The sequence below is a fragment of the Candidatus Methylomicrobium oryzae genome, assembly GCF_016745425.1.
In the GTDB taxonomy this organism is placed as follows: domain Bacteria; phylum Pseudomonadota; class Gammaproteobacteria; order Methylococcales; family Methylomonadaceae; genus Methylomicrobium; species Methylomicrobium oryzae.
The window spans coordinates 57,672-173,014 of the sequence record NZ_JAERVK010000008.1 but is presented as its reverse complement, the minus strand read 5'-3'; the positions used below and the strand labels follow the sequence as shown (position 1 = coordinate 173,014).

Sequence of the window (115,343 nt, the reverse complement as noted above, 5' to 3'; positions counted from 1 at the left end):
AAACACCCGTCGTCAATCGCATGAAATCGCTCAAGTTCATGATATATGGCATCATGCTCAGCCCATGACCGCTGCAAAAGCTTATCCAATCGTGCCTGAACTTCAGATCGATCCAGTTTTATGGTTTTACGATAACGATTCCAGAAAAAGCCGGCCGAAAGCACAGGGTAGGGAAGTGCGATAAACTTCCGGCAGGCTTGCCGGCGATTGAAGCGCGGATAGCCCAAGCGGGTCATGGCCCTTTTTGATAACCGATCGCGATTATCATCTTCGTCTTCGAGCTCGGAAATTTCAAGCTCGCCTTCCAGCGAATCCATTTTCATTAACTGCTTATGCAGCAGATCCCGACATTCGTTCACCTTGTTTATCGTCAGATACGTACTCATAGAGCAAGGTGCCAGTCCGTTATATTGAATAGTAGTTCCAGGCTCCTGCCCATCGTCAGTGTAGGACCAATTCAGCACGATGTTTCTCAGCATATTCCGGGTTGCGGCATGATCCCCATCAATTTGCTGAATCCAGACTGGATATGCGCTGTCATCATTCAAGCAGGCAATAAGCTCGTTATGAGACTCTCTAAATGCGGTAAAAACGGTGAGTAGTTCGGCTTTTAATTCGGATTCTTTAGATGACATTACATTACCTCAGGGCTTTATATTTTAATATTATCTGATAATAGAAACTAATTTAGCAATATTAACAAAGCTAACGATAAAATCAATTTAACTTGAATTCGGGAAAACAAAAGCCAGACGATCGCGCCCCCTTTTTCGGTAAGATACTGTTCTAGCAAACTCATTTTGTGAATAACACCGTGATTTATGAGGCAGACTTTGCCCATTAAACGGGATAGCATCATTCAATCTGGTAGACGATCATGACCAATACCCATTCAACCAAGGCGATTCTTTACGCTTTTGCCGCTAACCTCGGCATAGCCGCTACAAAAACCGGCGCGGCCGTGTGGACCGGATCAGGCTCGTTGCTGGCCGAGGCAATTCATTCGTTTGCCGATTGCGGTAACCAGGTGTTGCTGCTGATCGGCATGATACGTTCGCAAAAGAAACCGACGCGCAAGCATCCGATGGGATTCGGGCGCGAATCCTACATCTGGTCGATGATGGTGGCGATCGTGTTATTCTCCGTGGGCGGGCTATTTTCGATTTATGAAGGCTGGCTGCGTTACATGCATCCGCACGAAGTCGAAAATGCAGGCATTGCCTTGTTGATTCTATTGATTGCGATCGGCCTGGAAACTTTTTCCCTGAAAGGTGCGCTGAACGCGATGGCGGAGGAAAAGGGCGGGCGTTCCTTATGGCAATGGTTTCGGGAAACCCATTCGCCCGAGCTGATGGTGGTGACCGGCGAAGACGTTGCCGCGCTCGCCGGGCTGTCCATCGCCCTGGTGATGCTGGGCCTGACGATGATCACCGGCGACACCGCCTATGACGCAGTGGGGTCGATGCTGATCGGCTGCTTATTGGTGACGGTTGCCGCCGCGATAGGCAGGGAAGTACATTCGTTATTGATCGGCGAAACGGTCGAAGAGGTTCGGGATGCCGTCGAACGGTATCTCGAACAACAACCCGGCGTGCGCCGGGTGTTGAATCTGTGGGCGATCGATCACGGCAATGCGGTGATGCTCACTGTCAAGGCTGAGCTGGAGCCGGAAATGGCGGTCAGGGACGCGGTTCAGCAAATCAACCGGATGGAAAGCGAGATCAAGCAAACGCACAACCGCATCCGGTGGATATTCTTCGAGATCGATGATACCGACTGATCGGCTTGGTGAATGGCAGTCCTTCGGCTACAGGCCGGTTCGGTTATTGGCTTCTGAGAAACGGGGGCGCATTGCACTTGCGGTCTTCGTAGCGTCCTACGTACGATGCCGCCGGGCGGATTGATTTTGAAGGAGGTAAGTTCTCCGCTTCGGGAATCGATGAGGCGAAGGCGCAAAGCGCAAGCTGAACAGTGAGAAGCTTATGGTTTCTTGCCGGATTTCAGCTAATCAGACATTTCATTTCCATCTTGCCGATATTGTCTTTTTGCTGGCGCAACAGGTCGGTCATTTTGTAGTTGGGCAGCGGCGGACTGAAAAAATAGCCCTGAATGATGTCGCACTCGCGGTTCGCCAGATAACGGAGCTGATCTTCGGTTTCAACGCCTTCCGCGACAATCTGCTGTCCCAGCGAGTGTCCCATTTCGATGATCGCGCGGGCGATATTCGCATCGCGGGAGTCGTGCGTCATTTCCCGAACGAACGACTGATCGATTTTGAGTATATCGACCGGAAAATTTTTCAGATAGGACAGCGACGAATAGCCGGTGCCGAAATCGTCCAGGGCAATGTGAATGCCCATTTTTTTCAGGCGCTTCAGTTGTAACTCAATCCGTTTGACGTCGCCGACCAGCGTTGATTCGGTAATCTCCAACTCCAGGTATTCGGGCGCGAGGCCGCTGTCGTGCAGCGCTTCTTCGACGATTTGCAAAAAATCGGGGTCGGTGAACTGCCGAGCCGAGATATTGACCGCGGTCCGCGGCAAGAAAATGCCTTCATCCTGCCAGCTTTTGCTTTGTTCGCAGGCCGTTCTTAAAATCCATTTACCAATTTCCACGATCAGCCCCGATTCTTCCGCAACCGGAATGAAAAGATTTGGCGGTACCATTTTGATCTCGCCGCTGAGGGTTGGCTGGAACCAGCGAATCAATACTTCCGCGCCGCAGAGCTGCCTTTCCTTCGCCAGGTATTGCGGCTGGTAATACAACTGTAGTTCGTTTTTGGCAATTGCCCGGCGCAGATTCATTTCCATCGATAACCGGTCTTCGGTGGCGGCTGTATATTCTTTGCGGTAGAACTGGTAGTTGTTGCGGCCGGTCTGTTTGGCCTCTTTCATTGCGGTGTCCGCGTTCTTCAGCAAGGTTTCGGGACGGGTGCCGTCTTCGGGAAAAATCGCGATGCCGATACTGACACTGATGAAAATCTCTTTGCTCTGGATATGGAAAGCTTCGGACAAATACCGGATGATTTTCTTCGCGATCATCGATACGGCATAGATGGCCCGGTCCCGGTCTTTGTCGTTCAGGAGCAGAACGGCAAATTCATCGCCGCTCAGTCGGGCCACGACGTCGCTTTTGCGCGTGATTTCGCTGAGTCTCTTCCCGGCCTGTTTCAGCAATTCATCGCCCGCGGCGTGCCCCATCGATTCGTTGACCGCTTTAAAGCGGTCAAGATTGATGTACAGAACGACCGCGTGCAGTTGATAGCGGCCCGACGTCGAGAGGAATTGTTCCAGGCGTTCGAAGAACAACGGGCGATTGGTGAGGCCGGTCAGATCGTCATGGTGCGAGATCAGCTTGAGCTGATTTTCGAGTCGTTTTTGCTCCGAAATATCGGTCAGGCCGGCAAAATAACGGATTTCGTTCTCCCCGGCCCGAATTGCGGTGGTTTCAAGCCGGGCGGGAAAGCGATGGCCTTGTTTGTGCCGGCACTCGACGGTCCATACGCTGCGATTGCCATGTTCGGCTTGGTCCAGATTAAATGAATTCTCCGGCGACGGCAGCGAGTCGTCTGCTGCGGAGTCTCCGATAATCAGCGCGAGGCTTTTGCCGGCCAATTCGTCCGGCGGGTAGCCGGTGAGTTCGCTGAAAGCCAGGTTGCTGTCGAGCAGGCGGAAATGCCGGTCGATCTGCGCATAAGCGATATGGGAGCCATGCAGCGCCCGTTCGAGCCATTCGAGCCGGGTCCGATTCTTATCGAATTCGCTGGCCGGTCTGCCGGTAATGACCATCCGGAAAGGCTTTTGGGCGAGATCGAACACGGGCGTGCGCGTTTCTTCCAGGGCCAATTCGGAAGAAGAGTGTCTGAGCGTCCGAGTCGGCTCGCCCCGTTCCCAGCACTTTTTATCCTCGGCCGCGCCGTTTTTTAATGCCGATACGTCACAGTCGGCTTTTTGCGCCAGTTCGAAATCGGTTTTTCCGAAATAGTCGGTTCCCTCCAATCCCAACCCGGCCAGATAGTCATCCGATGCGGCCAGCCAGCGGCCGTCCTTGTCTTTCAGGCACAGCAAATCGGAGAAATGGCGAACCAGCATCTGATCGGAAAATTGCAGGCTGGACACTTCCGTAGCGACAGGTAGAGGCAGTTTGGTTGTCGACTGGAAACGTTTTTCCGCCAACCCATGGAGGGCGGCGGTATAGAAGCCGAACAGGCCGTTTATCGCCAACAGCGGAAGACCGTAGTCGAGCCGTTGCCAATAATGAGCGGCGAGGGCATAGAAGATATCCGCCAGTACAAGCGCTATAGCCAGAAATAGAGGTATCTTGTATTTCATCGTGTCCCGGTAATGAGCCGAAATATTTTAAGAAGCGCTTATCGCCTTATCAGGCTGTCTAACGGAAGAGGGCGAAACCGGCGTCCATGCAGCAAGACGTCGGCTTTACCGTGGTCGCCTCGTTTGATGCCCCGGCCGGCACAGCATCCCCGCTTGCTGCACCCTCCCTGAAAGCCGCCCGGCAGGGTATAATGCCTATAAGTTTCCGACGTATCGGACGCGGCAATCGGTGTGCCCGATGCCGATCGGTTGCGCGTCGTGATAACCTTTAAGTCTAGTTTAAAATTCCGGCTATATCATTTGAAATCTTTCGTCATCATCAAAACCGGCTCGACATTGTTGCCCATTCGGCAGCGCTTCGGCGATTTCGAAGACTGGATAAGCGAAGGCTGCGGCCTGTCCGGTGTGCCGGTGATGGACGTTGCAGGAGGCGAAGCGTTGCCGTTGCCGGAAACTTTATCCGGGGCGATCATTACCGGCTCGCCCGCGATGGTGACCGATCAGTCCGGATGGATGCAGTCCCTGGCTGTCTGGGTACGGGAAGCGGTAAGCGAGGCGGTTCCTTTGCTGGGAGTCTGCTTCGGCCATCAACTCCTGGCGCAGGCGATGGGCGGCCATGTCGATTATCATCCCGAAGGTCGGGAAATCGGCACCGTCGCGATCGAATTGACCGAAGAAGGAAAACGGGATCCTTTGCTCGGCTATTTGCCGGGCCGGTTTACCGCGCATGTCACCCATGCGCAATCGGTGAGGCGGCTGCCGGCGAGCGCCTTGCATCTGGCGGGCAACGCCTACGAAGCGCATCAGGCGTTTCGGGTGGGAGAATGCGCCTGGGGAGTCCAATTCCATCCCGAATTTACCGCGGAGGTCATACGCAGTTATGTTGACGAACATACCGCCGCGCAGCATGAACAAGACCGAGACGTTGCCGCGTTAAAGGCCGCGATAGCCGATACCGAGGCCGCAAATGCGCTGCTGAAACGGTTTTACGGTTATTGCACGGAACGGTAGCGGCTGGATGGCGATGCCCTAAGGATCTGGCCGATATTAACTTCCGGGTATGGAGGGTAGACCTGCCGGGTTTTTAAAACCCGGCAGGTCTTGGGCCGGGAAGTTATTTAGAGCCAAATCCTAAGCCGGTCAGGCCGGATAGCGGTCGATGATGGCCAGCGCCCGGTCGATCTGATCCGGAGTGTTGTAAAAATGCGGCGAGAAGCGGATGCCCGCCCCGCGCAGGGCGCAAATCACTTTTTGCTGCATCAGGTATTCATAAAGCGCCGGATTCGGAATCTTTTGATGTCTGAATACTGCGATACCCGACTTTAACGCCGACGGGGCAGGGGACAGTAATTCCAGTTCGGGATGCCGTTCCATTCGTTCCCGCAGATAATTCATCCGTTCGAGCAGCAGGGTTTCGATCTTTTCCATCCCAATTTCGAGCAGCAACGAGACGCTGGCGGACAAGGCATGGATACTCAGCATGTTCGGGCTGCCGCACTCGAAGCGGCGGGCAGTTGGATGTATCGTCCAGGGCTTGTTTTCGTAATTGTGCGTATCCTTCATCATGTGCCAGCCGAACTGCGTCAGCTTGAGCCGATCCCGCGCTTCCGGCATCGTATAGAAAACCCCGAGACCTTCCGGACCGAATAGCCATTTATGGCCGTCGGCCATTACAAAATCCGCCTGACAAGCCTGCACATCGAAGCGCACCGCGCCGATACTCTGGATCGCATCGACGCAGAACAGGATACCGCGCCGTTTGCAGAATCCGCCGATCCTTTCGATATCGAGCCGGAGGCCCGTCGCGAACTGGATCGAACTGACCGTCAGCAGGCGGGTGTTGCGGTCGACCAACGCGAACAGCGACTCTTCCGGCGTGGCGGCGGCATGCAAATCGGCCTGACGCAATTCGACGCCCTGTGCAGCCAGCGATTCCCACGGCAGTCGGTTCGACGGAAACTCCTCGTTACTGGTCACGATATTGTCGCCGGCCTGCCAGTCCAGGCCGTAAGCAACAAACGACAGCGCTTCGGAGGTATTTTTGACCAAGGCGATGTCGTCCGGGCTCGGTGCGTTGATCAGCGCCTGCAACTGTTCGCGTAAATGCGTTTCTTTCCGGAGCCAGTCGGGATAAAACGCCGCGCCGTAGCGGGCGTTCTGTTCGGCGAACTCGACCACCGCCTTGCGGGTCCGGTCCGGCCAGGGCGCGACCGCGGCATGATTGAAATAGATCAGGTCTTCAACTAACGGAAATTCGGGATGATGCATACATAAAACCGGAGTGTTTACTCATGAAACCTATAGGGTACGCTCGACAGCATGGATGCCACCACGAAAGGGTGGTCTATGGACAGAGGTACGAGCCCAAGGAAGGGCGAGGTAGATCGCGTCGGGAACACGCGATCGACGACCCCACGGATGGGGGAGGTAGATCGCGTCGGGAACACGCGATCGAGGGCAATGCAGGAGCAATTGCCGACGACTGCAGGGAGGCAGGAGGTAGGCAATGCAGGAGCAATTGCCGAGTGCGTACCTTGAATCGGTATTCTCCTTTATCTCTCTTGGTACGCACAGCGTACCCTACGATTAGCATGTCACCGGCTCGAGTTCCCGCTCGATGATCTGTACCCGCTGAGTAATCCCGCACACCAGCGTGTAAGGGATCGTGTCTGCGCACTGAGCGATTTCCTCGACCGGCAGGTCGTCGTTCCATAAAGTCACCGGATCGCCCGGCCGGGCGTTCGGCTGTGAAGCCAGATCCACCGTAATCATATCCATTGACACGCGCCCGATCAGCGGCGCGCGGCGGCCGTTGACCAGCACCGGCGTGCCGTTCCTGGCATAGCGCGGATAGCCGTCGCCGTAACCGACCGCGATCACGCCTAAGAGCGTCGATTCGGGACAGCGCCAGGTGCCGCTGTAGCCGACCGTTTCGCCTTTGTACACCGGCTTGACGGCGATCAACTGCGAATAGAGGCCCATCACCGGCTGCAGGCCGATTTGCCTGCCGGTCTGGGACGGAAACGGTGAAATCCCGTAGAGCATTACGCCGGGCCGTACCCAGTCGGTTAAGGCATCCTTCCAGCCCAGAATGCCGGCCGAGTTGGCGATGCTGCGTTCGCCCGGACAGCCTGCAAGCGTCTCGTTGAATAAAGCGATTTGTTGAAGGGTTTTTACATCGGTTTTGTCGTCCGCATTGGCCAGATGCGTCATGAAACGGATTGGGCCTTTGACGAGTCGGCATTGTCGCAACCGTTGATGGACTTGGCCGAAATCAGCGGGCCGAAAGCCGAGCCGGTTCATGCCGGTGTCGATCTTCAGCCACACGCCGAGCCTGCCGATTTCCGGGCGGTTTTCGAGAATATCAAGCTGTTGAAACGAATGGACGACCGTGTCGAGGCCGTAGGATAGGAAGAGATCGAGCTCATCGTTGTTCCGGAAACCTTCCAGCACGGTGACCGGTTGCCGGAAACCGGCTTTTCGCAGCCGGATCCCTTCGTCGCCGCGCGCAACCGCGAAGGCGTCGACGTCGGTCAGCACTTCGGCGATACGCTGCAAGCCGTGGCCGTAGCCGTTGGCCTTGATCACCGCCATGATTTTTGCGCCGGGCGCGTGGCGTCTCACCACGGAGACGTTATTTTTTACCGCATCGGTATTCAGAACCGCATAGGCGGCAGGCATCAGCGGATTATTCATAATAATCCTGGTCATACTGCGTTCCCGCGTAATTCTCGAAACGGGTAAACTGGCCGAGGAAGGTCAGCCGTACGGTGCCCAAAGGGCCGTTCCGCTGCTTGCCGATGATCAGTTCCGCGATGCCTTTGTCCGGGCTGTCTTCGTGGTAGACCTCGTCGCGGTACACGAACATGATCAGGTCGGCATCCTGCTCGATCGCGCCCGACTCCCTGAGATCCGACATCACCGGCCGCTTGTTCGGCCGCTGTTCGAGGTTGCGGTTCAGCTGCGATAGGGCGATCACCGGCACGTTCAGTTCCTTCGCGAGCGCCTTTAGACCGCGGGAGATGTCCGAGATTTGCTGCACCCGGTTGTCGCCGCTGCTCGGCGACTGCATCAATTGCAGGTAGTCGATCACGATCAGCCCGATCTGCCCATGTTCTCGCATCAGCCGGCGTGCGCGCGAGCGCACTTCGGTCGGTGTCAGTGCAGGCGTATCATCGATGAACAGTTTGGTTTCGGCGAGCAGGCTCATTGCTGAGGTCAGCCGCGGCCAGTCGTCGTCTTCGAGTTTTCCGGTACGGACCTTGTTCTGATCGATCCGGCCGAGCGAGGACATCATCCGCATTGCCAGCGCGTCGCCCGGCATTTCCATACTGAATACCGCGACCGGCATCCGGCTTTTGATCGCGATGTTCTCGGCCATGTTCATCGCGATCGTGGTCTTACCCATCGACGGCCTTCCGGCGACAATGATCAGATCCGCCGGCTGCAGGCCGGAGGTCAGCCGGTCGAGTTCGGTAAAGCCGGTGCTCGCGCCGGTGATCGAGCCTTCCTGCGCGAACATCACTTCGATCCGGTCGACCGCTTTCGCGAGCAGCGATTTGATCGGCTGGAAGCCGCTCTGGCCTTTCTGACGCTGTTCGGCGATCTTGAACACTTCGCGTTCTGCGTTTTCGAGCAGTTCGGAGGTGTCGCGGCCTTCGGTATTGAAACAGGAATCCGTAATGTCGGTGCCGACGTGGATCAATTGCCGCAGCACCGAGCGGTCGCGGACGATATTCGCGTAGCTGACGATGTTCGCGGCGCTCGGCGTATCCTTCGCGAGCATGCCCAGATACGCCAGACCGCCCGCATTTTCGAGTTCGCCGATATCCTCCAGCGCTTCCGATATCGTCACCACGTCGAAAGGAATCTGTTTTTCGGCCAGATTCTCGATCGTCCGAAAGATCAGCCGGTGGTCCTTCCGGTAGAAATCGTCGGCGGTCACCTTGTCGGCAACCGAATCCCAGGTCTGATTGTCCAACATCAGGCCTCCCAGTACGGCCTGTTCGGCCTGGATGGAACTGGGCGGAACTTTTAAAGAGTCGTGCGCGTAGTCGCGCGGAAAGGTAAGGCTGTCAGGCATCTAATGGCGAGAGAAAAAGAGTAGGTTAGATAAGTGAGGCAAAAGCGCCCCTCGATTTGATATACTGCTATTTTATCAAAATTGGCCGCGACACACTGGAGCATCGGTGATTTTCGTTGCGGGGTATGGGCCGGCAATCGACGGAAGCCGGTTCGGTAGCGGCGGCTTTGATGGATCAGGAAAAACATTTTGGAGTAAGCAATGCTGAATAAGGTTATTTTGATTGGAAGATTGGGAGCCGATCCCGAAGCCCGCTTCATGCCGAGCGGAGGTCAGGTGACGACGATTCGTCTGGCTACCAGCAGAAGGTGGCGCGATAAGCAGACCAATGAACGCAAGGAAGAGACGGAATGGCATCGCGTGGTGTTCTTTGCCCGGCTGGCCGAAGTGGCCGGGGAATATCTGAAAAAAGGCAGCCAGGTTTATGTCGAAGGACGTATTCGGACCCAGAAATGGCAGGGCCAGGACGGCCAGGACCGTTATACGACCGAAATCGTCGCCGAAGAAATGCATATGCTCGACAGCCGCAGCGGCGGCACGGCAAACTTTGGCGATCAGCCGCAATCGGGCTATGCGGCTCCGAGCAGGCCCTCGTCTCCAAGGTCGGAAGCGCCGATGCCTTCCGGTTCAATGCCGCCGCCACCGCCGAATTACGACGACTTCGACGACGATATTCCGTTCTGAAGAATCTAAGAGCCTATACGTAAAAAATGTGAAAAAGCCCTGTAATTCATAGGGCTTTTTTTAGTGTGATATTTTTATGCTCGGATCATGGCAGGCGTTCAAGGGCTCGGCTGGATTCTGAAGCCCTGTAAGAGTATAAATAATGTTACTGTTGAACTTGTAATATGGTTAACTTTACTAAACAGTAGCATGGGATTAAGTGTTACTTAAAATAAAACATGAAAGAGCGATCCTCAAATAACGCAGAGTCCGACGTGGACATTATTGCATCCAGACGCGAGTTTCTGAAGAAGCTGGCTTTGGGTTCATTGATAACACTGAGTGGATCGGGAGCGGCCACAGCGGCCGTAAGGCACGTCATCTATCCCGGGAAGCATCGACACAAGCCCGTGCATGAGCCCGTTTTTCATGCCTTCGACCGCTCGGTTCACCGGCGAAATACGGCGCCTTATCCGCATACTTTCGAACATAAAACGCTCGCCTTCGAACATACGCATACCGGCGATAAGCTAAAGCTGACCTATTTTGAGCGCGGCCGCTATATTAAAGAAGCGCTGCATGAAATCAACTATCTGCTCCGCGATTTCCGTACCGACACTATTCACCCGATCGATACCGCCTTACTGGATCAGTTGTTTATGCTAAAGCAAACGCTTGGCGTTAATAAACCGTTCCATATCATCTCCGGTTATCGCTCGCCCTTTACCAATGCCCAACTCCGTAAGTACAGCCATGGCGTGGCGGAACATAGTTTTCACATGCAAGGCCGGGCTATTGATATCCGGCTTGAAGGCATTTCATCCAAAACCGTTAGAAACGCCGCGCTGGCAATTGCGCAAGGCGGCGTAGGTTATTATCCGCGAGACAATTTCGTCCATCTGGACACCGGGCATTTTAGAACCTGGTAAACTCCGCGACGAATCCCTACCAGCAGGGATGATACTAAAACGGACGGAAAAAGAGCAATCAGGCCTAATCTTCAGGCTTTTTTCCGGCGTAGATTTGCTCGACCAGTTCCTTGAACCAGTACGGGCGCGCGACCAGTACGTACAGCACCAGGATTTCCAATATCGGCAGCGGAATCACATGGAGAACAATCAAGCCGATCAATACGATGAAACACAATATCAGCCGGGACGGGAAGGTTGTTTTATCTATACTCACGGCATGGTTACCAGGTTAAGTTAGTCGGAGTCGTCCGCACCGTTGTGATTGGCGCGGCCATCTTGAGCGTATATCTCCAGCACGGCGTTTTTAAACCATAGCGGGCGAAAGAGCAATATGTAAAGCAGAATCAGCCCGATGACCGGGACCGGCAAGAAGTCGAGCACCATCGTCACTAACAGCACAATGATCCATTTGATTCTGACAAAGACGGCGTTATGGCTCATATCGACATGGGCTCCAAAATCTTTTCTGCGGCATAAAATAACCCATTTCGATCCGATCATTAAGGCGGCCCCTTAAAATAATGGCAGGCCGCTATTGCACAAGCTCATGATTTCAAGGATGAGCCCGCCATTTTTTGATGCCCGTCTTGATAACCAGTGCGGACGTTAATGGTTTCTTTTGTCCAGCCGATCCAGCAGAATCGCGATCAGCATGTCGTTCATCACGTTTACGCCGGACCGGAACCGGGCAATGATCCAGTCGATCGTGGTGATCAGCGGCACCGCGGTGACCACCAGGGTTTCGGGCAGACCGGCCGTGCTCAATACCAGGGGCAGGGCGATCAGGCCGGCTTCGGGAATGCCCGAAATGCCGACGCCCACCATGATAGCCGCCGTAATGATAACCAGTTGCTGCGCAAAGTTCAGTTCGATGCCGATCGCTTGCGCCAGAAACAGCGCGGCCATCGCTTCGTACAGGATGATGCCGTCGTTGTTCAAATTGGTGCCGATACAGACCGACAAGCGCGCCGACCGGTTCGAAATCCCCATGTTTTCGGTCAGGCAGCGCAGGGTGATCGGCATCGTCGCCAGGCTGCTGTTGGTGGAAAGGCCGGTCACGATCGCATCCGCGCCGCCCGAAAAATAGCGCTTGACCGGCATTCTGCCGCCCCATTTGACCATGCCGGGATAATAGACGAGGGCGTGGATCAACAATCCGCTCAGCATCGCAGCCAGGAACACCGCCACCAGTTCGAACACCTCCAGGCCCGCTTTCCCGACCACTTGCGCAACCACTCCGAATACCGCGAACGGTATGCCCTTGACGACCCAGAGCAGCATCTGGATCAGCAGCCGGCAGCCGACGCCGATGGATTTTTCCAGCATGACGAGGCCGGCTTGATCTTCATCCGCCGTCTGCCGCTTCAGTTGACGGATCGCGCCGCCGAACAGCAAAGCCAGCAGGATGATCGCGATCATATTGTTGTCGACGAACGGTTCGGCCAGACTTTTCGGGATATAGCCGGCAAGGTTTTTCAGCGGATCGAGCGTCAGATTTTCCGGTACCGGTTTGGGCATCAAGCGGCTTGTGTCGTGGTCCAGTTGGTTTGTCATTGCCGTCAGCCTGCCTTCCCACAAATGGCCCGGACGCAGGGTATTCATCAAAGTGAGGCCGATGATCATCGCCGCCGCCAGATTGATCGAACACAAGGCCAGCAGGCGGCGGCCGTGCTTGAGCGAAATGTCCGTATTGATCATCGCGTCCAGAATGGCGAAAAAGACCAGCGGCGCCGCAAGCGCCTTCAAAAGGCGGATCACCAGTTGTCCCAATTGGCCGAGCGCCGCGTTGCTCAACAAATTAAAACCGTAACTTTCGGTTCCGAATAAGACGCCCAGAAGGGCGCCGGCGGCAACGCCAATGACGACCTGGAGGTATAAAGGCAAGGCAAAGCCGCTGGGCTTGTTCATGGGCAGCAAATGTTTAGCGAATTAGAAATGGCGGGAAGCGCTTCAAAAAGCATAGCAACAGTCCAGTTTAGCATTCTGCCTGGAGAGAAGGTAAGCGGTGGGCAAGATTTGGGTGTAAGATGTCAATATTCCCTTCCTGACTGGAGACGTATGATGAGTACCTGCTGCCATGATCCGACCGAACCGCCGAGAGCCGATCCCCGCGACATCCTCAGGGAACAGGTGCGCTACGATAATCTGGTCCGCGATCTTTTCACCGAGGATCCCGAAAGAATCCTGCTCAGGCTGGTGAACGAATCCAGCGCCTATCTGCGGGAGCTGGCCGCGCTTAGGGCACATTATCCTGCCGTGCGCTTGCGGGCGATCGAATTGTTGAATCGCAAGAGTCTGGACACGCTGGAGCGCATTGCGCAAAAAGAGCCGGATTCACCGTTCGGGCTGGCGGCCCGGCAACGGATCGAGCAGATGGAATGATTCTCTAGTCTTGAGATCGATCCATTCAATTTTGTGGAGGCAGCAATGAAACCTTTCCGAATACTCTGGTTAAGCCTGTTCATGGTGATCGCCCAGACTGCCTGGGGCTACGGCAGCAGCAGTAGCTCGAAAGCCTGTGAAAAACCCGGCTTTAGTCAATTTTCCCCGCCCGATAAGGCAGAGGTGTCCCCGAATACCGAATTTTCCTTTATCGCTTCGCCGAATACGAAACCGCAAACGGTCAAAGTCACTGTCAAGGATATTCCCGTACCGATTGCGGTGAAGCCCGTCGCCCAGGGTTATTTAGTCAGCGGAGCTCTGCCGGCGGCATTGCGCGGCGTCTATGCAAGGATCAGCATCACGGCGGAAGGCGCGAACCAGTGCAAAGGCAGCGGCGGATGGCTGCTGAATATCGGCGGATAAGCTTTCACCATGAAACATAAACACGACAGGAAAAAAATCGGCAAAGAAGAATATAAAACCACTTTGATCCAATTGCAGATCGAACTGGTCAAGCTGCAAAAACACATCATCAAGCATGACGGGAAAGTGCTGATCATTTTTGAGGGACGCGATGCGGGCGGCAAGGACGGTTCGATCAAACGCATCATTCAGCATTTGAGCCCGCGCGAAACGCGGGTCGTCGCACTGGGGAAACCTTCCGACCGGGACAAAAGCAGCTGGTATTTCCAGCGTTATGTGCCGCATCTGCCGGCGGCCCAGGAAATGGTTTTGTTCAACCGCAGCTGGTACAACCGCGCCGGCGTCGAGCGCGTGATGGGTTTCTGCAGCGACGGGGAATATCACGAGTTTCTCGAAACCGTCCCGGATTTCGAGCTGATGCTGGTTCGGTCGGGCATCAAGCTGTTGAAGTATTACCTGGACATCAGCCGGGAGGAACAGAAACGGCGCCTCGAAGACCGCGAACGGGACCCCTTGAAACAGTGGAAAATCAGCCCGATCGATGTGGAAGCGGTCAAGCATTGGGACGACTACAGCCTTGCCCGCAATATCATGTTTGCGAGAACGCATCATCTGGATGCGCCCTGGACGGTCGTGCGGGCCGACGATAAAAAAAGCGCGCGCCTCAATATCATCAAGGACATGTTGTTCCGCCTCGACTATAAGGATAAAAACGATGCGGAAGTGCTGCCCGATACCGACATCGTATTCAATTATGCAGAAAGCTATTTGAAAAACGGGATGATTGCGGAATAGGGCAGCAACAGGCTTAGGAGCTGGCTCCAAATAACTTTCCAGCCAAAGACCTGCCAGGTTTTAAAACCTGGCAGGTTTACCACGCCATACCAGGAAGTTAGGATTCGGCTCCACATAATTTCCCGAAACCGGTAGGCTACGGATAGGCTGAAATAAACGCCCACTTCCCCCTTTGAAAAAGGGGGATCGAGGGGGATTTATTAAAAAAATCTCTCCTCACCCCGCTTTTTCAAAGGGAGAGACTGAACGCATACGCGCTAAAAAGCCACGCAATACAAACAGGTTAAAACCGGGAAGTTATTTCCGCCCAAATCCTGAAAGCCCTCTGGGATCAATGGAACGGATTCGATTCGACCGCGAACTTAATATCAAACTCAGGAGTCAACAGACGCATTCAAACGCATTAAGCCGAAGGAGGATACATGATTAAGGGGCCGTCGGACGCAAACCGTAATACCGCGCCGATCTTTTTCTTATTACGGAAGTGGCTGGATCATAATGTGATCGATCTCGGCCGGCAAATGCGCGTCAGTTACGTGCCGCCGCTGATGGTGTATCTGGCGGCGGGCGTATCGGGGCTGACCGGCATCGTCGGAACTTTTTTCGTCAAGGAATATTTGGGCCTGAGCGCCGAGTTTCTGGCTGCGCTGGGGTTCTGGGCGATGCTGCCCTGGGCCTTGAAAATGCCGATAGGGCATCTGGTCGATTTACTGTGGCGCCATAAGGCCGGCCTGATCTACCTGGGCGCGACGCTGATCGCCGCCGCTTTGCTGATCATGATCAATCTGTTGAGCGACCGTGAGTATATGCAGTCGTTATGGCCCGTCGAAAACTGGTACGTGCTGGCGGCGCTCCTGGCTCCGGTCGGTTACGTGATCCAGGATACCGTGGCCGATGCGATGACCGTGGAGGCCGTGGCCGTCATCGACGAACAGGGCCGGCCGCTGCCCGAGCCGGAAATACTGGCCGCGCATACGACGATGCAGACCCTGGGCCGGGTCGCGATTATCGGCGGCAGCCTGCTGGTAGCGGGGGTTAATGTCGCGTTTTTCAGCGGCATCGAAACGATGGATGAGGCCCAGAAAGCGGCGATATACCTGTCGATTTACCGGTGGGCGCTGTGGATTCCGGTCATCTCGATTCTGGGCGTTGTGCTCTCGTCTTATTTACGGGCGCAGGAAGAATGGCGGCTCGCCGCACACGGTTTCGAGTTTGAAGATATCGAACGGCTGACTGCCCGCGCCCGTGAGGTGCCCGCGGTCAATTGGCCGCTGCTCGGCGGCGGGCTTGGATTTGCGCTGTTCGCGGCGGCGGTCGGGCTGGGAGGATTGCGAAACAGCGAAGAAATCGTATTTGCCGGGTCTTTGGCGATCGTGCTGTTTTTGATGTGGCGATTGACGATGGACCTCGACGGCAAAACGAAAAACCGCTTGTACGGGACCGCATTCGTGATCTTCGCGTTCCGCGCGGTCCCGACCACCGGCGCGGGCGAAACCTGGTGGATGATTGACGACCTCGGTTTCGACCAGCAGTTCATCTCGAAATTGTCGCTGATCGCGAGCACGCTGACTCTGCTCGGCATGTTCCTGTTTCGCCGTTTCATGGCCGAACGGCCGATCACCTACATCATCGCGGTGCTGACCGTCGTGCTGGGCCTGCTTTATATCCCCAATATCGCGCTGTACTACGGCATTCACAAATGGACGGCGGAGCTGACGGGCGGCGTCGTCGATGCCCGTTTCATCGCGCTGGTCGATACCGCGCTCGAATCGCCGCTGGGCCAGATCGCGATGATTCCGATGCTGGCCTGGATCGCCAATTCGGCCCCCAAACAGTTGAAGGCGACTTATTTCGCGGTGATGGCGGCGTTCGTGAATCTCGCGCTATCCTTGTCGCAGCTTCTGACCAAATGGCTGAATCAAGGCTTCGTGATTACCCGCGAAGTGCGCGATGCGGCGACCGGCCGGATCGTGGTTGCCGCGGATTACAGCGAACTCGGCTGGCTGCTGATCGTGGTGATGGGGCTGAACTTGGCGATCCCGATCGCGGCGATCGTGCTGGCGAAACGGACCTGGCTGAAAGACTGAATTGTAATTTGTAATCAGCCGGTCGTGGGTTCGATTCCCATCGCCGCTCCACAAAATCAAGGGATCGCTTTGAGGTGCTCCGGCAGCTCGTCGATTAAGCACTTTTTTAATTTTCCATCATAAGGTTTAGACTACCGGCTTTAGCCGGTCAGCTTTAGCGCGATAATTGAGCCAAGGAGGTGGTGATGGATTATAGATACGGTTCACCAAATTGAATCCCATTTTGTTTGGGTAACCAAGTATCGTTACAAAGTGTTGAGTGGTGAGGTAACGAAACGAGTCAGAGACTTGGTGGGGCAAACCTGTGAAGCGTTTGAGATACGGAATATCAAAGGCGCCGTGAGTAAAGATCATGTTCACATATTAGTGAGTGCTTCGCCGAACCTGGCTCCCAGTGAAATCATGAGGCGAATCAAAGGGAGGACATCGAATTATCTGTTCGAAGAGTTTCCGCATTTGAAAAAGCGCTACTGGAGGGCAGGCATTTTGGGGGCGCGAGGGTATTTTTGCGCCACTGTCGGGCAGATGACTGATGAGATAATCAAGCCCGCGTAGGGCGGAATAGCGAAGCGTATTCCGCCGGATGTGGAGTTTCCATGCGGCGCAATACGGCTTTGCCTATTGCGCCCTACGGTCCTGTAATCCTTTTTCAAAACATTTAGTGTGATTTGCAGAATTAGAGGCTAGTAGATTTTCAGTGAAAACGGTATGATGAAGGGTTAACTCCGGCTTTTGCTGGTTTAGTTAAAGAATAAATTTCCACTAACATGGGCGACTGGTTTATATGGATATGATAGTTCGAAGATTTGTATCAGGTAATAGAAATCGTATTTTTATTAATCCCGCTTTAGGCTGTCAGTCAAGTTGTTCATATTGTTATTTGGAACATGAGGGATTTACTTTGGGACAGCAACCCTCGTTTAGAGAAACTGCTGAAAAATTGATTTACGCGGTATATTTGAAAGACTTTCAACCAGGAAAAAATGGCACAGTAATATCTATAGGTTGTTTTTCTGAGTGCTGGGATAAAAGTAATATTGAAGTATCAAAAAAAATAATATCTTACTTTCTATCACATGGTAATCCTGTTCAGTTTGCAACAAAAAGATCAGTAAATCCAAGCCAAATTAAGGAAATTTTACCTCAAATTTTATGGAAAGGTCAGTTGACTCTATTCGTCTCTTGTGCCTCTATCACTGAGTGGAAAACTTACGAAAAAGGGACTACAAATCCTGCTCTCAGATTTAAGCATATTGGTAACCTAGTTGAACTAGGACTAATGACTTACATTTATATAAAGCCCGTTATTGAGGGTGTTACGATAAAAGATACAAACTTGTTTCTAAAAATAGCACTGCATCAAAAATGTGATGTTGTTGTGGGTAGTCTTTTTGTGTACTCAGAAAATAAGGTACCAGACTCACCAATACCTTCTACGCAACTTTATATTAAAGAATCGATTGATGAGATTAATATAATTAATGCTTTTGCCGGGGTTTCTAAAGTCTATAGAAATAGTATTGACGCGGTGAATATTTGGAGAAATTGTTAATGAACAAACTTGATTCAATAAAAGAAATTAAATCTATCATTTTGGATAACATGGATATTGACTTTACCTCTCTTATGCATAAGAGTTCTAACTTTGAGTCGATTATTTATGGTTTAATATATGCGTTAGGATATGAATTCGTTTCTGTTAATCATTCTAGCGATATTATTACCTTTGAAGCCAGTATTGGAGTGTCAACGGAATTGGTTATATTATTCGATAGTAAAAATAAGACAATAAGTGGTCCTTTAAAAGAGCAGATAGTACAAGTTTTTGAATTAGTAAAAGCGATTGAAACTGAATTAACTGATGCAATGATGTATCCGCCTCATCTGAGGCAACAAGCGGTTGAGAGTGTCTGCAACAGAATAGGCGTGTCAAGAGAAAGATTCTCTACAGTATTAAAGAATTGGAGTGCATACTGAGCATGTTAACCTTTGATGATATTGTTTTAAAAATACTGGCCATATCTACAATATTTTCTATTGCTGCATGGACAGGTTTTCTGCCTCGCCGTATTACTCGATATTTCATTCGTAACAGAGCAGAAGAAACATTACAAGTTCTATCTAGCCTTGGCATCACTCCTGATAAATATCTTAAAGAAAACCTTGCTAAATCTGTTCCTTCCTTTGTCGACAGTAAAGAAATAGAAAATTCATTAAATAAATTACTAGCTAAATGCTCAATTAAGAAAGAAGTGGGAGTTGGTAAGATACACCAAGTAAAAGTTAAAAATTATGTGGATGTAATGGCTATGTCTACTGACGCAAAAAATGCAGAACAATTAGCTAGGCACCTCACATCCTACTGGAGAAAACTACTCAATGATAATAATGTAACTGTGCAAAACCCGAAATTTGATTTGGTTGTAACCCCGAAGAGTGGTGCGCCAATTCTAGGATATGAGTTTGCTAAAATATTAAATGTCCCCTTTGCATTACATACATCGGATCACGAAAAATTTACTAGCCAAGATCCTAAACTCTACTTCCAGTCAGTATTTGATAGTTTTTCTATACCTAGTGAGGGTTCGGTAGCTTTAGTAGTAGATGACAGCGCTACAGGTGGACGTAAAGTACTGGAAGCAGTATCAGCGCTTAGAAAATGTGGAATTATAGTTACGGATTGTTTGGTGCTGTTTGAACCAACGATAAAAGAAGTTCGTCGAAAATTAATAGAGCAAGGTGTTAGTTTGCACTCTATAGTGAAAAGGTAAAATATGATAGGTAAGATAATAGTTATTGAAGGTATAGATGGTAGTGGAAAAAATACCCAGACCAATCATATATTAAATTATCTTAATGAGCGTGGTATTAAAGCATCAAAAATTTCCTTTCCTGCATATGAAGAAACCTTTTTTGGTCGTGAGGTAGGTAATTATTTAAACGGTAAATTTGGTAAGCTAGATCAAATACATCCGAAATTGTGTGCCATGCTCTATGCTGGTGATCGTTTCGAGAAATTACCAGAAATTAATGAGAAGCTAGCCGCAGGCTATTATCTCATTATGGATCGCTATGTACCATCAAATGTAGCACATCAAGCTGCAAAACTTGAAGGAAAGGAAAGAGAAGTGTTAGCTTCCTGGATTGAAGAGCTAGAATATACTGTTTATGGCATGCCAAAACCGGATATGGTGATTTTCCTTGATGTATCCCCAAAAGTGTCCCAGGAGCTTATTCTAACAAAAAATAAGAGATCTTATACCGAGAAACAACAGGATTTACACGAAGAAAATAAACCGTATCTTGAGAAGGTTTATGAATTTTTTTGCGAAAATTCATCTCAGCAATCTTGGGAACATATAAAATGTTTTCATCAAGAAAGAATGCGATCTGAAGATGATATTTTTGATGAAATCAAAGAATTAATAGATAAAAAATTCTTAGATTTGCTTTTCTCCAATATCTGAGATGGTTATATTCCGCTGTAGCTAAATCCTAGCTATAGCTGTGATAGGGTAAGGCTTTTTTCTGACTCATTGAGGTTGTTTTTATCTTTGGCGACCATTGCAAGGGATTGATTTACTTGTATATTACTTGCGTGTTTAACATTTGTAATCAGCCGTCCGGCAGGAAGCCGCCGGCCTGCATGTTCCATAAACGGTAGTAATAGCCTTTCAGCGCCAACAGCTCCTCATGCGTTCCGTCCTCGACGATCCGTCCCTGATCGAACACCAGAATGCGGTCGAGATAGGCGATCGTCGACAGCCGGTGCGCGATCGCGATCACGGTCTTTTTTCCCATCAGCCGGGCCAGGTTTTCCTGGATCGTTTTTTCGGTGACCGAGTCCAGGCTCGACGTCGCCTCGTCCAGGATCAGGATCGGCGCATCTTTCAGCATTACCCGCGCGATCGCGATCCTTTGCCTTTGGCCGCCGGACAGCTTGACGCCGCGTTCGCCGACCAGCGAATCGTAATCTTCCGCCATGGCCCGGATAAACTCGTCCGCATGCGCGAACCCGGCGGCGTCCGCGATTTCCCGGTCGCTCGCGCCGGGTTTGCCGTAGCCGATGTTTTCCTTCAGGCTGCGGTGAAACAGCGTCGGGTCCTGGGGAATCAGGCTGACCTGTTCGTGCAGCGATGCCTGAGTCGCTTCGGCGATGTCGGTGCCGTCGATGCGGATTTTGCCGGCTTGCGGCTCGTAATTGCGTAGGATCAGGCTTACGAAAGTCGATTTGCCCGAGCCCGAAAAGCCGACCAGGCCGACGCGCTGGCCGGGTTCGATCACGACGTTCAGCTGCTTGAAAACCGGCTGGTCCGGATGATAGCCGAAAGTGACGTCGCAAAATTCGATACGTCCTTCGGCGACTTCAAGCGGTTTCGCATCCGGCGCATCGACGATTTCATGCGGCTGCACGATCGTCTCTACGCCGTTCGCGATGTTGCCGACGTACTCGAAAAACTCCAGGAAATGGCGGGACAGATTGCGCGCGTCGGCAATCACGATCAAGGCCAGGCCCATGCTCATCGTGAAATCGCCCACGCTGATCAGGCCCTCCTGCCAGAGCGTCAGCGCGTAATAAATCGTGCCGATCTTCAACGCGCCGGCCGAGATGAACTGGAACCAGCGCACCCGTTCCATGAACCAGAACGTTTGGCGCGCGGCTTTCAGTTCGGTTTCCAGATAGCCCTGCAGATAATCGCGCTCGAACTTTTGGCGAGCGAACAGCTTGGCGTTCAGGCTGTTGGTGACCGAATCGACGATCTTGCCGTTCACCATGCTGCGGATGCCCGCATAGTGTTGCGAATACGGACGGCAGCGCGTCGCCAGCCAAAAAGAAATCGCCACATAGACAAAAACCCAGGCGGTGACGAACAGCCCGAGCCCCTGATGCACGTGCAGCAGCAAGCCGGCGGAGACGCCGAAGGTGATCGTGATCGGCCAGAAATCGCACAGCACCGCCCAGATCGTATGATTCACGCTGATCGCGGTTTCGCTGATCCGGTGCGCCAACGCGCCCGCGAAATGGCTGCTGAAATAACGCGCCGAATGGTATTGCAGGTAGGTGAACAGGGTGCGCGTGGTGCCTTGGCGGAGCCGCGGGCCGATCGTAATCAGGATCGCGCCGCTGGCCCGGCTGCACAGGATTTCGGCGACCGTGAGCCCGGCCAGGAACAGCAAGGGGCCTTTCAGCGCCTCGATGGCGGTGCGGGCATCGGGAAGTCCGGCCGCTACGCCTTCCATGATCGCCTTGACCGCATAGGGCACCAGGATGCTGCCGGCCGCCTGGCCCGCTTCGAAGAGGATCATCAACGTAATCCAGCCCTTGAAGTGGGATACGCAGTAGAGGATGAAGCGGATCGTGCCGCTGGGTAACGGCGGCGCTTCGGCGGCGCGGCGCATGGCCGGGGTGAGTGATATTTTAGACATTAACAGCGGAATGGAGGGATAAATCGACCATTATACCTGCGCTGTAGAGTGACCGGCCGAATCTGCAAGACTCGGAGTGCGGAAGGCAGGGCGATCGCGCTTATGCACTGAATGCTCGTCATTCCGGCAGGGATTGCCGGAATCCAGATGCCACGGATGGCATTCCAGAGCAGTTTGGGGTGTTTTTAAGCTAACAATCCCCCGTATTGTGGGTAGATTTTACTTCCCTGTAAACTGGATTCCGGCAATCCCTGCCGGAATGACGGTTTTTATATATAGCGCGATCGCCCTGGTGCGGAAGGTTAATAATTTGAAAATGATATCAACCTCATTGGGCGATTTTCATCGAATTGAAACTTGGCTGAAAATTGCCAAGACTAATCGGCTTCGGTATTTACCTGCCTATCGAATAATGCAGCAAACCGCTTTGTCTTACCAATTTCGGCGAATACATGTTTCGGCCATCGAAAATCACTTTGTCCTTCAATAGATTGCTTAATCTGTCGAAGTCCGGGCTGCGGAATTGTTTCCATTCGGTACAGATAATCAGCGCATCGGCATCGATTAAGGTGTCGTCCTGTTTGGAGCAAAACTTCAGGCCGAACTTATCGCTGTAAATGGCCTGGGCTTCTTTCAGTGCTTCCGGATCATAAGCCTGAACCGTAGCGCCGGCGTCTATCAATGCTTCCAATATGGCACGGCTCGGCGCATCGCGCATGTCGTTGGTATTCGGTTTGAAAGCCAGGCCCCACAGGGCGAATATTTTGCCTTGAGGGCCTTCGGGATAGTGGGAAATGATTTTTTCGAATAAGCGGCGTTTTTGCCGATTATTCACGTTTTCCACGGCCGATAGCAATTCGGCTTGATAACCCATTTCCCTGGCCGTACGTTCCAGCGCTTTAACATCTTTCGGAAAACAGGATCCGCCGTAGCCGCAACCCGGATAAATGAAGCTGTAGCCGATGCGGCTATCGGAACCGATCCCGTGGCGGACATATTCGATGTCGGCTCCCACCAGTTCGGCAAGATTGGCCAGTTCATTCATGAAGCTGATTTTTGTCGCTAACATGGCATTGGCGGCATATTTGGTCAGCTCGGCGGAGCGGATGTCCATGATAATGATCCGTTCTCGGCTGCGGTTGAAAGGCGCATACAGGGCTTTCAAAAGTTCGGAGGTACGGGGGTTGTCCGAGCCGATGATGATACGGTCGGGTTTCATGAAATCTTCAAGCGCGGAGCCTTCTTTCAAAAACTCCGGATTTGACACCACGTCAAATTCGAGTATTTCGCCGCGTTGAGCCAGTACTTCATTTACGGTTTGTTTGACTTTATCGGCGGTGCCGACCGGCACGGTGGATTTGTTCACGATGATTTTATAATCGTTTAAATGTTCGGCGATGTTTTCCGCCACCGCCAGCACATACCGCAAATCGGCCGAACCGTCCTCATCCGGCGGCGTACCGACCGCAATAAATTGGAACAAGCCGAAATCTACCGCTTCTTTGACGTCCGTGGTAAAGCGCAGCCGGCCGGATTCCATATTGCTCTTGATCATTTCTTCCAGGCCCGGTTCGTAAATCGGGATGATGCCTTGGTTGAGCTGGCCGATCTTGTGTTGATCGATGTCCATGCAAATGACTTGGTTGCCTACGTCAGCTAAACACGCTCCCGTGACCAGCCCCACATACCCGCTGCCGAATACGGTAATTTTCATAGTTATCAGTCCGTTAAATCATATTTTTTATTCAATTGAATATTGACTTGATTGTCGAATAATTTTCAAATTTTATTTTCTCCTCCGGTTTTACCATCTCAGAAACTCCAGCTATAAACAGCTATGATATTAATTTGATGGGCTAAAGTTTAAGTATATTGGGTAGTCGTTAATAGTTTTAAAAAATGATACTGAAAAGATAGTAAATAGATATTCGAATTATTTATATAGAAATATGTCGCTTAAAATTGAAAGACTGTGATGAGGCTATAAACCTTTCGCATTCGGGTCAAAAATGCTTTCCTAAGGAAAAATCTATAATCTTCTTTTTCATTGAAATAATCCGGACTTAGGCAAAATTCCTTTAAAATGGATAGCCCGAACCAATTAACGAGGACTGTCCTTGCCAGATTACAAGCCGTATAAAGTCATGTTCAGCGCCGGCGAAGCGTCCGGCGACCGGCATGCCGCGCATATGTTCAGCGAAATGAAAGAACTGCAACCCGATATTCAGGGCATCGGGATGGGCGGAGAGAAAATGAAACGGGCGGGAATCGATGTCCGTTACGATTCTTCACAAATCGCGGTGATCGGGGTGGTCGAGGTGGTCAGGCACTATGCCGAAATCCGCCGCGCCCTGAAACTGATGCAAGCGCTGCTGGCGAACGAGCGGCCGGAGTTGCTGGTTTGCGTCGATTACAAGGAATTCAATTTCAAGCTCGCGACTTACGCCAAACGGATCGGCATCAAGGTGTTGTTTTATGTCGGTCCTCAGGTCTGGGCCTGGCGGCCGGGAAGGGTCAAGCAGTACGGCCGCGTGATCGACATGATGGCGGTCATCTTTCCGTTCGAAACGGCCTATTACGAGGCCGAGAAGGTGCCGGTGCGCTATGTCGGCCATCCGTCGGTCGACAAGGTGCATCCGCGTTACGGCAGGGACGAGGACTTCGACCGCTTCGGCCTGGACGCCGCCAAGCCGGTCGTCGGCCTGTTGCCGGGCAGCCGGAGCGGAGAGATCAGGCGCATGCTGCCGGTGATGCTGAAAGCGGCCGAGTCGATTGCCGGCCGCGTGCCGGGCGCGCAGTTTATCCTGCCGCAAGCCGGATCGATCGCCGACGAAATGCTGAACGGTTATCTGCAAACCTCGCCGCTCAAAATTACGGTGATCAAGGACCAGCCGTACGACGTGATGCAGTGCTGCGATGCGATCATGACGACGTCGGGCACGGCCTCCCTCGAAATCGCGCTACTGGAGGTGCCGATGGTCATAGCCTACAAACTTTCGCCGCTCACCTATTGGCTGGGACGGTGGCTGGTCAAGACGCCGTTCATCGGCCTGCCCAATATCGTGGCGGGCAAAGGCATCGTGAAGGAACTGATTCAGCATGAGGCCAGCGCCGGGAATCTGGCTGACGAAATGGGTAAAATTCTGACCGATGCCGATTATGCCGGGCGAATGCGCGAGAACCTGCAAAGCGTCAAAGCGCGCCTGGGGCTGGGCGGCGGTTCGAAGAACATGGCCATGCTGGCATTGGAGATGCTGGCGGCTTCTAAAAATTGACGTTCAGATTGGTCAGCCAGATGTGGTTGACGCCGTCCGGCGTGCCGAAGTTGTTTACGTATTGAAGCTGATAACCGGTATCGATATTGATTTTCGGGGTAATCTTGTAACCGATGCCGACATAGCTCCGGTTCTGGTTGATGCCCGTCTGAACCGCATTCGCCAGGCGTCCGTGGTTGATCGAATTGAAATAAACGAACAATTCGTCGGCCGCGATCAGATAGGCTTTTGTTTCGGGCAGCGAATAAACAAACCGGAACCGGTGGCGCATCCGAAACGCGGTATCTTCGTCTTCGAAAAAACGTTCTTCCATCCGGAATCGGTACTGAAAATTCAATTGCGGCGTCCAGTTATCGATCCACTGCAACTGCTGCATAAAGTCGTTGGTGGCCAGTTCGAAATCGGTTTCCTTGCTGTATTCGCCTTGCCATGTGTAACCCAGCCAGAGCTGCAGCTTCTGGGTCAGCTTGTAGCCCAGCAAGGGCCGCACGATAATTTGGCTAAACTCGCCGTTGTCGTGCTTGGTACGCGGCGCCAACTCCAGAAACGCCAGATAGGGACTGCCGCCGAAATCGGTCTGATAGGTATTGCTGAGCCACATGCCCCAGTCGTCTTTGACAGGGGCCGCCGAGGCTAGGGTGGATATGGCAAGCAGACCGATAGAGAGCAGTAAAATCCTTGAATGTTTCCGCATGAGTGTATGGAATGTAAGAGTTAAACAGGTTCTAGGCGCAGTAATTCCGGAAATCGATGTCCGGAAAGATATTGTCCATGATTTCGAGCGCGGAGAGGTAACGTTCGTCGATTTTGCCTTTGCGCAGGCTGTCGTAAAGATAATTGAAACGGGCCAGGTGGTCGGTGATCCGTTTGACCGCATAGTCGACCGTAGTGCCCGATTTCATGATGAACGGCCAGTCCGAGGACTGAGCAAGCAGCAGCGAGCGGACCGCCTGATTGAACGCGCGTTCCTGTCGAGGATTGACCGAAATGCCTTTCAGCTCGGCGACGAACGCTTCCAATTGCCGGCCGGCCTGATGCAGATAAGGATAGATCCAATCGTTCGTTTCATTGATCCAGTAGCTCGAATAGCCTTGTTCGCCCCAGGTTGAGGCCGACGGCGTCGCGGCTTGCAGGGAGGGGAACCGTTGCAGGTCATCTGCGCAGCTGACCGTGCGGATGCCGTTTTCGCCCGCTATCCGCAGGACTTGTTCCAGCCAGTAAGGACCTTCGAACCACCAGTGCCCGAACAGCTCGGCATCGTACGGGGCGACGATCAGCGGCGGACGGTCCATGCGCTTTGCCAGCGCATCGATTTGCCGACGGCGTTTTTGGATGAAGTCCCGTGCATGCAGTTCGGCTTTCGCCCGTGCGGCGCTCGGGTCGTAAGGTTGTTTGGGCCGATTTTCGCCGGTGACCCGGTAATACTTGATCCCGGTGTTCGCGCGGAGGTGTCCGTCGACAAGATACGGGCCGATATAATCCAGGTCCAGGTCGAAGCCGATGTCGCGGTAGTATTCGCGGTAATCGAAATCGCCGGGATAGCCCTGTTTGGAGCTCCAGACCTGTTCGGACGATTCGGGGTCGCGCGCAAACGCGGCGACGCCGTTTTCGCAGGCGAGCGGGGCGTAAACGCCGTTGAGCGGCGGCCGGTTCGCATTCAGAAGACTGTGCGAGTCGACAAAAAAATACGCGATACCGGCCTCTTTCAGAAAGGTTTCCAATCCCGGGTAATAACCGCATTCGGGCAGCCAGAATCCCTTCGGCGCGAAGCCGAAATGGCGGCGGAACGTGTCGATCCCGACGCGGATCTGGTTGCGCACCGCGGTTTCGCTGACGCTGAGCAGGGGTAGAAAGCCGTGCGTCGCGGCCGTCGTAATCAGTTCGAGCTTGCCGTGCGCCTGATGCATGCCGAACGCGCCGGGCAAATCGCCGCGGCACCGATTCTGATAGAAGTCCAGCGTATGCCGGTAGAAGCGCCGGTACAGCCTGGCCAGTTTATTCAATTCCGGTTCGCGGCGGGTTCTGACGGTTTCTTTTTCGGCCAGTTCGATCAGTTTGTGAAGATGTTGCAGGTAGCGGCTTTGCAGCAGTTCGTCGCGCAGCATCGAAATCAAGGGCGGCGACAGCGACAAGGTCAGGCGATAGTCGATCCGGTCGTTTTCCAGCCGGTCGAGCATTTCGAGCAGCGGAACGTAGCATTCGGTCATCGCCTCGAACAGCCAGTTTTCTTCGAAGAAGCTCGGGTGTTCGGGATGACGCACGAAGGGCAGGTGCGCATGCAGGATGATGCCGAGAAAGCCGTTTTCCATAGAGTGTCTTTATTTTAGGCCGCGCCCCGAAGCATGCCGGAACGGTTGTGCCGATGCGGGGCGGGCAGCCGGTTCGAAGTCGGCCGCGATTTCGCCGAAATCACGCAGGCATTCGGCAAATTCCGGCATTGAGTCCGGGTAACGGTGCGCACTTAAATGTAAGGGCAATCTTCCGGAAAAATGCGGGCCTTCCATCCAAACCGCGTCCGGTACTTCCTGCTCGCGGGATGGGAAACCGATCGCGCCTGTGAATGCCGGGTTTTCTTGCGGCGAAATCTCGGCGGGAAACCGTTTGCTTCCCGGCAAGGCCGGCACGTGGACGAGATTCGAATGCGCCAGCACTTCCAGGCTGTGATCCGGGTTCAGCCGGCCCAGCGCGGCGGCATAGTGCGTATCGTCGATCGGCAGGCGGATGTTTTTTCTGTGTGCGGCGTCATCGGCCGGCACATCGAAATACAGATCGAAAGGGGTTGCCGCTTGTTTGGCGTTTGGCCGCCAGTAAATGCGCAGGGTCAAAGGTTTTTGCGCCTGACGCGCCGGCGGCTGGCCGGGGGCGCTGTTCCAGTACGCGTACAAGTGGTGAGGATCGACCGGCAGCAGCAGTATCTCCGGCTCGGCGGGGGAAACCGCCGGCATGAATCGGCGGGCGATGTCCTCGCTGATCGCCTGCAACGCTTGGTAGCCGAAATTCCGCGTTTCCCGCCGCTCGGCCGCAACCGCCGCGTCCGAAGGCGCGGCAGCTGCGGCATCGGTGCGCGGACAAGGCTTGGCATCGGCCAAAGAGGCCTTGTGAGGGGAAAATTTAAGCGCAATCTCTTGGCTGATCGCCAACATCTCATCCGGAGTGGGTTCGATGCAAGAGCGGGATTCTGCCTCTGTGGAAGTAATCAACGGGAGCCCTACGTAAACGTGACCCGCAATTTACCGGAGGGTGCGGCAGTCTGCAATCCGTTTTCGATTTTGTTCGGCATCGGCCAGATATCCCTATCGCGATCAGGACGCCATTTTCAACATGCCCATGCCGTTCGGTTTTTTGACGATCTGCAAACGCGCTTTGAAGCGCTTTTGCACGCTTTCGATATGCGAGATCACGCCAACCGTTTTACCGTGCTGCGTATGCAGGCTTTCGAGCGCGGAAATCACGATAAACAGGTTTTCCGCGTCAAGCGCGCCGAAACCTTCATCGAGGAACAGCGAATCGACCGAGCGACCGTTGCTGGCCAGTTCGGAAAGCCCGAGCGCCAGAGCCAGACTGACCACAAAGCTTTCGCCGCCGGACAGGGTGCGGGGCAAGCGGCGCGCATTGCCTTGCAGCGTATCTTCAACCTCGAGCGCGAGTCCGCTTTCGCTGGGTATTTTGCGGAGATAGTAGCGGCCGCTCAGTTTTTCGAGCAGCGTATTGGTTTTGTCGAGCAGTTGGTCGGCGATTTTGTCCCGGACCCGACGGCGGAACGCCATTCCGCTTTCGGCGGTGATCAGTTGCTGTTCTTCGGTCAACGCTTTTGCGGTCGCTTCCTGCGCTTCGAGTTGGGACTGGATCGCATCGTACCGGTTGCGCAGGCGCTCCTGTTCTTTCAGCAAGTTATCCAGATGCCGCACTTCGAAATGCGCAATTTCGAGCTTTTGCGTCACATTGCGCACCTGTAGGCTGATCTCGTCGAGCGGCTGGTCGGTATCCTTGTCGCGCATTGCCGCTTCGAGCTGCTGACGGTTACTCTCCTGCAACGCGGAAGTTTCGGCTGAGCGTTGCGCCAGATAAGCGGCTTTCTGCTCCTGTTCGAGGCGCGAGGCCTGCAGCGCCAGGATTTCCTTGAGTTCATCGACGCCGGAAAAGCCGGCTTCCTGCATTTTTGCTTGCAGCGCTTTCTCCAGCACGCCCGCCATCGCCTGTTTTTCCGCGAGCCGCACGCGGTCGGCGGCGATCAGTTTCTGTTTATCGAGCAGCGCCAGATGCAGCGCGACGCTTTCTTCCTTTTGCAGCTTGCTGCCGGCGGCCGCAAGCTTTTCCTCCAGGCCTTTGATTTCCTCGCGGATCGCCTTGTCGCTGGCCGCCAGCGCCGCCAGGTCCTCTTCCAGGCCGTCTTTACGGATCAGATGGGTCTGGTATTCATGGCGGCGATGGCTGAGCCTGTCGTAAAACTGTTCTTCCTTGCCTTTGCCCGGCATCTTTTCGCCGAGCAGGGCCAACTGCTCAGCAATTTTCGCCGCCAATTCCTTTTCCGCTTCGACGGCTAAGCTGAGTGCGTTCGAAATTTCGAATGGGTCGAAAGGCTGGTTTTCCCGTTCGGCTTCGAGTTTTTGCAGCGCGGCAGTTAGCTGTTCGATCGAGGCGCTGCTTTTTGCAATCTGAGCCTTCAGTTTTTCGATGCTTTGAATCTTGTTGCGGTGTTTGCCGAGCAGAAAAGCGATTTCTTTGAATTGCCTGTCTTCCTCGTCGTAGAGCTCGTCCATGCGCTTGATCTGGTCGATCTCCAGGTTTTGCGCGATATTCAGGCGGTTGCGCAATGTTCCCCATTGAGCCTGGATTTGCCGCGCTCTTTGCAGCGTAACCGCATGTTTTTCCGATAGCCGGCGCGCATCTTCGACTTCGATTTCCAACCTTTCTGCCCGGGCGGTCTCTGCGCGTATCCGGGTCTGCTGGTCCGCCAACGCTTTTGCCGAACTGCCGACCGCCGGTGGTTGTTTGGCATAGGGATGCTGCAAGGCGCCGCATAAAGGGCAGGGTTTTCCGTCGATCAGATGATGGCGGTCTTCGACCATGCGTTTCATCATGTTTTCGCGGTAAACTGCGCCTTCGAGGATCAGCCGGATATTCTCGTCGCGTTTGATGTTTTCGCGCAGCTCTTCGAGTTCTCGCGCCAGTTCGTCCGGATCGGGGAGAGCGTTCGCGGATTTTCTGAACAGCCCGAAAAAACCGGAGCCGTTCCCGGCCAGCTTCCGGTATTGGATCGCGAGTTCCTTCAGCTCCTTGAACCCTTTGACGCGTTCCTGTTGGTCGCGGTGCAATTCGGCAAACTCATCAGGCATTCTCCCTTGCAGCAGTGCGGCGACGGTTTTCTCTTCGCCTTCGAGCTGCTCCTGAAAACGGGCGACATTCGCGGTTTCTTTTTCGATGGCCGCCTGCGTATTCCGGAGCGATGCCGATGCGTTTTTCGCCCAGTCGTCGAAAATCTTTTGTTTCTGGCTGAGTTCCCTGATGTCCTCGCGCAGGTTTTTCAGTTTGATCGTTTCGGGGAAATTATCGACCAGCGGCGCATCGCCGGCATGCTGATCGAGCCAGCCGCCAATTTCCTGCAGAGCGGCTTTTTTTTCGGCACCTTGCGCGGCCAATGCCTGCAATTTACCGATTTGGGAAGAGCGAGCCAGCTCGATTTGGGCGATTTGCGTCTGAATGTCGTAAAGCGTTTGCTGCTGCGTTTCCAGCGACTTCGCACCCAAGCCTTCCGGTGCTGTTTGGGGTTGACTGCGGCTGGCCAGCATATCTTCGAGCTGCCTCAGTTCGGAGGTCAACGCCGCCAACGTTGACTGGATTTCCTGTACGGCTTGGTGGCTTTCCGTGACCGCTTCCAGGTCTTTTACGAACGGTTTCAGATCGGGCAAGGAATCCAACCGATTGAGGATTTGCCCAATGCGGTTCTGCTCCTTTTCGAAATCCTGCAGTTCCTTTCGCTGGCCTTCGATGCGTGCCTGCAAAGCGTCGATCTTTTGCAGCACGAGCTGCTGTTCCTGAAGCCAGCCCAATTCTTCCTGCAGGGCGGTAAACTGGTCGTTGAAATCCTGCAGGTCATGTTCGGAGGCTTCCCGTTTTGCCGCGTCCATGATCGGGATTAGCTCCAGTTCACGACGGATCCGTTCCACGTTCTGATTGGCTTCCGCAAGCCGGGTTTCGATCTCGCGCTTGTGGTCTGCGTAAATGTCGGTGCCGACGATCTTTTCGAGGATGTCTATCCGCTCGCTGTCCAGCGCGTTCAGAAAAGCGGCGAAGTCGCCCTGGGCCAGCATGATCGAACGGGTAAAATTGCGGAAATTCATGCCGGTGATTTCCGTCAGCTTCGCGTTGACTTCGTGCGGCGTCGCCGCCAGCGTTTCTTCCTCGCCGTTCGAATCCAGCTGAAAGAGCCGCATTTCGGACGGCAGCAATTCGCCGTCCGCATCGCGCTGCACCCGCCAGCTCGACCGGTATTTATCCTGCCCCAATGCGAATTCGATGACGGAGAAACACTCGGAGGTATGGCGCGTCATTACATGCTCGGCAGGGCGGTCGAAACGGTAAGTTTCGCCGTACAAGGCCAGTGTAATCGCATCTAGAATACTGGTTTTGCCGGAACCGTTAGGGCCTGTGATCGCGAATACGCCGGTGTCGGTAAATGGAGATTGCTCAAAGTTGATCCGATGCTCGCCTTCTAATGAGTTGATGTTTTTGAAGAAAATACTGATTATCTTCATACGGATATAAAAATGAATTGGCGATGTGGTTAACAATCTATGAATTCTCACATCATACACAATCAAACTGCCAGAGAAAACAACAATCCTAAAAGAACGGTCTGTCCCGGGCAGATCGATAACAATTATCCAACCGGTGGAATTACCGTAGTCTATCTCAGTCTACCGCTGTCTGACGATAGGTGCCTGCCCTAATGATTGACGTTTGATGGAGAGAAACCGCTCCAAAATCGTGCAATTCTTTAAGAATTCAGCCGTTCGATAGTAGTAGAGGGCCGAAAGTAGCTTTGCTTGTCCATAAAAGTTCCATCGGCAGTGCACCCTAAAAAGCTATGCACTGAAATGGTGCAATGCTCTCAAAGTGCGCCCATAATTGATGCGTTAGAATGATGATTTTGTTGCTGCTGGTGCCATAAATCCAATTTTTCATTGTTTTATATGTATATAAAATATTGGCATAGCTATTGCTTAAAATCTTAAAGTGTGGTGCGAACCCTCTTAGTTCAGGGAATATGCCGTTTTTATTTGGAGCTGAGTTCTATTACCCATTGGCTAATTTTGAAGGTTAGACCCACCATAAAATTCTTGCTGGATCGGATCGCCGAGCCAGTTGCTATGTCTCTGTTGCTATGTCTCTAATGGATCGGGCTTTTTTAAAGTTGAAGACAATGAAATCGCTATTGCTATCCCAATAATCAAAGTAACGTCATCAAGTCTAAATCTGAGTATCATGGGGCTATAGTCATGCCAGAAAACAATAACATGCTTAACAAGCTTACCATTAAAAATTGTTTGATTCTTATCGTTGCTTGTTCCGCTGTAGTATCGGTGTCACTGAGCGCATTAGGTTTAATCGGCATGCAAAAAACCAATACCGGACTGCGTACGGTATATCTGGACAGGGTTGTGCCGACCGGTCAGCTTGCTGAGATTCAGCGCTGGCAACTGACAAATGTTAGAGCGCTGGCCAATGCTTCGTTTTTCAAAAGCGATATTTCGAATACGCTGGCCGTGATTGACGATAACATCAGTCAAATCTCCCGCCAATGGGGGATCTATATGGCCACCAATCTGACTCCTGAAGAGGAACAACTTGCAAAGCGGTTTGCTGCGGATCGTGCACGGTTTGTCAGTGAAGGACTGAAGCCTGCACTGAAACTATTGGAAACCGGCGACAATACTGCTCTACAGAAGCACATCAAGGAAGTCGTAGAGCCTCTCTATATCCCCTGCGATAAAGGTATTCAGTCGCTCATCCAGCTACAGTTGACTGTGGCTGAGCAGGAGTACGAATCTGCGCAAAGCCGTTTCCTGGTGCTGCTGTCGATTTCCCTCATCTTCGGCGCCGGGGGGTTGGCTGTGCTCGCCTTTATTGCGAGCGCCTTGATCCGTCATATCTCCAGATCATTGTTTACCGCGCAAGAAGTAGCGGCCGCGATCGCTGCCGGCAACTTTGATTCGGCTATCGATACCGGGCAGCAAAACGAGATCGGCGCTTTGCTGCGTTCCATGAAAACCATGCAGGACTCGATCAATGTTTTCTTCGCCGAATTGAATACGATGGCGCAGAAGCATGCGGAAGGCTGGGTCAAGGAACAGCTCGACCCGCTGAAGTTTTCCGGCACTTACAGCCGGATGGCCCAGGAAATCAACGAGCTGATCCAGTCGCGCATCGCGATCAACCGGAAACTGCTCGGTATCGTCACCCAGTATGCGAAGGGCGACTTTTCGATGGACATGGACGTCTTGCCGGGCGAGACCCTCGTGATTACCGAAACGATGAACAATGCCAAGCAGACTTTCCTTAAAGTGAACAACGAAATCAAGCTGCTCGTAGCCGCCGGCGCCCAAGGCGATTTCTCCAAACGCACCCAGGCGGACCGGTTCGAGTTCATGTTCAAGGACATCCTGAATGATCTCAATACCTTGATGGAGACCTGCGATGTCGGCTTCAACGACGTGTTGCGCGTTTCCGATGCCCTGGCCCAGGGCGATCTGACCCAAACCATCACCCGGGACTATCCGGGCGCGCTGGGGGCCATGAAAACCGGCGTCAACAGCACAATCCAGACACTGAATTTCTTTTTCGCCGAATTGAATACGATGGCGCAAAAGCATGCGGAAGGCTGGGTCAAGGAACAGCTCGACCCGCTGAAGTTTTCCGGCACTTACAGCCGGATGGCCCAGGAAATCAACGAGCTGATCCAGTCGCGCATCGCGATCAACCGGAAACTGCTCGGTATCGTCACCCAGTATGCGAAGGGCGACTTTTCGATGGACATGGACGTCTTGCCGGGCGAGACCCTCGTGATTACCGAAACGATGAACAATGCCAAGCAGACTTTCCTTAAAGTGAACAACGAAATCAAGCTGCTCGTAGCCGCCGGCGCCCAAGGCGATTTCTCCAAACGCACCCAGGCGGACCGGTTCGAGTTCATGTTCAAGGACATCCTGAATGATCTCAATACCTTGATGGAGACCTGCGATGTCGGCTTCAACGACGTGTTGCGCGTTTCCGATGCCCTGGCCCAGGGCGATCTGACCCAAACCATCACCCGGGACTATCCGGGCGCGCTGGGGGCCATGAAAACCGGCGTCAATAGCACGATCCGAAACCTTGAAGAGATGGTAACCGCAATCCAGGATTCCGCTTCCGCCATCAATATGGCGTCTAAGGAAGTGACCGCCGGTAATAACGATTTATCCCATCGCACGGAAGAGCAGGCGGCCAGTCTCGAGCAGACCGCTTCCAGCCTGGAAGAGCTGACTTCAACCGTCAATGCCAATACGGAAAGCGCAAAACAAGCCAATCAATTGGCCAAAGGCGCAAGCGAAGTGGCGCTTAAAGGCGTGGAAGTGATTGGAGAAGTGGTGGTAACCATGAACTCGATCAACGAGTCGGCGCATAAAATCAGCGAGATTATTACAGTCATCGACGGCATTGCCTTTCAGACCAATATTCTTTCTTTAAATGCCGCCGTCGAGGCGGCTAGGGCGGGGGAGCACGGACGAGGATTTGCGGTCGTGGCTGACGAAGTGCGAAAACTTGCCCAACGCGCCGCTGTGGCTGCGGGGGAAATAAAGGGATTAATCGGGGATTCGGAATTGAAGGTTGCGCAGGGAGGTAAAATGGTGGGCCAGGCCGGAAAGACCATGGAGGAGATCGTGGACGCCATCCGGAACGTGACCGTCATCGTCTCGCACATCGCGGAAGCCTCTATCGAGCAGAACTGCGGGCTAAGCCAGATCAATCAGGCCGTTTCGCAAATGGATCTTGTCACCCAGCAAAATGCGGCCTTGGTAGAGCAAGCGGCTGCTTCTGCGGAAGCGATGCAGGAACAAACCGAAAATCTCAGCATGATGGCTGCGCGATTTAAGGTGAATAATATAAATTCCGGCAGAAAGTCGGAAAACCGAGTCTATCCGATGCTGGAAAAACTTAGATCCTCAGCGGAACATTACAATCCGTCTTATAAAAGAACCCTACAGGAAAAGCCGGAACTCAAGCTAGCCAATAATGACGAATGGGATGAGTTTTAAAGCGATTTCGATCAACCGCTGTTTGTGCGGCAAGCGCTTAAGTTCTTGCCGATCGCAATGCGGTTTCGGCACGGGGCAGTGGTTCGCCTTCATGAAAATCGCCGCGTAACGCTTTTAAAGCGTATTTTTCACGGTCTATCTCCTTACGGGTACGGATGCCCAGACGGCGTAATATCGGCACCGGCGGACACCAGCCCTGAAGCGCATGCTGAAACAGGAACGGCAAAACGACCGCCGGCAGGAGGAGCCATTTTATATTTTTCGTCACGCCGAGAGACAAGCCGATAAAAGCCAGTGCCGAAGCGTTGGTTTCAAGTAGGCGTTCAATATCCCATTCGCGATCAAGCTCGTCGATGCGCCGGGTAATCTCTTCGGAGCTTTTTTGGGCATATTCCCGTACGCGAGCTTCTATCGCCCTGTCGATTCTGCGGTTGACCGCTTCAGAAGTGTTTGCACGTACTCTGTCTGCGCTTTCTATCATCATGCTCTCCTGGAAATTTGACTGCTAACAGTGATTCAAAGCCAAGTTTGCCTCACAAATCACTCCCCAAAAATTAGGCAGTGCTCACTGTTTTAGGTTCAGTCCTCTGGATGGATCTTGAATTTCCAGGATTTATTCCGGATTTCGAAGCGGAGCAATTATGCAACGGCTATCGCCATACTGCATCTCGATTGATGGAGGGTGGATGAGGCTCCGTTTGTACCGGAAAACGGAGCCCAAGCAAGTACGCTATGCCGCCTGCTGGTCCAGCTTGAACGCCGCATGCAGCGCCCGGACCGCGAGTTCCAGGTATTTCTCGTCGACGACGACCGAAATCTTGATTTCGGAGGTCGAGATCATCTTGATGTTGATTCCTTCGGAAGCCAGGGTCCGGAACATCGTGCTGGCGATGCCGGCGTGCGAACGCATGCCGACGCCGACGATCGAAATCTTGACGATATTGTTGTCGGCAGTGACTTTCTTTGCGCCGAGTTCGGTGCAGGTCTTTTCGAGCGAGGCTTTCGCGCGCTCAAAATCGTTCCGGTGCACGGTGAATGTGAAGTCGGTCGTTTCGTCCTCTGCAATATTCTGAACGATCATGTCGACTTCGATGTTCGCATCGGCGATCGGGCCGAGGATTTTGGAGGCGACGCCCGGCTTGTCCGGCACACCTGTGATCGTGAGTTTGGCTTCGTCCCGGTTGAAGGCGATGCCCGAAATCAATGCGCTTTCCATTTGTGTTTCCTCGTAAGTGATCAGGGTGCCGCTGCCTTCCGTAAATGACGACAGTACGCGCAGCGGCACGTTGTATTTGCCGGCAAATTCGACCGAGCGGATCTGCAAAACTTTTGAACCGAGGCTGGCCATTTCGAGCATTTCTTCGAAGGTGATCCGATCGAGGCGGCGGGCTTTCGGTTCGATGCGCGGGTCGGTCGTATACACGCCGTCGACGTCGGTATAGATCAGGCATTCGTCGGCTTTCAACGCGGCCGCCAGCGCGACGGCGGTGGTGTCGGAGCCGCCGCGGCCCAGGGTCGTGATGTTGTCGTTCTCGTCGACGCCCTGGAAGCCGGCAACGACGACGACTTTGCCTTCGTTCAGCTGGACGCGCATCCGGCTGTCGTCGATGTTGCGGATACGGGCCTTGGTATGGCTGCTGTCGGTCAGGATCCTGACCTGGCTGCCGGTGAACGAAAACGCCGGACAGCCGATTTCTTCGAGCGCCATCGCGAGCAGGGCGACGGTGACCTGTTCGCCCGTGGAGACCAGCATGTCGAGTTCGCGTGCGTTCGGCTGCGCCTGAATGTCTTTCGCCAGCCCGATCAGCCGATTCGTTTCGCCGCTCATTGCCGAAACGACCACGACAATCTGGTCGCCCTGGTCGTGCGCCTTTTTGACTTTTTCGGCGACCGCCTTGATCCGTTCGACCGAGCCGACCGAGGTGCCGCCGAATTTAAACACGTACAGTGCCATTGTTAACCTGTTTGAATTTTATCGGTATGTATGAATTGGATGTGTAGGTTGGGTTAGCGATAGCGTAACCCGACAATATGCGATGATGCGGATATCATGATGTCGGGTTACGCTTCGCTAACCCAACCTACGCGGATGCGGTTTGCGTCTGCACCCACGCCGGCACGTCGGCCAAGGCCTTCGCCAGCCCGGACGGATCGGTGCCGCCCGCCTGCGCCATATCCGGCCGGCCACCGCCTTTGCCGCCGACCTGGGTCGCAACGAAATTGACCAGATCGCCGGCCTTCACGCGACCTGTCTGATCTTTCGTGACGCCCGCGATCAGGCTGACCTTATCGCCGTCGACGGTCGCGAGTACGATCGCCGCGCTGCCGAGTTTGTTCTTCAACTGGTCGACCAGGTCCCGCAGGGACTTCGGATCGACGCCGTCGAGCTTGACCGCCAGCACCTTGATGCCGTTTACCTCGACGGCTTTGGCGCCGAGTTCGTCGCCGGCCGAGCTGGCCAATTTTGCGTTCAGACGCTCCAACTGCTTTTCGAGGCTGCGGGTCTTTTCGAGTAGCTGTTCGATTTTTTCGGCCGCTTTGTCGGGCGAGCTTTTCAACAGGCCCGCAATCGAGGCGAGCGCCTTGTCGCGTCCCGCAATCCAGTCGATACAGCCTTGTCCGGTGACCGCTTCGATACGCCGTACGCCGGCCGCGACGCCGGTTTCGCCGATGATTTTAAAACAGCCGATATCGCCGGCGCGTTCGGCATGGGTGCCGCCGCACAGTTCGGTCGAGAAATCGCCGATCTTCAGCACGCGCACTTCAGCCCCGTATTTTTCGCCGAACAAGGCCACCGCGCCTGCCTTGACCGCCTCGTCTTTCGCCATGACTTCGGCCGAAACCGGCGCGTTCAGGCGAATCTGTTCATTCACGATCCGTTCCAGTTCGGCGATTTGCTCGCTGGTGACCGGTTCGAAGTGTGAGAAATCGAAGCGCAGGCGCTCGGGATTGACCAGCGAGCCTTTCTGCGCGACATGATCGCCGAGGATCTGCTTGAGTGCGGCATGCAAAAGGTGCGTCGCGGAGTGATTCAACGCGGTCGCCCGTCTATCCGAAACATTGACGCTGGCGATACAAACCTGGCCGGTCTTGAATGCGCCGTTCAGCACTTTGCCTTTGTGCAGAAACAGATTGCCGCCCTGTTTTTGGGTATCGGTTACTTCGAAAGCGGAATCGGCGACAGTGATCGTGCCCGAGTCGCCGACCTGTCCGCCCGATTCGGCATAGAAAGGCGTCTTGTCGAGCACGATCACGCCTTCCTGGCCGGCCGCCAGGGTTTCGACCGGCTGGCCCTGTACGTACAGCGCGACGATATGTGCCTGATCGGCGAGATGGTGGTAACCGGTAAATTCTGTCTCGACGTCGAGCTTGATGTCCTGATCGTAACCGGAGCCGAACTGGCTGGCCGAGCGGGCTCGGTCGCGCTGGGCGGCCATCGCGGTCTCAAAGCCGGCATGATCGACCGAAAGGCTGTGCTCGCGCGCAAAGTCGGCGGTCAGGTCGACCGGGAATCCATACGTGTCGTAGAGCTGGAAAACCGTATCGCCCGGAATCACATGGCCTTCGAGTTTGGCGATGCAGGCTTCGAGGATCTTCATGCCTTGCCCCAAGGTTTCCGCAAAGCGTTCCTCCTCTTTTTTCAGAATGCGTTCGACTTGTGCCTGCGCATTCTTCAGTTCGGGATAGGCCGAGCCCATTTCTTCGGCGAGCGGCGCGACCAGCTTGTAAAAGAAGATGTCGCGAATCCCGAGGCGGTAGCCGTGCCGGATCGCGCGGCGGATGATCCGGCGCAGCACATAACCGCGCCCTTCGTTCGACGGCAACACGCCGTCCGCGATCAGGAATGCGCAGGAGCGGATATGGTCCGCAATCACCCGGAGCGAGCTCTGGTTCAAGTCCTCGATGTCAGCTAAGGCGGCCGCCGCTTTCAGCAATTTTTGGAACAGGTCGATTTCGTAATTGCTATGCACGCCTTGCGAAACCGCCGCGATCCGCTCCAGGCCCATGCCGGTATCGACCGAAGGCTTCGGCAGCGGCGTCAGGGTGCCGTCGGCAGCACGGTCGTACTGCATGAACACCAGATTCCAGACTTCGATGTAACGGTCGCCGTCTTCGTCGGGCGAACCGGGCGGGCCGCCGGGAATCGATTCGCCGTGGTCGTAAAAGATTTCGCTGCAGGGGCCGCAAGGGCCGGTGTCGCCCATCGACCAGAAATTGTCTTTGGCGCCGATGCGGGAAAAACGGTTAGGGTCGATGCCGACGTCTTTCAGCCAGATGGCTTCGGCTTCGCTGTCTTCTTCAAATACGGTCACCCATAACTTGTGCGGCGGGATTTCCATTTCTTTCGTTAAAAAATCCCAGGCGAAATGGATCGCTTCTTTCTTGAAATAATCGCCGAAACTGAAGTTGCCGAGCATCTCGAAAAAGGTATGATGCCTTGCGGTATAGCCGACGTTCTCCAGGTCGTTGTGCTTGCCGCCGGCGCGGACGCAGCGCTGGCTGGTCGCCGCGCGGCTGAAACCCTTGTGCTCGCGGCCTAGAAAGACATCCTTATACTGCACCATGCCGGCATTCGTGAACAGCAGGGTAGGGTCGTTACCGGGAATCAACGAACTGGACGGCTCGATCGTGTGCCCCCGTTGGCGGAAGAATTCCAGAAAGGCGGAGCGCAGTTCAGCGCTGGTCATCTTTTTCATAGGTTATGCGATTAAAAGACTAAAGTAGTTAATTTCCTGTTGAGGTGTTTTTTTTCGTTTCCATGCGTTGCGCGGGAGAGCGACCAATTTCGAAAATCGTAGGGTACGCTGTGCGTACCGTTTTCGGCTCGGTTAAATTGAGCTCTGCGAAAGGTACGCACAGCGTACCCTACAAAATACCGAAGCTTTCGTCTCAACTTCATTCATTAGGGAGTGATCCATTCCCCGTTTCGGCGTGCCTCACAAAGGCAAATAAATCCATAATCATGGCACTCGTAAAACCGCGTTGTTGTAAAAATCGGCTGCGCTTCGCCCATTCGTTCCGATTCGGAGCCGGGCCGCTACCGTATTTCCTGCTATAAACCTGCCGTAAAAGCGCCATCCACCCGCCTGCCACCGACTCGGCGAGCGCTTCGAGATCAAACGGGGGAAGATGGGCAGAATCGATGCCGTTCTGACGCAGTTCGTAGGTTATAAATACGGGGCCGTAACCTTTCAAAATCCGCGAACGTGCGTAACTCTCCGCATAGCGCACATCGCTTTGCCAGTTTTCTTCGGCTAACTGATCAAGGACCGCTTCGATGCCTTCTTTTGCAAAACCTTTGGGGGCCAGCTTTTGCGTCAGTTCTTTCCTGCTATGCTCGCGGCCGGCCAACAGCCGCAGGCATTCGGCCTTGATCTTGTCGTCCGTTGGGTCCACGTAAAATCGGTTCGGATTTTACTCCTCGTCAAGATCGAACTTGTCCGAAACCGGCAGTGTTTTGCCGAACGCTTCCGCGCGTATTTTCGTTTCGATTTCCTTGGCCTTGTCAGGATGCTCTTTCAGGTACTGTTTCGCGTTATCCTTACCCTGGCCGATCTTTTCGTCGCCATAGCTGTACCAGGAACCGGATTTCTGGATCAGGCCGAAGCTGACGCCCAGATCGACCAACTCGCCGTAGAACGAAATGCCTTCACCGTATAGAATCTCGAATTCAGCCTGTTTGAACGGGGGGGCGACCTTGTTCTTGACCACCTTGACCCGCGTCTCGTTGCCGATCACTTCCTCGCCTTTCTTGACCGAACCGATCCTGCGAATGTCGAGGCGCACCGAGGCGTAAAATTTGAGGGCATTGCCGCCGGTCGTGGTTTCGGGATTGCCGAACATGACGCCGATCTTCATCCGGATCTGATTGATGAAAATCACCAACGTGTTCGAGCGTTTGATGTTGGCAGTCAGTTTACGCAGCGCCTGGGACATCAGCCGCGCCTGCAGGCCCATGTGCGAATCGCCCATGTCGCCCTCGATTTCGGCCTTTGGGGTCAGCGCAGCAACCGAATCGACCACCACTACGTCGACCGCGCCGGAACGCACCAGCATGTCGGTAATTTCGAGTGCCTGCTCGCCGGTGTCGGGCTGCGAAACCAAGAGATCGTCCACATTCACGCCGATTTTTTCGGCATAGCCGGGATCCAGCGCATGCTCGGCATCGACGAAGGCGGCGGTGCCGCCCAGTTTCTGCACTTCCGCGATCACCTGCAAGGTCAGCGTGGTTTTTCCGGAGGATTCCGGCCCGTAGATTTCGACGATCCGGCCGCGCGGCAAGCCGCCGCAGCCCAAGGCAATATCCAGTCCCAACGAGCCGGTCGACACCACCTCGATGTCGCGGGCCGCCGCCACGTCGCCCATCCGCATGACCGAGCCTTTGCCGAACTGCTTTTCGATCTGCATCAATGCCACGCCGAGCGCTTTCTTTCTGTTTTCGTCCATTGCCTATACCTTAATAGTGATCAGATGAGTTAACGGAGTGCCGCCCAACTTAATAGAGTATTATTACATACGGGTGCCGGTTCGGGGTAGTGTTGTTTTGGGATTCCAAGCCGGCTTGATAGGTCTCGGATGAGGGTTGTGATGTTTGTTTATTCGTTGCCGATTCTATTCGGTCAACTTGATTTGATTAGTCCGTCGGAGGCTTTGTTCATTATCATCGGCCTTTTCGCGGGGGTATGGGTTTTGACTCCTGCTCCGGGAGAAAAGCTTGGGCGGTGGACTTCGGAGAATTATTTGTTCTCGTGCTGGACCGGAAGACAGTGGCTGGTCGCTACTTTTTGGCCATTCTTTCTATCTCTAAACGTTGTCTTATTCGCTGTGGATTGGCTTGCCCGGTCGGGGTTGTGGACGGTGTCAAGCTGGGATGATGTGCATTTTGTCCTGCTGCTTCCGATCATCTGGTGGACGGCGTCTATCTGGCGCTGCTCGGCAAATACCGGGCTTCGCCTGTACAGTGCGGGCGCCCGTTTTGCGACCCTTGGCGTATTCATCGAATACGCCTTGAAATTGTACATTCGGGTCGAATATCCGCGCATTTTCTTCAATTGCGAAGATTTGCTGCTGAATTACGGCAGTTGTTTTTGATGCGTGGAGCCTTGTCGGCGTAAAACCTGCCTCGCTATAAAAAAAGCGGTAAACCGGTTATAATCGGTCTTTTTTATTCATAATTATTATTTCGGAATAAACATGCTGGGTAAGCTGGTCAAATTTGTTGTAGGGAGCCGAAACGACAGGCTGGTAAAAAAGAAAAGAAAATTGGTCAAAAAGATCAATGCCTTGTCTGCTGAGTTTGAAAAGCTGTCCGACGACGCCTTACGGGCGAAAACTCAGGAGTTCCGTGACCGCCTTGCCCAGGGCGAAAAGCTCGACAATCTGATTCCCGAAGCTTTTGCCGCTGTCCGGGAAGCCTCGTCGCGGGTCTTCAAGATGCGCCATTACGATGTGCAGTTGATCGGCGGGATGATCCTGCATGACGGCAAGATCGCCGAAATGAAGACCGGCGAAGGCAAGACGCTGATGGCGACGCTGGCGGCTTACCTGAACGCGCTGCCGGGACGCGGCGTGCACGTGGTCACCGTGAACGATTACCTGGCGCGTCGCGACGCCGAATGGATGGGGCGGCTGTACGGCTTCTTGGGTATGACGACCGGCGTGATCGTCAGCCAGATGGACTACGATGCCCGTCGCCAATCCTATGCCTGTGACATTACTTACGGCACCAACAACGAATTCGGCTTCGACTATCTGCGCGACAACATGGCATTCAGCCTGGAAGAAAAAGTCCAGCGTGAATTGCATTTTGCGATCGTCGACGAAGTTGACTCGATCCTGATCGACGAAGCCCGGACGCCGTTAATCATCTCCGGCCCTTCCGAAGAAAGCTCCGAAATTTACATCAAAGCCAACGCGATCATTCCTTACCTGACCAAACAGGAAAAAGAACACGGTCCCGGCGATTATTCGGTCGATGAAAAAACGCGCCAGGTCCATTTGACCGAAGAGGGTCACGAGCGGGTCGAGCGTCTGATGGTCGAACATGGCCTGATGATGGAGGACAGCAGTCTCTACGACGCTTCCAATATCCGCCTGATGCATTATCTGAGTGCTTCGCTGCGCGCCCATGCACTGTTCAAAAAGGACGTGCACTACATCGTGCAGAACAATCAGGTCATCATCGTCGACGAATTCACCGGCCGGATTATGCCGGGCCGGCGCTGGTCCGAAGGTCTGCATCAGGCGATCGAAGCGAAGGAACATGTGCCGATTCAAAGCGAAAACCAGACGCTGGCTTCGATCACCTTCCAGAACTATTTCCGCCTCTATCACAAGCTGTCCGGAATGACCGGCACGGCCGACACCGAAGCGTTCGAATTGAACAAGATTTACGGACTCGAAGTGGTTGTGATCCCGACGCACCGGCCGATGATCCGCAAGGATCTCGGGGACGTGGTGTTTTTGACCGCCGAGGAAAAATACCAGGCCGTCGCCGAGGACATCAAACGCTGCGTCGAACGCCAGCAACCGGTGCTGGTCGGTACCACCTCGATCGAAAATTCCGAACGGTTGTCCGCGCTGCTGAAAAAACAGGGCATTCCGCATGAAGTGCTGAATGCGAAGCAGCATGAACGCGAAGCCCACATCGTCGAACAGGCCGGTAAGCCGGGCGCGGTCACGATCGCGACGAATATGGCCGGCCGCGGTACCGACATCGTGCTCGGCGGCAGCCTGGAGGCCGAATTAAAGGCGCTTGGACCCGATGCGACCGAAGAAGAGAAAGAGCGTGTGCGCGGTGCTTGGCTGGATCGCCATAATCAAGTGGTCGCCAGCGGCGGCTTGCATGTAATCGGATCCGAACGGCACGAATCCCGCCGGATCGACAACCAGCTCCGGGGACGTTCCGGTCGCCAGGGCGATCCGGGCTCTTCGCGTTTCTACCTGGCGCTCGAAGACGACCTGATGCGGATTTTCGCTTCCGACCGGGTGGCGGGGCTGATGGCGAAGCTCGGCATGGGGCACGGCGAAGCGATCGAGCATCCGTGGGTGACCCGTGCGATCGAGAATGCGCAACGCAAGGTCGAAGCGCGCAACTTCGATATCCGCAAGGAAATCCTGGCCTATGACGATGTTGCGAACGACCAACGGAAAGTGGTCTATGCGCAGCGCAACGAGCTGATGGCGGCCGAAGAAATCTCCGAAATCATCACCGCGATCCGCAAAGACGTGATCAACAACGTGATCAACCAGTATATTCCGCCGCGCTCGATGGAAGAACAATGGGATATCGAGGGGCTTGAGGAGCATCTCCTGCAGGAATTCAACGTCGAGGTTCCGATTCGGAAGATGCTCGACGAAGACAAGAAGCTGCAGGAAGAATCCCTGCGTGAGCGTATCGTCGAAGCGATGGAGCAGGCGCATAAGGACAAAGAAAAGAAAATCACGCCGGCAGTCATGCGCCATTTCGAAAAATCGGTGATGCTGCAGGTGCTCGACAACAGCTGGAAGGAACATCTGGCGGCGATGGATTATCTACGTCAGGGTATTCATTTCCGCGGCTATGCCCAGAAAGACCCGAAGCAGGAATACAAGCGTGAAGCGTTCGAAATGTTCACGCACCTGCTTGATCACATCAAGTATGAAGTGATTACCATTCTCTGCAAAGTTCAGGTCCGGCAGGAAGAAGATATCCAGGCGATTGACGCACAACGTCAGGCACCGAAAGAAATGCATTTCGAGCATGCCGAAGCATCTGCCCTGGCGACAGAGGAACCATCCCCTGAAGAAGTTGAAAATGAGTCAATCTCCGCTCAACCGTTTGTTCGCTATGGCGACAAGGTAGGACGAAATGATCCTTGTCCTTGCGGGTCCGGCAAAAAATATAAACAATGCCATGGCAAGATAAACTGATTTAGGACTGTTTATCCTTATCCTCCAATGAACGGCGGTTTTCTGAATTGAAAACCGCCGTTTCAGTATGAAATCGAACGCTATTATGTAAAGCCATGTAATTGCGAGCTGTTTTGTCGTGGCATGGGTCCATTTTTAGATAATTTCCCCAAGTCTCAATGAGTGCATGGGGGAGTCTCCGCTCTAGCTCGTCTCGAGGCGTCTACTTCAAATGAATTGCCCGTCGCTCATGCAGGCCACGGGCTCGGACTAGAGCATTTTCATATCGCGTATAGGGAAGTCCTTACTTTCTGAAGGGTACCATGCCGTTAAGTAAGCCGTCATCTCGGCAGGGATTCATGCCCGGCTTTCCGGCCTGGCCCCCTTCGGGTCCATGCAAATCTGTTCCAAACAGATGTGTGCCGAGATCCACGACTGCATGGATGCCGCCACGAAAGGGTGGTCTATGGACAGAGGTACGAGCCCAAGGAAGGGCGTGAATGCAGCGATTGCACGACGGCAGGGATGCAGGAAGTAGGCAATCCAGGAGCCCTATTGCCGAGGAGCAAATCGCAGCCCCTGCAGTCGTCCGGCAATCCCTGCCGGAATGACGCGTTTTCCTTCGTGTCTTCCTTACGAAGGCCATATACCCAAAGCGAAAATGCTCTAGCGATCAGGCTGCCGAGTTAATTCGGATAAGCAGCCGCTTTGTATGCCGGTTTTTCCAATCTCCTTTTTGAATTCCGGATTGGTTTTCAGCGCTTTATCAGAATTAAAGTCAATGGCAAGCCCTTCCTTTTTCTCTTGACTGATGTGTTTTTATCTGGTAAAAGAAAATTTCTGTCAATTCAAAAAACTCAACCGCAGCAGGGGATATATCGACGAGATACCTGATCATCTATTGAAATTACGCACCGACATACCAAGGATTATTTAAGGAGGGGTTATGTCTAACAGGACACTTAAAGTTTCTTCTAAAGGAAAATCTCACATCTTCTCACGAGTTACCCTATTGATAGGCGCAATAGGAACACTCTCTCTGTCAGCCGCAAGCCAAGCGGATGGCTCTAAAGCTTTCAAAATTGGAGAGAATGAATGGACGAGCCAAAGTGCATTTGTCGAAAACGGTTTTCGTTGCGGTACCATTCATCCCGATGCCATTGCTATGCGCAAAATCAATAACGCGATGCGAAAAAGGGCCAGGCAACGCAAGCTTAGTACCACCGCCATTCCGGAAGCGGTCGTTCCCATTTACTTTCATGTCATTACTTCACAAACCGGGGAGGGGGACGTACAGGATACGGCCATTAATGCCCAGGTAGCGATACTCAATGCCGCTTATGCGGGAGCGGGGGGCGGATTCGGGGTTCGTTTTGATCTTGTCGAAGTGGATAGAACCGCAAACGATAGATGGTATGCGATGAGGTCCGGGTCCGTGGTTGAAGAAGAGGCCAAAACCGCGTTACGCAAAGGCGGGGCAGACGCACTGAACCTGTACAGTGCGAATACCGTCGGCGGTATGCTCGGATGGTCGACATTTCCGGCGTCCTACGCATCAAATCCTAAGAATGACGGCGTGGTGGTGTTTTTTTCATCCCTCCCCGGCGGCAGCGCAGAACCTTACAATTTAGGCGATACCGCAACGCATGAAGTCGGACACTGGTTAGGCCTTTACCATACTTTTCAGGGCGGATGTAGTAATAATAAGGGGGATCGTGCCACAGATACGCCGGCGGAGCGTTCTCCTTCTTATGGCTGTCCTGTAGGTCGGGACACGTGTAAGGGAAAAAAATTTCCCGGGATAGACCCGATCAATAACTTTATGGACTATTCCAACGACGCCTGCATGGACAGTTTTACGAGCAGCCAGCGCGATCGGATGGCTGATGCTTGGATCGCTTACCGAGCAAGGCTTTAGAGTTCATTCCTTCGGCGGTAGCCAGTCAATGACAGGTAATTGATTGTCGCTGCAAACCCAGGCAGCGGCTCGAACTCCTTGCTGCAGTCGGCCGGGGGAAATTTCTACCCGTTGCCAGTCCGATGGTTCAAAAGTTTTTCCTTCGATCAGATAGAGAGCAGCGGAATCCTTCTGCTTGGTATGGGGTAGGCGGACTGTTTCAAGGGTGCCCCAGTCGGTTGCGATGTGCAGTTCAGTATGGTCGGCCATGCGTTGATACTCGACGACTTTACCCGTATAGCTGGTGAGATGATCGTAAGAGCAGTCTACTCTGGCTGGCGGTATCAAGCGAGAAGGATTATCTTCGGCAAAGGCAGTTTGCGACGGTAGCAGCAAAACAAGGAACGAGATCTTGATGGAGGGGGCAGGCATTTTTTCCTCCTTATCCGGTTTGGTTTACTTGAGAGGCAAGCATCCTGCAGGTCTCTAGTCTGTTGGATGCCGCCTGAAAAGTCAAACCCTCAAAGCGGAGTCGCCCGCCGAAAGATAAAAGTGCGGCAATCCGCCGAAAATTCGCCTCTTCCCAAAATTGTTAATGACCAAAACCCGATAATTTCGTAAAATTACACGATTTCAATTTTGTAACGGGATGCGTTCGTACGGATTCATCCCGTTTTGCGCATTTAGAGGTGACGTGTTTGACTAGACCGGCTTTATTGGTTTTGGAAGATGGTACAGTATTTCAGGGAACGTCGATCGGCGTCGGCGGCTGTTCGGTCGGCGAGGTCGTGTTCAATACCGCGATGACAGGGTATCAGGAGATTTTGAGCGATCCTTCTTATGCCCGGCAGATCGTGACATTGACCTATCCGCATATTGGCAATACCGGCTGCAACAGCGAAGACGACGAGTCCGCGCAGGTGTTCGCGAGCGGTCTGGTGATTCGGGATTTGCCTGTTTTGGCGAGCAATTTTCGCTCCGAACAGACTTTGCAGCAGTACCTGGAGGCCAATCGGGTGGTCGCGATTGCCGATATCGACACGCGCAAACTGACCCGCCTGCTGCGCGACAAAGGCGCTCAGCGCGGTGCGATCGTTGCCGGCGAGACTGCCGACATCGAAGCCGCGAAAGCCGCGATCGAAAGTTTTCCCGGCCTGAAAGGGATGGATCTGGCGAAGGTGGTATCGGTCACCGAAACTTACGAGTGGAGCGAAAATACCTGGCAGCTCGGCAAGGGGCACGCCCAGGCCGAAAATCTGGCCAAGCATGTAGTCGCATACGACTTCGGCGTGAAACGCAATATTTTACGCCTGCTCGCGAACCGCGGCTGTCGGGTGACGGTGGTGCCGGCCGAAACGCCCGCCGAAACCGTGCTGGCAATGAAGCCGGACGGCGTTTTCCTGTCTAACGGTCCCGGAGACCCGGAACCGTGCACCTACGCGATCGAAGCGATCCGGAAAATTCTCGAAACCAAAACGCCGGTATTCGGCATTTGCCTCGGCCATCAGTTATTGGCCTTGGCCAGCGGCGCGAAAACCGAAAAAATGAAGTTTGGGCATCACGGCGCGAACCATCCGGTGCAGGAAGCCGCAACGGGACGGGTGATGATCAGCAGCCAAAATCACGGTTTTGCGGTCGATAAAAACAGCCTGCCTCCCAACCTGGTACCGACTTTTTATTCGCTGTTCGACGGCAGTCTGCAGGGAATTGCACGTACCGATTGTCCCGCGTTCAGTTTTCAGGGTCATCCCGAGGCGAGCCCCGGACCGCACGATGTCGAACCGTTATTCGACGCCTTCATCGAGTTAATGAATCAATAAAAATACAGGCGAAAGGCCAAAGGCGAAAGGTTTAAAAGGGTTGACTCGATCTACCTTTTTTCCTTCGCCTTGGGACTTGCGCCTTTAGCTTAGATTTTAAATCATGCCAAAAAGAACCGACATCAAATCGATTTTATTACTCGGCGCAGGCCCGATCGTGATCGGCCAGGCCTGCGAGTTCGATTATTCCGGCACCCAGGCCTGCAAGGCGCTGCGTGAGGAAGGCTACCGGGTGATCCTGGTCAATTCGAATCCGGCCACGATCATGACCGATCCGGACATGGCCGATGCGATCTACATCGAGCCGATCGACTGGCAGACGGTCGAAAAGATCATCGAAAAGGAACGTCCCGACGCGATCCTGCCGACGATGGGCGGACAGACCGCGCTGAACTGCGCACTCGCGTTGGATGCGAACGGCGTGCTGGAAAAATACGGCGTCGAGATGATCGGCGCGACCAAGGAGGCGATCAATAAAGCCGAAGACCGCGAACTGTTCAACCAGGCGATGCGCAAAATCGGCTTCGAAGTCGCCAGATCGAAAACCGCGCATTCGCTCGAAGAAGCGCTGGCCGCTCAACAGGAGGTCGGCTACCCCACCATCATCCGACCGTCGTTCACGATGGGCGGCAGCGGTGGCGGTATTGCCTATAACCGCGAGGAATTCATCGAAATCTGCGAGCGCGGTCTGGATCTGTCGCCGACCAACGAACTTCTGATCGAAGAATCGGTGCTCGGCTGGAAAGAGTACGAAATGGAAGTCGTGCGCGATTCGAAAGACAACTGCATCATCGTCTGTTCGATCGAAAACTTCGACCCGATGGGCGTGCATACCGGGGACTCGATTACGGTTGCGCCTGCACAGACGCTGACCGACAAGGAATATCAAATTCTGCGTAATGTCGCGGTGGCGGTGCTGCGCGAAATCGGCGTCGACACCGGCGGTTCGAACGTGCAGGTCGCGATCAATCCGGAAAACGGTCGATTGATCGTAATCGAAATGAACCCGCGCGTGTCGCGTTCATCCGCGCTGGCCTCGAAAGCAACCGGTTTTCCGATCGCCAAGGTCGCTGCGAAGCTGGCGGTCGGCTATACGCTCGACGAATTGCAGAATGAAATTACCGGCGGCAAGACCCCGGCCTCTTTCGAACCGACGATCGATTATGTCGTAACCAAGGTGCCGCGTTTCACGTTCGAAAAATTCCCGCAGGCCGACGACCGCCTGACTACGCAAATGAAATCGGTCGGCGAGGTGATGGCGATCGGCCGCACTTTCCAAGAGTCCCTGCAAAAAGCGTTGCGCGGGCTCGAAATCGGGATCAGCGGCCTCGACGAAATCATCGACATGCAGGAAGTCGACGCGCATGAAAACATGCAGCGCGAACTGCGCCACCCGGGGCCGCACCGCTTGCGCTACGTCGCCGATGCGTTCCGGCACGGCATGTCGTTCGAAGACGTGCATGAGGCCAGCAAGATCGACCCGTGGTTTCTGGCGCAGGTTGAAGATTTGGTCGTGGCCGAAAAATCGCTGTCGACCAAAACGCTCGCGACGCTGAAGGAAGGCGAACTGTTCCGGTTGAAGCGCAAAGGCTTTTCGGACCAGCGCTTGGCCAAGCTGCTCGGCGCGACCGAATCCGAAGTCCGCAACGTCCGCCATAAATTGGGCATCCGTCCGGTCTATAAGCGGATCGACTCGTGCGCAGCCGAATTCGCCTCCGATACCGCCTATCTGTATTCGACCTATGAGGAAGAGTGCGAGGCGCGCGTTTCGGACCGCGAAAAGATCATCATCCTCGGCGGCGGGCCCAACCGGATCGGGCAGGGCATCGAATTCGACTATTGCTGCGTGCATGCGGCAATGGCACTGCGCGAAGACGGCTTTGAAACAATCATGGTCAACTGCAACCCGGAAACGGTATCGACCGATTTCGATACTTCCGACCGGCTGTATTTCGAGCCGTTGACCCTCGAAGACGTGCTCGAAATCGTGCATATCGAAAAGCCGAAAGGGGTGATCGTGCAGTACGGCGGCCAGACACCGCTGAAACTGGCGCGTGCCCTGGAAGCGGCTGGCGTACCGATTATCGGCACTTCGCCCGACTCGATCGATCTGGCGGAAGACCGCGAACGCTTCCAGAAACTGCTCGAACGCCTGAATTTGAAACAGCCGCCGAATGCGACCGCGCGTTCGGTCGAGCAGGCGCTGAATGCGGCGAAGGATTTGGGTTATCCGCTGGTGGTGCGGCCGTCCTATGTACTGGGCGGACGGGCGATGGAGATCGTGTTCAACGAGGAAGGCCTGCAGCGCTACATGAAAGAGGCGGTCACCGTGTCGAACGATTCGCCGGTGTTGCTGGATCGTTTCCTCGACGATGCGGTCGAAATGGACGTCGATGCGATTTATGACGGCGAGAATGTCCTGATCGGCGGTCTGATGGAACACATCGAGCAGGCCGGCATCCATTCGGGCGATTCGGCCTGTTCGCTGCCGCCTTATGAATTGTCTCTGGAACTGCAGGACCGCCTGCGCGAACAGGTGCGCGCACTGGCCGAAGCATTGGGCGTGGTTGGCCTGATGAACACGCAGTTCGCAATCCAAGGCAACGACATCTATGTGCTGGAAGTGAATCCGCGCGCTTCGCGGACCGCTCCTTTTGTCTCGAAGGCGACCGGCTACCCGCTGGCAAAAATCGCCGCGCGCTGTATGGCAGGCAGATCGCTGGCCGAGCAAGGGGTGACCGAGGAACGCATTCCGGACTACTATTCGGTGAAAGAGGCCGTATTTCCGTTCGTAAAATTCCCCGGCGTCGATCCGCTGTTGGGGCCGGAAATGAAGTCGACCGGCGAAGTGATGGGTGTCGGCAAAACCTTCGGCGAAGCGTTTGCGAAATCGCAGCGTGCGACCGGCATTAACCTGAATCACAGCGGCAAGGTATTGATCAGTATCCGTGATGCGGACAAGGCAAAATTGCCCGAAGTCGCACGCATGCTGACCGAAAAGAAATATCAGATCGTCGCGACCGGCGGCACCGCAAAGGTGCTGCAGGAGGCCGGTATTCCTTGCGAAGTGGTATACAAAGTGAATCAGGGCCGGCCAAACACGGTCGATATGATCAAGAACGGTCAGATTCAGATGGTCATCAATACAACGGAAGGCAAGAAGGCGATCGCCGATTCGTTTACGATGCGCCGCGAAGCCTTACAGCACCGGGTCAACTATTACACCACGATGGCCGGGGCGAAGGCGGCCTGCTATGCGCTTGGCGAACTCGAGGCCGGCGATGTGAATTGTCTGCAGGATTTACATCGTAGCGTTGCCGATTCGCAGTAGACCTGTTCCGGCCGCAAATGCGTGCCTTGCGGCCGGCCTTGACGCGTGTGAATTGTGAATTCCCCAAAATGGAATATAAAAAATGTTGGAGTTGGAAATTAAATGACTACAAAAGTACCTCTTACCGTGAAAGGCGCGGAAAAGTTGCGCGCGGAATTGGAAGAACTGAAAACGGTGATTCGTCCGCGTATCATTCAGGCGATTGCGACTGCGCGCGAGCACGGGGATCTTAAGGAAAACGCCGAATACCATGCGGCGCGCGAACAGCAAAGCTTTGCGGAAGGCCGAATCAAGGAAATCGAGGCGAAACTGTCGAATGCGCAGGTTATCGACGTGACCAAGCTCGATCCGAACGGCAAGGTCGTGTTCGGTGCGACTGTCGAAATCGAGGATCTCGATTCCGGCAAAACAGTGACTTACCAAATCGTCGGCGAAGATGAAGCCAACATCAAGGAAGGCCGCATTTCGATCGGTTCGCCGATTGCCCGTGCCCTGATCGGAAAAGAAACCGGCGATGTCGTGACGGTGAAGGCGCCGAGCGGCAATGTCGAGTATGAAATTATTTCGGTTGAATATATCTAAATGCGGATACAAGGTTCAAGGGACGTGGACCTTGAACCTTGGTTTTACCGGCGGTGATTAAAAGCCTTTTTAGGCTTCGGTTTTTTAGGGGGTGCCGCTTTTTTAATCCTCTTTTCAGGATTGGGTCGATATAGGACGGCGATCTGCCCGATCATTTGAATCAGTTCAGCTCCTGTCGCGGCGACAATTTCGTCACCGATCGTTTTGCGGTCTTCCCGTTCGGCCCGTATTCTGACTTTTAGCAATTCGTGACAATCGAGCGCAATTTCGATCTCGGCCAATACGGCAGGCGATAGTCCGGCTTGCCCGATCATGATTACCGGCTTATGGCTGTGCGCTTCGGCCCGGAGCCGTTTCTTATCCGTTGAGTCCACTCAGTTTTCCTAAAACAAAAATATTTATTTTACACGAAATCATTCTGTTATGGCCCGAACAAAAAGCAGCACCCGCTGGATGCAGGAACATTTCGACGACGAATACGTCAAAATGGCTCAGAAGCTCGGTTATCGTTCGCGCGCGGTTTTTAAACTGAAGGAAATTCAGGACAAAGACCATATTCTGAAGCCGGGTATGCGAATCGTCGATCTCGGCGCGGCGCCGGGCGGTTGGTCTCAGTACGCCAAACAGCTTCTCGGCGACCAATGCCAGATTATCGCGCTGGATATTCTGGAAATGGAGCCGATTGTTGGTGTCGAATTCATTCAGGGCGATTTTCGCGAACAGGCGGTATTCGATCAATTGATGCAGGTGCTCGAAGGCAAGCGCGTCGATCTGGTGATGTCGGACATGGCGCCGAACATGAGCGGCAGCAAGGGCGTCGATCAGCCTCGCTCTCTCTATCTCGGCGAACTGGCGCTGGAAATGGCGCAGTCGGTGCTTGCAAAAGACGGCGCCTTTCTGGTCAAGTTGTTCCAGGGTGAGGGTTTCGAGACCTATTGCAAGCAAGTGCAGCAATCGTTTTCCAAGGTGCTGATCAGAAAACCGAAAGCCTCGCGTCCTCGCAGCAATGAAGTTTATTTGCTCGCGCGGGGCTTTAAATAGAGAGAAAGGACCCCCATTATTCCCAACTGATAACAGAAAACAGACCCAAACCGCTCGTGATGCTGCCGACACAGGAAATATCGGCAGCCAATGTGGGGCTCTGCCGTTATTCTGCTGTTATAATGATGTCTAAGTATATTACGAGAGCCATAAGGGCCCAGGTCGTGTAAATTGAACGAAATGTTGAAAAATGTCATTTTATGGGTGGTCATCGCCGTCGTGCTGATGTCCATTTTTAACAATTTCGGTCCGCAGATGGATGGCGCGGATTCGACATTGTCTTACTCCCAGTTTATCGAAGCGGTCAAATCCGGTCAGGTCAGCCAGGTGATGATCGACGATCAGGTCGTTAAAGGCAAGCTGCAGAGCGGCCAAATTTTTAGAACCTATGCGCCGAACGATCCGCACATGGTCGATGATCTATTGGCGAATGGGGTCGACATTAAGGCCACGCCTCCCGAACAGCCTTCGTTGTTGATGCAGCTCCTGGTTTCGTTCGGACCGATGTTGCTGTTGATTGCAGTGTGGGTATTTTTCATGCGGCAAATGCAGGGCGGCGGCGCCGGCGCCCGCGGAGCGATGAACTTCGGCAAAAGCAAGGCGCGCATGCTCGAAGAAGACCAGATCAAAGTCACCTTTGCCGATGTCGCCGGCTGCGACGAAGCGAAGGAAGAAGTCGTCGAGATGGTCGATTTCCTGAAAGATCCAGCCAAATACCAGCGTCTGGGCGGCAAGATTCCGCGCGGCGCGCTAATGGTCGGTCCGCCGGGCACCGGTAAAACCTTGCTGGCCCGGGCGATCGCCGGCGAGGCGCGAGTGCCTTTCTTTACGATTTCCGGATCCGACTTCGTCGAGATGTTCGTCGGCGTCGGCGCTTCCCGAGTGCGGGATATGTTCGACCAGGCGAAAAAGCATGCGCCCTGTATCATCTTCATCGACGAAATCGATGCGGTCGGGCGGCAGCGCGGTGCGGGCCTCGGCGGCGGCAATGACGAGCGCGAGCAAACGCTGAACCAATTGCTGGTTGAAATGGACGGTTTCGAAGGCAACGAGGGCATCATCGTGATCGCCGCGACCAACCGTCCGGACGTGCTCGACAAGGCGTTGCTGCGTCCGGGGCGCTTCGACCGCCAGATCACGGTCGGCCTCCCGGATGTCAGAGGTCGCGAGCAAATCCTGAAAGTGCACCTGAAAAAGGTACCGACCGACACCGATGTCGAAATCAAATATATCGCTCAGGGCACACCGGGGTTTTCGGGCGCCGATCTGGCGAACTTGATCAACGAAGCGGCCTTGTTTGCGGCACGGTCGAACAAGCGTCTGGTCAACATGGTCGATCTCGAGAAAGCTAAGGACAAGCTGATTATGGGCGCGGAACGCCGTTCGATGGTGATGAACGACAAAGAAAAGAAAATGACCGCTTACCACGAGGCAGGCCATGCGATCGTCGGCCGGCTCGTGCCCGAGCATGATCCGGTGTACAAAGTCAGCATCATGCCGCGCGGACGCGCGCTCGGTGTTACCATGTTCCTGCCCGAGAGAGATCAGTACAGCGCCAGCAAGCAAAAGCTGGACAGCATGATTTCGAGCCTGTATGGCGGCCGTATTGCCGAAGAGATGATTTTCGGCTGGGAACAGGTCAGTACCGGCGCCTCGAACGACATCGAACGGGCGACCGAACTGGCGAGAAATATGGTCACCAAATGGGGCTTGTCGCAGCGTTTGGGGCCTTTGGCTTACAGCGAGGAAGAAGGCGAGATTTTCCTGGGGCGTTCTGTTACCCAACACAAAACGGTCGCCGAGGAAACTTCGCACACGATTGATGAGGAAATCCGTTCGATCATCGACCGCAACTACGAGCGGGCCGAAAAAATACTGAAAGAAAACATCGATATCCTGCATGCAATGGCCGAAGCGCTGATCAAATACGAGACGATCGATAAGGCCCAGATCGACGACCTGATGACACGGCTGCCGGTTAGGGAACCGCAGGGTTGGGACGATTCCACGCCGCCTTCGCTCACATCGGTCGGCGATGCGAATCCGAAGGACGACAAACTCGGCTCCTTGGGCGAAGCTGCCAAGCAGAATTAGGCCTTGCCTATCCGCGCTAATATTTGACAAATCAGGGGGAGGCGCCAGCCCTGTGGAGCCTCCCCTTTCTTTTTTGCGCAAACCGGAACCGAATGGATTTTTTAATGGCAAACGCAACGCGTTCGCTAATCTCGAATGATTCTCACAAAGAAATGTAGAACATGGCAAAGAAATATTTTGGCACCGATGGGATTCGAGGCACGGTCGGTAATTATCCGATTACGCCGGATTTTTTTTTGAAGCTGGGATGGGCGGCCGGCAAGGTATTCGCGAACGAAGGTTCCGGTTTCGTACTGGTCGGTAAGGATACGCGCATTTCCGGTTATATGTTCGAATCGGCGATCGAATCGGGTTTGACGGCGGCTGGGGTAGGTACCCGCTTGTTAGGACCGATGCCGACGCCGGGTATTGCCTATCTGACGCGCACCTTGCGCGCCAAAGCCGGGATTGTGATCAGCGCGTCGCACAATCCATATTACGACAACGGCGTAAAGTTCTTTTCCGTGAACGGGACCAAGCTGCCGGACGAAATCGAGGAGCAGATCGAGTATTATCTGGATTCGCCGATGACGACAGTCGATTCGTCGAGCCTCGGCAAGGCTAAACGTCAGGTCGATGCCGTCGGCCGCTATATCGAATTTTGTAAGGCCACCATACCCACCAAGCTCGATTTTAAAGGCCTGAAAATCGTGATCGACTGCGCGCACGGCGCGACTTATCATGTCGCGCCGCATGTCTTCCGCGAAGTCGGTGCCGAAGTCACTGTCATCGGAGGGGACCCTAACGGGCTGAATATCAATGACGAATGCGGGGCGACGCAGCCTGAAAAACTCGCGCAAGCCGTATTGGCGCAGCAGGCCGATTTGGGAATCGCCTTGGACGGCGACGGCGACCGGCTGATTATGGTCGACCATAAAGGCGAAATCGTTGACGGTGACGAACTGATTTACATTATCGCCAAATCCCGCCTTCAGCAAGGATTGCTCTATGGACCGGTCGTCGGCACGCTAATGACCAACTTAGGCATGGAAATCGGCCTGAGGCATCTCGGCGTTAAGCTGTTGCGAGCAAATGTCGGCGACCGCTATGTGATGGAAATGCTGACAGAAAACGAAGGCATACTCGGTGGTGAAGGCTCCGGCCATATCATCTGTCTGGACCGGACCACTACCGGTGACGGCATCATATCAGCCCTGCAGGTGCTTGCAGAAATGCACAGCAGCGGGCAGACACTGTACGAGTTAAAGTCCGGCATGCAGAAGTTTCCGCAGGTTCTGATCAATGTAAAAATCGAGGAAAAGATTAATCCGGCTCACTGCGAGCCGATTCAAAAAGCGGTCAAGGCCGTCGAGCAGAAGCTTGGCAACGAGGGCAGGGTATTGCTGAGAGCTTCGGGGACAGAACCACTGATCCGGGTGATGGTCGAGGGCCGTTATGAGGATACGGTCAACGCCTACGCTAATGAACTGGCCGACGCGGTCAGAAGTTCTCTTCGGGCTTGAAAAATGATCAGGTTTCCTTTATCATGCGCGATTTAGTTCTTTGAGAGGGAAAACAATGCGTCGGTCTCTGGTTGTTGGCAATTGGAAAATGAATGGCACGCTCGCCAGCGCAAAATCGCTCGTGGAAGGCATCCTGGCCGGCCTTGGCAATACCGAGGGCGACATTGCAGTTTGTGTGCCTTATGTTCAGATTCCGTCCGTCAGTGAACTTGTCAAAGAAACCCGTCTGGCGTTAGGCTCTCAAAATATTGCCGACAAGGCTTCCGGCGCCTATACCGGCGAAGTATCCGCCGCGATGCTGGCCGAATTCGGCTGCAAATATGCGATCGTCGGCCATTCCGAAAGACGCAGCTACTACGGCGATACCAACGAATCCGTCGCGGCGCGGTTTATACAAGCGCAAACGCAAAATATCGTACCGGTTTTATGCGTCGGAGAAACGCTGGAGCAACGCGAGCGGAACGAAACTTTCGGCGTTATTGACGAACAGCTCGATGCGGTAATCAAAGCCGCCGGCATTGAAGCTTTTCATGGTGCGGTCATCGCTTACGAGCCCGTTTGGGCTATCGGCACCGGCAAAACGGCGACCGATGATCAGGCGCAGGAAGTCCATGCCTATATCCGTAACTATTTCGCAAAGCAAAATCAAGATATTGCAGCCAAATTGCAGATTTTATACGGCGGAAGCTGCAAACCGGATAATGCCAAAGGCCTCTTTGCGATGCCCGACATCGATGGCGGATTGATCGGCGGGGCCTCTCTGGATGCCGATTCTTTCCTGAAGATTTATCACTCGATTTAAGAAGTTTAGACTTTCTATGTATCAGGCTATTATAATAATTCATGTCTTGCTAGGATTGGGCATCATTGGCCTGGTGCTGATGCAGCAAGGTAAGGGCGCCGATGCCGGTGCGGCATTCGGAACCGGCGCCTCGGGTTCGGTTTTTGGCGCTCAAGGCGCTGCCTCGTTCCTGTCCAGAACGACCGCTATTTTGGCTACGCTGTTTTTTACGACCAGTCTCGGTCTTGCCGTATTCAATGGTCACCGCGGCGGCACGACCGATATCATGAGCGAGGCTGCCAGCGATAAAGGAAGCCAGATTTTGCCGGATGTCGAAGGTGCAAAAGTCGATGCTGAAGTTCCTGCCGTGCCTAAGCAGGCAGCTGATACAGTATCGGCGCCACCAGTTCAACCGGCAGCGGAAGTGCCGGCTGCTGACACGGCTTCTAAAGAAGCAGTACCAGTCGCTGAACCGAAAAAAGAAGAGTCTAAGACTGCTGAAAAGAAATAGGCTTTTTTAGAATAGAAATATTTGCCGATGTGGTGAAATTGGTAGACACGCCATCTTGAGGGGGTGGTGACGCAAGTCGTGTCGGTTCAAATCCGACCATCGGCACCAATTGAAGGTTTGAAGAAAACCAAAGAAGTATAAAAACCCGCGAGCCGCAAGGCTTTGCGGGTTTTTTATTGTCCGAAGAAGTGCAACCAAATCCAGCCACATTCGACAAAAAAAGCAGTAACATTTACAGTAACACCTGACGGCCCCGCAAAAGTTACTGCATTTTTTGAACGAGTTACTGCAAATGACCGAAAAGTTACTGCACGCCTCGCCCGATCCAGTCAATTGCCGCATTTCACAAAGCGGCGCTACAGCCTCTTTAAAAGCAGAGTTACTGCAATTTTTGGATGGAGTTACTGCAAAATGGCGAAAGAGTTACTGAAACCCACGACCGTGAGCAATGCCAAACCCGGCGATAAAGACAAACGGCTAAATGACGGCAATGGGCTGTATTTACTGGTCAAGCCGACCGGCGCGAAATGGTGGCGTTTGGATTACTCTATCGACGGTAAGCGCAAAACTTTGTCACTGGGTATTTATCCGGCTACCGGACTTGCCGACGCCCGCCGCAAGGCCGAAGATGCCCGTACCAAAGTCGCCAGCGGCATCGATCCCAGTGACACCCGCAAGGAAGCCAAGGCCGCCAAACAGATCAAGGCCGAGAATCAAAAACGCCTTGAGGCAGGTCTGCCGATTCTGAACAGCTTCGAGCATATTACCCGCGATTGGCTGGCGTCAGTCGGGCATACCGTCAATACAGCGACCCATCAAAAGAAAATCCGCAACTTTGAAATCTACGTCTTCCCGGCAATCGGCCGCATGGCGATCAGTGAAGTCAAATCGCCGCACGTTTACGAAATCATCAAACCGCTGACCGAATCCGGAAAGCTGGAAACCGCCCACCGCATCCGCAGCGAAATCAGCGCGGCTTTCGCCTATGCTATCGCGCATGGATTTACCGACTATGACCCGGCGCAAGCAGTCGCCAAACAGATCCCGGCCACAAAGGTAAAACACAGGGCCGCGCTGACCGATCCGAAAGCAGTCGGACAATTGATGCGCAGCATCGACGGCTATCAAGGCACTTTTGTGGTGCAGTGCGCCTTAAAGATATCGCCGTTGTTGTTTCAACGCCCCGGCGAAATTCGGCAAATGGAGTGGAAAGATGTCGACCTGGCTGCGCGTGAATGGCGGCCGTATATCACCAAAACCAGCGCCTTGCATCTTGTCCCGCTGTCAACGCAAGCGATCGCTATTTTGGAATCCGTCAAGCCCGTGACCGGAGCCGGTCGCTACGTCTTCCCATCGAGTCGTAGCGATCATCGGCCTATGTCCGAAAATACGATCAGAACGGCGTTGCTGACGATGGGCTATGACAGCGATACGATGACGGCGCACGGATTCCGAGGCATGGCGTCAACGCTGTTGAATGAGCAAGGCTGGAGCCCGGACGCGATCGAGCGGCAATTATGCCATATGCCAAGGGATCAGGTGCGGGCCGCCTACAATCGGGCGCAATATCTGGAAGAGCGCCGGCGCATGATGCAGGCTTGGGCGGATTATTTGGATGGATTAAAGAGTGGTGCCGAAGTGATTACGTTTAAAAAATTGGTTACTGGCTGAGTTCGGCCAAAAGCGTACCGCTGTGTTGGTATTGTAAGTGACTTAATTTGTATGCATAGCTGTCTTCCTGGCATTACCTAATTGCACCTAAATTTTGAATGAGGGCTTAATACCTAACTCTTACCACAGTTATTGTGTAAATCTATGTCGCCTTAGGGTCGAACTGAGGCATTCGATGTCAGACTGTGTTGTCGCTCAAATTAAAATCTGTCTGATCAGGTCCGGATTTTACACTTTTAGGCAAGACTGACCCGCTCTAAATCAAGTAAGTCGCTTAATCGTAAAATTTTCTCATTTTCACCGGGAAAATGAGAAAGGTCTTCTAGATAATACCTATCATCTAATACCTATCATCGTTCAACACGGTTCAAGGAGCCGCAACTGATGATAGCGAAAGACGCCAATAGGCAAACAAAACCCGCCAAGACCCGCCAAAAAATCACCTATAAACCTGCCCCGCTGCCGGAAGAAGGCTTTGCCAGGCTGCCTTCCGTTCTGGCTGTCCTGCAAATCTCGAAAACCTCTTTTTATAACGGCGTGAAAGACGGCCGTTATCCGCCGGACAAGCTGTTGACGCCCCAAAACGCGCGTTTGGGACGTCAAGCAAATCCGGAAAATGCTTGAGGAGATCGGGGAGGGTGAACAATGACCGATTTTCCTCCGGACACCATCAAACCGAGCTGCTTGAAACGCCGGCGGAAAAAGAAATGGCGCGTTCAGGGTTTGACAGTAAATATCCACCGGTAAAGCCGGGGGATATTTACTTCTATGTTTTATAAAGACTATTTGCTCCCTCAGGGCCGAAAAAATTGGAGAACGACGATTTTACGACGCAATGGTTTATCTGGCTCATTTGTTCGGTTTTGGGTTGGAAAAAGCGACCCAATTGGGGATATTTAGGGCAGTTTGGGGGAGATTCCCCCATTTTTTTGACCACTGGGGGAGCTTGAAAGCCACGCCGCGCCTGGCTTTGCGGCCAATCTCCCCCAATTCCCCCAGTTTTGGCGATATAGGGGGACATATATTTTTTTGAGATATCATCGGGAGTTGAAAAGATAACAATGCGAAGCTTCGACTTTAAAACCAAAGGCGTGAGGCTGGCCTGCAAAACGGAACCCGGGACAACGCCTTTTTTAAAAGATTTATGCCGGCTGCGGCAAACCTTTCAATAAGAGGAAAGGCCGCGCGCGTTCTGGCAGTCACTTTGCCCGGCAATCGCCAAGGATTTGTCTGCGCATACTGTCGAGGGAGAGCCGATCCTGCCGATCCGGGTCCTTTTCCCAGGGCGTGCAGTACGTCAGCGATGCCTAAGGCGGTTAAGTTAACATTTTGAGTTGATTAGCAAGGCTTTTTTCTGATTTTCTTGTGAATGAATCGGGGCCAAAATTCAGGGGGTTAAGTGCCGCTGCCCCAAGGGCTTAAAAAATCATGGCGGCCTCATGTTCGACAAAAAGGCCTTTAATATCCGTAGGGTACATTTTTGTACCCTTTCTGGCAGGCCCGGACCTTGCCCGCGGCCCGACGGCGTATTGTGTTCGGCCGGCAAAGCCTTCAGTATTGGGGAAATTGCCGTTCTCGGCAAAATCGACAGAAATATATTAAATATCAATCAGATCCAGTTTTGGATTGCCATTCATCATGCATAAAGAGAAATAGGATCGGAAATGAAATTCAATCAAACCAAGTGGGAGGCGATGCAACTGCGCAAAGCCGGCCTACACAAAATCATGCACGTGATCAACAGTGATTGGGATTATGCGAGACTCAAGGCTCTGTCTACGGAGGTTATGAATGGAAGCCGATAAAATCAAGCAAAGCCTGGCAAAAATCCGCAACCAGGCGCTGCAACAGTTCCAAGATATTCGCGCAGAAATCGTCGGCATCAATGAAGAGCTGCATTGGCTCGACCATGCGCTGGCCGCCATCGACCGCTTCGTCAAGACGCAGGCCGGCAACAGCAGCCGAGTAAAGTAATTTCCGCTGTTGGGCCCCCTCACCATGCAACGCATGTTGCACGACATGGCCAAACGCGAAGCCGAACACATCGAATCCGGTCTTCCGCTGGCCGAACGTCCCGCCATGAAAGCGGCTCTACAGCAGCGCAAATAGGCTCTGGAAGTCGAGGGAGAGGCGCTGATTTGCTCGGCCGAAGAACTTACCGCGACAATGAGGCGTAGAGTCCGCCAAGAGTTGCAAGGCACTTCAGAAAACCGGGGCAACCCGATTTTTTATGCTTGAATCTGGTCGATGATCTATATAAGAACCGGATTAATGCTATCGCCCCCAAGAGGACGTTCAATGGAAATCTTTCAACGTCCGTTTAACACCCATAAGCAGTCAGTGTTAAGATAAACAGGAACTGTTCATCTTCCAGTTTTGGATGATATACGAAAACTGTCTAATACCTTGTTAGGCGTCCACGGAGCGCACCTTAACGGGAACCGAAAAAATTACACATGATCGAGAAGGCAGTTAAAGATTTCCTGACGCTGTGGGTGACTATCGAGCCCGTCGGAACAGTGGTGCTCTTTGCATCACTCTCCGTGCGTTTCTCTGCGCTGCAGCGGCGCAAGGTCGCACTGAAAGCCGTAGTTTACTCGACGGTGATTTTGTTGGCCTCCATCGTCGTCGGGCAGGTCCTCCTGGCAGCCATGCAGGTTCAATTGATTTCGCTGCAAGTCGCGGGTGGACTGATCTTGTTCTTGTTTGCACTGCAGATGATTTTTGGCTTCCCGCAGGATCCGTCCACGGCGCCGGAAGAGGGGCACGACATTTCGGTTTACCCGCTGGCGGTGCCCTCCATCGCCGGAGCCGAGGCAATCATGGCTGTGGTCCTCCTGACCGATAACCACGTTTACCCAATCTCGACGCAAGTCATAACCGCAGGCGTCGTCGTTCTCATCATGGCCATCACTTACGGGTTGATGCTGCTGGCGGAACCCATTGTGCGCCTTATCGGGAGAAACGGTGCCGCGATCTTGGAGCGTGTTACAGGGATGGTTTTGGCAGCGCTGGCGATTGAGTTGATTATGGAGGCTATTGGTGTGGCACGCTGGATAAGCCCTGCTTCATGACATTTGTTCTTGTCCCCATCATCACAACCGCTCATTAATTTTAAGCCGCCTCTCCGTTCTCAATACGCCAAGTTTTAAAAGAAACGCACTGAGATAAGTCAGGTTGTCTCGAGCGTCTCGCTGACATCGCCATTCAGCACTGAAAAACTGAACGAGGTGGCATTGTCCTCGTCGGTCCAGTTAAAGCCGCCGAGATAACTCCAGGCCCCGAACTGCCGATCGAAATTATCCGCACCGGTCACGGCGCCCGAATAGAAGGTCAGGTTGCTTTGCAGCGGATACGACACTAAGGCGCCGGTATGGGTAAACGGCGAGGACTTCATGCTGTAGGAATGGGAATAAAAGAAGTTGGGCGGGGAGGCGACCGATTCATAGCCGATGATGCTGTAGAAGCGCCCGAGCTTAGCGGTCAGCCCGTTCCCGAACGGTGCGTAGATTTCCTACAGTTGCGGCAACGCCAGTTTGTAGAAGCGCAGATCGTGATCGTCGATCAGGTGCTGATCCCAGTGGTCGGTCGCCTGGGTAAACGGGCTATCGAGGCCGAACATCCCATCGAAGCGCCCGCCGAGGCCCCATTCATCGGCCGTCGTTACCGTTTGCCGTTCCACAAACAAGTTGAGCTGTTTCAAGTTGAATTCGTTCGCCCGGTAATTGAACGAGACCGGGGCGTTCGAATGGGCCACGGGATGGTCGGGATTATAAATTGCCGCCTGCGGCTACCCAGCCCCCGAGGGAAAGCCGGATGTCTTGAAGCCACGCGGCAGCGTTAATGTCTTTCTCGGTTAAAGCCTCAATCAGTCCTGCTGGCTCTTGGATTTTCCTCGCTTCTCCATAGGTCGTATGGCACAAAAACGCTAAACCGGCGATTGCCTTGATCAGCCGCGAGGGGCTATCTAGGTCAAAAATTGACAGGGTTTGCGGCACACTCACACTGATTTTCACGAAAATATCCGGGCTGATTCGAAGGAAGGTTATCATTCAGCGCATCAATTAGGAGTTTGTTAAAAACAGCATCTCACGACACGCTTGATCCGCTTAGTTTAAGAAATCCGGCGTAAAAATGGCGTAAAGAGACCATGCAAAGGGAACAAGCTGGATTCAAATGGTATTAATTCAGACTCGATTTGACAATTTTGTATCTTAGTCCGGATTGAACCTAACATGGGGAGTTTTGTTGCGACCATTTTTTGCCGGTCGAGGTATGCTCCGGAGTGATGGGTTCATGCCCGAAGCTGCGCATGCATCACGCCCGCCATCACAAACGAGCCAATACTCAAGTCAAAGAAAAAGAAAAAAATCGACAATTACCTTTATACCCATGAATTCAGTCAACATCGATCAAGACGCGCCTTTAGTTGAAGTTGTCATTGAGATTCCTCGCGGGAGTTTTTTGAAGCGGGGATCGAATGGCGAATTGGATTTTATCTCTCCCGTACCCTGTCCCTTCAACTATGGCTCGATCTCGGCCTTTAATGGAATGGACGGTGATCTTTTGGATGCGGTAGTGCTTGGTCCGCGCCTTCCTGCCGGTGTGACAGTAAGCGTTCAGGTCCGCGGCGCCGTTCGGATGATTGACCGAGGCTTCTATGATGACAAACTGATCTGCAGTCATGTACCGATTTCTCCCGGGACACAACGGCTGATTCTTCTATTTTTTAAGCTCTATGCCAAAGCCAAAAGTGTAATCAACCTGGCAAGAGGCCATAAGGGACGCAATTGCTGTGAAGGTTGGTATGAGGCCGAGGTTGCCTTGGCCAGCGCAACACGTCGAGCGAATATTGACGGACAGGCTCCCCGATAACTTAGCGTGTGCCTGATTAGGCGAGAGGAGATTGAGATGAATTTTTGAAGCCGGCAGCTCAAGTCCAGATTTTCTGCAAAAGACGCAAGATGAACCCGTACCGCTTGTGGAGGTGGAATTATTCGCGGGGACTGAGGCGCATGACAGCCCTACGCCGGACCCAGAAAGCGGGCGTTTCGATGTGTTTGAAAAAGTCGGGCGACTGGAGTGGGATACCTTATTGTTCTTCTACGGGGCGATGATGGGGATCGGCGGCTTGGGTTTCATCGGCTATCTGGATACAGCCTCCCAACTGCTGGGCAAATATCAGCCGCGAAGGTAAGGATACAAGCAGGGTTTCAGGCCCTGATAGCCTCAAGCAAAGCTGGAGTGCCTAGGATGTTCATGACTCGCTTCATAGTGTAGGCCAGCACCTGCAAGGCTCATTTCCGCACTGACGTTTTTCAGTGCCCGGGCCAGAAAATGCGTTGAGCCCATCCAGGCTTTGATCGTGCCAAACGGATGTTCCACGGTCTGGCGACGGAGGCGCATGCTGTCGGGCGTTGATACCAACAAACCGCCCAGAATCAAGAGAAGCCGGAAGCCTAAGCGATGTTGACCGATGCAGAGCATCCGCGCCTTCTATCTCAAAGCAAAATTGGCCGATAAGGGATTAGCCGAGGCAAAAAAAGCTGAGTAATGTAACGCATCATCTATTTGGCGAATCGCGTCTATCTACTCGATTATTAAAAATATTGGGCTGGTCGGCGCCGTCGACATCGTCAATCGCGTCGTTGCCAAGTCCGCCATTGAAGGTTTCGAAACCGGCGTCATCGTCCAGATCATCGGAACCGTTGCCTCCATTCAAGGTATCGTCGCCGTCGCCTCCGGTCAGCGAATCGTCACCGTTGCCGCCGTTAAGGGTATCGTTACCGGGGCCTCCGCCCAGCTGGTCTTTGCCGTTGTCGCCGTTGATAGTGTCGTCGTCTTCGCCGCCATCTTCGATGTCCTTGCCGTTGCCGCCCTTGAGCATATCGAAACCCGGACCGCCGTCGATCAAATCCTGGCCGTTATTGCCGTATAAGGTATCGTTACCGGAGCCGCCGTCTATAGAATCGTCCCCATTATTGCCCTCGATGGTATCGTTGCCGAGTTCGCCCGACAAATCATCGTCGCCGCTGCCGCCGGAGATGAAATCATCGCCATCTCCGCCGTCCACCGAATCCGATCCTTTATCGGCGATGATCACATCATTGCCGCCAAGGCCATTGATAATGTCATTGCCGTCCTTTGCACAGATTACATCGCTGCCGTCGGTACCGTTGATCAAATCGTTTCTTTGGGTGCCGATGATCAATTCAGGGCCGCTACCGCCTGTATAGGGCGTATTGGGCTGTACAAAAATTGCATTGGCCGGATTCAGCCCGGCTTTTCGAGCGGCAATTCTGCAGTCCCGAGGAACCAGCGACCTGGCGTATGAGGTTTGAGTAGTGAGAACTACTGCGCCAAGCACCCCCAGGACGCAGGCGGATTTTATGAATTTATAATCGGACATAAACGGCTCCGTCGCTAAAAGTTAGAATTCGAGAGGCTGTCGCTCACTTGGCGTCAACGGAAGAAATTCGGACCTTATCGCTTAAAGTCCGGACAATTCATTTTTAAAGCCGCGCTGCCAGAATCGCTTCAATTTCGCCGTCGGTCAACACGACCGGATTGGTTTGCATGCTGCTGCCCCGACTGTTCGAGATAATCAGGGGAAAATCTTCCATACGAATACCGTAACGGCTCAAACGCGGCAATTGTAAGCGTTCGCTCCACTCGGTCAAGAGTTCGACCAGCGCCGAGCGGGCAGCCGTATCATCTGTGTCGTTGTATCCCGTCAAGAATCGCCCAACCTCCGCATATTTGACCAGGGCTCGATGGTTCGGTTCGCGCACCTGCATCGCTTCGATATTGATTCGGGTTGCGGCGGCTACTAAGGTGCCGCAGACCACGCCGTGCGGGATCGGAAAATAAGCGCCCAATGGCGAGGCAAGGCCGTGCACAGACCCCAGCCCGACTTGCGCGAGGGTAATGCCCGACAGCAGGGAAGCATAAGCCATCGCGCCGCGGCCGTGGCCTGCGGCCGGCTCAATCCCTTCCCATGCCGCAAAAAAGCCTTCTTTGAAAGCCTTCATCCCGCTCCAGGCCAGCGCGTCGGTAAAAGGATTGGCTTTGCTCGAAACGTAAGACTCCAGCAGCTGAGTGAAGGCGTCCATGCCGTCTGCCGCGATCAGTTCGCGCGGACAACTCGTCAGCAGGTCGGGGTCGATCACCGCGTATTCGGGGATCAGGCATTCGTCGCGGAACGATTTTTTGAAACCGTCCGGCCCCTGCACGCTCAAAACGGCATTTTTCGTCGCCTCGCTGCCGGTGCCGGCGGTCGTCGGCACGGCGATAAACGGCGTACTCTGGCCCAGGTAAGGCACATTTTTGCCGACGCCTTCGAGGTGGTCCATCACCGAATTGCCGTGCGGCAGAAGGCCCGCGATCGCTTTGGCTGCATCAAGCACGCTGCCGCCGCCGATCGCCACGACCACTTCGACGCCTTCGCAGCGGAACCGGCTTACCGCCTCATCTACAAGCATCGGCGAAGGCTCGCCGGAAACGATAAAATGCAGCCAGCGCAAGCCTTTGGCTTCCAGCGCCCCGGTAAAAGCCTGCCAGCGCGGCGTTCCGTAAAACGAGCGTTTACCGGTCACCAGCAAAGCCGTCCGGCCATAGACGGCGGCCAGCGCGGGGACCTCGTCGATACGCCCGCTGCCGTAATGGATGCGCGGCAGGCGCGAGATCGAGAAAGGGGCAAATTGCATAGGCTTTTACCCTTTTGGAAGCAGGCCGTTATAACGGACGCCCTGGCGAGGCTCGGCCATCCAGTCCGCTACCATGTCGCGCCAGGCCAGATAATGGGCGGTTTCTTTATGAGCCGCCGCGTCTTCGTCCGTTGCATAGGCTTCGTACAGAATAAACTGGGCAGGATTTTCCGGAGATTGCAGGACATCGAAACGGCGGTTGCCCGGCTCCTGGATGGAAGCCTCATGGTTCAGCCGGATGGCGGCAATAAAATCGTCGATGCGGTCGGGTTTGACCTGAACGTGGACCAAGGTAACGTGCATGATTTCACCTAAACAACAATGAACAGGGCCGCCATTATACTGCACGCAAGGCTTTTGATTTTGCCGAATTTGCGCAAGAAATCCGGCAGCCCAGGGAAAAGCATCCGTTTCCCTGGGCTGGACGGCGCCGGAATTCGGAAGGCCTACTTCAAGCTTTGGTAATAAACGGCCAATTCTTCGATTTCCTTTTCGCTCAGGGTTTTCGCGATTAAACGCATTTTACCGTAAACGTCGTTATGGCGGCTGCCGTCCTTGAAGGCGTTCAAAGTGGCTTTCAGATACTCGGCTTGTTGCCCGGCCAACGCGGGGATGTCGAGTTTCTGACCTTCACCGTTATTGCCGTGGCAGACTTCGCAGGGGACAAGCAGACGTTCGTTCTCGCCTTGCTTCACCAGGGCCTCGGCGCGTTTCAGCGTCTCTTTGCCATACGGTGCAGGGGGCGGCGGCAGCGAGGCGAACCAGGCCGAGAGATCGGCCATGTCTTGCTTGCTAAGCCCTTTCGCGATTCCGGCCATCAGCGGGTTGTCGCGGCTGCCGTCTGCATAGTCCTGCAATTGTTTGAATAAATAAGTCGGCAATTGGCCGGTCAGCGACGGATAGTCCGGGATTGAACTGATGCCGATTTCGCCGTGGCAGGCGGTGCAGTTCGCGGCCAGTTCGCGGCCTTTGTGCGCATTGCCTCCCTTTACGAAATTGAGTTGCTCTGCGGTCCACGCAACCTGGGAGGAAGGCGCGGCGCTTGCGAGTATCGGTGCCGCCAGAATCAGAGAGAGCCATAATCTGTTCATACTCAGTATCCCCATGGGCTGGAACCGTAGGTTTTCATTAAGAAGAATTGCGCGATCGGATAACCGAAGGCGACCAGCATAAATCCCGCAATTACCCAGTTCCACAATGCAAAACTGTTCAGGTAGGCCGGCAGCGTTTGAACCGGGCGGATCGGCTCGGCGTATTCGATTTCGCCGTCGTAGGGTTCGGTCGCGTTAAACTGGGTCTTCGCGAGATTGTAGATCAACAGACCTGCCGAACCGACCAGGATCAGTCCGCCGAAAATCATCGTGATCTCATAGGGTTCCCAGGACAGCGTCAGCAGATTGTTGTAATGGACGCTGTCGATCCGCCGCGGCTGGCCTAACAACCCGAGAATATGCCAGGGTGTCGTCAGAATCACCATTCCGATGAACCAAGCCCATAATTGAATTAGTGCCAGGCTGTGCGAAAACAGCGGTTTGCCGGTCAATACGGGCCAGAAGTAATAAGCGATCCCGAAATACATAATGATCGTGGTACCGCCGAAAATCAGGTGAAAGTGCCCCGGAATCCAGGCCGTGTTGTGCACCATCACATTCATCGCATAGCTGGCATTGATCAGGCCGCCGAAGCCGCCCAGGATCAGCATCAGGAGTGAGAGAATCATCGTCAGCACCAGGGGATTGGTCCAAGGCAGGGCGCCGATCCAGCCGAACAGTTTTTTGCCGCCGTTCAGCCGGCCGGCAATTTCCAGGGAGGCAATGACCGTGAAGGCGGTAATAAAGGTCGGCAGAGTCACTACGAAGGTGCCGATCGCATGCAGCATTTTCCAGCCGTGCCCTTGTTCGGGGTCCATATAGATATGGTGAAAGCCGATCGGCAGGCTGAACACCACCAGCAGGATGAAAGCGGCCCGAGCCAGTTCGTCACTGAATATATAACCGCCCGCCTGTTTCGGCACCAGGCAGTAAAAGGCGATATAGGCCGGAATCAGCCAGAAGTATACGATCGGATGCAGCGTCCAGGCAAACAGGGTTCGTGCGAGGCCCGGATCGATCGTATCGATCCAGCCGAGCGCCCATGGGATCAACTGGAACAGCACCTCGACAGCTACACCGACGCTGGTCCAGAGCCAGAGGATCGCATTTGCGGCGGTCGCGAACATCGCGAGCGGCACCGGCCGTTCCGGATTCGCCTTTTTCCACTGCACGTACATGACGAGCATCTCGACGCACCAGAACCAGGAACCGACAACCAGCAGCGTTGCGCCGATGTAAAACAGCACGTGGGCCTGCATCGGCGGATAGAAGGTGAACAGTACCGAGGCGGCGCCGGTCAAGAGGGGCAGGGCGGCCAGTACGACGCCAAGCAGCGACACCCAGAAACCGGCCCAGGCGAACGTCTTGTTCCAGACCGGCAGCTTGAGCGTGGTCGTCGCGACGTAATAGCCGAAACCCATGATGAAAAACGTGGTCAGCACGAACGCCATCAATACGCCGTGGGTACTGGTCGACGCATAATAGACTTCGCGGGACTGAATCGCAGGGATGAAGCCGCTGCGCTCGACTACCTGATAGATGCCCATCAGACAGGCCAACGCGAAGGCGATAAACGCAACCCAGAAATGGGACAGCGCCAGTTGTTTTTCGACGGCATTATTCATGGTTCACGTCTCCTTGGGGGTGTTTGAGGGCTGCCCACTGCGCCTTGCCGATCACCTTGATGTTGTTCCACATATGCGCATGGCCCATCCCGCAGTATTCGTTGCAGATTAACGGATACGCGCCCGCATGATGCAGCACGGTCTTGACCTCGGCGACATAGCCCGGCACGATCATCGTGCCCATGTTGGTCATCGGGATATGCACGCCGTGAATCACGTCCTGGCTGACCATCCGGAACGTCAGCGGCGTTTCGGTCGGCAGCACGATGTCCTGCGGATAAAAACCGTAACGGCCCGCGACGAGCCGAACGGTGATATTGCCGGCCGCGTCTTCCTGGACTCCGAGCTTGTCTTCGGCAAATTCCCCACTCAAATGCAGGGAAGCGGAGTCGATCGTTTCGATATGGCTCGGCGCGTGGATGCCCTGAAAAAACGCGGAGCCGAGAATCACTAACACGAACAGGCCGGCGATCCCGAGCGAGACGGCCGCCCATCTTTTTTCCAGTCGATCGATATGCATAAGGCCTCCTCAGCCAATGGGTCCGCGCGGCAGAAACACGCCGAAATAGATGAATAGCCAGGCCAGCGTCATGGCGCCGCCGACGATCAGCAATAAAGCCCAAGTGCCGACCGGAGAACTTTCCAGAATTTTTTGCCGCTCTTCTTCGCTTAACTTGCTCATAATCTGCTGTCTCAAGAGGGTAGAAAAAAATCGAACCGGTTGAAAAAATATTACTGATTAACAACACGATTTGTAATGCAATTTTATATTACACGTATCCAATCGATTCCGATATAGCCGGAAAATTATTTAAAAGCGAAAATTGCGTACGATTTGAAATGGAGCGGATTATATTTATGATTTATATAAAAAAATAAATAGGTTGATTTTCAGGAAATCCACACTGTTTTCAGTCGGATAGGGCGGAAAGCAGAAACTCCAGCGCCCGTTCGTCGGCGGAATCCACCATTACCGTCTCCTCCCGCTCTTCCGGATTTAAAGCTTCGGCCGTTTGCTGTTGCCGCCGCAGGATCTCGATCGTCGCTTCGGAAGCATCCTTCTGATATTGGCGCTGCTGGATGCGTTCATTCAGCACATGATCGGCCGCTTGAAAATCCAGAATCCTGAAGCGTACGCCGGAGCTTAACGCCGATTGCCGGAATGGCGCGCGCTGGTCGGCTTTTAAAAAGGTCGCGTCGACAATCGCGGTCAAGCCTGATTCGAGCACGGTCCGGGCCTCGGCGAGAAGTCTTTCGTAAGTCGATTGCGTGGCATTTTCGGTATAGATGCCGCTGCCCGAGGCGCTGCCGGTGCCCTGATCGGCTTTAAACCCGAAGAGCCGTTTGCGTTCGATATCCGAGCGAATCAGTACTGCACCAATCCGTTCGGACAGCAGGCCTGCATAATAGGATTTGCCGGAGCCGGAAAACCCGTGCGTAATCAGCAACATAGGGCTTGAAGCTCGGGTAAAGCGTTCGGCCAGATCCGCATACCTACCGAATTCGGCGTGATTTTGTTCCCGCAGCCCGGAATCGTGCTGCTGTTCGGCGCGCAGCAGGCTCACTTTGGCCAGCACGAGCGCCCGGTAGACAAGATAATAGCGCAGCAGCGCCACACCCTGGTAATCGCCCGTGTGTTGCAGATACCGGTTAATAAAACGGAAGGCCAGTGTGTCGAGTCCGAAATGCAGCAGATCGATCATCAGGAAAGCCGCTTCGCTGATCACATCGATCCAGCGCAGCATCGGATTGAATTCGATGCAGTCGAACAGCACGATTTCGCCGTCGACCCGCGTCATGTTGCCTAGATGCATGTCGCCGTGACATTCGCGCACGAAACCGGTGTGCTTCCGCTTGTCCATCAGTTCGGCTTTGGCTTGCCATTCCGCCAGCCCCCAGTCTTCAATCGCCTGCAACTGCGCAATTCTGCCGGCATCCTGCAGCCGGGGCCGCAGATGGATAGAGTTTTCTTCGAACCAGTGACGGATACCCGTGCTGTCGCCGTAAGGGGAATCGCCCGAGGCTTTGGCGATGCGCGCATGAAAATCGGCGAGCAGGTCGGTGATCCGGTCGATTTCGCTGCGTCCGAAATGGCCGGATTTGACCCGGTCTTTCAACGTCGCCGCTGTCGGAAACTGGCGCATTTTTACCGCATGTTCGATCGCAGCGCCGTTGCCCCCCATCCGAGGCTTTTCATAAGTGCCGGTGACCGGTACGACTTCGAGATACCAGTCGGCCGCCAATCGGCGGTTCAGGCGCAGTTCTTCATGGCAGAAATGGCGGCGCTGCGCCGGCGTCGAAAAGTCCAGAAAGCCGAAATCGACCGGTTTTTTGATTTTATACGCATATTCGCCGGTCAACAGCACCCAGGAAATGTGAGTTTCGATTAACCGGATATTTCCGACCGGATGCGGGTACGCCTCGGGGAACATCAACCCCCGGATCAGTTTCGATTCGGGATACTGCGAGGCCGGCTCATGTGAGGTCGATGTCATTTTAGGTATTTTTACGAATGTTTTTGCGGGGCGGAATAAGTTACTTTAGCGGGTGAAAAAACCGGCTGTCCATCGTTTTTTTACTCGATCCGGAGCCGGTTTTTTTCGAATCGACCGATTTATTTTCTTACAGTATGGAGTAACGGATATGAAAGAATCAAAAGAAACCCAAGAAAACAAAGACATTGTTAACAAGGGTTCCCAAGCTGAAACCGGGCGCGGCCTCATGGCTTTTGAAGATTTCGACCGCTGGTTCGACGATATGCTGTCGCGACGCTGGCTGAATCCTTTTGACGTCAAGTTTCCGAGATTCCCAGCAATGAGTTTTCCTTTGGGCATGGAAATGCCCAAAATCGATATTATCGAAGGCGACAACGAAATCAAAGTCCACGCAGCCTTGCCCGGGGTCAAAAAAGAAGATCTCGATGTTTCGTTGACCAATCAGACGGTTACGATCAGATCGTCCACCAAGCAGGAAGAAAAGCAGGAGAGCGGCGAATATTACCGGCGCGAGATCAGCCGCGGCGAATTTCAAAGAACCGTGTCGCTGCCGTGTCAGGTCGATTCCGATCAAGCGAAGGCTTCATTCAAGGACGGCATCCTCGAGCTCGTGATGCCCAAACTCGAAAAGACGCAACGGAAGAGCATCGAGATCCATTGACGGAAATCATGCGATCGGTTTCAGCCATCCGTCAGCCCATTAATTTAAAGAGGAAACGATCGGTCATGAAAGCGATGGTTCTGACGCGCATCGGAAAATTGGCCGATCATCCGTTTCCGTTAGCGTTGATGGAATTGCCGGTACCGGTGCCGGGAACAAAGGATGTATTGATCAAGGTTTCGGTTTGCGGCGTGTGCCATACCGAACTGGATGAAATCGAAGGCCGAACCCCGCCGCCGATGTTGCCCGTAATCCTCGGGCATCAGACGGTAGGGCATATCGTGGCGGCCGGGGAGCAAGTCAGCGGCGCTTTCAAGCCCGGCGACAGAGTCGGTGTGGCGTGGATTTTTTCCGCGTGCGGGGAGTGCAAGTTCTGCCGCGCAGGCAATGAGAATCTGTGCCCTGATTTCTTGGCAACCGGGCGCGACGCGAATGGCGGTTATGCCGAATACATGACAGCGCCCGCTCATTTCGTTTATCCGATTCCTCCGGAATTCTCCGATGCGGAAGCGGCGCCTTTATTATGCGCGGGGGCGATAGGCTACCGTTCCCTGCGGCTGACCGGCATTCAGGACGGCGATCGGCTCGGGCTGACCGGATTCGGCGCCTCCGGCCATCTGGTACTGAAGATGGCCCGCTACCGGTTTCCTCAAAGCGAGATCTACGTTTTCGCGCGCAGCGCCGAAGAGCGTCGGTTTGCGATCGAGCTGGGTGCAGCGTGGGCGGGAGAGAGCGCCCAAACGGCGCCGCATAAACTGGATGCGATTATCGATACCACGCCGGTCTGGGCGCCGATCGTGTCCGCCCTGGCGAATCTGGAAGCCGGGGGCCGCCTCGTGATCAACGCGATCCGTAAGGAAGACGATCGGCATCATCTGCTGGCGTTGGACTATCCGGAACACCTGTGGCGCGAAAAGGAAATCAAAAGCGTCGCCAACATCACACGGCGGGATGTCGCCGAATTTTTGCAGCTTGCGGCGGACATGCGGCTAAAACCGGAAATCCGGATTTATCCGCTGGAGCAGGCCAATCAGGCGCTGTCGGAGCTGAAAACCGGCCGGATTCGCGGCGCCAAAGTGCTGCGGATCGGTTAGGATTTCGTCAAAAACAAATCCCCCTTTGAAAAAGGAAGGCTTCGTCAAACACACCTCCCCCTTTGAAAAAGGGGGATCGAGGGGGATTTATTTAATAAATCTCCCCCGGCCCCTCGGCAATATAGCTCCTGCATTGCCCTCGATCGCTTGTTCCCGACGCGACCTACCTCGCCCTTCCTTGGGCTCGTACCTCCTGCTTCCCTGCAGTCGTCGGCATCCGCTCCCTGCGTTACACTCGATCGCGTGTTCCCGACGCGATCTACCTCCCCCATCCGTTATACATCCTATAGAAATGCTCTGAAAGGCGGCTCAGTCAAGGTAGCGTTTTGTCTACCGCTTTCTCGCCCGGCAAGAGCAGACGGCTGATCCGATCGAGATCGTCCGCCGTCAAATTGCTGGCCAACTGCTTCAGTTTGATGCTGTTGATCAAATAGTCGTAGCGCGCCCGCGCATAGTCCCGTTTGGCTTTGTACAGGTCTCTTTGGACGTTCAAGACGTCGACCATCGTGCGGGTTCCGACCGAGAGGCCGGCTTCGGACGCCTCCAGAGAGGTCTCGGACGATATCACGGCCGTTTTTAAGGCTTCGACGCGGCTGATGTTGGTGATCACGCCGCGGTAAGCATCCTTGACCTGACGCACAATCGAACGCCTGACCGCCGATAAATTTTCTTTGGCTGCCTCGAATTCGAATTGAGCCTGGCGGGTCTTCGAATTGACCATACCTCCTTCAAAGAGCGGCACATTCAAGCGCAAGCCGATGTTCTGGGTGTCGCCCCGGAAACCGAAGCTGCTGTTTACATCCGAAACACCATAGGCACCGACGATGTCCAGTTGCGGCAGATGCCCGCTGCGTTGAATCTCGATCGATTTGCGCGCCGATTCGGCTTCGTTGTAAGCGGCGATCACCTCGAAATTATTCAGTTCGGCGGTTTCGCTCCATTTGGAAATATCGGCCGGCTCGGGTTTCTTTAAAGGCAACTGTTCGCCAAGCAGGTCGAGCACCAGTTCCCGTTCGCCGACGATTTCTTTCAGCGCTTCGTTTTGATTGTCCAGCCGGTTGGCCGCCTCGATTTCTCCGGCGAGCGCTTGGTCGAAAGCGGCCTGCGCCTCGTTCACATCGGTAATCGCGGCGATACCGACTTCGAAGCGCTGTTTGGCCTGTTCGAGCTGGCGTGTGATCGCTTCTTTTTCGGCCATCGCAAATTCAAGGTTATCCCGGGCCGACAGTACATCGAAATAGGCCTGGGTGGTTTTTGTCAGCAGATTTTGCAGCTCGGCCCGGTAGTTGGCTTCGGCCTGAGCGATCACGTTTTCGGACTGGCTCAGCTGCACCCAATGGTCCCAATGAAAGACCGGCTGCGTCACGTTCAAATCGAACGTATGGCTCCAGTATTCCTGATTGACCTGCGGGCCGCGGAAATCGCCGCTGCCGAAGCCGGTAAATCCTTTCGCCTTCTTGTTGTGCAAAAATTCCAGGCTCGATTCGCCGAGCGCGGAGGCGGATGGGAAAAATCGGGCCAGACTTTGTGTTCTGAACTCTTCGCGGGCCGACCGTTCGGCTTCGGCCTTTTTCAAGTTTGGATCGTTTTGTAGAGCAAGATCGGCAATCTCCGATAGATTTTGGGCTCCGGCCGAGTTACCTCCGCAGAGGGCCACCAACACAACCAGCGGATATACAAAATTTGTAGCTGCGGTCCGAAATAGCAAAACAAAAGTTTCCATGACTCAGGATATTGATCGATAGCCCGTAATAAAATATCAGAAATACGCCTGTTTTAGTCATGGATCGTTATTTTTATCTCCATTTTCAACGCGCTTTACGCACTTTGGAGAGCGTAGAAATGAGCCAATAAGGCGGGGAATCCGTTGGCGCTTGTTATAATGGCCAGGTTTGGTTCTTGCTGCCCGCCCAATCATGCCGTCTAACCGTTGTTTTTGATTCCTGCACCGAGAGGGCTGAGAATTCAGGCAGCTTTATTCGTTCACCTACGCCCAAATTGCCGCTCTCTTCTTATCTTCTTAGCGAGAAGAAAGCGGAGCGTATTCCCAAAGTGATAGCTACAAAAAATCAAAATTAAATGAAGCGTTTATCCAAAAAAATCATGTTAATTGCCGCAGCAGTCCATGTTGGCGGCTGCGCCAGCCTAGGGAAGGGTATGGTTGAAGCGTATTTGGAAAAACAACAAACCGCGGATACCCGCATTTGTGAAATATGGGGAAAACCGTTTACCGGATTGGAGCCTTACCTGAACAATCCGAAAGGAAAAATGAAAGTGCTGATGGTGCATGGCGTCGGCGATCATTTGCCTGGCTATTCAACCCAGTTCTTGGAGAAGCTGGCTCAAAAATTGGAGCTGACCATTCAATCTGCGCGCCCCAAAAACATTACGCTGACCAATCGCGGCGATCAGAGCAAAAATCTGGGCAATTTGCGTATCCATCGCTTACTCAGCAAGGATAGAAAAAATGAATTGCTGTTTTACGAATTGACCTGGTCAAAGATTACCGCCCCGCAAAAGGAAGTGCTGGCCTACGACAATTCCGGCGAGTATTCATTCCGGCGAGCGAAAATCAACGATTTGATGAAAAAGTTTTCGAACGACACAGGCCCGGATCCGATCATTTACCTGGGAGACAGCCGGGAAGACATTCTGGTCTCGTTCGCCCAGGCTTTTTGCTGGATGGCGCGAAGCGGCTGGAGCAATCTGCCGGATGATGCGATGCAGTCTTGTTCGCTTAATGATGGTACCTTGGCAGCAAATGTGCGGCACGATGAATTCGCAATCATCTCGCACAGCCTGGGCAGCCGCATTACGATAGACGGCATGCAGCGTATCGCTTCGTTGATCCACGACCGCGACCCGGGCTTTAGAGAAGCCTTGAAGCGCAAGGAAATTCCGATCTACATGATGTCGAATCAATTGCCCATGCTGCAATTGGGCCGGAAATTGCCCGACATTGCAAATCAAAAACAGGCCTATTGCGAACCCACGGGTGAGAAATATCAAAACCGCATGTTGAGCAAAACTTCGATCATCGCTTTCAGCGATCCGAATGATCTGTTGAGCTACGCAATTCCGCACGGTTTTGTCGAAAAATACCTGGATTCGAGGCTTTGCGTCGAAGTCACCAATATCAATATCAACGTGGCGACCATTTTCGATGCTTTTGGGCTTGGTCAACTGGCCAATCCGCTCGATGCGCATATCGGCTATGATACCGACGACCGAGTAATTGCACTAATCGCCAAAGGCATCGGCAACCAACAGACCGACAAACTGGTTACGGACAGATGTCTCTGGACGGAAACTGTGGATTGAGGAGAACTGAAGAGCAGGGAGCGATACTGCTCGTTCTATGACTCATTTTATGTAGTCGCCCCGGCAAGGGTTAATCGGGGATTTCCAGTTTTCCGACCGGCTTGTGGCTGACGGCCGTCGGAAACATGACTGTCCCGTTCGGAATCTTGCTGTCGACCGGCCATAGGTGAAAGATGATGCCGTCCGTTTTGGCGGCCGCCTTGCTCAGTTGCCTGGCCTTCTTGGGCGGCACATCCGGGATTTTAACCCGTCCGCTGGCGATTTCTTCCTTATGGTCATGGAAGTGCTTGTTCCATTGTTCCAGCCTGACATTGTTGCGTGCGAGCTTCTTGTCGATGAAATACTCGACTTCGACAAGCTCGGCATTCGGCTCGGTCGAAGTAAAAATCATGCACTGCATGATCTCGCGCTTGATCGACTTGCAATAGTGATGATAAGGCCCATGTACCGTGCCGTCTTCATGCCGGTGAGGCGCGACGATGTGAATATTGAAACCATCCGCCGGGGTGTTCGTATTTTTGGCGAATACAGGATTCGCGGCCAGGGCGGCTGTCGTGATTGATACAAAGAACAGACGTTTCTTACTCACATAGACCTCCTCAGCCTGATTGAATTTTGCGGGCATTAATCCGAATCAATAATCAGTTAATGCTTGTCGACTGGTTCGCTGATATTGACTCGGCGGAAATAAAAAAGTTTGCAGCGGCGCGATGTACGGAACATGCGCTTTTATCGAGCCGGTTCGTCGTACCGAACTTCAACATTCCGTAGGGTACGCTGCGCGTACCTTTGTGCTGGGGATTCGTCAAGGTGTTTGAAAACGATACGCGCAGCGTACCTACATGGCTGTTGATGAATCGTTACCTTTTATCGTTGAAAAAAAACGCCGGCCGATCCAAGCGTCCAACGACAGTTTGCCGGGACCGTGCAGCAGGCAGACCAGCAGCATGACGCCCCAGACTTTGTGCTGCTCAATGCCGGCGGCGCCGAGATCGGGGTAGGAGATCACCGCGACGATGTTGAACAAAAACAGCGCCAGCGCGGCGAAGCGTCCGAGCAGCCCTGCCGCGAGTAGGACCGGCATTCCCAGTTCGGTCGCCGTGCCGAGATAAGCCGCGACGTTGGGCGGCAGCAGCCGCACCGCATATTCGTACTCGAACAGGTACAAGGTGCTGTCCCAGTTTCGGATCTTGGTCAGCCCCGACACCCAGAAGGCATAGGCGACCCAGCCGCGCAGCAGCAGATCGCCGAGGGGAGACAGGCGATCGAGCCAGGCTGCCGCCTTGCGCAGCCTTTCGGCCGCGGCACCGGCGGCAGACGGCGGGTACTTCGGTAACGATTGTGCATTCATTGCGATAACCTCATCGGCAGACTAAAAATATTCGCTAAACAAGGACCGGCTCAGGCAGAACCGGAGCAGGGCGGCCAGGTCGAAATCGGGGTTATTCGGCAGAACTCCCGAAGCCGCTTCGCTCAAGGTCAGACCCGCTTGCAAACCGGTCAAAAACCGGTATCCGTCCGAGTCGAGCGGCGCCGTTTCGACTTCCCAGCCCAAGCGGAAAATCACCAGCCGGCAGCCGCCTTCCGCGTCGAGATCGAGCCTGCCGTCTTCGGCCGGATTTTCCCGGTGGAATTCCCAGATGCGTCGCACCGGATAACGGGATGCGAGCAGGCGCACCGAAGGATGCAATTCGAACCTCAATCCGCCGTAACGCTCGGGCGGCACGTCGGCCAGCGACGCGGCATCGATGCCGGCCCGGTCGGATTCGAAATAGGCTTCGTGGCGCAGCCATTCCAGCCTTGCCGTATCGGGCAAATAGGGCTGGCCGCATACGTCTCCGGAAGCGGCCAGAAAATCCGCGAATCGGTCGCCGAACGTCTGCAGGCAGCCGGTGTTCGGCGGGTATCGGCGGATATAATCCCGGCCCAGCCGATGGAAAAAGCGTTCGCCGACCAGTTTTTCGATCACCGGATACACATCGCGGAGCGCCTGCGTCAAACCGATCAGCGTATTGTTGCGGTAAATCGCCAGGCGCTGTTCCGGCTCGAATCCGTTCGGCACGATGCGTTCGCCCAAGCCCGTTTTCCCCGCCCAAACGAAGGCGGAAAAATCGCGTTGCAGTTCATGCAGCCCGTTCATAGTGCGCCTCCTCCAGCAAGGTTTCGGCTTTCGAGGCCTCCCCCATCAGCACATCCAGTGCCGGCATGTCCGCATCCCATTCGATCAGGGTCGGCTTCGGCCCGAACCGCCGCAGCGCGGCGGCGTATAACTTCCATACGTCTTCGCAAACGGTACGGTCGTGCGTGTCGATCAGTAGCGTTTTGCCGCCGACTTCGTTGACGGCATGGCCGGCCAGATGCATTTCGCCGACCCGCGCGGCAGGAATGTCGTCCAGATAGGCTGCCTCGTTCCAGCCGTGGTTTCGGCAGGACACATACACATTGTTGATGTCCAGCAAAATGCCGCAGCCCGAACGGCGCGCCAGTTCGGCCAGGAATTCGCTTTCCCGGTAACTGGAGTCCTTGTACTCCAGGTAGCTGGACGGATTCTCGATCAATATCTGCCGGCCCAGGAATGCCTGGACCTGTTCGACGCGTTCGGCCAGATGGGTTAACGTTTCCTCCGTGTAGGGCAACGGCGCCAGGTCGTTCAGGTAAACGCCGCCGAACGAACTCCAGGACAAATGTTCGGACACCAGCCCCGGCTCGATCCTTTCGACCAGCGCTTTCAGCCGCTGCAAATGTTCCCGGTTCAAAGGATCGATGGAGCCCGGCGACAGGCCGACACCGTGCAGGCTGATCGGATAGTCTTTCCTGATGTGTTCCAGGTAAAACAAGGGCAACCCGCCTGGGCCGAAATAATTTTCGCTGTGCGCCTCGAACCAGGCAATCTGAGGCCGGCTTTCCGTTATCTCCGCGAAATGCCGGGACCTGAGACCGATCCCGGCCGAAGCCGGAATCGATTCGGGGGCGCCGCTTAACCGATGCCTTTGCGCCATTTTCCTGTCCTATTGGGCTTCCGGTGCTGTCAGGCTGCCGCCGGCGATCCGTTCGCAGGTGCCCTTCGGCAGCGCGATGAACGCATCCGCCTGTGCGTCGGTGACCGAATGGCCGGCGCAGGCGTTCGACAAGGTCTTGCAGTCGTTTTTGCCGGCTTTGGCAACGCCGTAGCATTTTTCGACGTCCGCCTTGTCGGCGGCAAAGGTGGGCGCGGCATTCAGTGCGCTCAAGGCGATTGCGGCCGTTACGGCGGATTGAACGAAGGCATTGATGTTTTTCATGGTGAACTCTCTCAAAAAGTAAGTGAAAAAATGATGTCCGTTTTCAAACTTGGACGTTTGTAATAGAGCAACGGCTGTGCCAATTTCAATAAATCAATAAAATATTATAATAATCAGTTAGATAGATAAGTTTTTCAACTGACGTTCAAGTTTCGTAAACAATCCGAGGCTGCGAATAATCGCGGCGGCCGCCAATAGTTGCGGGCGGCTATTGACGGGCAGGTGGAATAAGACGAAGATTTTTGCTTTTCAGGAAACAGCGCCATGCCGTCTTTCCGCGATTCCGATGGATTTCCTGCCGAATACGCCGCGCCAGTGGATTCGTCCGACCTGAAAATTCTGCGTGCGCTCGTGGAAGGCGCCGCCCAGGCGACCGGCGAGGATTTTTTCCGGGCGCTGGTCAAAAACTTGAGCCTGGCGACAGGCTTTGCGAACGCCTTCGTCGCCGAATTTGCCGACTCGAAATCCCGGGTCAGAACTAAAGCCTTCTGGATGAACGGCGAATTCGCCCAAGATCAGGAATGGGATCTCGCCGGCACCCCCTGCGAAGAGGTGCTCCGGGGCGATTTCTGCCACTATCCGGCCGAGGTCTGGAAGCGCTTTCCGAAGGAAGCCGGCGTCGAGAGTTATCTCGGCGTGCCGCTGACCGACAGCGACGGCGGCGTACTGGGCCATCTGGCGCTGTTCGACGGCCGGGAAATGCCCGGCGAGCCGCGGCTCTTGTTCATTTTCAGGATTTTTGCGGCCCGCGCCGCGGCCGAACTGAACCGGCTCAAGGTAGTCGAGCAATTGCGCCTCAGCGAAGAGCGCTTTCGTGACCTGTTCGACGAAGCGCCGATCGCCTACGTGCACGAAGACCTCGAATCGCGCTTCATCAGCGCCAACCGGGCGGCGATGCGCATCCTCGGCATTACAGAGGATGAGGTGCCCGGCACGGTCGGCATGTCGTTCATTCCCGATACGCCGGAAGCGCAGAAGCGGGTTAAAGAGGCCTTTGCATCGATCGAACGCGGCGTCGATACGTCCGGCGTGGTGTTGGAACTGCGCCGCCGCGACAACGGCAAGCCGATCTGGATTCAATGGTGGTCGAAACCCGATCCGGGCGGCCAGTACACGCGGACCATGTTCGTCGACATCACCGAAAAGGTGTTGATGGAACAGGAACAGGCCAGGCTGCGCGAGCAGAACCTGTACCTGCAGGAAGAAATCAAGGCCGTTCATAATTTCGAAGAAATCGTCGGCGCGGGCCCTGCCTTGACCGCGGTATTGAACAACGTCCGCCGCGTCGCCGCGACCGATGCCTCGGTGCTGATCCAGGGCGAATCCGGAACCGGCAAGGAACTGATCGCTCGCGCCATCCATTCGGCCGGCAAGCGCCGGGACAAACCGCTGATCAAGGTCAATTGCGCGGCATTGCCGAGCGGGTTGGTCGAAAGCGAGCTGTTCGGCCACGAGAAAGGCGCCTTTACCGGCGCGATCGCCAAGCGCATCGGCCGCTTCGAACTGGCCGACGGCGGCACCCTGTTTCTCGACGAAATCGGCGAAATTCCGCTCGATATCCAGGTCAAGCTGCTGCGCGTGCTGCAAGAGCGCGAGTTCGACCGGGTTGGCGGCAAAACGCCGATCAAGGTCGACGTGCGCGTGATCGCGGCCACCAACCGCAATCTGCTGCAGGCGGTCGCCGATAAGACTTTCCGCGACGATCTATACTACCGGTTGAACGTGTTTCCTATCCTGATGCCGCCGCTGCGGGAACGGAGCGAAGACATCCCGCTCCTGGTTTCTTACCTGATCGGCAAATTTTCCAAGAAACTGGACAAGCGGGTCGACGGCGTCGGTTCGAAAACCTTGCGGTTATTGCAGTCCTATCACTGGCCGGGCAATATCCGCGAGCTGGAAAACGTGATCGAGCGCGCGATCATTCTGAGCGACGAGGCGGTACTCGGAATCGATGCGGGGCTGTTGCCGGGCGCCGCCGAGCCTACCTTGCAAAGCAAACACACCGGCGATGACAGCCTCGAAGCGGTCGAGCGCGAACATATCGCGGCGATGTTGGAGAAAACTCAGTGGGTCATTGAAGGCGAGAGGGGCGCCGCACAGTTGCTCGGCATGAATCCGAGCACCTTGCGCTACCGGATCAAAAAGCTCGGCCTTTTGAAGCCCTCCCGTTAATATTCCCAGCCGCCGCAAGTATTTGCGGCCGGATCTCCGCCCTACCGCCCGTTTTCCGGTAACTTGGACGATTGCCGCACGGTTTCGGCAATTGGCACGTATTTCGCTGGATTGCTTGTCAATCGTTCGCCATAGAGATCGACAAGCATGCTTAGAATTACCCTGATAGAGAATAATCCAAACGAGCCGTTATTGATTGTGGAGGGCAAGGTACTCGGCCCCTGGGTTGCCGAACTGGAAGCCGCCGTGGCACGTGCCCAGGATTCATCGCCGGGCGGCCTATCCCTGGACATTGCGGCAGTCAGTTTTGTCGATGCGCGCGGCATAGCGTTGCTTCACCGTTTGTTAGGGCAAGGCGTGAGGCTGCGGGCTGCTTCGCCGTTCGTCCTGGAACTTTTGCACATGCAATAAATGAGGGGTAGGCCTCTTGAAATACTAACGACAAACCCTATTGTATTGGCATGAGGCCGGATGTCCGGCTTATCATTGTCAGAATCAGTTTGATTAATTACCGAGGAGGAAACGATGGCTTATCATTACCAACCCTGGAGTTTATTGAATCAATTGCAACGGGAACTCGAACGCGCGCATGAAGGCGGCACAGGGGAAGGATCGATCGCGACCGCCGAATGGACGCCTGCGGTCGACATTAAGGAGGACAAGGATCGGTTCGTGCTCTTCGCCGATATTCCGGGCGTTAAACCGGAAGACATCGACGTCAGTATGGAAAACGGCGTGCTGACGATCAAGGGCGAGAAAAAAAGCGAAGCCCGCACCGAGCAGGAAGGCTATAAACGCGTCGAACGCACCTACGGCTCGTTCTACCGCCGCTTCAGCCTGCCCGATACCGCCAACGCCGAGGCGATCAGCGCGAAGTTCAAAAACGGCGTACTCGAAATCGTGATTCCGAAACGCGAGCAGATCAAGCCGAAGAAGATCAGCGTCGAAACGATCGAGTAATTCGAAACGCCCAACTCTTGAGGGGTTTGCTATCCAGGGAAGGCCATGATTCATATGGCTGGGTTTTGCCTCCCTGCTAAGGGTGTGAACGATATTAATCGGGCGGTAGACCTGCCAGGTTTTTAAAACCTGGCAGGTCTTGGACCGGGAAGTGATTTGGAGTCAAATCCAACTTCAAAAAAGGCGGAATAGACATCCTTTTCCGCCGCAATTTTCATTGAATACAGCTATCCAAGCGGCCGTTACCGTCCCGCTTTCTTATTTTTACAGCCGGATCGCACGGCGGCGGACAAAATGTTTTTCCTTTCGTTTTTGCCGATCAGGCCTGCGCGGAGAAAGCCGTCCGAGACGAGGGATGTGCAACTGACAAAGTCGCCCGGCGTTTTCCACTTCACATCGCAAGAACACAGCTGGTTGATTGCGCAGCCTTTATCGTTTACAACCGAGTTTTCCGCGGTTTTCGGACATTCGTCGTATTCGTTCACCACGTTGTCGCGATCGTCATCGACATCTACCGTCGAAAGCTCTATCAATAAGCGAATGAACTTCATCACTTTTTCGTTGAAAACATCGTTGTGTCCGTCGATGATTTCTTTGTCCACCCGGATATTCAGATAAGGATTTTGCGGAACGGTCCTGTTCAGGTGCGTCAGCACCATGTCGTCGAAACGGGTCGAACCGCCCGGCGTTTGCAAGTCCCAAATGCTTTCCATCGTTTCGAGCGTCGCAGCCAGCATGGACCGGCCGTCTTTTAAAGGCTTCAGGGTATGGCTGATCAGCGGTTCGTAATGGCCGACCGTGCTTCGGTCGGCTTCGCCTTCGTCCAGTTCGAGCGTATGCTTGCAGTCGGTCCGCACCAGGTCATCGTGTTCTTCGAAAAGAGTCGAAAATATCCGGCCCAACGGAAACAGGATGCCGGTCGCGTCGTCGATTTCCGAAGTCAGAATCGCCAGGCGCGGCAACTGTCCCCGAAAGTAGCTGCAGCGCGACTGCGCCAGATCGTAGAAAGGCGAGTACTGAAGCGCTTCGAATGCCGGGTTCAGCAGGACGACCAGATCGCCGAAGCCTTTGGCGTCTCCCGTGTAGGCTTTGCCTTGCTGGCTGTCTATGAAACGGCCGGCCAGGATTTGCGAAGTCGCGCCGTAGACGACCGCACCGCCGAAACTGTGGCCGATCACGACCAGCCGGCTTCGGACCGGCGGCTGCATCGCGTTCCGCACATTGGCGATTTCCTCCAGCTTGATCAGCAGCTCGCCGATCCCGAGATGGCCCACATCCTGGGCGGTACTCTTGCGGTCCCAGAAAGTCAGATAATTGAACGGCGGAACATCGATCGATTCGCCGCGCCAGCCGACATAAACCCCCGCAATTTTACGGGCAGGCCGGCCCAATTTTTCGCTCAGCCGGGCTTCGATCGCGCTGAGTTTGGCGAGGTTTTCCTTGAAACCTTCGATGTTCGGATCGCCCGGGCGGGCGTTGTGATGCCAGCCATGCACGAATACGGTTGTCAAAACACTTTCTTGGGCGGCCTTTGCATAGAGCATGTCCAGCAGCGCATGCATCTGCCTGCGGTCGCGTATCTGGCCCTGGTCGTCGATTTCGACGAAACCCAGCGTATACTCGTTGTCCGCGCCCGGATTGTAAATGTGCAGGGAGTTTTGTTCGCAGGCATTGCCCGAAGAAACGGTGCAGGGCTGATAGTTGCTCCGGTATATCGCATTCGATGCGCAACCGGCCAATAAGATGGCTATGCAGATTAAGGCCCGCGCGAGGGACAAGGGGATCAGACTCATGAATATCTCCAAAGGGAGTGAAAAAGAACCCGTGCGGTTCGGTAAAGCCTTTCCCGAATGCCGATCAGTCAATCTTCTCCGAGAGGAGAGGAAAACCATCCCGAATTAACCGCTGCGCATGAGTCTAACTATCAGAATTATCCTGGTCAATATCCGTCCAACGAGTTGTCGAGCGGATCGGCCCGAAAACCTTCGCACATGAATAATTATTCTTGCTGAATCAGTTCAGCATTGCTACGACTGCGTCGGCCAGCAAACCGTCGAGCGTGATGCAGGAGGTAGGATGATTGATGCTGTCGGTGCTCCAGAGCGTTTTTACGCCGGCGTCGCATATCACGTGTTCGGCATCGCCGCAAAACAGCGCATGGGTCACCACCGCATAAATTTCGGCCGCGCCTTTTTCTTTCAGTAATTCCGCCGCCTTAGCCAGCGTCCGTCCGGTGCTGGCCATGTCGTCGACGATTACGACCGGCTGCTTGCGGTAATCGGCATCGGGCAGCTGCAAGATCACCTCGGTATCGCCGAGACGGATTTTTTCCGCCACCTGAAAGGCAAAGCCGGTCAGCTCGGCGAGCGCGGCCGCCCATTGCCGCGATTCGCTGTCCGGACCGAGCAATAGGGCCGTACCGAATTTTTGTTTCAGAAAGGCGGCGAGCGGGGCGGTTGCATTCAAACTGATGGCGTGATCGAGCGGTATTGCCTGATTCAGGCGGTCGATCCGGTGCAGATGGGGATCGACCGTAATCACATCGTCGAACAGATCCGCAAGCCAGCGGCCGACATGCCGTTGGCTGACCGCCACGCCGGGCCGGTTCGCGAAATCCTGCCGCATATAGCAAAGATAAGGCGCAATCAGCGTCAGACGTTTGGCGCCGAGTTCCCGCGCCGTTCGGGCGCCAAGCAATAATTCGATCAGCTTGTCGTTGGGCCGGTTCAAGCTGCGGCAGAACAGCACATGTTCCGGCACATCCGGGGGCAGGGCGACGAAACTTTCACCGTCGGGAAAACGGTGGATTTCGACTTCGGCAAGCGGCAGCCCGAGGCGCGCCGCCAGGCGCTGTGCCTGCGGCAGATAGTCCGAAAAGGCCAGGATCAGCATGGCGTTAAAAGGTGATCAGCGGTTTGAGCAGCTCGACATTACTGCCCAACGTATAGCCGTCGTTCTGCATCGCCAGATTTTGGGCGAATTTAAAGTCGGCCGGGAATTCCGCATAGATCCGGTACAGCACTTCGCCTTTTTTGACCGGGCTGCCCAATTTTTTCAGCAGATCGACGCCGGCCCGTTTCATCATCGGCGCACCGGCCATCCGGGCGATTTTGGCCATCTGCAGATTATCGATCTCGGTCACGATGCCGTCGCTTTTGGCCACCACTTCATGGCACTGGGAGCCGGGACTGAAATCGACCGGTTTCGAGCCTTGCGCCTGGATGATCGCATTCATTTTCGCGCAGGCCCGGCCCGATTCGAGAATGTCGCGGGCAATCGCGTACCCTTGGCCGCCGCGCACATCGGGATCGAATTCGATGATGCGCCCCGCCAGCTGCAGCGCTTTCTGTCGCAAATCGGCCGGCGCCTCGGGATCGTTTTGCAGTACCAGCATCACATCGCGGGCTTCCAGTGCGGGACCGATACCGCGCCCGATCGGCTGGCGTCCGTCGGTAATCATCACTTCAAGGTGCAGATTGAGCCGATCGCCGACGAATTCGAACAGCTTACGGAGCGCGAGTGCCTGCCGCATCTGCCGGACTTTCGCCGAAGGCCCGACCGGGATATCGACCAACAAATGCGTCGAGCCGGCCGCGAGTTTCTTGGACAGAATCGAGGCGACCATCTGGCCTTGGGAGTCGATTCCCAGCGGCCTCTCCACCGCAATCAGCATATCGTCGACCGGCGCGAGCCGGGCGGTGCCGCCCCAGGCCAGACAGCCCCGCTCGCGGCGCACGATGTCATGCAGCTGCGTGGGGCTCAGGTTCACTTCGCAGAGCATTTCCATCGTGTCGGCCGTGCCTGCCGGCGAAGTGATCGCCCGGCTTGAGGTTTTCGGTATCAGCATGCCGTGCGCGGCCACGATCGGCACCACCAGCATCGAGGTTCGGTTACCCGGAATTCCGCCGATGCAGTGCTTGTCCGCCACCAAAGGCTCGTCCCAGTGGATCCGGTCGCCGGATTGCAGCATCGCGCGGGTTAAATACAACAGTTCGTCGCGATCCAGGCTGTTTTGGCCGGTTGCGACTAAAAATGCCGCGATTTCCATCTTCGAATAACGACTTTCGACGATGTCGTCGGTAATGCTGTCGAAATCGGCCCGATCGAGGCGCTCACCGTTGATCTTGCGGCGCACCGCATCCATCGACTTGGGCGGCTCGGCATGATTGACGGTGACCATGCTGCCTTCGGCACAATTGAATTGCTGAAAAGCCTGTTCCGACAAACCGAGTTCGCCCGGGTGCACGATCGAGGCATCATCGACGACGTTCAACACAGCGAGAATCCTGATTCCGTTCAGGCTGATCTGAATTTTGGATAACGCCTGAAAGCCTTCCGCCCGATAAGTCCCGCATTCCCGGTGCATGTAGGCGACGTTTTCATGATAGGTATCGATTGCGATACGGCGTAATTGCAGGGTATCGATGCTCATGGACGTACTTTAGTTTGAATATTGCGATAATGCGGTTCTACGGCACCGGTTGTCAACTGCTCAGTCTTTACACCCGGGAACTTGAATGGCATAGTATTTGAATATGACGGCGGGTGGCAGATAACGCCGGCACCTGCCGAAACTCAACCGAACTCGTTTCTTCAATCGATGACTAAATGCAAATGGGCGCTAAGCAGCCCACAAATGGAGCACTATCACGACGCCGAATGGGGGGTGCCGGTTCACGACGACCGCCTATTGTTCGAGTTTCTGGTTTTGGAAGGCGCCCAAGCTGGCCTAAGCTGGTCGACGATTTTGAACAAGCGCGAAAATTATCGGCAGGCGTTCGATCATTTCGATCCCGAAACAGTAGCGCGTTACGACGAACGCAAGGTTGAGGAACTGTTACAAAATCCGGGCATTATCCGCAACCGGTTGAAAATCGGAGCGGCAGTAACCAATGCAAAAGCGTTTCTGAAAGTCAGGGAGATATTCGGCAGTTTCGATGCGTATATCTGGCGCTTTGTAGACGGCGAACCGATGAATAATTACTGGAAGACCCACACAGAACTCCCGGCTTCGACACGGGTATCCGAGATCCTCAGCCGCGACCTGAAAAAACGCGGATTTAAATTTGTCGGCAGTACTATCGTTTATGCTCATATGCAGGCGACCGGGATGGTTAACGACCATACGGTTGATTGTTTCCGCCATGCCGAAATTACTAGCCAATATCATCCGCAAGACAAGGAGTAAACCGCCATGCGTTTTTTACACACAATGATTCGGGTCCGAGACCTGGACGAGTCGCTCGATTTTTTTTGCAATAAACTGGGCCTGATCGAAGGCAGACGGATGGAGAGCGAAGCAGGCCGATTCACGCTGGTCTATCTGCATGCGCCGATGGATTCCGCACAATCGCAAACGATGCAGTCGCCGGAAATCGAACTGACCTACAACTGGGACCCCGAAGTCTATACCGGCGGGCGCAACTTCGGCCACCTGGCATTCGAAGTCGACAATATTTACGAAACCTGCCAAAACCTGACAAATGCAGGCATCGCGATCAACCGTCCGCCGCGCGACGGGCATATGGCGTTCATCCGTTCGCCGGACCAGATATCGATCGAGCTTCTGCAAAAAGGCGGTCCGCTGCCGCCGCAGGAACCCTGGGCGTCAATGGCGAATACGGGAACCTGGTAAGATCGGATATACCTTAAAATTTCGCCGTAAAGCCTAAGCGAAAGCTGATCGGCTCCACCGGATGAAAATGGAAATCATCCACCCCGGAAAGATTTTCACCGAGCAGGCGCGATGGGTAGAAATAGGTAATGCCATCGTCTTTGCGATTCAATAGATTGAATACTTCCGCCTGGAAACTCAGGTTTTGGGTTACCTCGTAGCCGAGTAGGGCAGAGAGCAGCAGGGTGGCTCCCGAACGGCGGCCGCCGCTTTCATCCAGCGCGCGCGGCCCGAAATAGCGTAGCCGGGGGCCGCCAAAAAAGCCGCCGGAGACCTCATGAAATGTCGTGCCGGCGGCGATCACCGTCTCTATCGAATTCGGTATGTGATTGCCCATGCCCGGTTCGTGGTCGCGGAAACGCGCACGGGAGACGCTGACATCGGCATCGAACGTGATCCAGTCGGCGGGGGAGTAATAGTTGGCGAGTTCAAGCCCATAGCGGCGGCTCGGGCGGCTGGCCTCGGTAGTTCCCGCATCCCCGACAAATACCAGTTCCGAATCGAGATCCAGCCACCAGAGCGATAAGGTGCTTTGCAATCCCTTCACCCAGGTCGAACGTAAGCCGACTTCCGCGCCATAGGTCCGTACCAGAGGAGAGGCGCGGTCAACGGCTGTGCCGCTGGCCGGATCGATGCGGGTGTTGATGCCGCGGGCATCGTTGCTGTGATAGCCCAGGCCGCCGTTGAGATAAAATTCCGTTTCCGCCCAAGGCCCCAAGACAACCCCGAGTTTGGGGCTTACCAACTCGTCATAGCGCTCCCCGGCATTTTGATCAATATTGCTCCGGCTGACATCAAAGCGGAAGCCGTCGAAACGTACCCCCGCGCTGGTCCGCAGCCAGCGATTCCATTGGGTTTTATTTTCCGCGTAGGGACTGAGGCTGGTAACCCAGAGGGTGTCCTGGCGGGTTACCGCGTATTGGTTTTGGGCGTGCGTTTTGGTTAACCCGTTTTGAATGTTGTCGTTACGCAGCTGTAAGCCCAATGTCGTTTCGGAGTCGGCGGCGCCCCATTTGTGGAACCAGGTGTGGCTGCCCTTGAAGCCGGCCGTCCAGCGATCGTCGGGTTGGCCGAACTGGTCGCCGCAGGTATTGAAAATGGCCGGAGCCATTTTTTCGCCCGGCGTTGAGGGCAAGCCCCTGCAACCTTGAGGATTGTTGACCTCATTGTCATCCAAAAAGAAGGTAAAGTCCGAAAACAGATTCAGCGTGGAATAGATGCCGTAAGCCATTAACCGGGTTTCACTCCGGTCGTCCCGGCGGTGCCACTCCCCGGTCACGCTGTAACGTTGACTGTTGCCGCCGTCGGTCGGATCAAGGGCGTCAAACCGCCCGATCATTCCCCGGTCTAGCGCACGCCTGGCGATTTGGTCGGTGGATCGCCAGTCGGCCTTCGTCGCCATGCCGGTGAGGCTCCAGCCGCGATCGGTATCCTCTCGGCTATAACGCAACAGGCCGTTGAATTTCAAATAGTCATTGCCTACGCTCCAAGGACCGTTAGTGTGGACGGTTTCTCCGGCATATAACAAATGGCCGCCGCCCAGTTTTTGGGACCCCGCCGCCAGTCCCCGGTAGTAATCAAAGCTGCCGCCGGTAAACTTGAGAAATTGCCGGGGCAGGTCTTTCACATAATGAATGTTGGCGGAGCCGGTGCTGGCAAAGTCGCCGTTTTCAGCATCATAATTGCCTTTTTTGTATTCGAGCGTTTCTATTAATTCGGGAATGAGGAAGTTGGTATCGGTCCAGCCTTGGCCATGCGAATGGGATAACTGGTTAACCGGTACGCCTTCAATCTGGGTCAGAAAATCGGTGCCGTGGTCGAGGTTAAATCCCCGCAAGAAATATTGATTGGCTTTGCCTTCGCCGCTGTGCTGGGTCGCGATCAGGCCGGGGACGGTTTCCAAAACTTCCGCCGGCCGGCTTATCGGCCGATATTGAAACTGGGCTTGTCCCACGTTGCCTTGCGAGGCGCTGTCGGCAATGCCTATTTGCGAGTCGGCCCGTTCCGTTACGACGATTTCATCAAGTTCCATGCTCTCTTTTTGACGAGTTTTTGATTTAGCTTTTATGGCGGATTCATTAGTCTCAACCGTGGCATTATCCTTTTCCTCGGCATGAACGCTGCTGCCGAGAAAACAGGCAGCCATGAAAATCACCAGGCGGGCGGTCAGTATGCCTGCGCCGTGCAGCAGCAGCGTCGCCAGCATGAAGCCCAAAGCGAAGGAGATGAGGCTGGCCGAAGCGGGCATTTCCTGTCCGTGCGCGTAGCCATGAAAAAAGGCGAAAAAACCGACGATAAATAGACTGACAGTGGCCCGGAAACGGATTTTTCGGACGATCAGCACGCCGAAAACGAGCACAGAGAGCAGAATCATCGTTTCCGCTCCCGGCACGGATAGGCCCATCACCCCAGCAAGACCGCCGAGACTCATGACGCCGACAAAAGCGAGCGGAAGCTGCCAAATAGTCCGGTCTCGCAATTGCGCGGCCCATATACCGACCGCCAACATGGTCAAGAGATGATCCCAGCCATGCAGGGGATGATTGAAGCCAACGACCCAACCGTTCATAGCGTTACTGCCCGTATGAGCCTGAGCGAGAGTAGGTATTAACCATAACGCCAAAAGAAACAGCGCTCTGCGATGGATTATGTTGTTTTGGCGGGGCATTGGATCATCTCCTAAGAGTCTGTTTACGGTTTTTTCGTGGCTGTGGCTTTCTTGCTCATAGCGATTTATCTTGGGTATCAGCGGGTGGTGGCCCATTTGCAGGACGACCAGGCCGGGCGGATGTACCCGCACAGCCTACCTCGGCGGGTGGGGCGGTCCCGGCCAAAACGGAGCAAATCCTTAAACCGCCGGCGGGGACCGGTAGCTTTCCCGACTTTAAACGCGTTATCGAGGACGTCCCCGAATCCGCGCCGGCCTATGCCGGCCTGAATCAGGTTAAGGACGTTCCGCACCTGATGGGCTGCCTCAAAACGCCTGATTGGTGCCGGTGTTACACGATAATCCCCCTCGGAAAATAACCGCATTTAGACGTAGAATTTTCTCCTATCAAACTGAGGAAGTTTTACATGAAGCAATCACGATTTACCGACAGCCAAATCCTGGCCATTCTTAAACAAGCGGAAGGGGGCACGCCAGTACCCGAATTATGCCGTGAGCACGGCATCAGTTCAGCTACTTTCTACAAATGGCGCGCGAAATACGGCGGCCTGGACGCGTCGCTGATGGCTCGCCTGAAAGAATTGGAAGACGAGAACCGCCGGCTCAAAAAGATGGTTGCGGAAGAACGCCTCAAAGCGGAGATCATCAAGGAAGCCTTGGAAAAAAGGTTTGACGCCATCTTGCTGACGCGAGATGGCGCAGGAAAGGGTGCAAGCAAAACGGGGCAGCCTTCGCCTCGTGTGTGCGGAGCTCAGTATGAGCCCGACGTGCTACCGCTATGTGCGCAAACTCTCGGCGGAGAACGTCAAAGGCTTTCCCTGGAATCACAAACGGGTTTACCGCATCTACCGCAAGCTGGAGCTAAATTTACGCATCAAGCCCAAAAAGCGCCTGGTCCGTGAAACGCCGCAATATTCTTTTTGCCAAGAGTTTTAACTTCGCATAATGTATATTATGTAAAATTTCTCATTACAGAACTTTTGCGAAAATGAGGCACTTTGGAATTAACCTAAATGTCAGACTTTTACACGCTCAGAAAAAAAGCCGGATTAAACACCAAGGCCGCAGCCGCCCTGTTCGAAGTCACAGAGAAAACAATCAAAAATTGGGACTTGCACAACAAACCGCCTAGAGCGGTTTTTTTATACCTCTACGTTTTGACCGGCCACATGGATCATATGGGACCAGACTGGAAAGGCTTTCGGTTTGTCGGTAATTGCATTGAATCTCCTGAAGGCGAATTTATCTATGCATGGGAGGTTCGGGCAATGCGCTACTTGCTACAAGCCGCCGGGCTCAGCCACACGAAGCTTTACCACATCATGAAGCAAAAACACCAACAGGATCAACCGGAAAGGATCGCCGAGCCTGTAGGCGGCAAGATTTTACACTTCAAAGACCCAAAAGCGGGTTAATCAGGAGAGTGAGGGCTAGTGGTCAAAGCCTAGGCGGATCAGGAAGCCTAGGCGCAGTTAAGGGTGTTCGGGGTGTGACGGGTTCCGCGCCAGCATACGATGAGAGAATAAGGCCAAAGAAAAAACCGGCGCTATCTTGGCAAGCGACTAGATCGGCCAGAGCCAACGCACCGAACAGACGCCTATAATCGATGTCCGGCCCTCATTGAGGGTAATAGCTGGAGTCACTCAACTGTTCCAGCGTCCAGGGACAGGCCGAAGGAAATATATCGCTTCTCAGCCCGGTTTCATGCGCCGCCTTCATTGTCGCATACTCATAGGCATCCGAAAGAATGGCATCAATCTCGGATTTGAGGCCGGGATTCTGTTTAAGCACCTTTTGAAAGCTGAACCGTTGTTCGTCAATAGTAAATTTCCAGCTATTACCCCGGCGGCCAGGCTGATATTGCCACTTGAGCATATGAATCAACAGCACGGACAACCGGCTTTCCAGCGCCCTTCTTTCACTACGTCCCATGGTTTCGACTTCCTCGATTAAATTCTCAACGTCGATTTCAGATAAGCGACCGGCCTTAAGCAAAGCGGCCTGTTGCTGGGTCCAGGTGTAAAAATCGGTTTCATAATTGGATGAGTTCATGATGTACTGCCCTGCCCTTGTTTTTCCGTTACCGTTACGCTTTTTAGCTGCTCTATTTCGGATTTAAGGCGTTCTATTTCGACACGAGCTTTTGCTAGTTGATTACACGCAATATCAAAAGCAATATCGCTTTGAGGATTTTTCGTTACAGTAACATTTTTGGTTTTAAGGCTCTGACGATAACGCTTTTGACGTTCGGCATTGGTCATGGCCGAGCCGGTAACCGGACGGCCCCGACCACGTTTGGCGGCTTGGAAGACTTCTACGGTTTGGATGTCGTGTACGTCTTTCATAAATCCTCTTTTCGATTAAGTTTGATTTATTGTAACGTGTTACGATAAATAAGTCAAGTATTTTACGTTACGTTACACTAATTATTTTTCGTAACATTACGGTTTCGAAGAAAGCAGCGAGGAAGCCGATGCGACCAATCCGTTTTGAGGCAGCGGGTTAAAGGCGGGAAGCGGTTCGGGTTCGTTGCGTTTACGGCAATCGCGGCGAATCGCCAGATCCGGCGCATCCACCACGGTTCGGCAGCGCACAGCCGCCGGCGGATAACACGGCACAGGACGCGAAACACCGTCCGATCGGAGCAAGAAAACAGTACAGTTACTGTGCACGGCGACATGAAAGCCGAGAGCGAAGAGCTGACGCATCGAGACGGTAAAGAGGTCGCCCTCGGACGTCATGGCCAGGAATTCAAGGCGATGATGAGTAATGTCGGCAGCGGAACGGTAGGCCAGGCCGAGCAAGCGGAATCCTAGCTCAGCAGTAAAATCCAAAGTTTTGAGCCCAGGTAAGATACGAGAATCAGCGAGAGCAGGCGCAGCAGGGCTTGACCGATCAACTGGAGCGCTCGGGACAGCAGGCGGCGCGTCGACCGGAGCAGAAGCAGGAGCGGAGACTGGATCAGCATGACCGGGCTTTTTATGAGTATCAGCGTAGTTTGCCATATTGTAGACAAAATGACCGATAGCCAAAAGCAGCACAAATGCCAGTATCCTAAGCTTTGGATCACCCAAGATGCTTTGATCGGCTTGACTTTCCGTGTGCTCACCGGTGGCGGTGGATTGGTAACAGCGGAAGATTCGTTCATCGGCATGGTATTTCCTCGGTTTGCCGGCGATATGGGAAGCCATTTTGCCGGAGGTTTCGGGATCGTGCTGGAATTCGTACCAAGTATTATAAAAACCGAACAGCTTGGAAAGAAACTTGGGAAGCTTGTCCGATAATGATTTATGACGATAGGCGGACTGTGCTACCTGACGAATCGGGTCTTTAATTTTGCCGATATTCGTAGTGGAAATATGGATGTCCCATTGGAAATGCCGCTGCATATCGAATGCCGTAAACACATCTTCCGGACGGCGCACAATGTAACGCTGGCCAGTGTAATCGTCCGATATCTCAATTTCGATTTCATCGACCTGATAACCAGGAGGAATAACTTTTTGATCGAGGGATTCAAGTTTGAAATCACGACGGTCCGGATAAATGCGCTGGCCTTCGTCAATGATCACCAAGGCCCGGAGCGGCACCCAATGAAACCAACCGGCCATGAGCCGGCGGCCTTCCTCGATTTCGGTATTCACAAACAGCAAATCGGTCGAATCAGGAAATTTAAGGTCATCGTCTTCGAATTGGTCGCGGATGCGTTCCATCGAGGTGAGGCCGCGAATATTGGTGATAACCACCCTGCCCGATTTGAGCGCATCAATCACGAAACGCTGGAGCAGTGTAAAGCTTTTGAACGAACCTGGCGGACCGTGGTGAATGCGGGTCGACATCAGAAGCCGAGAAAACGGAAAACGAATTTCGTGAAGAAACCGCTCAGGATAATATTGATTGCTTCAGGAATACGGAAAAACTGCATCATTGAGGCAATGCGACCGTCAAGAGCCCCCCAGAAGGATTGTAAGTATTGACTCAGCTGAAGACTCGAAAGCAAATCGATCGCGACATCATAGGCAAACGAGAGGGCGGAGAGCTTGAGCTTCCAATAGGCAACAGCAGCCCACTTGATACACCAGGCGATAAATTGCGTAAGGAGATGATAAAGGTCCTCCGTGAAGAACTTTTGAACGACGTCGTAAACGTCAGTTATAGCATTGACGATATCAACAATAACAGACATACGGTTTACCCTAAGACGGCAAAAATGGCGATGACAATGGCAGCAAAGACAATCACATCACCGACCCAAGAAAATTGATTGGCATGACGAGACAAATCAACCACGACCGATACGTGTTTAATCGATCCGTAATCGAGAACGGGAAGTTCACCGCCACCCTGTGGTAGAGAACCATTAAAAACTTGAGCAAAACCGGATTTTGCCTGCGCCCATGCCGCAAGGAATTCATTTTGCGCTTGAGTGGCAGCCGCATCAGGAACGGAAGGATCGAAAGTACCGTTACCTGCAGAAGCCTTTCCTCTGCCTTGACCCTCGGACAGCGCTTTGATTGAAGAGTCCTTGGCGCAATCATCGCATGGAGTAGTGCCTTGTCCCTCACCCTCACCTTCACCGGTTCCCCCCGTACCGCCAGTGCCGCCATGACCCATGGATTCGGCTAGAGCATTTTCAGATTGAGTGAGTAGAAACTTCCGTACCTAGGCGTCGTCGAAGCTATTTTGCAGAATGGGAGATTCTGATGCCCAGAGCCTATTCGATGGATTTACGGAAGCGGGTGATCGAAGCCTGCGATGAAGGACAGACCATTGCCCAGGTGGCGGAACGGTTCAAAGTCAGCGCTTCGTTTGTGAATCAGTTGCGGCAGCGGCGGCGGCAGCGCAGTACGCTGGAGCCCAAACCCCACGGCGGGGGGCGCCAACCCTTGTTGTCCCTCGAACATGATGAGATGTTGCGCACGCTGTTGACGGCGCAGCCCGATACGACGCTGGCGGAATTGCGGGAGAAGCTGGGATTAAAAGTCCACCTCTCCAGCCTCGGGTACCGCCTTCAGCGCCTCGGACTGACGTTTAAAAAAAACGCTGATAGCAGCCGAGCACGCGCGCGAGGAGGTGCGCCTGCAGCGCGACGCTTGGCAAGCAGCGCAGCCGACCCTGGATCCAGCCCGACTCGTGTTCATTGACGAGACCGGACTCGATACCGCGATGGTGCGTCGCTACGGTTGGGGACCCGGTGGACAGCGCGTTCGGGGCGCGGCACCCCAAGGCCATTGGCACACGAGCACGTGCGTGGCCGCCTTACGCCAGCGCGGCTTAACCGCGCCGATGGTGATTGAGGGAGCCATGGACGGCGCTCTATTCAAGGCTTATGTAAAGGAATTTCTCTGCCCGACGCTCTCGCCCGGCGACATCGTGGTCTGGGATAACCTGTCTTCGCACCCGGTCGCGGGTGTCCGCGAGGCCATTGAAGCGGTCGGGGCCATCCTGAAGCCACTGCCAACTGATAGCCCGGATTTCAACCCCATCGAACAGGTCTTCGCCAAGCTGAAAGCCTGGCTTCGAAAGGGGGGCGAGCGGACCGTCGAGACCCTATGGGATGCGCTCGCCAAGGTATTGGATCAGTTCTCTCCGGCGTAATGTGAAAATTATCTACGGGGAGCCGGGTATGCTGTTCAGGCAAAATGAAAATGCTCTAAATGCATGGACATGGACTTCGATATATGCCGTACTATGCGCTATCAGGCCGAGGAATAACGCCTTGGTCAGTATAGACATGTGCAAGATGTCCGAATGCCCGAGCGGCCGCAATGTCAACAGGGGCGTCGAGGAAAAATTTCGACAGCCACCTGAGCAAGTCATTGATGTGTGACTGGGTGATGCCGCAGCTTAGTTTGGGCCAGGCGTTGGCTTGCTGCTGCATGAGGTTCGGCGCGGGCCTGCAGATTAGCAAGTTGTGCAGGCGTATCGGTACTGGCATCGAAGGCGCTGGTAAAGTAAGGCCGTTCATTAGGTCGTCCTCATGAGAGTATTGTAGAGTTTGGCGACCAGATCGATATCGTGCTTTACGGTAGCCTGGTTTTTTGCTGGAAGGCATGAAACACATACACAGTATCGGCTAGACGCGCATGTAAATAAACCGGCTAAGCGCCCGTATTATCAAAGATTCGAAGTTCTTCGCCCCCTGCCCTACAAAGTCGGCATCGGCTTAAAATCGTCCGTGTGGCGACCGCGCTAATGCGCTGAAACAGTCTGACGGACCGGCTGGATGGCGATGTTCGCGCTGAATGTGAATGTGGTCATACTGGAACCCTTTGCGCTACGTCTGAAAATTAAGCGGTTTTCTTTTTTAAGTTCCTTTTTATTCTAGCCTTCTCATTCAAGGGAGAAGTATACAGTTGCTTAAGGCATTGCCAGAAGCGATAGAGGGCTGTACATTGAACCGAAAAAGCGATTTTTGTATCTCTGAATTTAATCAAGACTTTGGAGAATCTCAATGAGAACCTATAACACTCCACCGATTCCCGCCTCCGAGATCACTCCGAAAGCCCTGTTCCTTGCCCGACGAAAATTCATGCAAACGCTCGGAAGCGGCGCTCTGGGGGCGTTAATGCCGGCGGCGCTTTGGGCGGGAGAGAAACTGGCGGACGTCAAAAAATCGGCTTATACCGTGCCGGAAGAGTTGACGCCTTATAAAGCAGTGACCGGCTACAACAATTTTTACGAATTCGGCACCGGCAAGGAAGATCCTGCCGCCAATGCCGGCAGTTTGAAGACGCGGCCGTGGACGGTGGCGGTCGAAGGCGAAGTCCATAAACCGGCCGTTTTCGACATCGACCAAATCCTAAAGATGGCGTCTCTGGAAGAGAGAATTTACCGGATGCGCTGCGTCGAAGCCTGGTCGATGGTCGTGCCCTGGGTGGGCTTTTCGCTGGCCGAATTGATCAAGCGGGTCGAGCCGACCGGCAACGCCAAGTTTGTTGAATTCATCAGCCTCCACGATCCGGAACAAATGCCGGGGCAGCGCAGTTCCGTACTGAACTGGCCGTATAAGGAAGGTTTGCGGATGGACGAGGCGATGCACCCGTTGACGTTATTGACCGTGGGTTTGTACGGCGAAGTCCTGCCCAATCAGAACGGGGCGCCGGTCCGGATCGTAGTTCCCTGGAAATACGGCTACAAAAGCGCCAAATCGATCGTGAAAATCCGTTTTCTCGAAACGCAGCCGGTGTCGAGTTGGACCGAAGCGAACCCCAGCGAGTACGGCTTCTATTCGAACGTCAATCCGGAAGCGGATAATTTTCGCTGGAGCCAGGCCAAAGAGCGGCGGATCGGGGACTTTTTCAAACGCCCGACGCTGCTCTTCAACGGTTATGCCGATGAGGTGGCGCCTCTTTATGCGGGGATGGACCTGAAAAAATATTACTAGCCGAAATGAGCGACAAAACCTTGAACGACAGGCGCCTGACCTGGATAAAAACCGGCGTATTTTTGCTGGCGCTGCTGCCGTCGATCAAGCTGGCGATTGGCGCCTGCACGGAGGGATTGGGCGCCAATCCGATCGAGAAAATCACCCGGGTAACGGGCTACTGGACCTTGACCTTGCTGTTGATCACGCTGGCCGCCACGCCGCTGAGGCTGCTGTTCGGCTGGTACTGGCCGGTTCGGATACGGCGTATGCTCGGCCTGTTCGCCTTCTTTTACGGCAGCCTGCATTTTCTGACTTATCTGGTGCTGGACCAGTTTTTCGATTGGGCCGCAATCGCCGCCGACATCGTCAAGCGCCCTTATATTACGGTAGGTTTTCCATCTTTCATGTTAATGATTCCGCTGGCATTGACTTCGACCGACCGGATGGTCAAACGCCTGGGCGGAAAACACTGGCGCTGGCTGCACCGCCTGATCTATCCGATCGCAATCGGCGGCGTGGTGCATTATGCCTGGTTGGTGAAGAAAGACCTTACAAATCCTCTGGCTTTCGGGGCGCTGCTGGTGCTTTTGTTCGGGATTCGGTTGCTCTATCGGTTTCGCAGTTATAGGAAACACAAGCGCAAATCATCGGGATTGCCGTGTCAAACAAAAAACGTCACGTACAGGTAAATCAAGGCCATAGGGATTACGATCAGCTTGATTTTTTCGAACGGCGATAATCTCCGCCAATAGTCCGCGGGGTTGAGCTGATGTTCGGTCCGGAACTCATCCCAGGCGAAACTGCAGCGGCGATAGACGCGTAGAGCGACCCGCCCTAGCCGATACAGGCAATAAAGGGCGATCGACAACAGGACATAGAATACGATGGTTTGGGTCGAGTGCAGATCGGTTTCGAACAGGTGCTCGATCACATGGTCGAGCACCATCTCGACGGATTCGAACAAGATATGGCCGAATTCGACCAGATGATCGAACAAAAAACCCAGGATACTTGTTGTCGTATCGAAAACGACATCCGGAAATAATACGATCAGCGCTAAACTGATCAGCGCCCAAATTTTGAGATATCTCCATCTTTTCGAAGGATCCACGCTTGTCTCCCGAGACCTGTGTGATTTTTATCCAATAATCATAGTCGCTCTACTTCATAATCCAATCTTTCCTTGCCAACATAGTCTTTAACCCACGCCGGCTCTGGCGTTTCTGAACATCCGCATCCACGCCCCGTATTCGTCCCAATCGGCCGGATGCCAGGAGTTCTGTACTGTTCTGAAGCAGCGTTCCGGATGCGGCATCATGATCGTAAAACGGCCGTCCCGGGTGGTCAGCCCGGTGATGCCGAGCGGCGAACCGTTCGGGTTGGCCGGGAAGATTTCAGTCAATTCGCCGTAGTTGTCGACATAGGACAGCGCCACGATTTGCGCCGCGAGCGCCTTGGCATGACCTTCGGCGAACTCGGCGCGACCCTCCCCGTGCGCAACCGCGACCGGCATCCGGGAGCCCGCCATGCCGCTGAAAAAGATCGACGGCGACGGCTGTACCTCGGCCATCGCGACCCGCGCTTCGAACTGCTCGGAACGGTTGCGCATAAAGCGCGGCCACAGTTCTGCGCCGGGAATGATGTCTTTCAGTCCGGACATCATTTGGCAGCCGTTACAGACGCCCAGGCCGAAGGTGTCGGAACGGTTGAAAAACGCTTCAAACTGGTCGCGCGCCCGGGCATTGAACAGGATCGACTTAGCCCAGCCGCCGCCGGCGCCGAGCACGTCGCCGTATGAAAAGCCGCCGCAGGCCACAAGGCCTTTGAACTCGGACAAATCGACGCGCCCCGAGATGATGTCGCTCATGTGCACGTCGATGCTAGCGAAGCCGGCGCGGTCGAACGCGGCGGCCATTTCGACGTGGCCGTTGACGCCTTGCTCGCGAAGAATCGCGACTTTCGGTTTCGCGGAAGAAAGGATGAAAGGCGCGGCGACATCGTCGTTCGTATCGAAGGTCAGCTTGACGTTCAAGCCCGGATCGTTGTCGTCCCGGATCCGTTCGAACTGCTGCAGTGCGCAGTCCGGATTGTCGCGGAGCGCCTGCATCCGGTAGCTCAGCTCGGACCAGTACGACTGCATCTCGGCGCGCGATGCCTGATAGGCCACGCTTCCGTTATGGATGATAGTCAACTGCTGGCGTTCGACGACGCGGCCGATGATCCGGCTGACTTCGCCGAGGCCTGCCTGTTTCAAGGCGTCCAGCACATCGTCCGCCTCACCGGTTCGGACCTGAATCACCGCCCCCAGTTCTTCGTTGAACAAGGCCGGCAGCAAGGCGCCGTGATCGTCCAGGATCAGCTCCGCGCCGAAGCGGCCCGCAAAGATCATTTCCGCGACTGTAGCCAACAGGCCGCCGTCCGCGCGGTCGTGGTAGGCCAAGAGTTTGCCTTGCCCGTTCAGATTCTGAATCGCGTCGAAAAACGCTTTCAGCAGGATCGGATCGTCGAGGTCCGGGCTGGTGTCGCCGAGCTGCCGGTAAACCTGGGCCAATACCGAACCGCCAAGGCGGTTTTTACCTTGGCCGAGATCGATCAGGATCAGCACGCTGCCGTGCGCCTGGCAGCAAAGCTGCGGCGTCAGTGTCTTTTTGATGTCGGTAACCGGCGCGAAAGCGGTGACGATCAAGGACAGTGGTGCGGTCATTGTTTTTTCGCCGTCCGCATCTTTCCAGACCGTTTTCATCGACAGCGAATCCTTGCCGACCGGAATCGCGATGCCCAGCGCCGGGCAAAGTTCCATCCCGACCGCCTCGACCGTGTCGAACAGTGCCGCATCCTCGCCCGGAAAGCCGGCCGCGGCCATCCAGTTGGCGGAAAGCTTAATGTCGCCGAGCTTGCCGATCCGGGCCGCGGCAATATTCGTGATCGCTTCCCCGATCGCCATCCGCCCCGATGCCGGCGCATCGATGACCGCAAGCGGCGTCCGCTCGCCCATCGCCATTGCTTCGCCGGTTTCGGCATAAAAACCGGAGGCAGTGACTGCCACATCGGCGACCGGCACCTGCCAGGGTCCTACCATCTGGTCGCGCGCAACCAGGCCGGTGACCGAACGGTCGCCGATATGGATCAGAAAACTTTTGTCCGCAACCGCGGGAAACGACAGCACGCGCTTGACCGCTTCGACAATCTCGATGCCGCTGAGATCGATCGGCTGCAGAGCGGGCTTTTGCCGCTGCACGTCACGGTGCATCCTGGGCGGCTTCCCGAACAAGACCGACATCGGCAGATCGACCGGCGCATCGCCGAGCAGGCTGTCGTCGAGCCGCAGTTGTTCTTCTTCGGCCGCGGCGCCGATCACCGCATACAAGCAATGCTCGCGTTCGCAGAAAGCCTTGAATTGTTCGAGCGACTCCGGCTTGATCGCGACGACGTAGCGTTCCTGCGCCTCGTTGCACCAGATCTGCATCGGCGACATGCCGATGTCGGCGTTGTTCACCTTGCGTAGTTCGAAACGGCCGCCGCGCTCGCAGTCGTGGATGATTTCGGGCACCGCGTTCGAAAGGCCGCCGGCGCCGATATCGTGAATCGAGACAATCGGAGAATCCGCGCCGAGCGCATTACAGTGGTTGATCACTTCCTGGCAGCGGCGCTGCATTTCCGGGTTTTCGCGCTGCACGGAAGCAAAATCGAGGTCTTCGGAGCTTTCGCCGGAGGCCAGCGACGAGGCCGCGCCGCCGCCGAGCCCGATCAGCATTGCAGGTCCCCCGAGAATGATGATCAGGGAGCCGGCCGGAATCGGCTGCTTGTTGACCAGCATCGGCCGGATTGAGCCTAGGCCGCCCGCGATCATGATCGGCTTGTGGTAGCCTCGGTACTGGTTATCGTCAGAGCCCGGCGCCGGCTGTTCGTAGCTGCGGAAATAGCCGGCCAGATTCGGGCGGCCGAATTCGTTGTTGAAAGCGGCTCCGCCGATCGGACCTTCGAGCATGATGTCCAGGGCGGAGGCGATGCGCGACGGCTTGCCGTAGTCTTCTTCCCACGGCTGTTCATAACCCGGCATTTTCAGGTGCGATACCGAAAAGCCGGTCAGGCCGGCTTTCGGGGTGGAGCCCCGGCCGGTCGCGCCTTCGTCGCGGATCTCGCCGCCGGACCCGGTCGCAGCGCCCGGATGCGGCGAAATCGCGGTCGGGTGATTGTGGGTTTCGACCTTCATCAGGATGTGCGCGTCTTCCTCGATGTAATCGTAAAGGCCGGTCATAGGGTCGCGGCGGAAAACCCGGTTGTTGAAACCTTCGATAACTGACGCATTATCGCTGTAGGCGGACAGAATGCCGTCCGGATGCTGCCGGGTCGTATTGCGGATCATTCCGAACAGGGTTTTTCCTTCCTGTACCCCGTCGATCGTCCAGTTCGCATTGAAAATCTTGTGCCGGCAGTGTTCGGAGTTCGCCTGCGCAAACATCATCAGCTCGACGTCGGTCGGATTTCGGCCCAATCCTTCGAAGGCGGAAACCAGGTAGTCGATTTCATCTTCCGACAATGCCAGGCCCAGGATCCGGTTGGCCTGAACCAACGCCGGCTTGCCTTCTTCGACGATCGCGACGCGCTGCAACGGCTGCGGTTCGTGTTTGCCGAACATGTCAGGCGTGTGTCCGTCGTAGCGCACGCTTTGCGTCATCCGGTCGTGCAACAGGGCCGCCAATTGCCGCTGCACGGGATCGCTCAGCGCCGTGCCGGCTTGCAGGCTGTATTCGATGCCGCGTTCGATCCGGTTAACCGCCTCCAGGCCGCAGCGCTGTGCGATTTCGGTGGCCTTGCTGGACCATGGCGAGATTGTGCCGGGGCGCGGTACGACCAACAGGCGAATGCCTTCGCCGGCAATATCGGCAGGACCCGAGCCGTAATTCAGCAACTGTTGCAGAATGCTTTGCTCATCGTCTCTCAATTCGCCTTCCTGATCGACGAAATGCACGAAGCGCGCTGATACGGAATGAATTTCTGGTTCGACGGACTTCAAATCGGCAAGCAGTTTGGTAATGCGAAAATCGGAAAGTGCAACGGGACCTGGAATAATTAGCATGGATCGATAGAATGAAATTAAAATGAAGGGAGGATAATCCCTCTAATAAAGCGCCGGATACGCAAAGGGCGCAAATACGCGCCACTCATCCGGCCTACGAAACGCCTCAACTTAACGGCATTGCTCTGCAATATTGCAGGATATGCATCGCGTGCTCTAGCCGTTAGGGTTGGTTCGCTTAAGATAAGGTCGTAATGTGTCCCCTACTCCCTTAACCGCCTTGAATCGTTCCGCCCAGCAATCGCAATAATTTAACCGCCGCCTCATCGTCAGGGACCGGCTCCAGATCCTTGTCCGTGATCGCCAGGTCGCTCTTGCCGTCGACAGCAATTAACTTAAGCAAATACTGTTTCTCGTTCGCTTCAAATCCTTTGAACAGAAAAATGGTCTCATCCAGAAGCGATCCGTCTTCGGCCTTTTCCTTATCGGGATCGTATTGGACGTAAAACAGCTTCTGGTCCTGGTCGCGATGCGTTACCTCGATCGCATTGCGGCTTAGTGCCTTGCTGACCAGATGCCATGCCCGATCGGGTGAACTGTGAATTCTTAGCCGGCGTTCGCCGTCGGAAAAGCGCACCAATTCGACCGGAGTGCCTTTATCTTTATCAGCGTCCGTTGATTCTTCCGCTACTTCGGCCGTTTGCTCCGGTCGGGCCGAATCCCTTGACTCTTCAGGCTGCGGTGATTCCTGTCCGGCTTGTTCTTCGGCTGGGGCCTGTTCCGGCTGCGCACTATTTCCGCCTGCTTCGTCCGCTTCACCGGTTTCGGCTGCCTGCCGGGTTTCTTCTTTAACAGGCTCGCCGCTCTCCGATTTAGACGGCGTTTCGGCCGCCTTGCCGGCTGCTCCTTGGCTCAAGTCTTCGGGCAAAACCAGGGGCGGGATTTCAGTCGTGAATTGATAATCTTTTTCCTTATCAGGAAACATGCTTTGAATGGTGCTGCATGCGGACAAATTCAGCACTGCCGCCACGACCGGAAAGAGTAGGTCTTTACGCTTGTTCATCGCGTTTTAAATGACTCCGGCCTGCCGCATCGCAGCGCGAACGGCATCGTAACAGTCCGGCGTCAGCCAGGTCAGCGGCAGGCGGATTCCGCGCGGCATCAAGCCCATTTCGGCGATCGCCCATTTGACCGGGATCGGGTTGGATTGAATGAACAGAGTCTTATGCAGGCCGATCAATTTTTCGTCGATCGCGCGCGCGGTTTCGGCATCGCCGGCCATTGCGGCGGCCAGCATTTCGTGAACCAGTTTCGGGGCGACATTACCGGTCACGGTGATGCTGCCGTTGCCGCCCATTAAACAAAATTCGCAGCTGGTAGCATCGTCGCCTGTGTAGAGCGCGAAATTTTCGCCGCACAATTCACGGATTTTCGGGACGCGCGCCAGGTCGCCGGTGGCTTCTTTCACGCCGACGATGTTTTTGAGCTTGGAAAGCCGGCCGATCGTTTCCGGCAGCATGTCGCAAGCGGTTCTGCCCGGTACGTTATAGAGGATTTGCGGAATATCGACCGCGTCGTTGACGGCCTGAAAGTGCAGAAACAAACCTTCCTGAGTCGGCTTGTTATAGTAAGGGGTAACCAAAAGGCAGGCATCGGCGCCGAGTTCCTTGGCGCGGCGAGTCAGATGAATCGCTTCGCTCGTCGAATTGGCGCCGGTACCGGCGATCACCGGGATCCGTTCGTCCGCGAAGGCGATCGTCGAGGCGATCACATCGCAATGCTCGTCTTCATCCAGTGTTGCCGATTCGCCGGTGGTGCCGACCGCAACCAGCGCATCGGTGCCTTCCTCGATGTGAAATTCGACCAGTTTTTTCAGACTTTCCTTGTCTACCGCGCCGTTTTCAAACATCGGTGTGACCAGCGCTACGATACTGCCTTGAATCATGGACTCCTCGGTGGAATGGATTTTGTGAAATAAATTCACATTATACCAAGCAAATCGGCAAAACTCAGCCTGTATTATTTCCCTTTACGGTACGCCTTGCACTGAAATCCTGCGCGTAATCTAAAACTGTACTATAATGGGCGGTTATATTTCACATTTCTTCTGGGCGATATAGCCCTTCTCCGACTCTGCAGGTAAATTCATGACCCAAGCTGTTCCTTCATCACCTTCATTCCAGGATTTAGCACTGACCGTCCCCGTGCTGAAAGCGTTGGAGGATGTCGGTTATGAAACTCCGTCGCCGATTCAGGCGCAAGTGATTCCCTTCATGCTGCAAGGCAAGGACGTGCTCGGACAGGCGCAAACCGGCACCGGCAAAACCGCCGCATTCGCGTTGCCGATCCTGTCGCGCATCGACTTGAAGCAACGCGACCCGCAAGTTCTGGTGCTGGCGCCGACCCGCGAACTGGCGATCCAGGTCGCCGAGGCATTCCAACGCTATGCGGCGCACCTCAAAGGCTTTCATGTGCTGCCGATCTATGGCGGCCAGGATTACAGCTCGCAACTGCGCCATCTCAGCCGCGGCGCGCATGTCGTCGTCGGCACGCCGGGTCGGGTGATGGATCACATGCGGCGCGGCACGCTGAAACTGGAAAATTTGAGCACGCTGGTGCTGGATGAAGCGGACGAAATGTTGCGCATGGGCTTCATCGACGATGTCGAATGGATCCTCGAACAGACGCCGGAAGGCCGCCAGACCGCGCTGTTTTCGGCGACAATGCCGCCGCCGATCCGCAAAATCGCGCAGGAATATCTGACCGATCCCGAACAGGTCACGATCAAAGTGACTACCGCCTCGGCCGAAAATATCCGCCAACGCTATTGGGTAGTGAGCGGCCTGCATAAGCTGGATGCGCTGACCCGAATTCTCGAAGCGGAAACCTTCGACGGGATGATCATCTTCGTCAGAACCAAAACCGCTACGGTCGAACTGGCGGAACGGCTCGAAGCGCGCGGCTTTTCCGCCGCCGCGATCAACGGCGACATGTCGCAGGCGCTGCGCGAACGGGCGATTGCGAATCTGAAGTCCGGCAAGCTGGATATCCTGATCGCGACCGATGTGGCGGCGCGCGGCCTGGACGTGGACCGGATCACCCATGTCGTCAACTACGACATCCCGTACGATACCGAATCCTACGTTCATCGGATCGGCCGCACCGGACGCGCGGGCCGCACCGGCGATGCGATCCTGTTCGTCGCGCCGCGCGAACGCAAGTTGCTCGGCAATATCGAAAAAGCCACCAAACAGAAAGTCGAGCAGATGGATCTGCCTTCGACCGAAGTGATCAACAACAAGCGCATTGCACGCTTCAAGCAGCACATTACCGATACGCTGGCGGCCGAAGAGCTGAGCTTCTACAGCCAGCTGATCGAACAGTACCAGCAGGAGCATAATGTCAGCGCGCTCGAAATCGCCGCGGCATTGGCCAAGCTGTTCCAGGGCGACGTGCCGCTGTTGATGCAGCAACCGCCGAAGAAAGCCAAAGAACACAAGGACGACTTCGCACGCGCCGAAGAAAAGCCGAAGCGCGAGCAAAAGGGTAGACGCAGCGATGCGGTGACCGGAATCGAGATGGAACTGTTCCGGATCGAAGTCGGCTACAAGCACGGCGTGAAGCCCGGCAACATCGTCGGCGCGATCGCGAACGAAACCGGCCTGGACGGCGAGCATATCGCGCGGATCAATATCGAAGACGACTACAGTACGGTGGAATTGCCTGCCGGCATGCCGAAAGAGCTGTTTCAGGCGCTGAAAAAAGTCCGAGTGGCGGGACAACGGTTGAATATTTCGAAAATGGGCGAGTCGGGAAAATCTGCAGCGGAATCCAAGGAAGCCAAGAAACTGGCTAAAAGCAAAAAACGGATTTCTTCGACTTCGAAGAAAGGCAAGGCCTCCAGACAGGATTAAATTCAAATCGAGATGGTTTTTCCAAATGGATAGTTTGGTTATTAATTTTCTATACCAAACTATCTTTTTTTAAACATTTACAATCTCCGACTCGCAAAATACACTTGACCGCTAAAAATAAAAAAGGAATGCATCGATTTATTCGCATAGGAAAGGATATTTTTAACGGCGAGCTTTCGAATTAGAGAGAGTAAAAATGAAACTATTAGCGATAATACAACCAACCAACAAAGGTTTAACAAAAAGTTTTTCGGCATATAGTCCGGATATCCCCGGATGCATAGCCAACGGGTCGACCGAGGAAAAAGCCCTGGAAGCCTTGAAGGCCACCATTACCCATCAAATTCAAAGCCTGGAAAGACTGGGACTGGAACCTCCCAAGCACTACTGCAAAGTAAAAATCCTGGAGATCGACGCAAACGAAAAGCAGCAGGACGATTATTTCGCTTATTTAAACCGCTTCCAATGATTACCGCGGCCGAGATAACCTCGGTCGTCGCCAATTCAAAGCCAATTGTCTTACTTGGCAATGAATATCGCTTCATTAGCCTAAGCGCTTACAGGAGCTTGCTTGTTATCACAGCATGAAAATTCGGACTCCGGTTCCGCATTTTGCAAGGCGGCTTTCGGCCAAGAACCGAAACGCCGCATCCTCAAATTCGCTTCGGCCGCTACTCGCAGCAATCGACGAAGCCTTTATCCCCTCGCAATGCCGTTTGGGCCGGAGGACGGATGGCTCCGCAAGAAACTTTAAGTCATGCCAATAATCAATGGATTAATAATCCACTATTGAATTTTGGCATGAATGATAAGGACAAGATAAAACTGGACCTCAGCCATAAGGCCATATTGTTCCCTACCGAATACACGGCCGTGGTTAATGAAGCAAGAGCCGCCCGTGATAGGCTTATCGAAGAGCTGGGTTTTAGATTTGTAAAAGAATATGATGAACTGATGATCCCCGACGTTACCCTCGCCAAAGTGTTGGGATATAAACACCCCCGATCAATCAGGAGGTTTATCATGCGGCACATTCAGGCATTGACCATGGACGGAAGCCTCAGGTCGTTCATAGAGGAAAAGCGGGGGCCTGGCCGGAAGCGCGAGGGATTTTTGCTGACTATGCAGCAAGCGCTTTTTCTGATGGCGAAGTCGGATAACCCTGTTACGGAAGAAATCACCGTACTCCTGGTATCAAGCGCTTTCCATTGCCTACCCGGCGGGATTTCGCCTGCAAATCCCGATACCGTTCGCGAACTGGAAAAAAAGCGGGACAATTATAGAGGTGCGGTGGACGCCCTAAGGGAATGTTTCTGAGTTAATTCGTGTGTCGATCAGCACAGCTTTGGAAAGTCGTCTAAACAAATACGTGTTTTGATACAAAAGTCCATACCGGCTTTCCGGATTCGTTCTCTACAATAAGTAGCAACGTTGGGGGCTTTTGCCGGATAGCGCGGACCTAAAAAGAGGTCGGGTTATAAACCGCAGGGGCAAAAACAGAATTGAGCAATGGCGTATAATAAAAAAACCCCATTCAATCAAGTTATTGACCCGTCCACACCCATGGAATAAAGAGAGTTTCTAGAGAAATATGAAAATAATACTTTATTTTATTTTTTTCATCGGTTTTTTATTCGGAAATGCTCTTGTTGCAGCTAAACAAATATCGCCGTGCTCTAACCGATCTTCCGGCCCCGTAAAGCAATGCTCGACCGGAAAAAAGGAAGACAAAAGAAAAATCAAGTCCAACAAAAAAGTACTAACGCCGCCGCAGAAAAAGCAGCATATCTTACCTGTGGCCTCAAATCAGAAGAAATATAGTAAAACATCAGGCAATAGCAGGAACGAGACATTAGAGCTCTTGCAGCAACTGGCCGATAAGAAAGCGATTTCCAGTATTACTCCGCTTTTACAGGATAGCGAAGCTTATGTACGGGATGCAGCCATTGAAGTGTTAGGTCAATTAAACGCAAAGCAAGCCGTGCCCGGCATTATTCCGTTATTGCAGGACATAAACAGTGATGTGCGCGATAAAGCCATAAAAGTCCTGGTGCAGTTTCGCGCTAAGGAAGCGATTTCCAGCATTATTCCTTTGTTGAAACAAAAAGACAGCAAGGCACGCATTGATGCGATGGCCGCGCTATTGCATCTGGAAGCCAAAGAAGCCATTCCGGACATTGCAGCGCTCTTGAAGGACAGCGACAGCAATGTCCGTATGGAGGCCTTAAATACGCTCAAGGAAATGCAAGGGAAACAAGCAATTCCTGAAGTTACCGCGCTGTTGAAAGACAATGAGAGCAATGTACGCATTCGAGCCATCGAAGTGCTGAGCCTGTTGCAAGGGAAAGCGGCGCTTCCTGCAGTCATGCCGTTGTTGCAGGATAAGGATGACGCTGTGCGTTTGAGTGCGTTGCAGGCATTGCAGGATTTGGGTGCTCAGGAATCGGTTCGGGGAATTATTCCGCTTCTGCGCGACAACAATGCGAAGATTCGTTCTGCCGTCCTCGCCCTGTTAACTAAAATAAAGGCAAAAGAAGCGATTCCCGGTATTGTTCCGCTTTTGCAGGACAGCGATTTCGAAGTACGCAGCAATGCAATATCCGCGCTGGAAGATCTTCAGGGAAAAGCAGCCGTACCCAGCATCATTCCGCTTCTCAAAGACAATGTCGGCCATGTCCGTCTTCACGCGGTAAACTCGTTATCGAAACTGCAAAAAGAAGAATTAATCCCTCGCCTCGTTACTTTTTTACATGACAGCGACGATCGGGTACGAATTCGAGCAATGGGATTATTAAAAGAACTCCGCAATGAAAATAAAGGCATTTCTGAAAAAAATATCCTTCCTCACGTGCTTCCTCTTTTGCAAAGCAGCGATAAAAATACCCGCTATACCGCAGTCGCTACATTAAAAGATTTACAGGCGATAGAAGCAATTCCCAATATTGTTCCGCTCCTGCGGGATAGCGAAATCGAAGTGCGTTTGGCGGCGCTGGAAACGGTAGCGAAGTTACAGGCGCAAGAAGCTATCCCGACAATCATCCATTTTCTGAAAGATAAGAACCCTGCCATACGGGTGGGCGCAATGAACGCCCTGGTAGAATTACAAGGTAAAGCGGCACTTCCCCATATCGCTCCGCTGTTGCACGATGAAGCGATTGAGGTGCGCAGTCAAACGCAAGAAAAATTATCCCAAATGCAGGATCCGTTATTGACGAATCTAATCAATAAAGCGACCACCCTGCTATTAGTGCTATGCCCTATCTTGGCGTTTTTTCCATTGTTTCTGACCGGTAAAAAGTTTTTCGCGGGCATTACGGTTTTTATCGCTTCAGCATTGCTTTTGCATAGGCTCGCCGATGCTTCTCTTGTGATTCCTTATCTTAGAAAAGGAACCATGTGGCGGGAAATGTACCAGGCAGGGCTTTTATTCGTTTTTGCGGGAGCGATGTTTTTGAAATTGAGCTGGTGGATTATGGTAAATTTGATTAAGCGCTCGCCTGCTCTTGAAGAAGAGAACGCCACTCCGGAACTCAATTAGGAGGCTTTTGATGCCTTCTCGCCCTTCAGGCAGTGCACAAGGGCGCTTTTGTATTCGCAATTCATCGGATCAACAAGTACTGCTGCATTGCCGGTACCCTCGAATAAGCCCCTCATCGTCAGCCCCTGCCTGGATCCAGACTGCAGGGATGATGCCAGAAAGTGTACTAAAGCCTGGGCCTGACGACGGCAAGCGGCAACACTCACCGGAATCCTTTCCTCCTCTGAATCATCTTCTCTTTTGTCCTCACATAAATGCAACCGATAGAAAATCCGCCCCCCATCAATATTTCGGCAAGTTAACCCTGAACTCTGGCTTTACTTCGATATTATCCTTGAGCGAACAACGGAAATTAATTCATGGCTTGCGTTCAATACCGAACATAAATCCCATGGCGCTTGTTGTAGTCTGAACTTCTAATCAGAAAATTAACTTAAGGCTTATTTTTCAAAAAATAATTTTTACGTCTAGTGGACAGTTGATTCGACAAAAGACCCCCAGTATGGCGCTGACGAATTTTTTGTACATACCTCGATGTGCTTTACTAATCGATTAATTATTTTTTCGCAGCGTATTCAAAGTCATGAAAAAGCACAATTCACGCCGAACATTACATCAGCAAGAGCAAGCGACAGAAGATTGCCCAGCGTTCCTTCCTGTCATTGAAGAACGGCTACATATTGACAAATATACTGTAGAAACCGGAACAGTGCGTATTTCGAAACAGGTTACAGCGCAGCAGGAAATATTAACGGTGCCTCTGGTGCGTGAAGAGATACAGGTAGAAAGAGTCCCCATCAACCAGCTAATCGACTCCCTGCCGCCCGCAATTCGGTATGAAGGTGAAACGATGATCATACCGATCGTCGCGGAAGTGGCGGTGGTTGAAAAGCGCCTGATGTTAGTCGAAGAATTGCGCCTGATTAAACGCCAGCATCAAAAACGGACAACCGAATCGATCAATTTAAGGAAGGAAGCAGTAAGCGTTGAGTGGATCGATATCGGCCGCTCCCATTCGACTTATCGAATGCAAGCTGACGATTCTCATTAATCCAGAAATTGTTTTAGCAGGTAAACGTTATGAATCAAACAGTAGTAGGCATATTCGATAACCCCTCCGATGCGCCAAACGCCGTCCAGCAATTGCTAATTCACGGCTTCACACGGGCAGATATTGATATTTCCATCAATAAAGCCGGCCAAACCGACGAGAGGGTCAGCAATTTTTTCACGGTTTTATTCGGTAAAGGCGAGTCCACACCCTATTCCGAAGCCGCACGCCGTAGTGGAGCCATTGTCACCGTTCATGCCAAATCAGAACATGAAGCAAGAGAAGCGGCAGCAATTCTTGATGAGGCAGGCGCTGTGGATATGGACGAGCGGGCCGGCGCGTATCGAGCCTCCGCGCACGAAAGGCCTGTCGCCGAGTCCGAGTCGGGTAGAGAGCAAATCGCCGCCTCAGAGGAATCTTTCACCGAAGAAACGGAGGAAGCGCTAAAACTGGGTACCGCGGAATGTGCCGAAAAAACCCCTCCTGTCACTCAGGCTGGTAGAGAAAAAATCGTCGCCGAAGAAAGGCCTTGCGCTGAATCTGTGGGAGAAGAAACGGGTATCCAAGAAAAATCTAGTACCGAACTGTATGCGGCAAAAACGGCCGCGCCGGGCAGATCAGCCGCTGGGTCAAAGACAGATGAAAATGCCGTTCCGATTATTGAAGAGCAATTAAAAGTAGGAAAAAAAGAAGTGGAAACCGGCAAAATAAGGCTGCGCAGCAAGATCATCGAACGACCGGTCGAAGAAAGCCTTAGACTCCGCGAGGAACATGTATATGTAGAAAAGCACCCTGTCGATAGACCCGCTACCGAAGCCGAATTACAAAGTTTTAAGGAAGGGTCGATTGA

General features: G+C 54.1%; 101 protein-coding genes, 1 tRNA gene and 4 pseudogenes (2 of these 106 cut by a window edge). 55 read left to right on the top strand and 51 right to left on the bottom strand.

Going from position 1 to position 115,343, the window contains the following annotated elements:
• Nucleotides 1-635, bottom strand: the 5' portion of a protein-coding gene (locus JJL52_RS10835; RefSeq protein ID WP_202052426.1) for a hypothetical protein. It extends 265 nt beyond the left edge of the window; 635 of the gene's 900 nt are visible here — the first part of the coding sequence; it begins with the start codon at nt 633-635; the stop codon falls past the left edge of the window.
• 242 nt (nt 636-877) lie between these two features.
• Between JJL52_RS10835 and JJL52_RS10830 the strand changes: the two genes are divergently transcribed.
• Nucleotides 878-1,780 (top strand): cation diffusion facilitator family transporter, encoded by a 903-nt coding sequence (locus JJL52_RS10830; RefSeq protein ID WP_202052425.1) that lies wholly within the window; start codon nt 878-880, stop codon nt 1,778-1,780.
• A 220-nt stretch (nt 1,781-2,000) separates the two neighbouring features.
• Here the strand turns inward: JJL52_RS10830 and JJL52_RS10825 are convergent, their stop codons facing one another.
• Entirely contained in the window at nt 2,001-4,331 is a 2,331-nt protein-coding gene (locus JJL52_RS10825) for an EAL domain-containing protein (protein WP_202052424.1), read from the bottom strand.
• Between the two features lie 300 nt (nt 4,332-4,631).
• Here JJL52_RS10825 and JJL52_RS10820 point away from each other — a divergent pair, with 300 nt between their 5' ends.
• On the top strand, nt 4,632-5,342 hold the full coding sequence (locus tag JJL52_RS10820; protein WP_202052423.1) for a glutamine amidotransferase: 711 nt from the start codon (nt 4,632-4,634) through the stop codon (nt 5,340-5,342).
• A 129-nt stretch (nt 5,343-5,471) separates the two neighbouring features.
• Here JJL52_RS10820 and JJL52_RS10815 read toward each other — a convergent pair whose 3' ends face one another.
• From JJL52_RS10815 to dnaB, 3 genes are all read right to left on the bottom strand, one after another.
• A complete protein-coding gene (locus JJL52_RS10815; protein ID WP_202052422.1) occupies nt 5,472-6,599 on the bottom strand; it encodes an aminotransferase class V-fold PLP-dependent enzyme in 1,128 nt (375 codons plus the stop codon).
• A 318-nt stretch (nt 6,600-6,917) separates the two neighbouring features.
• Nucleotides 6,918-8,015 carry an alanine racemase gene (gene alr / locus JJL52_RS10810; protein WP_202052490.1) on the bottom strand — a complete coding sequence of 366 codons (1,098 nt, stop codon included), beginning with the start codon at nt 8,013-8,015 and terminating at the stop codon, nt 6,918-6,920.
• A 4-nt stretch (nt 8,016-8,019) separates the two neighbouring features.
• Nucleotides 8,020-9,414: a replicative DNA helicase gene (dnaB, locus tag JJL52_RS10805; RefSeq protein ID WP_202052421.1), complete on the bottom strand. Its 1,395-nt coding sequence runs from the start codon at nt 9,412-9,414 to the stop codon at nt 8,020-8,022.
• 201 nt (nt 9,415-9,615) lie between these two features.
• Between dnaB and ssb the strand changes: the two genes are divergently transcribed.
• Complete coding sequence (ssb, locus tag JJL52_RS10800) at nt 9,616-10,098, top strand: single-stranded DNA-binding protein (protein ID WP_202052420.1); 483 nt, start codon at nt 9,616-9,618, stop codon at nt 10,096-10,098.
• 389 nt (nt 10,099-10,487) lie between these two features.
• Nucleotides 10,488-11,006: a peptidoglycan L,D-endopeptidase MepK gene (gene mepK / locus JJL52_RS10795; RefSeq protein ID WP_336885062.1), complete on the top strand. Its 519-nt coding sequence runs from the start codon at nt 10,488-10,490 to the stop codon at nt 11,004-11,006.
• A gap of 64 nt (nt 11,007-11,070) precedes the next feature.
• Here mepK and JJL52_RS10790 read toward each other — a convergent pair whose 3' ends face one another.
• From JJL52_RS10790 to JJL52_RS10780, 3 genes are all read right to left on the bottom strand, one after another.
• The gene (locus JJL52_RS10790) at nt 11,071-11,262 is read right to left on the bottom strand and encodes a hypothetical protein (RefSeq protein ID WP_202052418.1); all 192 of its coding nucleotides are present in this window, start codon (nt 11,260-11,262) and stop codon (nt 11,071-11,073) included.
• A gap of 20 nt (nt 11,263-11,282) precedes the next feature.
• The gene (locus JJL52_RS10785) at nt 11,283-11,549 is read right to left on the bottom strand and encodes a hypothetical protein (RefSeq protein WP_236994190.1); all 267 of its coding nucleotides are present in this window, start codon (nt 11,547-11,549) and stop codon (nt 11,283-11,285) included.
• Between the two features lie 105 nt (nt 11,550-11,654).
• The gene (locus JJL52_RS10780; protein WP_202052417.1) at nt 11,655-12,956 is read right to left on the bottom strand and encodes a dicarboxylate/amino acid:cation symporter; all 1,302 of its coding nucleotides are present in this window, start codon (nt 12,954-12,956) and stop codon (nt 11,655-11,657) included.
• A 153-nt stretch (nt 12,957-13,109) separates the two neighbouring features.
• On the opposite strand from JJL52_RS10780, the gene JJL52_RS10775 reads away from it, so the two are divergent.
• From JJL52_RS10775 to tmk, 9 genes and pseudogenes are all read left to right on the top strand, one after another.
• Nucleotides 13,110-13,430 (top strand): hypothetical protein, encoded by a 321-nt coding sequence (locus tag JJL52_RS10775; protein ID WP_202052416.1) that lies wholly within the window; start codon nt 13,110-13,112, stop codon nt 13,428-13,430.
• A gap of 45 nt (nt 13,431-13,475) precedes the next feature.
• Nucleotides 13,476-13,853 carry a hypothetical protein gene (locus JJL52_RS10770; protein WP_202052415.1) on the top strand — a complete coding sequence of 126 codons (378 nt, stop codon included), beginning with the start codon at nt 13,476-13,478 and terminating at the stop codon, nt 13,851-13,853.
• Between the two features lie 9 nt (nt 13,854-13,862).
• Nucleotides 13,863-14,648 (top strand): polyphosphate kinase 2, encoded by a 786-nt coding sequence (gene ppk2 / locus JJL52_RS10765; RefSeq protein ID WP_202052414.1) that lies wholly within the window; start codon nt 13,863-13,865, stop codon nt 14,646-14,648.
• Nucleotides 14,649-15,070: 422 nt separating this feature from the next.
• Nucleotides 15,071-16,735: an MFS transporter gene (locus JJL52_RS10760; protein WP_202052413.1), complete on the top strand. Its 1,665-nt coding sequence runs from the start codon at nt 15,071-15,073 to the stop codon at nt 16,733-16,735.
• A gap of 185 nt (nt 16,736-16,920) precedes the next feature.
• Nucleotides 16,921-17,290, top strand: a pseudogene (tnpA, locus tag JJL52_RS10755) (IS200/IS605 family transposase).
• A 229-nt stretch (nt 17,291-17,519) separates the two neighbouring features.
• Complete coding sequence (locus JJL52_RS10750) at nt 17,520-18,287, top strand: radical SAM family protein (RefSeq protein WP_202052412.1); 768 nt, start codon at nt 17,520-17,522, stop codon at nt 18,285-18,287.
• Nucleotides 18,287-18,712: a hypothetical protein gene (locus tag JJL52_RS10745; RefSeq protein ID WP_202052411.1), complete on the top strand. Its 426-nt coding sequence runs from the start codon at nt 18,287-18,289 to the stop codon at nt 18,710-18,712. The genes JJL52_RS10750 and JJL52_RS10745 overlap by 1 nt, the downstream gene beginning before the upstream one ends.
• Before the next feature lie 2 nt (nt 18,713-18,714).
• Nucleotides 18,715-19,506, top strand: coding sequence for a phosphoribosyltransferase family protein (locus JJL52_RS10740; protein WP_202052410.1), 792 nt, complete (start codon nt 18,715-18,717; stop codon nt 19,504-19,506).
• A gap of 3 nt (nt 19,507-19,509) precedes the next feature.
• On the top strand, nt 19,510-20,202 hold the full coding sequence (tmk, locus tag JJL52_RS10735; protein WP_202052409.1) for a dTMP kinase: 693 nt from the start codon (nt 19,510-19,512) through the stop codon (nt 20,200-20,202).
• A 148-nt stretch (nt 20,203-20,350) separates the two neighbouring features.
• On the opposite strand, the gene JJL52_RS10730 is transcribed toward tmk, so the two are convergent.
• Complete coding sequence (locus JJL52_RS10730) at nt 20,351-22,162, bottom strand: ABC transporter ATP-binding protein (RefSeq protein ID WP_202052408.1); 1,812 nt, start codon at nt 22,160-22,162, stop codon at nt 20,351-20,353.
• 394 nt (nt 22,163-22,556) lie between these two features.
• Nucleotides 22,557-23,876, bottom strand: coding sequence for a UDP-glucose dehydrogenase family protein (locus JJL52_RS10725; protein ID WP_202052407.1), 1,320 nt, complete (start codon nt 23,874-23,876; stop codon nt 22,557-22,559).
• 403 nt (nt 23,877-24,279) lie between these two features.
• On the opposite strand from JJL52_RS10725, the gene lpxB reads away from it, so the two are divergent.
• Nucleotides 24,280-25,437 (top strand): lipid-A-disaccharide synthase, encoded by a 1,158-nt coding sequence (gene lpxB / locus JJL52_RS10720; protein ID WP_272901733.1) that lies wholly within the window; start codon nt 24,280-24,282, stop codon nt 25,435-25,437.
• Here lpxB and JJL52_RS10715 read toward each other — a convergent pair.
• The 4 genes from JJL52_RS10715 to JJL52_RS10700 form a co-directional block, all read right to left on the bottom strand.
• On the bottom strand, nt 25,427-26,131 hold the full coding sequence (locus JJL52_RS10715; protein WP_202052406.1) for a DUF2490 domain-containing protein: 705 nt from the start codon (nt 26,129-26,131) through the stop codon (nt 25,427-25,429). The two genes, lpxB and JJL52_RS10715, sit on opposite strands and share 11 nt — an antisense overlap.
• Before the next feature lie 31 nt (nt 26,132-26,162).
• The gene (locus tag JJL52_RS10710) at nt 26,163-27,746 is read right to left on the bottom strand and encodes a glycoside hydrolase family 57 protein (RefSeq protein WP_202052405.1); all 1,584 of its coding nucleotides are present in this window, start codon (nt 27,744-27,746) and stop codon (nt 26,163-26,165) included.
• Between the two features lie 9 nt (nt 27,747-27,755).
• Nucleotides 27,756-28,577, bottom strand: a complete 822-nt coding sequence (locus JJL52_RS10705; RefSeq protein ID WP_202052404.1) for a DUF4912 domain-containing protein — start codon at nt 28,575-28,577, stop codon at nt 27,756-27,758.
• Nucleotides 28,578-28,739: 162 nt separating this feature from the next.
• Nucleotides 28,740-32,192 (bottom strand): AAA family ATPase, encoded by a 3,453-nt coding sequence (locus JJL52_RS10700; protein WP_202052403.1) that lies wholly within the window; start codon nt 32,190-32,192, stop codon nt 28,740-28,742.
• A 744-nt stretch (nt 32,193-32,936) separates the two neighbouring features.
• On the opposite strand from JJL52_RS10700, the gene JJL52_RS10695 reads away from it, so the two are divergent.
• Nucleotides 32,937-35,732, top strand: a complete 2,796-nt coding sequence (locus tag JJL52_RS10695) for a methyl-accepting chemotaxis protein (RefSeq protein ID WP_336885061.1) — start codon at nt 32,937-32,939, stop codon at nt 35,730-35,732.
• A gap of 37 nt (nt 35,733-35,769) precedes the next feature.
• On the opposite strand, the gene JJL52_RS10690 is transcribed toward JJL52_RS10695, so the two are convergent.
• The 5 genes from JJL52_RS10690 to recA form a co-directional block, all read right to left on the bottom strand.
• Nucleotides 35,770-36,213, bottom strand: a complete 444-nt coding sequence (locus tag JJL52_RS10690; protein WP_236994188.1) for a hypothetical protein — start codon at nt 36,211-36,213, stop codon at nt 35,770-35,772.
• A 249-nt stretch (nt 36,214-36,462) separates the two neighbouring features.
• Nucleotides 36,463-37,686 (bottom strand): aspartate kinase, encoded by a 1,224-nt coding sequence (locus JJL52_RS10685; protein ID WP_202052401.1) that lies wholly within the window; start codon nt 37,684-37,686, stop codon nt 36,463-36,465.
• A 127-nt stretch (nt 37,687-37,813) separates the two neighbouring features.
• Nucleotides 37,814-40,429, bottom strand: coding sequence for an alanine--tRNA ligase (gene alaS, locus JJL52_RS10680; protein ID WP_202052400.1), 2,616 nt, complete (start codon nt 40,427-40,429; stop codon nt 37,814-37,816).
• Nucleotides 40,430-40,628: 199 nt separating this feature from the next.
• Complete coding sequence (locus JJL52_RS10675) at nt 40,629-41,129, bottom strand: RecX family transcriptional regulator (protein ID WP_202052399.1); 501 nt, start codon at nt 41,127-41,129, stop codon at nt 40,629-40,631.
• 18 nt (nt 41,130-41,147) lie between these two features.
• Nucleotides 41,148-42,179: a recombinase RecA gene (recA, locus tag JJL52_RS10670; protein ID WP_202052398.1), complete on the bottom strand. Its 1,032-nt coding sequence runs from the start codon at nt 42,177-42,179 to the stop codon at nt 41,148-41,150.
• Nucleotides 42,180-42,590: 411 nt separating this feature from the next.
• On the opposite strand from recA, the gene JJL52_RS21395 reads away from it, so the two are divergent.
• The 3 genes from JJL52_RS21395 to JJL52_RS10655 all read left to right on the top strand — a co-directional run bounded on the left by JJL52_RS21395 (nt 42,591) and on the right by JJL52_RS10655 (nt 47,541).
• Nucleotides 42,591-42,824 (top strand): hypothetical protein, encoded by a 234-nt coding sequence (locus tag JJL52_RS21395; protein ID WP_236994187.1) that lies wholly within the window; start codon nt 42,591-42,593, stop codon nt 42,822-42,824.
• Between the two features lie 102 nt (nt 42,825-42,926).
• Nucleotides 42,927-45,644, top strand: a complete 2,718-nt coding sequence (gene secA / locus JJL52_RS10660) for a preprotein translocase subunit SecA (protein ID WP_202052396.1) — start codon at nt 42,927-42,929, stop codon at nt 45,642-45,644.
• Between the two features lie 925 nt (nt 45,645-46,569).
• Entirely contained in the window at nt 46,570-47,541 is a 972-nt protein-coding gene (locus JJL52_RS10655) for a zinc metalloprotease (protein WP_202052395.1), read from the top strand.
• A 3-nt stretch (nt 47,542-47,544) separates the two neighbouring features.
• On the opposite strand, the gene JJL52_RS10650 is transcribed toward JJL52_RS10655, so the two are convergent.
• Entirely contained in the window at nt 47,545-47,952 is a 408-nt protein-coding gene (locus tag JJL52_RS10650; protein WP_202052394.1) for a hypothetical protein, read from the bottom strand.
• A 266-nt stretch (nt 47,953-48,218) separates the two neighbouring features.
• Between JJL52_RS10650 and carA the strand changes: the two genes are divergently transcribed.
• From carA to greA, 3 genes are all read left to right on the top strand, one after another.
• A complete protein-coding gene (carA, locus tag JJL52_RS10645; RefSeq protein ID WP_202052393.1) occupies nt 48,219-49,340 on the top strand; it encodes a glutamine-hydrolyzing carbamoyl-phosphate synthase small subunit in 1,122 nt (373 codons plus the stop codon).
• 103 nt (nt 49,341-49,443) lie between these two features.
• A complete protein-coding gene (gene carB, locus JJL52_RS10640; protein WP_202052392.1) occupies nt 49,444-52,671 on the top strand; it encodes a carbamoyl-phosphate synthase large subunit in 3,228 nt (1,075 codons plus the stop codon).
• 102 nt (nt 52,672-52,773) lie between these two features.
• Nucleotides 52,774-53,253, top strand: a complete 480-nt coding sequence (greA, locus tag JJL52_RS10635; protein WP_202052391.1) for a transcription elongation factor GreA — start codon at nt 52,774-52,776, stop codon at nt 53,251-53,253.
• A 44-nt stretch (nt 53,254-53,297) separates the two neighbouring features.
• On the opposite strand, the gene yhbY is transcribed toward greA, so the two are convergent.
• The gene (gene yhbY, locus JJL52_RS10630; protein ID WP_202052390.1) at nt 53,298-53,627 is read right to left on the bottom strand and encodes a ribosome assembly RNA-binding protein YhbY; all 330 of its coding nucleotides are present in this window, start codon (nt 53,625-53,627) and stop codon (nt 53,298-53,300) included.
• Nucleotides 53,628-53,676: 49 nt separating this feature from the next.
• Between yhbY and rlmE the strand changes: the two genes are divergently transcribed.
• The 12 genes from rlmE (at nt 53,677) to JJL52_RS10570 (ending at nt 63,927) form a co-directional block, all read left to right on the top strand.
• On the top strand, nt 53,677-54,294 hold the full coding sequence (gene rlmE, locus JJL52_RS10625; RefSeq protein WP_202052389.1) for a 23S rRNA (uridine(2552)-2'-O)-methyltransferase RlmE: 618 nt from the start codon (nt 53,677-53,679) through the stop codon (nt 54,292-54,294).
• 180 nt (nt 54,295-54,474) lie between these two features.
• The gene (ftsH, locus tag JJL52_RS10620; protein ID WP_202052388.1) at nt 54,475-56,388 is read left to right on the top strand and encodes an ATP-dependent zinc metalloprotease FtsH; all 1,914 of its coding nucleotides are present in this window, start codon (nt 54,475-54,477) and stop codon (nt 56,386-56,388) included.
• A gap of 161 nt (nt 56,389-56,549) precedes the next feature.
• Nucleotides 56,550-57,890 carry a phosphoglucosamine mutase gene (glmM, locus tag JJL52_RS10615; protein WP_202052387.1) on the top strand — a complete coding sequence of 447 codons (1,341 nt, stop codon included), beginning with the start codon at nt 56,550-56,552 and terminating at the stop codon, nt 57,888-57,890.
• Nucleotides 57,891-57,945: 55 nt separating this feature from the next.
• On the top strand, nt 57,946-58,692 hold the full coding sequence (tpiA, locus tag JJL52_RS10610) for a triose-phosphate isomerase (protein ID WP_202052386.1): 747 nt from the start codon (nt 57,946-57,948) through the stop codon (nt 58,690-58,692).
• 16 nt (nt 58,693-58,708) lie between these two features.
• Nucleotides 58,709-59,182, top strand: a complete 474-nt coding sequence (gene secG, locus JJL52_RS10605) for a preprotein translocase subunit SecG (protein WP_202052385.1) — start codon at nt 58,709-58,711, stop codon at nt 59,180-59,182.
• A 23-nt stretch (nt 59,183-59,205) separates the two neighbouring features.
• A tRNA-Leu gene (locus tag JJL52_RS10600) sits at nt 59,206-59,290 on the top strand.
• Between the two features lie 184 nt (nt 59,291-59,474).
• Nucleotides 59,475-59,612: a hypothetical protein gene (locus JJL52_RS10595; RefSeq protein ID WP_202052384.1), complete on the top strand. Its 138-nt coding sequence runs from the start codon at nt 59,475-59,477 to the stop codon at nt 59,610-59,612.
• On the top strand, nt 59,594-60,853 hold the full coding sequence (locus JJL52_RS10590) for a tyrosine-type recombinase/integrase (protein ID WP_202052383.1): 1,260 nt from the start codon (nt 59,594-59,596) through the stop codon (nt 60,851-60,853). The genes JJL52_RS10595 and JJL52_RS10590 overlap by 19 nt, the downstream gene beginning before the upstream one ends.
• Before the next feature lie 384 nt (nt 60,854-61,237).
• Nucleotides 61,238-61,477 carry a hypothetical protein gene (locus JJL52_RS10585; protein WP_202052382.1) on the top strand — a complete coding sequence of 80 codons (240 nt, stop codon included), beginning with the start codon at nt 61,238-61,240 and terminating at the stop codon, nt 61,475-61,477.
• A gap of 14 nt (nt 61,478-61,491) precedes the next feature.
• The gene (locus JJL52_RS10580; protein ID WP_202052381.1) at nt 61,492-61,632 is read left to right on the top strand and encodes a hypothetical protein; all 141 of its coding nucleotides are present in this window, start codon (nt 61,492-61,494) and stop codon (nt 61,630-61,632) included.
• A gap of 1,012 nt (nt 61,633-62,644) precedes the next feature.
• The gene (locus JJL52_RS10575) at nt 62,645-62,827 is read left to right on the top strand and encodes a hypothetical protein (protein ID WP_202052380.1); all 183 of its coding nucleotides are present in this window, start codon (nt 62,645-62,647) and stop codon (nt 62,825-62,827) included.
• A gap of 482 nt (nt 62,828-63,309) precedes the next feature.
• Complete coding sequence (locus tag JJL52_RS10570; protein ID WP_202052379.1) at nt 63,310-63,927, top strand: MarC family protein; 618 nt, start codon at nt 63,310-63,312, stop codon at nt 63,925-63,927.
• A gap of 98 nt (nt 63,928-64,025) precedes the next feature.
• Here JJL52_RS10570 and JJL52_RS21390 read toward each other — a convergent pair.
• Together JJL52_RS21390 and JJL52_RS10555 are read right to left on the bottom strand one after the other, a co-directional pair.
• Nucleotides 64,026-64,610: pseudogene (locus JJL52_RS21390) on the bottom strand (outer membrane beta-barrel protein).
• A 13-nt stretch (nt 64,611-64,623) separates the two neighbouring features.
• Nucleotides 64,624-64,869, bottom strand: a complete 246-nt coding sequence (locus JJL52_RS10555; protein ID WP_202052377.1) for a hypothetical protein — start codon at nt 64,867-64,869, stop codon at nt 64,624-64,626.
• Between the two features lie 376 nt (nt 64,870-65,245).
• Here JJL52_RS10555 and JJL52_RS10550 point away from each other — a divergent pair, with 376 nt between their 5' ends.
• Both JJL52_RS10550 and JJL52_RS10545 read left to right on the top strand, forming a co-directional pair.
• On the top strand, nt 65,246-65,728 hold the full coding sequence (locus tag JJL52_RS10550) for an inorganic diphosphatase (protein ID WP_202052376.1): 483 nt from the start codon (nt 65,246-65,248) through the stop codon (nt 65,726-65,728).
• Between the two features lie 106 nt (nt 65,729-65,834).
• Nucleotides 65,835-66,050 carry a hypothetical protein gene (locus JJL52_RS10545; protein ID WP_202052494.1) on the top strand — a complete coding sequence of 72 codons (216 nt, stop codon included), beginning with the start codon at nt 65,835-65,837 and terminating at the stop codon, nt 66,048-66,050.
• A 16-nt stretch (nt 66,051-66,066) separates the two neighbouring features.
• On the opposite strand, the pseudogene JJL52_RS21385 reads toward JJL52_RS10545, so the two are convergent.
• The 9 genes and pseudogenes from JJL52_RS21385 to JJL52_RS10505 all read right to left on the bottom strand — a co-directional run.
• Nucleotides 66,067-66,268: pseudogene (locus JJL52_RS21385) on the bottom strand (IS5/IS1182 family transposase); the annotation flags it as partial.
• A 148-nt stretch (nt 66,269-66,416) separates the two neighbouring features.
• Complete coding sequence (locus JJL52_RS21580; RefSeq protein ID WP_202052375.1) at nt 66,417-67,262, bottom strand: calcium-binding protein; 846 nt, start codon at nt 67,260-67,262, stop codon at nt 66,417-66,419.
• A 103-nt stretch (nt 67,263-67,365) separates the two neighbouring features.
• A complete protein-coding gene (locus JJL52_RS10535) occupies nt 67,366-68,559 on the bottom strand; it encodes an iron-containing alcohol dehydrogenase (RefSeq protein WP_202052374.1) in 1,194 nt (397 codons plus the stop codon).
• A 6-nt stretch (nt 68,560-68,565) separates the two neighbouring features.
• A complete protein-coding gene (locus JJL52_RS10530; RefSeq protein ID WP_202052373.1) occupies nt 68,566-68,862 on the bottom strand; it encodes an antibiotic biosynthesis monooxygenase in 297 nt (98 codons plus the stop codon).
• 143 nt (nt 68,863-69,005) lie between these two features.
• The gene (locus JJL52_RS10525; protein ID WP_202052372.1) at nt 69,006-69,650 is read right to left on the bottom strand and encodes a c-type cytochrome; all 645 of its coding nucleotides are present in this window, start codon (nt 69,648-69,650) and stop codon (nt 69,006-69,008) included.
• A gap of 2 nt (nt 69,651-69,652) precedes the next feature.
• On the bottom strand, nt 69,653-71,275 hold the full coding sequence (locus tag JJL52_RS10520; RefSeq protein WP_202052371.1) for a b(o/a)3-type cytochrome-c oxidase subunit 1: 1,623 nt from the start codon (nt 71,273-71,275) through the stop codon (nt 69,653-69,655).
• A complete protein-coding gene (locus tag JJL52_RS10515; RefSeq protein ID WP_202052370.1) occupies nt 71,268-71,795 on the bottom strand; it encodes a cupredoxin domain-containing protein in 528 nt (175 codons plus the stop codon). Before JJL52_RS10515 ends, JJL52_RS10520 begins: the two co-directional genes overlap by 8 nt.
• Before the next feature lie 9 nt (nt 71,796-71,804).
• A complete protein-coding gene (locus tag JJL52_RS10510) occupies nt 71,805-71,957 on the bottom strand; it encodes a hypothetical protein (RefSeq protein WP_202052369.1) in 153 nt (50 codons plus the stop codon).
• A 229-nt stretch (nt 71,958-72,186) separates the two neighbouring features.
• A complete protein-coding gene (locus JJL52_RS10505; RefSeq protein ID WP_202052368.1) occupies nt 72,187-73,770 on the bottom strand; it encodes a bifunctional aminoglycoside phosphotransferase/ATP-binding protein in 1,584 nt (527 codons plus the stop codon).
• 148 nt (nt 73,771-73,918) lie between these two features.
• Between JJL52_RS10505 and JJL52_RS10500 the strand changes: the two genes are divergently transcribed.
• Both JJL52_RS10500 and JJL52_RS10495 read left to right on the top strand, forming a co-directional pair.
• Nucleotides 73,919-74,431, top strand: coding sequence for an Hsp20/alpha crystallin family protein (locus JJL52_RS10500; protein ID WP_202052367.1), 513 nt, complete (start codon nt 73,919-73,921; stop codon nt 74,429-74,431).
• A 65-nt stretch (nt 74,432-74,496) separates the two neighbouring features.
• Nucleotides 74,497-75,525, top strand: a complete 1,029-nt coding sequence (locus JJL52_RS10495) for a zinc-dependent alcohol dehydrogenase family protein (RefSeq protein ID WP_202052366.1) — start codon at nt 74,497-74,499, stop codon at nt 75,523-75,525.
• A gap of 313 nt (nt 75,526-75,838) precedes the next feature.
• Here the strand turns inward: JJL52_RS10495 and JJL52_RS10490 are convergent, their stop codons facing one another.
• The gene (locus JJL52_RS10490) at nt 75,839-77,248 is read right to left on the bottom strand and encodes a TolC family outer membrane protein (protein WP_202052365.1); all 1,410 of its coding nucleotides are present in this window, start codon (nt 77,246-77,248) and stop codon (nt 75,839-75,841) included.
• Nucleotides 77,249-77,604: 356 nt separating this feature from the next.
• Here JJL52_RS10490 and JJL52_RS10485 point away from each other — a divergent pair, with 356 nt between their 5' ends.
• Nucleotides 77,605-78,846 (top strand): hypothetical protein, encoded by a 1,242-nt coding sequence (locus JJL52_RS10485; protein ID WP_202052364.1) that lies wholly within the window; start codon nt 77,605-77,607, stop codon nt 78,844-78,846.
• 70 nt (nt 78,847-78,916) lie between these two features.
• Here JJL52_RS10485 and JJL52_RS10480 read toward each other — a convergent pair whose 3' ends face one another.
• From JJL52_RS10480 to JJL52_RS10460, 5 genes are all read right to left on the bottom strand, one after another.
• On the bottom strand, nt 78,917-79,435 hold the full coding sequence (locus tag JJL52_RS10480; RefSeq protein WP_202052363.1) for a DUF1264 domain-containing protein: 519 nt from the start codon (nt 79,433-79,435) through the stop codon (nt 78,917-78,919).
• A gap of 249 nt (nt 79,436-79,684) precedes the next feature.
• Complete coding sequence (locus tag JJL52_RS10475) at nt 79,685-80,197, bottom strand: DoxX family protein (protein WP_202052362.1); 513 nt, start codon at nt 80,195-80,197, stop codon at nt 79,685-79,687.
• A 21-nt stretch (nt 80,198-80,218) separates the two neighbouring features.
• Complete coding sequence (locus JJL52_RS10470) at nt 80,219-80,986, bottom strand: HvfC/BufC N-terminal domain-containing protein (protein WP_202052361.1); 768 nt, start codon at nt 80,984-80,986, stop codon at nt 80,219-80,221.
• Complete coding sequence (gene bufB / locus JJL52_RS10465) at nt 80,970-81,845, bottom strand: MNIO family bufferin maturase (protein WP_202052360.1); 876 nt, start codon at nt 81,843-81,845, stop codon at nt 80,970-80,972. Before bufB ends, JJL52_RS10470 begins: the two co-directional genes overlap by 17 nt.
• 9 nt (nt 81,846-81,854) lie before the next feature.
• Nucleotides 81,855-82,127, bottom strand: coding sequence for a BufA1 family periplasmic bufferin-type metallophore (locus tag JJL52_RS10460; protein WP_202052359.1), 273 nt, complete (start codon nt 82,125-82,127; stop codon nt 81,855-81,857).
• Nucleotides 82,128-82,391: 264 nt separating this feature from the next.
• On the opposite strand from JJL52_RS10460, the gene JJL52_RS21575 reads away from it, so the two are divergent.
• From JJL52_RS21575 to JJL52_RS10445, 3 genes are all read left to right on the top strand, one after another.
• Nucleotides 82,392-84,299: a sigma-54 interaction domain-containing protein gene (locus JJL52_RS21575; RefSeq protein ID WP_202052358.1), complete on the top strand. Its 1,908-nt coding sequence runs from the start codon at nt 82,392-82,394 to the stop codon at nt 84,297-84,299.
• Nucleotides 84,300-84,446: 147 nt separating this feature from the next.
• Nucleotides 84,447-84,710 (top strand): STAS domain-containing protein, encoded by a 264-nt coding sequence (locus tag JJL52_RS10450; protein ID WP_202052357.1) that lies wholly within the window; start codon nt 84,447-84,449, stop codon nt 84,708-84,710.
• 114 nt (nt 84,711-84,824) lie between these two features.
• Nucleotides 84,825-85,259, top strand: a complete 435-nt coding sequence (locus tag JJL52_RS10445; RefSeq protein ID WP_202052356.1) for an Hsp20/alpha crystallin family protein — start codon at nt 84,825-84,827, stop codon at nt 85,257-85,259.
• 242 nt (nt 85,260-85,501) lie between these two features.
• Here JJL52_RS10445 and JJL52_RS10440 read toward each other — a convergent pair whose 3' ends face one another.
• The 3 genes from JJL52_RS10440 to JJL52_RS10430 form a co-directional block, all read right to left on the bottom strand.
• Nucleotides 85,502-87,052, bottom strand: a complete 1,551-nt coding sequence (locus JJL52_RS10440) for an alpha/beta hydrolase (protein WP_202052355.1) — start codon at nt 87,050-87,052, stop codon at nt 85,502-85,504.
• A gap of 220 nt (nt 87,053-87,272) precedes the next feature.
• Nucleotides 87,273-88,151 (bottom strand): ribose-phosphate diphosphokinase, encoded by an 879-nt coding sequence (locus tag JJL52_RS10435; protein ID WP_202052354.1) that lies wholly within the window; start codon nt 88,149-88,151, stop codon nt 87,273-87,275.
• 4 nt (nt 88,152-88,155) lie between these two features.
• Nucleotides 88,156-89,691 carry a thymidine phosphorylase family protein gene (locus tag JJL52_RS10430; RefSeq protein ID WP_202052353.1) on the bottom strand — a complete coding sequence of 512 codons (1,536 nt, stop codon included), beginning with the start codon at nt 89,689-89,691 and terminating at the stop codon, nt 88,156-88,158.
• A gap of 168 nt (nt 89,692-89,859) precedes the next feature.
• Between JJL52_RS10430 and JJL52_RS10425 the strand changes: the two genes are divergently transcribed.
• Both JJL52_RS10425 and JJL52_RS10420 read left to right on the top strand, forming a co-directional pair.
• Nucleotides 89,860-90,447 (top strand): DNA-3-methyladenine glycosylase I, encoded by a 588-nt coding sequence (locus JJL52_RS10425; protein ID WP_202052352.1) that lies wholly within the window; start codon nt 89,860-89,862, stop codon nt 90,445-90,447.
• A gap of 6 nt (nt 90,448-90,453) precedes the next feature.
• Nucleotides 90,454-90,894 carry a VOC family protein gene (locus tag JJL52_RS10420; protein WP_202052351.1) on the top strand — a complete coding sequence of 147 codons (441 nt, stop codon included), beginning with the start codon at nt 90,454-90,456 and terminating at the stop codon, nt 90,892-90,894.
• A gap of 13 nt (nt 90,895-90,907) precedes the next feature.
• Here the strand turns inward: JJL52_RS10420 and JJL52_RS10415 are convergent, their stop codons facing one another.
• Nucleotides 90,908-93,502 carry a TonB-dependent receptor domain-containing protein gene (locus JJL52_RS10415; RefSeq protein ID WP_236994185.1) on the bottom strand — a complete coding sequence of 865 codons (2,595 nt, stop codon included), beginning with the start codon at nt 93,500-93,502 and terminating at the stop codon, nt 90,908-90,910.
• A 506-nt stretch (nt 93,503-94,008) separates the two neighbouring features.
• Between JJL52_RS10415 and JJL52_RS10410 the strand changes: the two are divergent.
• A pseudogene (locus tag JJL52_RS10410) lies at nt 94,009-94,513 on the top strand (transposase); the annotation flags it as partial.
• A gap of 101 nt (nt 94,514-94,614) precedes the next feature.
• The gene (locus JJL52_RS10405) at nt 94,615-95,016 is read left to right on the top strand and encodes a hypothetical protein (protein WP_202052349.1); all 402 of its coding nucleotides are present in this window, start codon (nt 94,615-94,617) and stop codon (nt 95,014-95,016) included.
• A gap of 202 nt (nt 95,017-95,218) precedes the next feature.
• Here the strand turns inward: JJL52_RS10405 and JJL52_RS10400 are convergent, their stop codons facing one another.
• The 5 genes from JJL52_RS10400 to JJL52_RS10380 form a co-directional block, all read right to left on the bottom strand.
• Nucleotides 95,219-95,653 (bottom strand): DUF29 domain-containing protein, encoded by a 435-nt coding sequence (locus JJL52_RS10400; RefSeq protein ID WP_202052348.1) that lies wholly within the window; start codon nt 95,651-95,653, stop codon nt 95,219-95,221.
• A complete protein-coding gene (locus JJL52_RS10395) occupies nt 95,650-95,946 on the bottom strand; it encodes a hypothetical protein (protein ID WP_202052347.1) in 297 nt (98 codons plus the stop codon). The genes JJL52_RS10400 and JJL52_RS10395 overlap by 4 nt, the downstream gene beginning before the upstream one ends.
• A gap of 96 nt (nt 95,947-96,042) precedes the next feature.
• Nucleotides 96,043-97,440, bottom strand: a complete 1,398-nt coding sequence (locus JJL52_RS10390) for a zonular occludens toxin family protein (RefSeq protein ID WP_202052346.1) — start codon at nt 97,438-97,440, stop codon at nt 96,043-96,045.
• Nucleotides 97,440-97,787 (bottom strand): DUF2523 domain-containing protein, encoded by a 348-nt coding sequence (locus tag JJL52_RS10385; protein ID WP_202052345.1) that lies wholly within the window; start codon nt 97,785-97,787, stop codon nt 97,440-97,442. Before JJL52_RS10385 ends, JJL52_RS10390 begins: the two co-directional genes overlap by 1 nt.
• A 5-nt stretch (nt 97,788-97,792) precedes the next feature.
• Nucleotides 97,793-98,215, bottom strand: a complete 423-nt coding sequence (locus JJL52_RS10380) for a hypothetical protein (protein ID WP_202052344.1) — start codon at nt 98,213-98,215, stop codon at nt 97,793-97,795.
• Nucleotides 98,216-98,304: 89 nt separating this feature from the next.
• Here JJL52_RS10380 and JJL52_RS10375 point away from each other — a divergent pair, with 89 nt between their 5' ends.
• From JJL52_RS10375 to msrQ, 4 genes are all read left to right on the top strand, one after another.
• A complete protein-coding gene (locus tag JJL52_RS10375; protein WP_202052343.1) occupies nt 98,305-98,745 on the top strand; it encodes a helix-turn-helix domain-containing protein in 441 nt (146 codons plus the stop codon).
• Complete coding sequence (locus JJL52_RS10370) at nt 98,675-99,199, top strand: IS630 family transposase (RefSeq protein ID WP_202052342.1); 525 nt, start codon at nt 98,675-98,677, stop codon at nt 99,197-99,199. Before JJL52_RS10375 ends, JJL52_RS10370 begins: the two co-directional genes overlap by 71 nt.
• A gap of 856 nt (nt 99,200-100,055) precedes the next feature.
• Nucleotides 100,056-100,988: a protein-methionine-sulfoxide reductase catalytic subunit MsrP gene (gene msrP, locus JJL52_RS10365; RefSeq protein WP_202052341.1), complete on the top strand. Its 933-nt coding sequence runs from the start codon at nt 100,056-100,058 to the stop codon at nt 100,986-100,988.
• Nucleotides 100,989-100,993: 5 nt separating this feature from the next.
• Nucleotides 100,994-101,659, top strand: coding sequence for a protein-methionine-sulfoxide reductase heme-binding subunit MsrQ (gene msrQ, locus JJL52_RS10360; RefSeq protein WP_202052340.1), 666 nt, complete (start codon nt 100,994-100,996; stop codon nt 101,657-101,659).
• On the opposite strand, the gene JJL52_RS10355 is transcribed toward msrQ, so the two are convergent.
• The 4 genes from JJL52_RS10355 to dapA form a co-directional block, all read right to left on the bottom strand.
• Nucleotides 101,632-102,081: a hypothetical protein gene (locus JJL52_RS10355; protein ID WP_202052339.1), complete on the bottom strand. Its 450-nt coding sequence runs from the start codon at nt 102,079-102,081 to the stop codon at nt 101,632-101,634. The genes msrQ and JJL52_RS10355 overlap by 28 nt on opposite strands.
• Nucleotides 102,082-102,168: 87 nt before the next feature.
• Nucleotides 102,169-106,050 (bottom strand): phosphoribosylformylglycinamidine synthase, encoded by a 3,882-nt coding sequence (gene purL, locus JJL52_RS10350; RefSeq protein WP_202052338.1) that lies wholly within the window; start codon nt 106,048-106,050, stop codon nt 102,169-102,171.
• Nucleotides 106,051-106,261: 211 nt separating this feature from the next.
• Nucleotides 106,262-107,053, bottom strand: coding sequence for an NlpB/DapX family lipoprotein (bamC, locus tag JJL52_RS10345; protein WP_202052337.1), 792 nt, complete (start codon nt 107,051-107,053; stop codon nt 106,262-106,264).
• A 6-nt stretch (nt 107,054-107,059) separates the two neighbouring features.
• A complete protein-coding gene (dapA, locus tag JJL52_RS10340; protein WP_202052336.1) occupies nt 107,060-107,935 on the bottom strand; it encodes a 4-hydroxy-tetrahydrodipicolinate synthase in 876 nt (291 codons plus the stop codon).
• 202 nt (nt 107,936-108,137) lie between these two features.
• Between dapA and JJL52_RS10335 the strand changes: the two genes are divergently transcribed.
• The 6 genes from JJL52_RS10335 to JJL52_RS10310 all read left to right on the top strand — a co-directional run.
• The gene (locus JJL52_RS10335) at nt 108,138-109,904 is read left to right on the top strand and encodes a DEAD/DEAH box helicase (RefSeq protein ID WP_202052335.1); all 1,767 of its coding nucleotides are present in this window, start codon (nt 108,138-108,140) and stop codon (nt 109,902-109,904) included.
• A 196-nt stretch (nt 109,905-110,100) separates the two neighbouring features.
• A complete protein-coding gene (locus JJL52_RS10330; protein WP_202052334.1) occupies nt 110,101-110,373 on the top strand; it encodes a type II toxin-antitoxin system HicB family antitoxin in 273 nt (90 codons plus the stop codon).
• A 263-nt stretch (nt 110,374-110,636) separates the two neighbouring features.
• Complete coding sequence (locus JJL52_RS10325; RefSeq protein WP_202052333.1) at nt 110,637-111,221, top strand: hypothetical protein; 585 nt, start codon at nt 110,637-110,639, stop codon at nt 111,219-111,221.
• A gap of 274 nt (nt 111,222-111,495) precedes the next feature.
• A complete protein-coding gene (locus JJL52_RS10320; protein WP_236994184.1) occupies nt 111,496-113,442 on the top strand; it encodes a HEAT repeat domain-containing protein in 1,947 nt (648 codons plus the stop codon).
• Between the two features lie 583 nt (nt 113,443-114,025).
• Entirely contained in the window at nt 114,026-114,493 is a 468-nt protein-coding gene (locus JJL52_RS10315; protein WP_202052332.1) for a YsnF/AvaK domain-containing protein, read from the top strand.
• Nucleotides 114,494-114,522: 29 nt separating this feature from the next.
• Nucleotides 114,523-115,343, top strand: partial view of a YsnF/AvaK domain-containing protein gene (locus JJL52_RS10310; protein ID WP_202052331.1) — the 5' portion only. Its footprint extends 163 nt past the window's final position; 821 of the gene's 984 nt are visible here — the first part of the coding sequence; its start codon is at nt 114,523-114,525; the stop codon falls past the right edge of the window.

Excerpts from the sequence above, each read along its gene's own strand:
- JJL52_RS21575 (WP_202052358.1), top strand. The coding sequence starts at position 82,392 with ATGCCGTCTTTCCGCGATTCCGATGGATTTCCTGCCGAATACGCCGCG.
- JJL52_RS10585 (WP_202052382.1), top strand. The coding sequence starts at position 61,238 with ATGATAGCGAAAGACGCCAATAGGCAAACAAAACCCGCCAAGACCCGC.
- JJL52_RS10420 (WP_202052351.1), top strand. The coding sequence starts at position 90,454 with ATGCGTTTTTTACACACAATGATTCGGGTCCGAGACCTGGACGAGTCG.
- JJL52_RS10335 (WP_202052335.1), top strand. The coding sequence starts at position 108,138 with ATGACCCAAGCTGTTCCTTCATCACCTTCATTCCAGGATTTAGCACTG.
- JJL52_RS10650 (WP_202052394.1), bottom strand. The coding sequence starts at position 47,952 with ATGCCTGCCCCCTCCATCAAGATCTCGTTCCTTGTTTTGCTGCTACCG.
- JJL52_RS10550 (WP_202052376.1), top strand. The coding sequence starts at position 65,246 with ATGAATTCAGTCAACATCGATCAAGACGCGCCTTTAGTTGAAGTTGTC.
- JJL52_RS10460 (WP_202052359.1), bottom strand. The coding sequence starts at position 82,127 with ATGAAAAACATCAATGCCTTCGTTCAATCCGCCGTAACGGCCGCAATC.
- JJL52_RS10710 (WP_202052405.1), bottom strand. The coding sequence starts at position 27,746 with ATGGAAAACGGCTTTCTCGGCATCATCCTGCATGCGCACCTGCCCTTC.
- dnaB (WP_202052421.1), bottom strand. The coding sequence starts at position 9,414 with ATGCCTGACAGCCTTACCTTTCCGCGCGACTACGCGCACGACTCTTTA.
- JJL52_RS10525 (WP_202052372.1), bottom strand. The coding sequence starts at position 69,650 with ATGAACAGATTATGGCTCTCTCTGATTCTGGCGGCACCGATACTCGCA.
- JJL52_RS10570 (WP_202052379.1), top strand. The coding sequence starts at position 63,310 with ATGATCGAGAAGGCAGTTAAAGATTTCCTGACGCTGTGGGTGACTATC.
- glmM (WP_202052387.1), top strand. The coding sequence starts at position 56,550 with ATGGCAAAGAAATATTTTGGCACCGATGGGATTCGAGGCACGGTCGGT.
- JJL52_RS10430 (WP_202052353.1), bottom strand. The coding sequence starts at position 89,691 with ATGAGCATCGATACCCTGCAATTACGCCGTATCGCAATCGATACCTAT.
- JJL52_RS10405 (WP_202052349.1), top strand. The coding sequence starts at position 94,615 with ATGTCAGACTTTTACACGCTCAGAAAAAAAGCCGGATTAAACACCAAG.
- JJL52_RS10315 (WP_202052332.1), top strand. The coding sequence starts at position 114,026 with ATGAAAAAGCACAATTCACGCCGAACATTACATCAGCAAGAGCAAGCG.
- JJL52_RS10760 (WP_202052413.1), top strand. The coding sequence starts at position 15,071 with ATGATTAAGGGGCCGTCGGACGCAAACCGTAATACCGCGCCGATCTTT.
- JJL52_RS10505 (WP_202052368.1), bottom strand. The coding sequence starts at position 73,770 with ATGACATCGACCTCACATGAGCCGGCCTCGCAGTATCCCGAATCGAAA.
- dapA (WP_202052336.1), bottom strand. The coding sequence starts at position 107,935 with ATGATTCAAGGCAGTATCGTAGCGCTGGTCACACCGATGTTTGAAAAC.
- JJL52_RS10740 (WP_202052410.1), top strand. The coding sequence starts at position 18,715 with ATGTTAACCTTTGATGATATTGTTTTAAAAATACTGGCCATATCTACA.
- tmk (WP_202052409.1), top strand. The coding sequence starts at position 19,510 with ATGATAGGTAAGATAATAGTTATTGAAGGTATAGATGGTAGTGGAAAA.
- JJL52_RS10445 (WP_202052356.1), top strand. The coding sequence starts at position 84,825 with ATGGCTTATCATTACCAACCCTGGAGTTTATTGAATCAATTGCAACGG.
- JJL52_RS10725 (WP_202052407.1), bottom strand. The coding sequence starts at position 23,876 with ATGAAAATTACCGTATTCGGCAGCGGGTATGTGGGGCTGGTCACGGGA.
- JJL52_RS10520 (WP_202052371.1), bottom strand. The coding sequence starts at position 71,275 with ATGAATAATGCCGTCGAAAAACAACTGGCGCTGTCCCATTTCTGGGTT.
- JJL52_RS10320 (WP_236994184.1), top strand. The coding sequence starts at position 111,496 with ATGAAAATAATACTTTATTTTATTTTTTTCATCGGTTTTTTATTCGGA.
- JJL52_RS10815 (WP_202052422.1), bottom strand. The coding sequence starts at position 6,599 with ATGCATCATCCCGAATTTCCGTTAGTTGAAGACCTGATCTATTTCAAT.
- ssb (WP_202052420.1), top strand. The coding sequence starts at position 9,616 with ATGCTGAATAAGGTTATTTTGATTGGAAGATTGGGAGCCGATCCCGAA.
- JJL52_RS10485 (WP_202052364.1), top strand. The coding sequence starts at position 77,605 with ATGAAGCGTTTATCCAAAAAAATCATGTTAATTGCCGCAGCAGTCCAT.
- greA (WP_202052391.1), top strand. The coding sequence starts at position 52,774 with ATGACTACAAAAGTACCTCTTACCGTGAAAGGCGCGGAAAAGTTGCGC.
- JJL52_RS10780 (WP_202052417.1), bottom strand. The coding sequence starts at position 12,956 with ATGAACAAGCCCAGCGGCTTTGCCTTGCCTTTATACCTCCAGGTCGTC.
- JJL52_RS10500 (WP_202052367.1), top strand. The coding sequence starts at position 73,919 with ATGAAAGAATCAAAAGAAACCCAAGAAAACAAAGACATTGTTAACAAG.
- JJL52_RS10510 (WP_202052369.1), bottom strand. The coding sequence starts at position 71,957 with ATGAGCAAGTTAAGCGAAGAAGAGCGGCAAAAAATTCTGGAAAGTTCT.
- JJL52_RS10690 (WP_236994188.1), bottom strand. The coding sequence starts at position 36,213 with ATGATAGAAAGCGCAGACAGAGTACGTGCAAACACTTCTGAAGCGGTC.
- JJL52_RS10730 (WP_202052408.1), bottom strand. The coding sequence starts at position 22,162 with ATGTCTAAAATATCACTCACCCCGGCCATGCGCCGCGCCGCCGAAGCG.
- JJL52_RS10535 (WP_202052374.1), bottom strand. The coding sequence starts at position 68,559 with ATGCAATTTGCCCCTTTCTCGATCTCGCGCCTGCCGCGCATCCATTAC.
- carB (WP_202052392.1), top strand. The coding sequence starts at position 49,444 with ATGCCAAAAAGAACCGACATCAAATCGATTTTATTACTCGGCGCAGGC.
- JJL52_RS10395 (WP_202052347.1), bottom strand. The coding sequence starts at position 95,946 with ATGAAAGACGTACACGACATCCAAACCGTAGAAGTCTTCCAAGCCGCC.
- JJL52_RS10590 (WP_202052383.1), top strand. The coding sequence starts at position 59,594 with ATGGCGAAAGAGTTACTGAAACCCACGACCGTGAGCAATGCCAAACCC.
- bamC (WP_202052337.1), bottom strand. The coding sequence starts at position 107,053 with ATGAACAAGCGTAAAGACCTACTCTTTCCGGTCGTGGCGGCAGTGCTG.
- JJL52_RS10695 (WP_336885061.1), top strand. The coding sequence starts at position 32,937 with ATGCCAGAAAACAATAACATGCTTAACAAGCTTACCATTAAAAATTGT.
- JJL52_RS10440 (WP_202052355.1), bottom strand. The coding sequence starts at position 87,052 with ATGAGTCTGATCCCCTTGTCCCTCGCGCGGGCCTTAATCTGCATAGCC.
- JJL52_RS10400 (WP_202052348.1), bottom strand. The coding sequence starts at position 95,653 with ATGAACTCATCCAATTATGAAACCGATTTTTACACCTGGACCCAGCAA.
- JJL52_RS10325 (WP_202052333.1), top strand. The coding sequence starts at position 110,637 with ATGGCTCCGCAAGAAACTTTAAGTCATGCCAATAATCAATGGATTAAT.
- JJL52_RS10785 (WP_236994190.1), bottom strand. The coding sequence starts at position 11,549 with ATGATCGGATCGAAATGGGTTATTTTATGCCGCAGAAAAGATTTTGGA.
- JJL52_RS10375 (WP_202052343.1), top strand. The coding sequence starts at position 98,305 with ATGCCCAGAGCCTATTCGATGGATTTACGGAAGCGGGTGATCGAAGCC.
- JJL52_RS10380 (WP_202052344.1), bottom strand. The coding sequence starts at position 98,215 with ATGGGTCATGGCGGCACTGGCGGTACGGGGGGAACCGGTGAAGGTGAG.
- ftsH (WP_202052388.1), top strand. The coding sequence starts at position 54,475 with ATGTTGAAAAATGTCATTTTATGGGTGGTCATCGCCGTCGTGCTGATG.
- JJL52_RS10745 (WP_202052411.1), top strand. The coding sequence starts at position 18,287 with ATGAACAAACTTGATTCAATAAAAGAAATTAAATCTATCATTTTGGAT.
- JJL52_RS10385 (WP_202052345.1), bottom strand. The coding sequence starts at position 97,787 with ATGTCTGTTATTGTTGATATCGTCAATGCTATAACTGACGTTTACGAC.
- JJL52_RS10715 (WP_202052406.1), bottom strand. The coding sequence starts at position 26,131 with ATGCGGAAACATTCAAGGATTTTACTGCTCTCTATCGGTCTGCTTGCC.
- ppk2 (WP_202052414.1), top strand. The coding sequence starts at position 13,863 with ATGAAACATAAACACGACAGGAAAAAAATCGGCAAAGAAGAATATAAA.
- JJL52_RS10495 (WP_202052366.1), top strand. The coding sequence starts at position 74,497 with ATGAAAGCGATGGTTCTGACGCGCATCGGAAAATTGGCCGATCATCCG.
- recA (WP_202052398.1), bottom strand. The coding sequence starts at position 42,179 with ATGGACGAAAACAGAAAGAAAGCGCTCGGCGTGGCATTGATGCAGATC.
- JJL52_RS10415 (WP_236994185.1), bottom strand. The coding sequence starts at position 93,502 with ATGAACGGTTGGGTCGTTGGCTTCAATCATCCCCTGCATGGCTGGGAT.
- purL (WP_202052338.1), bottom strand. The coding sequence starts at position 106,050 with ATGCTAATTATTCCAGGTCCCGTTGCACTTTCCGATTTTCGCATTACC.
- JJL52_RS10655 (WP_202052395.1), top strand. The coding sequence starts at position 46,570 with ATGTCTAACAGGACACTTAAAGTTTCTTCTAAAGGAAAATCTCACATC.
- tpiA (WP_202052386.1), top strand. The coding sequence starts at position 57,946 with ATGCGTCGGTCTCTGGTTGTTGGCAATTGGAAAATGAATGGCACGCTC.
- JJL52_RS10775 (WP_202052416.1), top strand. The coding sequence starts at position 13,110 with ATGAGTACCTGCTGCCATGATCCGACCGAACCGCCGAGAGCCGATCCC.
- JJL52_RS10575 (WP_202052380.1), top strand. The coding sequence starts at position 62,645 with ATGGAAGCCGATAAAATCAAGCAAAGCCTGGCAAAAATCCGCAACCAG.
- JJL52_RS10390 (WP_202052346.1), bottom strand. The coding sequence starts at position 97,440 with ATGTCGACCCGCATTCACCACGGTCCGCCAGGTTCGTTCAAAAGCTTT.
- JJL52_RS10475 (WP_202052362.1), bottom strand. The coding sequence starts at position 80,197 with ATGAATGCACAATCGTTACCGAAGTACCCGCCGTCTGCCGCCGGTGCC.
- alaS (WP_202052400.1), bottom strand. The coding sequence starts at position 40,429 with ATGAAAAAGATGACCAGCGCTGAACTGCGCTCCGCCTTTCTGGAATTC.
- JJL52_RS10700 (WP_202052403.1), bottom strand. The coding sequence starts at position 32,192 with ATGAAGATAATCAGTATTTTCTTCAAAAACATCAACTCATTAGAAGGC.
- JJL52_RS10825 (WP_202052424.1), bottom strand. The coding sequence starts at position 4,331 with ATGAAATACAAGATACCTCTATTTCTGGCTATAGCGCTTGTACTGGCG.
- JJL52_RS21580 (WP_202052375.1), bottom strand. The coding sequence starts at position 67,262 with ATGTCCGATTATAAATTCATAAAATCCGCCTGCGTCCTGGGGGTGCTT.
- secA (WP_202052396.1), top strand. The coding sequence starts at position 42,927 with ATGCTGGGTAAGCTGGTCAAATTTGTTGTAGGGAGCCGAAACGACAGG.
- msrQ (WP_202052340.1), top strand. The coding sequence starts at position 100,994 with ATGAGCGACAAAACCTTGAACGACAGGCGCCTGACCTGGATAAAAACC.
- msrP (WP_202052341.1), top strand. The coding sequence starts at position 100,056 with ATGAGAACCTATAACACTCCACCGATTCCCGCCTCCGAGATCACTCCG.
- JJL52_RS10830 (WP_202052425.1), top strand. The coding sequence starts at position 878 with ATGACCAATACCCATTCAACCAAGGCGATTCTTTACGCTTTTGCCGCT.
- JJL52_RS10685 (WP_202052401.1), bottom strand. The coding sequence starts at position 37,686 with ATGGCACTGTACGTGTTTAAATTCGGCGGCACCTCGGTCGGCTCGGTC.
- bufB (WP_202052360.1), bottom strand. The coding sequence starts at position 81,845 with ATGGCGCAAAGGCATCGGTTAAGCGGCGCCCCCGAATCGATTCCGGCT.
- JJL52_RS10530 (WP_202052373.1), bottom strand. The coding sequence starts at position 68,862 with ATGCACGTTACCTTGGTCCACGTTCAGGTCAAACCCGACCGCATCGAC.
- JJL52_RS10750 (WP_202052412.1), top strand. The coding sequence starts at position 17,520 with ATGGATATGATAGTTCGAAGATTTGTATCAGGTAATAGAAATCGTATT.
- JJL52_RS10770 (WP_202052415.1), top strand. The coding sequence starts at position 13,476 with ATGAAACCTTTCCGAATACTCTGGTTAAGCCTGTTCATGGTGATCGCC.
- JJL52_RS10435 (WP_202052354.1), bottom strand. The coding sequence starts at position 88,151 with ATGCTGATCCTGGCCTTTTCGGACTATCTGCCGCAGGCACAGCGCCTG.
- JJL52_RS10490 (WP_202052365.1), bottom strand. The coding sequence starts at position 77,248 with ATGGAAACTTTTGTTTTGCTATTTCGGACCGCAGCTACAAATTTTGTA.
- secG (WP_202052385.1), top strand. The coding sequence starts at position 58,709 with ATGTATCAGGCTATTATAATAATTCATGTCTTGCTAGGATTGGGCATC.
- JJL52_RS10595 (WP_202052384.1), top strand. The coding sequence starts at position 59,475 with ATGACCGAAAAGTTACTGCACGCCTCGCCCGATCCAGTCAATTGCCGC.
- JJL52_RS10470 (WP_202052361.1), bottom strand. The coding sequence starts at position 80,986 with ATGAACGGGCTGCATGAACTGCAACGCGATTTTTCCGCCTTCGTTTGG.
- JJL52_RS10425 (WP_202052352.1), top strand. The coding sequence starts at position 89,860 with ATGACTAAATGCAAATGGGCGCTAAGCAGCCCACAAATGGAGCACTAT.
- JJL52_RS10330 (WP_202052334.1), top strand. The coding sequence starts at position 110,101 with ATGAAACTATTAGCGATAATACAACCAACCAACAAAGGTTTAACAAAA.
- JJL52_RS10515 (WP_202052370.1), bottom strand. The coding sequence starts at position 71,795 with ATGCATATCGATCGACTGGAAAAAAGATGGGCGGCCGTCTCGCTCGGG.
- rlmE (WP_202052389.1), top strand. The coding sequence starts at position 53,677 with ATGGCCCGAACAAAAAGCAGCACCCGCTGGATGCAGGAACATTTCGAC.
- JJL52_RS10450 (WP_202052357.1), top strand. The coding sequence starts at position 84,447 with ATGCTTAGAATTACCCTGATAGAGAATAATCCAAACGAGCCGTTATTG.